Origin of the sequence: Donghicola eburneus, assembly GCF_900115865.1 — a bacterium.
GTDB lineage: Bacteria > Pseudomonadota > Alphaproteobacteria > Rhodobacterales > Rhodobacteraceae > Donghicola > Donghicola eburneus.
On the sequence record NZ_FOXY01000006.1, the window covers coordinates 173,015 to 282,708 of the forward strand.

The 109,694-nt window shown below is 59.1% G+C and carries 106 protein-coding genes and 1 riboswitch (1 of these 107 cut by a window edge); of the genes, 61 read left to right on the forward strand and 45 right to left on the reverse strand.

Features of this window, described 5'->3' with window-relative positions; all coding sequences use genetic code 11:
• Positions 1-363 carry the 3' portion of an acrylyl-CoA reductase (NADPH) gene (gene acuI / locus BM225_RS12400; protein WP_092464661.1) on the forward strand. Its footprint begins 633 nt before the window's first position, so the window shows 363 of its 996 coding nt (coding positions 634-996); the start codon falls outside the window, past its left edge; its stop codon occupies positions 361-363.
• A 15-nt stretch (positions 364-378) separates the two neighbouring features.
• Here the strand turns inward: acuI and BM225_RS12405 are convergent, their stop codons facing one another.
• The gene (locus BM225_RS12405) at positions 379-1,275 is read right to left on the reverse strand and encodes a LysR family transcriptional regulator (protein WP_092464663.1); all 897 of its coding nucleotides are present in this window, start codon (positions 1,273-1,275) and stop codon (positions 379-381) included.
• Between the two features lie 133 nt (positions 1,276-1,408).
• Between BM225_RS12405 and BM225_RS12410 the strand changes: the two genes are divergently transcribed.
• The 3 genes from BM225_RS12410 (at position 1,409) to BM225_RS12420 (ending at position 3,703) form a co-directional block, all read left to right on the forward strand.
• A complete protein-coding gene (locus tag BM225_RS12410; RefSeq protein WP_092464665.1) occupies positions 1,409-1,831 on the forward strand; it encodes a DoxX family protein in 423 nt (140 codons plus the stop codon).
• A gap of 64 nt (positions 1,832-1,895) precedes the next feature.
• Positions 1,896-2,717, forward strand: coding sequence for a 4,5-DOPA-extradiol-dioxygenase (gene ygiD / locus BM225_RS12415; RefSeq protein WP_092464666.1), 822 nt, complete (start codon positions 1,896-1,898; stop codon positions 2,715-2,717).
• Between the two features lie 14 nt (positions 2,718-2,731).
• A complete protein-coding gene (locus BM225_RS12420; RefSeq protein ID WP_092464668.1) occupies positions 2,732-3,703 on the forward strand; it encodes a glutathione S-transferase family protein in 972 nt (323 codons plus the stop codon).
• 54 nt (positions 3,704-3,757) lie between these two features.
• Here BM225_RS12420 and BM225_RS12425 read toward each other — a convergent pair whose 3' ends face one another.
• The gene (locus tag BM225_RS12425; RefSeq protein WP_092464670.1) at positions 3,758-4,306 is read right to left on the reverse strand and encodes an exonuclease domain-containing protein; all 549 of its coding nucleotides are present in this window, start codon (positions 4,304-4,306) and stop codon (positions 3,758-3,760) included.
• A gap of 144 nt (positions 4,307-4,450) precedes the next feature.
• Here BM225_RS12425 and BM225_RS12430 point away from each other — a divergent pair, with 144 nt between their 5' ends.
• The 7 genes from BM225_RS12430 to BM225_RS12460 all read left to right on the forward strand — a co-directional run bounded on the left by BM225_RS12430 (position 4,451) and on the right by BM225_RS12460 (position 8,072).
• Positions 4,451-4,894: a rhodanese-like domain-containing protein gene (locus BM225_RS12430; protein WP_245780480.1), complete on the forward strand. Its 444-nt coding sequence runs from the start codon at positions 4,451-4,453 to the stop codon at positions 4,892-4,894.
• A gap of 74 nt (positions 4,895-4,968) precedes the next feature.
• The gene (locus tag BM225_RS22150) at positions 4,969-5,250 is read left to right on the forward strand and encodes a DUF6525 family protein (protein WP_092464672.1); all 282 of its coding nucleotides are present in this window, start codon (positions 4,969-4,971) and stop codon (positions 5,248-5,250) included.
• 117 nt (positions 5,251-5,367) lie between these two features.
• Entirely contained in the window at positions 5,368-5,859 is a 492-nt protein-coding gene (locus BM225_RS12440; protein ID WP_092464674.1) for a DUF3299 domain-containing protein, read from the forward strand.
• 381 nt (positions 5,860-6,240) lie between these two features.
• The gene (locus tag BM225_RS21605; protein ID WP_072702916.1) at positions 6,241-6,450 is read left to right on the forward strand and encodes a hypothetical protein; all 210 of its coding nucleotides are present in this window, start codon (positions 6,241-6,243) and stop codon (positions 6,448-6,450) included.
• A 171-nt stretch (positions 6,451-6,621) separates the two neighbouring features.
• Complete coding sequence (locus BM225_RS12450; protein WP_245780481.1) at positions 6,622-7,269, forward strand: MotA/TolQ/ExbB proton channel family protein; 648 nt, start codon at positions 6,622-6,624, stop codon at positions 7,267-7,269.
• A 1-nt stretch (position 7,270) separates the two neighbouring features.
• Positions 7,271-7,654, forward strand: a complete 384-nt coding sequence (locus BM225_RS12455; RefSeq protein WP_092464680.1) for an ExbD/TolR family protein — start codon at positions 7,271-7,273, stop codon at positions 7,652-7,654.
• Between the two features lie 4 nt (positions 7,655-7,658).
• Positions 7,659-8,072, forward strand: a complete 414-nt coding sequence (locus tag BM225_RS12460) for an ExbD/TolR family protein (RefSeq protein WP_092464682.1) — start codon at positions 7,659-7,661, stop codon at positions 8,070-8,072.
• Positions 8,073-8,078: 6 nt separating this feature from the next.
• Here the strand turns inward: BM225_RS12460 and ybaK are convergent, their stop codons facing one another.
• Positions 8,079-8,546 carry a Cys-tRNA(Pro) deacylase gene (ybaK, locus tag BM225_RS12465; RefSeq protein WP_092464684.1) on the reverse strand — a complete coding sequence of 156 codons (468 nt, stop codon included), beginning with the start codon at positions 8,544-8,546 and terminating at the stop codon, positions 8,079-8,081.
• Between the two features lie 153 nt (positions 8,547-8,699).
• Between ybaK and BM225_RS12470 the strand changes: the two genes are divergently transcribed.
• The 3 genes from BM225_RS12470 to BM225_RS12480 all read left to right on the forward strand — a co-directional run bounded on the left by BM225_RS12470 (position 8,700) and on the right by BM225_RS12480 (position 11,381).
• Positions 8,700-10,100: a dihydrolipoyl dehydrogenase gene (locus BM225_RS12470; RefSeq protein ID WP_092464686.1), complete on the forward strand. Its 1,401-nt coding sequence runs from the start codon at positions 8,700-8,702 to the stop codon at positions 10,098-10,100.
• 31 nt (positions 10,101-10,131) lie between these two features.
• On the forward strand, positions 10,132-10,530 hold the full coding sequence (locus tag BM225_RS12475; protein WP_092464688.1) for a hypothetical protein: 399 nt from the start codon (positions 10,132-10,134) through the stop codon (positions 10,528-10,530).
• Between the two features lie 119 nt (positions 10,531-10,649).
• A complete protein-coding gene (locus BM225_RS12480) occupies positions 10,650-11,381 on the forward strand; it encodes a Crp/Fnr family transcriptional regulator (RefSeq protein ID WP_092464690.1) in 732 nt (243 codons plus the stop codon).
• Positions 11,382-11,385: 4 nt separating this feature from the next.
• Here the strand turns inward: BM225_RS12480 and BM225_RS12485 are convergent, their stop codons facing one another.
• Positions 11,386-12,012 (reverse strand): LysE family translocator, encoded by a 627-nt coding sequence (locus tag BM225_RS12485; protein WP_092464692.1) that lies wholly within the window; start codon positions 12,010-12,012, stop codon positions 11,386-11,388.
• 663 nt (positions 12,013-12,675) lie between these two features.
• On the opposite strand from BM225_RS12485, the gene BM225_RS12490 reads away from it, so the two are divergent.
• Complete coding sequence (locus tag BM225_RS12490; protein WP_092464694.1) at positions 12,676-13,365, forward strand: metal-dependent hydrolase; 690 nt, start codon at positions 12,676-12,678, stop codon at positions 13,363-13,365.
• Positions 13,366-13,381: 16 nt separating this feature from the next.
• Here BM225_RS12490 and BM225_RS12495 read toward each other — a convergent pair whose 3' ends face one another.
• A complete protein-coding gene (locus BM225_RS12495; RefSeq protein ID WP_092464696.1) occupies positions 13,382-14,377 on the reverse strand; it encodes a LacI family DNA-binding transcriptional regulator in 996 nt (331 codons plus the stop codon).
• A gap of 187 nt (positions 14,378-14,564) precedes the next feature.
• On the opposite strand from BM225_RS12495, the gene BM225_RS12500 reads away from it, so the two are divergent.
• The 5 genes from BM225_RS12500 (at position 14,565) to BM225_RS12520 (ending at position 19,739) form a co-directional block, all read left to right on the forward strand.
• Positions 14,565-15,866, forward strand: a complete 1,302-nt coding sequence (locus tag BM225_RS12500; protein ID WP_092464698.1) for an extracellular solute-binding protein — start codon at positions 14,565-14,567, stop codon at positions 15,864-15,866.
• A gap of 70 nt (positions 15,867-15,936) precedes the next feature.
• Positions 15,937-16,818 (forward strand): ABC transporter permease subunit, encoded by an 882-nt coding sequence (locus BM225_RS12505; RefSeq protein WP_092464700.1) that lies wholly within the window; start codon positions 15,937-15,939, stop codon positions 16,816-16,818.
• Between the two features lie 10 nt (positions 16,819-16,828).
• Complete coding sequence (locus tag BM225_RS12510) at positions 16,829-17,692, forward strand: ABC transporter permease subunit (protein ID WP_092464702.1); 864 nt, start codon at positions 16,829-16,831, stop codon at positions 17,690-17,692.
• 11 nt (positions 17,693-17,703) lie between these two features.
• A complete protein-coding gene (gene ugpC, locus BM225_RS12515; protein WP_092464704.1) occupies positions 17,704-18,741 on the forward strand; it encodes a sn-glycerol-3-phosphate ABC transporter ATP-binding protein UgpC in 1,038 nt (345 codons plus the stop codon).
• Complete coding sequence (locus BM225_RS12520) at positions 18,738-19,739, forward strand: endonuclease/exonuclease/phosphatase family protein (protein ID WP_092464706.1); 1,002 nt, start codon at positions 18,738-18,740, stop codon at positions 19,737-19,739. The genes ugpC and BM225_RS12520 overlap by 4 nt, the downstream gene beginning before the upstream one ends.
• Here the strand turns inward: BM225_RS12520 and eutC are convergent, their stop codons facing one another.
• From eutC to BM225_RS12575, 11 genes are all read right to left on the reverse strand, one after another.
• Positions 19,740-20,486: an ethanolamine ammonia-lyase subunit EutC gene (gene eutC, locus BM225_RS12525; RefSeq protein ID WP_092464708.1), complete on the reverse strand. Its 747-nt coding sequence runs from the start codon at positions 20,484-20,486 to the stop codon at positions 19,740-19,742.
• Positions 20,483-21,868: an ethanolamine ammonia-lyase subunit EutB gene (locus BM225_RS12530; protein ID WP_092464710.1), complete on the reverse strand. Its 1,386-nt coding sequence runs from the start codon at positions 21,866-21,868 to the stop codon at positions 20,483-20,485. Before BM225_RS12530 ends, eutC begins: the two co-directional genes overlap by 4 nt.
• 130 nt (positions 21,869-21,998) lie before the next feature.
• A complete protein-coding gene (locus BM225_RS12535) occupies positions 21,999-22,442 on the reverse strand; it encodes a DMT family transporter (protein ID WP_092464712.1) in 444 nt (147 codons plus the stop codon).
• Positions 22,439-22,966, reverse strand: coding sequence for a GNAT family N-acetyltransferase (locus tag BM225_RS12540; RefSeq protein WP_092464714.1), 528 nt, complete (start codon positions 22,964-22,966; stop codon positions 22,439-22,441). Before BM225_RS12540 ends, BM225_RS12535 begins: the two co-directional genes overlap by 4 nt.
• Positions 22,967-23,000: 34 nt before the next feature.
• The gene (locus BM225_RS12545) at positions 23,001-23,588 is read right to left on the reverse strand and encodes a helix-turn-helix domain-containing protein (protein WP_218157055.1); all 588 of its coding nucleotides are present in this window, start codon (positions 23,586-23,588) and stop codon (positions 23,001-23,003) included.
• A 45-nt stretch (positions 23,589-23,633) separates the two neighbouring features.
• Positions 23,634-24,581, reverse strand: a complete 948-nt coding sequence (locus BM225_RS12550) for a D-2-hydroxyacid dehydrogenase family protein (protein WP_092464716.1) — start codon at positions 24,579-24,581, stop codon at positions 23,634-23,636.
• 141 nt (positions 24,582-24,722) lie between these two features.
• Positions 24,723-27,512, reverse strand: coding sequence for a bifunctional aconitate hydratase 2/2-methylisocitrate dehydratase (locus BM225_RS12555; RefSeq protein ID WP_092464718.1), 2,790 nt, complete (start codon positions 27,510-27,512; stop codon positions 24,723-24,725).
• Positions 27,513-27,837: 325 nt separating this feature from the next.
• Complete coding sequence (locus BM225_RS12560) at positions 27,838-28,506, reverse strand: GntR family transcriptional regulator (RefSeq protein WP_143095386.1); 669 nt, start codon at positions 28,504-28,506, stop codon at positions 27,838-27,840.
• A gap of 14 nt (positions 28,507-28,520) precedes the next feature.
• Complete coding sequence (locus BM225_RS12565) at positions 28,521-28,964, reverse strand: MaoC family dehydratase (RefSeq protein WP_092464721.1); 444 nt, start codon at positions 28,962-28,964, stop codon at positions 28,521-28,523.
• Entirely contained in the window at positions 28,961-30,103 is a 1,143-nt protein-coding gene (locus BM225_RS12570; RefSeq protein ID WP_092464787.1) for an acyl-CoA dehydrogenase family protein, read from the reverse strand. Before BM225_RS12570 ends, BM225_RS12565 begins: the two co-directional genes overlap by 4 nt.
• Positions 30,104-30,168: 65 nt before the next feature.
• The gene (locus BM225_RS12575; RefSeq protein ID WP_092464722.1) at positions 30,169-30,534 is read right to left on the reverse strand and encodes a tautomerase family protein; all 366 of its coding nucleotides are present in this window, start codon (positions 30,532-30,534) and stop codon (positions 30,169-30,171) included.
• Between the two features lie 84 nt (positions 30,535-30,618).
• Between BM225_RS12575 and dapA the strand changes: the two genes are divergently transcribed.
• The 14 genes from dapA (at position 30,619) to BM225_RS12645 (ending at position 42,929) form a co-directional block, all read left to right on the forward strand.
• On the forward strand, positions 30,619-31,545 hold the full coding sequence (gene dapA / locus BM225_RS12580) for a 4-hydroxy-tetrahydrodipicolinate synthase (protein ID WP_245780482.1): 927 nt from the start codon (positions 30,619-30,621) through the stop codon (positions 31,543-31,545).
• A gap of 69 nt (positions 31,546-31,614) precedes the next feature.
• A complete protein-coding gene (locus BM225_RS12585) occupies positions 31,615-32,592 on the forward strand; it encodes a TRAP transporter substrate-binding protein (protein WP_092464789.1) in 978 nt (325 codons plus the stop codon).
• Between the two features lie 79 nt (positions 32,593-32,671).
• A complete protein-coding gene (locus BM225_RS12590) occupies positions 32,672-33,190 on the forward strand; it encodes a TRAP transporter small permease (RefSeq protein WP_092464723.1) in 519 nt (172 codons plus the stop codon).
• Positions 33,190-34,476 carry a TRAP transporter large permease gene (locus tag BM225_RS12595; RefSeq protein WP_092464724.1) on the forward strand — a complete coding sequence of 429 codons (1,287 nt, stop codon included), beginning with the start codon at positions 33,190-33,192 and terminating at the stop codon, positions 34,474-34,476. The genes BM225_RS12590 and BM225_RS12595 overlap by 1 nt, the downstream gene beginning before the upstream one ends.
• A gap of 18 nt (positions 34,477-34,494) precedes the next feature.
• Complete coding sequence (locus BM225_RS12600) at positions 34,495-34,905, forward strand: DUF3830 family protein (RefSeq protein WP_092464725.1); 411 nt, start codon at positions 34,495-34,497, stop codon at positions 34,903-34,905.
• Positions 34,906-34,923: 18 nt separating this feature from the next.
• Positions 34,924-36,423, forward strand: a complete 1,500-nt coding sequence (locus BM225_RS12605) for a class I adenylate-forming enzyme family protein (RefSeq protein ID WP_092464726.1) — start codon at positions 34,924-34,926, stop codon at positions 36,421-36,423.
• 175 nt (positions 36,424-36,598) lie between these two features.
• Positions 36,599-37,801: a CaiB/BaiF CoA transferase family protein gene (locus BM225_RS12610; protein ID WP_092464727.1), complete on the forward strand. Its 1,203-nt coding sequence runs from the start codon at positions 36,599-36,601 to the stop codon at positions 37,799-37,801.
• A gap of 27 nt (positions 37,802-37,828) precedes the next feature.
• Positions 37,829-38,992, forward strand: coding sequence for an acyl-CoA dehydrogenase family protein (locus tag BM225_RS12615; RefSeq protein WP_092464728.1), 1,164 nt, complete (start codon positions 37,829-37,831; stop codon positions 38,990-38,992).
• Positions 38,993-39,007: 15 nt separating this feature from the next.
• The gene (locus BM225_RS12620; protein ID WP_092464729.1) at positions 39,008-39,403 is read left to right on the forward strand and encodes a hotdog family protein; all 396 of its coding nucleotides are present in this window, start codon (positions 39,008-39,010) and stop codon (positions 39,401-39,403) included.
• Between the two features lie 3 nt (positions 39,404-39,406).
• The gene (locus BM225_RS12625) at positions 39,407-39,841 is read left to right on the forward strand and encodes a MaoC family dehydratase (RefSeq protein ID WP_092464730.1); all 435 of its coding nucleotides are present in this window, start codon (positions 39,407-39,409) and stop codon (positions 39,839-39,841) included.
• Positions 39,838-40,767, forward strand: a complete 930-nt coding sequence (locus tag BM225_RS12630) for a dihydrodipicolinate synthase family protein (RefSeq protein ID WP_092464731.1) — start codon at positions 39,838-39,840, stop codon at positions 40,765-40,767. Before BM225_RS12625 ends, BM225_RS12630 begins: the two co-directional genes overlap by 4 nt.
• Positions 40,767-41,690 (forward strand): dihydrodipicolinate synthase family protein, encoded by a 924-nt coding sequence (locus tag BM225_RS12635; RefSeq protein ID WP_072703017.1) that lies wholly within the window; start codon positions 40,767-40,769, stop codon positions 41,688-41,690. Before BM225_RS12630 ends, BM225_RS12635 begins: the two co-directional genes overlap by 1 nt.
• Positions 41,687-41,974, forward strand: coding sequence for an EthD domain-containing protein (locus tag BM225_RS12640; protein WP_092464732.1), 288 nt, complete (start codon positions 41,687-41,689; stop codon positions 41,972-41,974). The genes BM225_RS12635 and BM225_RS12640 overlap by 4 nt, the downstream gene beginning before the upstream one ends.
• A 46-nt stretch (positions 41,975-42,020) precedes the next feature.
• A complete protein-coding gene (locus BM225_RS12645; RefSeq protein WP_276326955.1) occupies positions 42,021-42,929 on the forward strand; it encodes a LysR family transcriptional regulator in 909 nt (302 codons plus the stop codon).
• On the opposite strand, the gene BM225_RS12650 is transcribed toward BM225_RS12645, so the two are convergent.
• Complete coding sequence (locus BM225_RS12650; protein ID WP_245780484.1) at positions 42,919-43,623, reverse strand: HpcH/HpaI aldolase family protein; 705 nt, start codon at positions 43,621-43,623, stop codon at positions 42,919-42,921. The two genes, BM225_RS12645 and BM225_RS12650, sit on opposite strands and share 11 nt — an antisense overlap.
• A 298-nt stretch (positions 43,624-43,921) precedes the next feature.
• Here BM225_RS12650 and BM225_RS12655 point away from each other — a divergent pair, with 298 nt between their 5' ends.
• The 4 genes from BM225_RS12655 (at position 43,922) to hydA (ending at position 48,264) form a co-directional block, all read left to right on the forward strand.
• On the forward strand, positions 43,922-44,491 hold the full coding sequence (locus BM225_RS12655; protein ID WP_092464735.1) for a TRAP transporter small permease: 570 nt from the start codon (positions 43,922-43,924) through the stop codon (positions 44,489-44,491).
• The gene (locus BM225_RS12660) at positions 44,488-45,765 is read left to right on the forward strand and encodes a TRAP transporter large permease (RefSeq protein WP_092464736.1); all 1,278 of its coding nucleotides are present in this window, start codon (positions 44,488-44,490) and stop codon (positions 45,763-45,765) included. Before BM225_RS12655 ends, BM225_RS12660 begins: the two co-directional genes overlap by 4 nt.
• Before the next feature lie 53 nt (positions 45,766-45,818).
• Complete coding sequence (locus tag BM225_RS12665; RefSeq protein WP_092464737.1) at positions 45,819-46,781, forward strand: TRAP transporter substrate-binding protein; 963 nt, start codon at positions 45,819-45,821, stop codon at positions 46,779-46,781.
• Between the two features lie 73 nt (positions 46,782-46,854).
• Positions 46,855-48,264, forward strand: coding sequence for a dihydropyrimidinase (gene hydA / locus BM225_RS12670; protein ID WP_092464738.1), 1,410 nt, complete (start codon positions 46,855-46,857; stop codon positions 48,262-48,264).
• A gap of 41 nt (positions 48,265-48,305) precedes the next feature.
• Here hydA and BM225_RS12675 read toward each other — a convergent pair whose 3' ends face one another.
• Positions 48,306-50,825 (reverse strand): cation:proton antiporter, encoded by a 2,520-nt coding sequence (locus tag BM225_RS12675; RefSeq protein WP_092464739.1) that lies wholly within the window; start codon positions 50,823-50,825, stop codon positions 48,306-48,308.
• Positions 50,826-51,035: 210 nt separating this feature from the next.
• On the opposite strand from BM225_RS12675, the gene BM225_RS12680 reads away from it, so the two are divergent.
• Positions 51,036-51,386 (forward strand): MbcA/ParS/Xre antitoxin family protein, encoded by a 351-nt coding sequence (locus BM225_RS12680; RefSeq protein WP_092464740.1) that lies wholly within the window; start codon positions 51,036-51,038, stop codon positions 51,384-51,386.
• Positions 51,386-51,889 (forward strand): RES family NAD+ phosphorylase, encoded by a 504-nt coding sequence (locus BM225_RS12685; protein ID WP_092464741.1) that lies wholly within the window; start codon positions 51,386-51,388, stop codon positions 51,887-51,889. Before BM225_RS12680 ends, BM225_RS12685 begins: the two co-directional genes overlap by 1 nt.
• Before the next feature lie 5 nt (positions 51,890-51,894).
• On the opposite strand, the gene BM225_RS12690 is transcribed toward BM225_RS12685, so the two are convergent.
• The 4 genes from BM225_RS12690 to BM225_RS12705 form a co-directional block, all read right to left on the reverse strand.
• On the reverse strand, positions 51,895-52,317 hold the full coding sequence (locus tag BM225_RS12690; protein ID WP_245780485.1) for a DUF3299 domain-containing protein: 423 nt from the start codon (positions 52,315-52,317) through the stop codon (positions 51,895-51,897).
• Between the two features lie 126 nt (positions 52,318-52,443).
• Positions 52,444-53,691 carry an ABC transporter permease gene (locus BM225_RS12695; protein ID WP_092464743.1) on the reverse strand — a complete coding sequence of 416 codons (1,248 nt, stop codon included), beginning with the start codon at positions 53,689-53,691 and terminating at the stop codon, positions 52,444-52,446.
• Positions 53,688-54,386 (reverse strand): ABC transporter ATP-binding protein, encoded by a 699-nt coding sequence (locus tag BM225_RS12700; protein ID WP_092464744.1) that lies wholly within the window; start codon positions 54,384-54,386, stop codon positions 53,688-53,690. Before BM225_RS12700 ends, BM225_RS12695 begins: the two co-directional genes overlap by 4 nt.
• On the reverse strand, positions 54,383-54,961 hold the full coding sequence (locus BM225_RS12705; protein WP_092464745.1) for a DUF2796 domain-containing protein: 579 nt from the start codon (positions 54,959-54,961) through the stop codon (positions 54,383-54,385). Before BM225_RS12705 ends, BM225_RS12700 begins: the two co-directional genes overlap by 4 nt.
• A 293-nt stretch (positions 54,962-55,254) precedes the next feature.
• Between BM225_RS12705 and BM225_RS12710 the strand changes: the two genes are divergently transcribed.
• Genes BM225_RS12710 through BM225_RS12725 form a run of 4 tightly spaced genes read left to right on the forward strand, consistent with a single transcriptional unit; the run spans position 55,255 to position 58,783 of the window.
• Complete coding sequence (locus BM225_RS12710; protein ID WP_143095389.1) at positions 55,255-56,148, forward strand: metal ABC transporter substrate-binding protein; 894 nt, start codon at positions 55,255-55,257, stop codon at positions 56,146-56,148.
• A 57-nt stretch (positions 56,149-56,205) separates the two neighbouring features.
• On the forward strand, positions 56,206-57,093 hold the full coding sequence (locus BM225_RS12715; RefSeq protein WP_276326956.1) for a manganese/iron ABC transporter ATP-binding protein: 888 nt from the start codon (positions 56,206-56,208) through the stop codon (positions 57,091-57,093).
• The gene (locus tag BM225_RS12720) at positions 57,090-57,950 is read left to right on the forward strand and encodes a metal ABC transporter permease (protein WP_092464746.1); all 861 of its coding nucleotides are present in this window, start codon (positions 57,090-57,092) and stop codon (positions 57,948-57,950) included. Before BM225_RS12715 ends, BM225_RS12720 begins: the two co-directional genes overlap by 4 nt.
• Positions 57,950-58,783 carry a metal ABC transporter permease gene (locus tag BM225_RS12725; RefSeq protein WP_092464747.1) on the forward strand — a complete coding sequence of 278 codons (834 nt, stop codon included), beginning with the start codon at positions 57,950-57,952 and terminating at the stop codon, positions 58,781-58,783. The genes BM225_RS12720 and BM225_RS12725 overlap by 1 nt, the downstream gene beginning before the upstream one ends.
• 2 nt (positions 58,784-58,785) lie before the next feature.
• Here BM225_RS12725 and BM225_RS12730 read toward each other — a convergent pair whose 3' ends face one another.
• The 13 genes from BM225_RS12730 to BM225_RS12790 form a co-directional block, all read right to left on the reverse strand.
• A complete protein-coding gene (locus BM225_RS12730) occupies positions 58,786-59,442 on the reverse strand; it encodes an energy-coupling factor ABC transporter ATP-binding protein (protein WP_092464748.1) in 657 nt (218 codons plus the stop codon).
• Complete coding sequence (gene cbiQ / locus BM225_RS12735) at positions 59,429-60,220, reverse strand: cobalt ECF transporter T component CbiQ (RefSeq protein WP_092464749.1); 792 nt, start codon at positions 60,218-60,220, stop codon at positions 59,429-59,431. Before cbiQ ends, BM225_RS12730 begins: the two co-directional genes overlap by 14 nt.
• 3 nt (positions 60,221-60,223) lie before the next feature.
• Positions 60,224-60,814 carry a cobalt ABC transporter permease gene (locus tag BM225_RS12740; RefSeq protein ID WP_338060992.1) on the reverse strand — a complete coding sequence of 197 codons (591 nt, stop codon included), beginning with the start codon at positions 60,812-60,814 and terminating at the stop codon, positions 60,224-60,226.
• A complete protein-coding gene (gene cbiM, locus BM225_RS12745) occupies positions 60,811-61,428 on the reverse strand; it encodes a cobalt transporter CbiM (RefSeq protein WP_092464750.1) in 618 nt (205 codons plus the stop codon). The genes BM225_RS12740 and cbiM overlap by 4 nt, the downstream gene beginning before the upstream one ends.
• Before the next feature lie 3 nt (positions 61,429-61,431).
• Positions 61,432-62,217 carry a DUF4198 domain-containing protein gene (locus BM225_RS12750; protein ID WP_092464751.1) on the reverse strand — a complete coding sequence of 262 codons (786 nt, stop codon included), beginning with the start codon at positions 62,215-62,217 and terminating at the stop codon, positions 61,432-61,434.
• Between the two features lie 124 nt (positions 62,218-62,341).
• Positions 62,342-62,558: riboswitch (cobalamin riboswitch) on the reverse strand.
• Positions 62,559-62,735: 177 nt separating this feature from the next.
• Positions 62,736-63,188, reverse strand: coding sequence for a hypothetical protein (locus BM225_RS12755; protein WP_092464752.1), 453 nt, complete (start codon positions 63,186-63,188; stop codon positions 62,736-62,738).
• A 12-nt stretch (positions 63,189-63,200) separates the two neighbouring features.
• Complete coding sequence (locus tag BM225_RS12760; protein ID WP_092464753.1) at positions 63,201-64,166, reverse strand: YVTN family beta-propeller repeat protein; 966 nt, start codon at positions 64,164-64,166, stop codon at positions 63,201-63,203.
• 2 nt (positions 64,167-64,168) lie between these two features.
• Positions 64,169-65,341, reverse strand: coding sequence for an ABC transporter substrate-binding protein (locus tag BM225_RS12765; RefSeq protein WP_092464754.1), 1,173 nt, complete (start codon positions 65,339-65,341; stop codon positions 64,169-64,171).
• A gap of 127 nt (positions 65,342-65,468) precedes the next feature.
• A complete protein-coding gene (metH, locus tag BM225_RS12770) occupies positions 65,469-68,192 on the reverse strand; it encodes a methionine synthase (RefSeq protein WP_092464755.1) in 2,724 nt (907 codons plus the stop codon).
• The gene (locus BM225_RS12775) at positions 68,185-69,243 is read right to left on the reverse strand and encodes a homocysteine S-methyltransferase family protein (protein WP_092464756.1); all 1,059 of its coding nucleotides are present in this window, start codon (positions 69,241-69,243) and stop codon (positions 68,185-68,187) included. Before BM225_RS12775 ends, metH begins: the two co-directional genes overlap by 8 nt.
• 156 nt (positions 69,244-69,399) lie before the next feature.
• Positions 69,400-74,697 carry a beta strand repeat-containing protein gene (locus BM225_RS12780; RefSeq protein ID WP_092464757.1) on the reverse strand — a complete coding sequence of 1,766 codons (5,298 nt, stop codon included), beginning with the start codon at positions 74,695-74,697 and terminating at the stop codon, positions 69,400-69,402.
• Between the two features lie 349 nt (positions 74,698-75,046).
• Positions 75,047-76,075, reverse strand: a complete 1,029-nt coding sequence (locus BM225_RS22320) for a calcium-binding protein (RefSeq protein ID WP_092464793.1) — start codon at positions 76,073-76,075, stop codon at positions 75,047-75,049.
• A gap of 795 nt (positions 76,076-76,870) precedes the next feature.
• Positions 76,871-77,767: a LysR substrate-binding domain-containing protein gene (locus tag BM225_RS12790; RefSeq protein WP_092464758.1), complete on the reverse strand. Its 897-nt coding sequence runs from the start codon at positions 77,765-77,767 to the stop codon at positions 76,871-76,873.
• A gap of 261 nt (positions 77,768-78,028) precedes the next feature.
• Between BM225_RS12790 and BM225_RS12795 the strand changes: the two genes are divergently transcribed.
• The 3 genes from BM225_RS12795 to kduD all read left to right on the forward strand — a co-directional run bounded on the left by BM225_RS12795 (position 78,029) and on the right by kduD (position 81,506).
• A complete protein-coding gene (locus BM225_RS12795) occupies positions 78,029-79,402 on the forward strand; it encodes an NAD(P)H-dependent oxidoreductase (protein ID WP_092464759.1) in 1,374 nt (457 codons plus the stop codon).
• Positions 79,403-79,566: 164 nt separating this feature from the next.
• Positions 79,567-80,580, forward strand: coding sequence for a TRAP transporter substrate-binding protein (locus BM225_RS12800; protein ID WP_092464760.1), 1,014 nt, complete (start codon positions 79,567-79,569; stop codon positions 80,578-80,580).
• 197 nt (positions 80,581-80,777) lie between these two features.
• Positions 80,778-81,506 (forward strand): 2-dehydro-3-deoxy-D-gluconate 5-dehydrogenase KduD, encoded by a 729-nt coding sequence (gene kduD, locus BM225_RS12805; protein ID WP_092464761.1) that lies wholly within the window; start codon positions 80,778-80,780, stop codon positions 81,504-81,506.
• Between the two features lie 21 nt (positions 81,507-81,527).
• Here the strand turns inward: kduD and BM225_RS12810 are convergent, their stop codons facing one another.
• From BM225_RS12810 to BM225_RS12825, 4 genes are read right to left on the reverse strand one after another with little or no spacing between them, the layout of a single operon-like run.
• Positions 81,528-82,361 carry a PPC domain-containing DNA-binding protein gene (locus BM225_RS12810; protein ID WP_092464762.1) on the reverse strand — a complete coding sequence of 278 codons (834 nt, stop codon included), beginning with the start codon at positions 82,359-82,361 and terminating at the stop codon, positions 81,528-81,530.
• Positions 82,358-83,974 carry an acyl-CoA synthetase gene (locus BM225_RS12815; protein ID WP_072703115.1) on the reverse strand — a complete coding sequence of 539 codons (1,617 nt, stop codon included), beginning with the start codon at positions 83,972-83,974 and terminating at the stop codon, positions 82,358-82,360. Before BM225_RS12815 ends, BM225_RS12810 begins: the two co-directional genes overlap by 4 nt.
• Positions 83,971-85,140 carry an acetyl-CoA acetyltransferase gene (locus BM225_RS12820; RefSeq protein WP_072703118.1) on the reverse strand — a complete coding sequence of 390 codons (1,170 nt, stop codon included), beginning with the start codon at positions 85,138-85,140 and terminating at the stop codon, positions 83,971-83,973. Before BM225_RS12820 ends, BM225_RS12815 begins: the two co-directional genes overlap by 4 nt.
• Before the next feature lie 25 nt (positions 85,141-85,165).
• Complete coding sequence (locus BM225_RS12825; protein WP_092464763.1) at positions 85,166-85,960, reverse strand: IclR family transcriptional regulator; 795 nt, start codon at positions 85,958-85,960, stop codon at positions 85,166-85,168.
• Positions 85,961-86,170: 210 nt separating this feature from the next.
• Between BM225_RS12825 and BM225_RS12830 the strand changes: the two genes are divergently transcribed.
• The 5 genes from BM225_RS12830 to BM225_RS12850 are packed head-to-tail and all read left to right on the forward strand — an operon-like array spanning position 86,171 to position 90,697.
• Positions 86,171-87,193 carry a TRAP transporter substrate-binding protein gene (locus BM225_RS12830; RefSeq protein WP_245780486.1) on the forward strand — a complete coding sequence of 341 codons (1,023 nt, stop codon included), beginning with the start codon at positions 86,171-86,173 and terminating at the stop codon, positions 87,191-87,193.
• A 56-nt stretch (positions 87,194-87,249) separates the two neighbouring features.
• The gene (locus BM225_RS12835) at positions 87,250-87,777 is read left to right on the forward strand and encodes a TRAP transporter small permease subunit (protein ID WP_072703125.1); all 528 of its coding nucleotides are present in this window, start codon (positions 87,250-87,252) and stop codon (positions 87,775-87,777) included.
• Entirely contained in the window at positions 87,774-89,141 is a 1,368-nt protein-coding gene (locus BM225_RS12840) for a TRAP transporter large permease (RefSeq protein WP_072703127.1), read from the forward strand. Before BM225_RS12835 ends, BM225_RS12840 begins: the two co-directional genes overlap by 4 nt.
• Positions 89,138-89,935 (forward strand): SDR family NAD(P)-dependent oxidoreductase, encoded by a 798-nt coding sequence (locus BM225_RS12845; RefSeq protein ID WP_092464764.1) that lies wholly within the window; start codon positions 89,138-89,140, stop codon positions 89,933-89,935. The genes BM225_RS12840 and BM225_RS12845 overlap by 4 nt, the downstream gene beginning before the upstream one ends.
• Before the next feature lie 9 nt (positions 89,936-89,944).
• Positions 89,945-90,697 (forward strand): SDR family NAD(P)-dependent oxidoreductase, encoded by a 753-nt coding sequence (locus BM225_RS12850; protein WP_092464765.1) that lies wholly within the window; start codon positions 89,945-89,947, stop codon positions 90,695-90,697.
• 67 nt (positions 90,698-90,764) lie between these two features.
• Here BM225_RS12850 and BM225_RS12855 read toward each other — a convergent pair whose 3' ends face one another.
• Positions 90,765-92,324, reverse strand: coding sequence for a methyl-accepting chemotaxis protein (locus tag BM225_RS12855; protein WP_092464766.1), 1,560 nt, complete (start codon positions 92,322-92,324; stop codon positions 90,765-90,767).
• A gap of 237 nt (positions 92,325-92,561) precedes the next feature.
• Between BM225_RS12855 and BM225_RS12860 the strand changes: the two genes are divergently transcribed.
• The gene (locus BM225_RS12860) at positions 92,562-93,158 is read left to right on the forward strand and encodes a rhodanese-like domain-containing protein (RefSeq protein ID WP_072703138.1); all 597 of its coding nucleotides are present in this window, start codon (positions 92,562-92,564) and stop codon (positions 93,156-93,158) included.
• A gap of 7 nt (positions 93,159-93,165) precedes the next feature.
• Here the strand turns inward: BM225_RS12860 and BM225_RS12865 are convergent, their stop codons facing one another.
• Complete coding sequence (locus tag BM225_RS12865) at positions 93,166-94,065, reverse strand: LysR family transcriptional regulator (protein ID WP_245780487.1); 900 nt, start codon at positions 94,063-94,065, stop codon at positions 93,166-93,168.
• Between the two features lie 115 nt (positions 94,066-94,180).
• Between BM225_RS12865 and BM225_RS12870 the strand changes: the two genes are divergently transcribed.
• The 6 genes from BM225_RS12870 to BM225_RS12895 all read left to right on the forward strand — a co-directional run bounded on the left by BM225_RS12870 (position 94,181) and on the right by BM225_RS12895 (position 101,518).
• A complete protein-coding gene (locus BM225_RS12870) occupies positions 94,181-95,629 on the forward strand; it encodes an aldehyde dehydrogenase family protein (protein ID WP_092464767.1) in 1,449 nt (482 codons plus the stop codon).
• Positions 95,629-96,630: a membrane dipeptidase gene (locus BM225_RS12875; RefSeq protein ID WP_092464768.1), complete on the forward strand. Its 1,002-nt coding sequence runs from the start codon at positions 95,629-95,631 to the stop codon at positions 96,628-96,630. Before BM225_RS12870 ends, BM225_RS12875 begins: the two co-directional genes overlap by 1 nt.
• A gap of 292 nt (positions 96,631-96,922) precedes the next feature.
• Positions 96,923-98,614 (forward strand): hypothetical protein, encoded by a 1,692-nt coding sequence (locus tag BM225_RS12880; RefSeq protein WP_092464769.1) that lies wholly within the window; start codon positions 96,923-96,925, stop codon positions 98,612-98,614.
• Positions 98,611-99,261, forward strand: coding sequence for a DUF3726 domain-containing protein (locus tag BM225_RS12885; protein WP_092464770.1), 651 nt, complete (start codon positions 98,611-98,613; stop codon positions 99,259-99,261). The genes BM225_RS12880 and BM225_RS12885 overlap by 4 nt, the downstream gene beginning before the upstream one ends.
• Positions 99,262-99,300: 39 nt before the next feature.
• Positions 99,301-100,308, forward strand: a complete 1,008-nt coding sequence (locus tag BM225_RS12890; protein WP_092464771.1) for an Ldh family oxidoreductase — start codon at positions 99,301-99,303, stop codon at positions 100,306-100,308.
• A 151-nt stretch (positions 100,309-100,459) separates the two neighbouring features.
• Positions 100,460-101,518, forward strand: a complete 1,059-nt coding sequence (locus BM225_RS12895; protein WP_092464772.1) for an MBL fold metallo-hydrolase — start codon at positions 100,460-100,462, stop codon at positions 101,516-101,518.
• Between the two features lie 187 nt (positions 101,519-101,705).
• On the opposite strand, the gene BM225_RS12900 is transcribed toward BM225_RS12895, so the two are convergent.
• The 3 genes from BM225_RS12900 to BM225_RS12910 form a co-directional block, all read right to left on the reverse strand.
• Positions 101,706-102,056, reverse strand: a complete 351-nt coding sequence (locus BM225_RS12900) for a hypothetical protein (RefSeq protein WP_072703162.1) — start codon at positions 102,054-102,056, stop codon at positions 101,706-101,708.
• Between the two features lie 18 nt (positions 102,057-102,074).
• Positions 102,075-102,416 carry a hypothetical protein gene (locus tag BM225_RS12905; RefSeq protein ID WP_072703166.1) on the reverse strand — a complete coding sequence of 114 codons (342 nt, stop codon included), beginning with the start codon at positions 102,414-102,416 and terminating at the stop codon, positions 102,075-102,077.
• A gap of 75 nt (positions 102,417-102,491) precedes the next feature.
• Positions 102,492-104,630, reverse strand: coding sequence for a phosphatase PAP2 family protein (locus BM225_RS12910; protein ID WP_143095387.1), 2,139 nt, complete (start codon positions 104,628-104,630; stop codon positions 102,492-102,494).
• A 221-nt stretch (positions 104,631-104,851) separates the two neighbouring features.
• On the opposite strand from BM225_RS12910, the gene BM225_RS12915 reads away from it, so the two are divergent.
• Positions 104,852-106,864, forward strand: coding sequence for a S8/S53 family peptidase (locus BM225_RS12915; RefSeq protein WP_092464774.1), 2,013 nt, complete (start codon positions 104,852-104,854; stop codon positions 106,862-106,864).
• Here the strand turns inward: BM225_RS12915 and BM225_RS12920 are convergent.
• On the reverse strand, positions 106,861-107,631 hold the full coding sequence (locus BM225_RS12920) for a phosphatase PAP2 family protein (RefSeq protein ID WP_092464775.1): 771 nt from the start codon (positions 107,629-107,631) through the stop codon (positions 106,861-106,863). The two genes, BM225_RS12915 and BM225_RS12920, sit on opposite strands and share 4 nt — an antisense overlap.
• Positions 107,632-107,975: 344 nt before the next feature.
• Here BM225_RS12920 and BM225_RS12925 point away from each other — a divergent pair, with 344 nt between their 5' ends.
• On the forward strand, positions 107,976-109,595 hold the full coding sequence (locus BM225_RS12925) for an AfsR/SARP family transcriptional regulator (protein WP_143095388.1): 1,620 nt from the start codon (positions 107,976-107,978) through the stop codon (positions 109,593-109,595).
• Positions 109,596-109,694 lie beyond the last annotated feature (99 nt).

The window sequence follows — 109,694 nt, forward strand, 5'->3', positions numbered from 1 at the left end:
GAACGTTGGGCGGGCGCCGTCGATGTGGCGGGCAGTGTGGTTCTGGCCAACGTCATCGCGTCGATGAAGTACGGTGGATGTGTCGCGGCCTGCGGTTTGGCGGCGGGCATGGACCTGCCCACAAGCGTTGCGCCGTTCATTCTGCGCGGGGTCACTTTGGCGGGCGTGGACAGCGTTATGGCGTCCAAGGCCAAGCGCATTGCGGCCTATGATCGTCTGGTCAGCGACCTTGATCTGTCCAAGCTGGACGCGATTGCCACGGAATTGGCCTGGGAAGACGTGATCGAGACCGCTCCAAAGTTCCTGTCCGGCGAGGTGCGTGGTCGCATCGTTGTTCCGGTCAATCCGTCGCTCGACGCCTGAGTGATCAGACGCGGGCTATAATACGCCCGCGTTCTTGATGTCTTCGACGGCGAAATCAATCAGGGCACGCACCTTGCGGGGCAGGGTGCGCCCTTCGAGGTAGACGGCACTGATCGGTCCGCTCTCTACATCGTAGTCCTCTAGCAAGGGGACGAGCCCGCCGCTCTCGATTGCAGACCCGATGGCAAAGCGCGGCGGATAGGCAATGCCAACGCCCTGAAGCGCGAGTTCGACGCCCGCCCGCGCAGAATTGACCTGAAACCGGCCTTGTACAGAGGCTTCGAACGTTTCTGTGCCTTTGGTGAATGTCCATCGCCTGGGCGTCAGGCGGTTGGTGTCGATGATGCAGGGCAGCTGGTTCAGGTCCGACGGATGCTGCGGGGTGCCGTAACGCTCCAGAAATGCCGGACTGGCCACGAGCGTGGACCTGAAGGTGCCCAACTTGCGCGTCTTCATGGATTGCATGGCGCTGCGTCCCAAGCGGAAGGCCAGATCAATCCCTTCGCTCGCCAGATCAGAGAATTGGTCGGACAAACGCAGATCAAACATCAGATCAGGGTTTTCTCGCCCGAGGCGCTCTAGCATCCCGACCACATAGAGTTCGCCAAAGGTCACGGGCGCGGACAAGCGGATGACGCCAGAGAACCCTTTGGATCCCTCGGATACCTCTGCCAGCAGCGTGTCCAGATCGTCCAGCAGGGCAGGGGCGCGGGCCAGTAAATCTGCGCCCGCGGGGGTCAGGCCGACTTTGCGCGTGGTGCGCTGGAACAGCCGGATGCCAAGCCGCGCTTCAAGTTCAGCTACGTATTTCGAGGTCAGTCGGTTGGACACGCCCAATTGCTCGGCTGCGCCAGTGAAAGATCCTGTCTGCGCGGTGGCCACAAAGGCGCGCAATTCGTCGACGATATCCATGATAAATTCAGAACAAAATGTGGAAAGTCATTCCATAAAGTCTCCATTTTGTTGAATAGGGTCAATCGCTAAGTTCGGTGTCAGACAACAGAACACGCCACAGCACGGTGGCCCCGAAATTTGGAGACAGACCATGACACCCCAAGCACAAAACGACCTTTCCGCTCTGATCCTGCGCCTTGCCAGCGGCGCGCTGTTTCTGGCCCACGGCTGGATGAAGGTCAGCGTTTTCACCATCCCCGGCACCGTCGGCTATTTCGAGAGCCTCGGCCTGCCCGGCTTTGTCGCCTACCTGACCATTCTGGCCGAACTGGGCGGTGGTCTGGCGCTGATCCTTGGCGTTGCAACACGCCTTGTGTCGCTGGCTCTGATCCCTGTCCTTCTGGGGGCCGCATGGGTCCATAGCAGCAACGGCTGGACCTTCTCGAACGAAGGCGGCGGTTGGGAATTCCCCGTATTCTGGGCCGTGGCTCAGGTGGTGATCCTGATCAAAGGCGCGGGTGCATATGCTCTGCGCATCCCCGCACTGAACCGAACCTTAGGCCAGTTCGCCTAATCGATTATCTAATGTGAAACGGGTCGCCCCAATAGGCGATCCGCCCCGCCACAGGAGACTGAACATGAGTACCGTCCAAACACTGAGCGCCCTGCGCGACCGACTGAGCCCTTCGGACCGGATGCCTCTGGTCTTTCTGGGGCACGGCAGCCCGATGAACGCGATCGAAGACACCGAGTATAGCCGCGCCTGGACTGCGCTGGGGCAGAACTTGCCGCGTCCCAAAGCGATCCTCGTCGTCTCGGCCCACTGGATGACCAAGGGCACGACGCTGGTCGACGTCTCGGCCATGCCGCGCACGATCCACGATTTCTATGGCTTCCCGCAGGAGCTGTTTAACCAGCAATATAACGCCCACGGCGATCCGGCCTTGGCACGCGAAGTGACCGCTCTGCTCAGCAGTCACCACGCCCAAGAGGATGACACCTGGGGTCTGGACCACGGCGCCTGGAGCGTGCTGAAGTTCTTGTATCCCGATGCCGACGTTCCGGTCTTTCAGGTCTCGATCGACATGACACAGGACCTGTCCTACCAGCTGGAAATTGGGCAAATCCTGTCCGATCTGCGGGACCGCGGTGTGCTGATCCTTGGGTCGGGCAATGTGGTGCACAACCTGCGTGCCCTCGATTGGGGCGGCAAACCACAGGACTTTGCCATCGCGTTCGATAAACTCTTTGCCGAAAAGCTGGAGGATCGGGATTTCAACGCGCTGGCCGACCGCAAGGGTCTGGGCACCCTGCTGCGGATGGCGCACCCGACCGTCGACCATTACTTGCCTGCGCTGACCATAGCGGGCGCGTCCGACTCCCGTGACCAACTCACATGGATGACGGACTCGATTGATCTGGGGTCCGTGTCGATGCGGTCCTTTGTATTTCACGCATAATTTCGGAGGCTGACATGCTTGTAGATGGAAAATGGAGCGCGGACTGGCAACCGGTCCAGAAGGCCGATGAAAAGGGACGCTTTGTCCGTCAGGTCTCGGGTTTTCGTAACTGGATCACCCCTGATGGCAGCGCAGGCCCGACTGGCGAAGGCGGGTTTCCGGCCGAAGCTGGCCGCTATCGCCTGTACGTTGCGTTCATCTGCCCTTGGGCATCGCGGACCCTGATGGCGCGCAAGCTCAAGGGACTAGAGGACATCATCCCCGTCACGGTCGTGAACCCGACAATGACTGATCAGGGCTGGTCGTTCGGTGGCTACGAGGGCGCAGACGAAGACCCCCTGTTCGGGTCGGAGTATATCCACCAGATCTACACCCGCGCCGATCCGCACTACACAGGTCGCGCCACAGTGCCTGTACTGTGGGACACCCAGCGCAATGTGATCGTGAACAACGAAAGCGCCGACATCGTCCGCATGTTCGATACCGCGTTCGAGCACATGGTCCCGTCTGATCTGCGCCTGTATCCCGAAGATCTGGCCGGAGAGATCGACGATCTGAACGCCCGCATCTACGACAAGCTGAACAACGGCGTCTACAAAGCAGGCTTTGCCAGCAGCCAAGAGGCCTATACCGAGGCGGACGAGGGCGTGTTCGAGATGCTAGACGAGTTAGAAGAGCGTCTGATTGGCGACTTCCTGTTCGGCGATCGCCTGACCGAGACCGACTTGCGGACGTTCGTGACCCTGATCCGGTTCGATGCGGCCTACCACGGATTGTTCAAAACCAACCGTCGCCAGATCGCAGCATACCCGCGCCTGTCGGCTTATCTCGAGCGGATTTTGCGCCTGCCCGGAGTGATCGACACCGTGAACATGGATCACATCACGCGCGGATATTACTCGATCAAGGCGCTGAATCCCAAGCGCATCCGGCCCACTGGGCCGGCCCATATTACCAAGCTGCTAGACGACGTTCGCGCGGCCTAAGCCATTTTCATCAAGCGTCGCGCCTCCGATCCTGTCGGGGGCGCTTTTTTATGATTAGTCCGCGCGGCGACGCTCTGCGTGCAAGACGACTTCGGCGGCGGCGCGGGCGTCTTCTTCGGCATCATGGTGCGCGAAATTGAGCCCGAGATAAGTCTTCAGATTACCGAGCCCATGCCCGCCATTGCCCCGCAGTTCCGGCCAGGCGCGGCGGGCCACAATCAGGCTATCCATCCACTTCCAATCGGGCGGTGTAATGCCCGCCAACCCGCAAGCGGAGTTTACTGCGCCTTTGTCGAAGTGGCTGTGTTGATACACTGTAAATCCGTTCAGCATGCCGCTCAGTAACGGCAGTACGTCAGGGAAAACTGGTGCTCCGACAACTGTGCGCGCCGTGATACCATGGATGCGCGTGCAAGACCAATCCTCCGTCAACGGATCAATATAGGTCGACCACGTCTCGATGCTGTTGTCAGGGCGGACACCCGCGATGCCGATCTGACATATGCTGCTGCGCTGGCGGTTGGCTGTCTCGACGTCCAGCGCAAAGAACCGGAACGCTCCTGCCAAAGGAGGTGCCTTGGGTATGGCAGCAGTTAGGTGCATCGGCTTGTGGGTCCTTTCGGCTTTGCTGATGGCCCAGACATTTCAGAAAACTGGAGTGTCGGAAAGGTCCGAGTGACTGAAGGCTTGAATAAATTCAAATAATGGAATACGAATGCCGAAATTTAAGATGAAATGGATCAGGCCATGACGAAGATGTTGTTCATCGCCGTACTTTTCCTTGGGGGGGCGACTTATGCCATGATGTCCATGCGCGCGAGAAGCATGCCCGAGAATGTGAGTCTTGCGCAGCTTTCGGGTGCCGAGTTGGAGAATGATCCAGATCTGCTTGTCGTCGACATTCGGACGCCGGACGAATGGAAGCAAACGGGCGTGGTTCGTGATGCTCTGCTCGTCACGTACACGGGACCAGAAGCCTTTATTGAAGCTGTGAATGCGCGCAAACTGCCGCAGCAAAAGATCACGCTGATTTGCCGTTCTGGAAGTCGTTCGTCTAAGGCGGCGCGCCAGATCGCAGAGATGGTGGAGGGTGACGTCATCGACGTTGCGGGCGGCATGACCCGCGTGCTGCGCGAAGGCTACCGCGCGGTGAAACCGACCAGAGAGATGGGCTGCGTTGTTTGCGACTAAGCGCGTCGACTATCTCTGGCTTGAAGATTGTGTAATATTATAACATAACTTTCCTGCATAATGTAGGAGAGCCTATGGCCGCCGTTACGAAGCCCAAAAGAGCAGGAAATCTGGGAGCGACCCAACAGAAGCTGCGCTCCCGATCAACAGATCCGATGCTGGCGTATGACCGCTTACCCCCAGAATTGCGAGCATGGATGGCGGGGGCTGCACTGCCTTGGTCGCCAAAGTCATGCCTCGGAATTTGGCGCCGCGCCTTGCGCGAGGGTGCCTCGCTAGAGCAAGCTTTGCAGAGACTGAACCGAGCAGAGCAATCCGCGTTGCGTCGAGAACGGCCGCCGGCCCGCGTCGCGTGACCATATCTGATTGTGGACTAAGGGCTTTCTGAAATGTGAAGCGCGAGATGTTCCAAGCCTTTGTCAAAGGCGATAAGAATAGTCCCGAGACTGCGCTGCCGAACAGGGGAAATTGACATGCTTCGAACTTTCATGCGGGCGCTCGTCCTTTCTCTTGCGTCCACGAGTGCGCTCAGCGCCGCGCCAAAACAGGTCACTTGGGATGATCTGATCGCGCCCGGTGCGCCGTATTCGGAAATCGTCGGCGATGGGGTAATCGATTTCGAGAATGATAGGTGGAAGCCGGAGTTCGACGAAAACGCAAACCAGATGAACCCTGCCTTGGATGGCACGGACATCCGTATTCCTGGCTACATTTTACCCGTCGAAATTGATGCCGAAGGCGTTCATGGTTTCATCCTTGTCCCTTATGCGGGGGCATGCGTGCACACACCGCCGCCGCCGCCCAATCAGGTGGTCTATGTGACAACAGAGACCCCGTGGCGCGCCGACAGCATGTGGGACGTTGTCTGGGTCGAAGGGGCGATGGCGATCAAGCAGCAGTCAACCGAACTTGCCGAAATTGGGTACGAGCTGACGGCGACTCAGATCGAATTTTTCGACGAATGATCGGCTGACATGTGCAGCGATCATCGGTTTCGCTGCGTTTTTACGCAGCGTCGTGAAAAAATTTTCTCATCAGGTAAAATTTTTATCTGCACTTCCACCACCACAGATACCTGCCGGTCTGGAGTGCTTTTATAGGCTGGTGCCATCGTGGCGCATTCATGTGCCTCCGTAAAACCTTTGGTTTCATTCAAAATTATCGAGATATTCCAAATTCCGCCTCGACGATGGCGAAAGTCGTTGGAATATATAAGAAAAGTTGACGAAATACCCAAAGATTGAGGGGGTGACGCTTTGTCGGGGTCTGTGGTCCAAAGATAGAATTGCCGTTCATTCAGCGCCAACTATTCTGATTATAGCAAACATCAGTGGGAGGTGGAGAAAGTGCCAATCAACAGACTTTTGAACTCCGACGAGCAGTGGAAACGGTTCTGTGACACGCTCGCGGACAACCTGAAATCGGTAAACGGTAAAGACCGCCGGATGAAGCTGCTCCTTGCGCTGGGCAAGGTCGGCGAAACGGAGCGGAATTTGTTCCAACCAGCGGCAAACCCGCAGACCAGAGGAAGTCGTGGGTCCTTCCACGCACATTAAGCGTCGAAACCCAGAAATTGGAAACGTGTACAGATCATCGCTTGCTTGCCGCAGGCGATCATCTTGCATTTTCGGATAGTTGATTTTTTCACTCGGGTTTAAACTTGACAGAATTAGTCGGTCTCTATTACGCCTGCCCAAAATATGATTAAGAAGGTGCGCGTGATGGACATGTCTGCAACTCTTTCGACCGAGCGACTGGCCGAACTGACTGAATTTATTCGCCTTGGTGGGCCTTCTATCTGGGCGTTGGCGTTGCTGTCTGTGCTGACCTTGGCGCTCATCTTATGGAAGGTTTGGCGACTGATTGTGAGCGGCGCATGGAGCGGTGGCAGCCGGACCGAGCGGGCGCTAAACCTGTGGCAAAGTGGTGCAGAGGCCGAAGCGATTGATCTGCTGACTGGCCGCAAGGGCGTCCGTGCGAAATTGGTGCGAACCGCCATGCTATCGATGAAACAGGGGCCTGATGCAGAAACCGATGCCCGCGAAGAAACTGAGCGTGTGGCGCGCTTGCTGTTGTCCGATCTGCGGTCTGGGTTGCGACCACTGGAATTGGTAGCGACGATTGCACCGCTGCTCGGACTGCTGGGGACGGTTCTCGGGATGATCTCGGCCTTTCAGGCGTTGCAAGAAGCGGGCAGCCGCGCGGACCCCGCCATGTTGGCCGGCGGTATTTGGGAGGCGCTGTTGACCACAGCTGCGGGCATGGCAGTTGCGATTCCTGCCTCCGTTGCTTTGACATGGTTCGAGTCTGTGGCTGATCGCCTGCGGTTGCAGCTCGAGGACGGTGCAACGCGTGTCTTCCTAGCCGCGCATTAAGATGTTCGACTTTGCCCAACCCCGCCGCAAGCGGACCCCCAGTCTGACGCCAATGATCGATGTGGTGTTCTTGCTGTTGGTGTTCTTCATGCTGGCCTCCCGCTTTGGCATCGACATGGAAATCCCGCTGAACTTGGCGGGGCAGGGGGCGGAGCGTGCGTATTCTGGTCCGCCGCGTCTGGTGGACATCACTCCTGAGGGCGTTCGCTTGAACGGTCAGACAACAGACCCAGAGCGTTTGGCCAGCCAGATTGAAGCGCTGACGGAAAGCCCCGAGGACACGATTGTGCTGCGGTCCAAGGATGGCGCGGACGTGCAGGCGGTGGTGGCGGTGATGCAATCCTTGTCCGAGGCAGGTTTTTCTCGGCTCGTGTTGGTGGAGTAGTCAGATGCAGTTCGAAATGCCTGCGCAACGGCCGCGCTCCGAGAGTGTCGTGCCCATGATCAACATTGTCTTTCTTTTGCTGATCTTCTTTCTCATGACGGCGCAGATCGCACCCCCCGCCCCCTTTGAGGTGACCCCGCCCGAGGCAGAGAACGAGACCCCGGCCGAGGGCACCTTTACGCTGCATATCAGTCCTGAGGGCACGCTCGGGTATGCTGATGCCGAAGGCGACAGCGCGCTAAAGGCTTTGGCGGCGGCGCGTGAAAGCCATTGCCAAGAGGTTGCCTGCGATGAGACGGGCCCCGTGCTGCTTTTACGGGTTGATGGCGCCGCGGACGGCGCTGCGCTGGCCAAGCTGATGGGGCAAATCGGTGAGACTGGGTTTCAGACTGTGAAACTCGTCACCCGCGCGAATTGATTAACCCTATCCGATCAGGTCCGCGTACTTTGCGTTCAGCTGATCGATCGCCGTCTGGGGCGTCAGCTCGACCATGACTCCACGTTGGCCTCCGTTCAGAATGATACGCTCGTGATCCAGTGCACTTGAGTCGAAGGCGGTCGGCACGCGCTTTTTCTGGCCAAAAGGGCTGATGCCGCCCACTCGGAAGCCTGTCAGGCGCTCGGCCTTCGGGACCTCCATCATCTGCGCAGACTTGCCGCCCAATGCGCTCGCTGCACGCTTCATCTTGACTGACGCGGCGACGGGGATCACCACGCATCCGGGTTTGCCATCCACTTCGACCATCAAGGTTTTGAACACCCGCGCTGGATCGGCGCCGATCGCATCTGCGGCGTGCTCGCCGATCTGATGACCGCCCTCATAATCATAAAGATGCACGTCATAGATGATTTTAGCTTTGTCCAAGGTCTTGGTCGCGGGGGTGGCAGTCATTACGGGCTCCTGCGGCTGACCCGTCGATAAAACGCGAAACCCAAGCGAAGGAAAAGGCGAAACTGAATCATGTATCACAGGGAACTTGTCCCATGCCGCACCCGTTGACCTACCGAGATACATGGGCCGCGCGAGCGACCGGAAAGGTTCCCAATGAGTGTTCTAGAATGTGATGTTGCCATCATCGGTGCTGGCACAGCTGGACTCGCGGCTGAACGGAATGCACGGCGCCACGGTGCGCACACGATGCTGATTGACCCCTATTTCGCGGGGACCGTTTGCGCGACGGTTGGGTGCATGCCTTCAAAGCTTTTGATTGCGGCGGCCCGCAGCGCCGAAGGTGCGCGCCAAGCGGATGAGTTTGGCGTCATGGTCGGTGAGGTGCAGATTGACGGGCCCGCTGTGATGCAGCGTCTGCGCTACCATCGCGACCGGTTCGCGCGTGCGACCCGCAAGAGCTTTGCCGATTTGCCCGATGGGACCTGCATCGAAGGGCGGGCAACATTCACTGGGCCGTCAACGCTGTCCTTGGACAATGGCGACCGGATTGAAGCCAAGGCAATCGTTATTGCAACCGGATCGGCGCCCTCGGTGCCGGAGCCTTATCAGGGTCTTGGGGACCGTGTTCTGACCAATCACACGATCTTTGAGTTAGAGGATTTGCCAGAAAGCCTTGCCGTCATCGGTGGCGGCGTCATTGGTGTGGAGTTGGCGCAAGCAATGGCGCGTCTGGGGGTGCGTGTGAGCCTGTTTGATGCAGAGACGCGGCTGGCTCAGGTGCGTCATGATGGGGTCCACGACGCTCTCAAAAGCGCTCTGATGGAGGATTTGGACCTCCACCTCGGCGTGACACCATCGCCAGAAGAGGCGGACGAAGGCATCCGGCTCAGTTGGAACAACCAGTCCGAAGTGTTTGACCGTGTGCTGGTTGCGACAGGCCGACCGCCGAGCATGGATGGATTGAATCTAGAAGTGACGGGTCTGACGCTAGACGACCAAGGCATGCCCAAAATTAACCCGGACACCATGCAGTGCGAGCACAGCGCGATCTTTGTTGCGGGTGACGCGAATGCCGCGCGGCCCGTCTTGCACGAAGCGTCTGACGAGGGCGGCATTGCGGGCTTAAACGCGGCGGCGCATCCTGCTGTGATCCAGTCCGCGCGGTCTGTCGTCTTGACGATGACATTTACCGAACCAGCGCTTGTATCCGTTGGGACAGGACCGGACGACGTGGATTTCAGCGCGATTGCCGACTACTCGAGCCAAGGTCGTGCGACGGTCGAGGGCGAGAACCAAGGTCTGGCGGTGCTCTATGCATCTGCTCCTGACGGGTGTCTTGTGGGCGCCGATTTGTGCTGTCCGGGCGCCGAGCATTTGGGCCATCTAATCGCTTGGGCGGTGACCAAGGAAATGACGGCTCACGACCTGCTGTCGATGCCCATTTATCATCCGACTCTGGAAGAGGGGCTAAAGCCCGCATTGCAGGAAATTTGTAACGCCGCAAAGGTTTCGATCCGCAACGATCGTGACACCGGTGTTCCGTCCGGCGGCTGACCCATCATGCGGCAGGGTGTCGCTCTGCGTCATGTTATCCGATTACCTCGTTGAAATGGCGGTGTTAATTCAACGTATGGTGTTTTGCTTTATACGATTCCGCGCTTTCGCGCTGACAGCGCTGCTGGCCTTCGGGCTGGTGAGCACTGCGTTTGGCCATCACTTCGCGTCCGCCGATGATCAGGCGCTCGCAAGCTTCTACCAATCTATCGGAGCAGAAGACTCTTTGTGTGGGGACGATCTGCTGTCGGGCAAGGCCAAATGTAATGCCTGCCGCTTGGTGTCAGCTTTTATTTTGGCTGAACCCATTCCTTCGCCAATTGCAACGACCCTGCGGTACGAGCGGCAAGTCTACCTGCCGCGACTAGAGCGCGCCGCGCTTATGGGGGGCTATGCGCTACCCCAAACAAGGGCACCGCCGCGCGCCTAGAGCACGTGCTACTCCTAGGCCGCGCCAGCGCTGCTGCGTTCGGGTCTTAGAGAGACCAGAATTTTCCATATTTTCGCGCCGTGTAGGGCGCACCTTCATTCTATTTTCAGGATATTCCTATGAATGCTCTGACACCGCTGTCCGAAGCGACAGCTCTCCCGTTGACGTGCGCTGGGCTTTTGCCATTCGATCATCCCCTGTTCGCGGGTCTTCCTCTTTCTGACATCGCAGAGATTGCAAGCGTGATGTCATGCTATCGCTTTAAGGACGATGCTCTGATCGCTGCAGATGATGTGCCTTTGGTCGGGATCATTCTAGCCGGCGCTGTAGCGCGGATTGCAAAGCAGTGGGATCAGGTCAGCACGGTCGGGCTACTACTGCCGAATGACTTGTTAATCCTTGAGGGTCCGCGCACAGCAGCGATCCACCCAGAGGCTGTGGGCCTGACAGAGATCTTGGGATGCTCTGCGCCAGAATTTGACGCCTTGTTGCGGCGGTTTCCCAAGCTGCAGCTGAATTATCTGGATCTTGTTGCGTCAGAATTGCAGGCCACCCGCGAGTGGTACACCTTGCTCGGGCGCAAGACCGCGCCAGAACGCGTAGCCACTCTGATCCTAAAGCTGTCGCGTCATTCCGATCATCCGGACAGCCCTGTGATTGATTTGCGTCTGACACGCGATCGGATCGGCACCCTGTTGGGGCTCAAGATGGAGACTGTGTCGCGCCAGATCAGAGCATTCGCGAAGTTGGGGATTATAGCATTGTTCAGCCCGACAAAGATCGAGGTGCTCGACCACGGGGCCTTGATGCATGCGACCGGAGACGTTTGGCGCGAGAAAACGATGCTGTGATATGCTAGCGCTGCGATGTCGCCAATTTGACCGCTAGGCTCAGAAAAACGACGCCCGCAGCGCGGTTCAATAGGGTTTGCCCCCACGGCGATCCCCGAAGCCAGCGGCTGAGACCGCCAGCCACGAGAGAAATGGTTGCAAAAGATGCAAACGCGCAAAGGATGAACAGGCCGCCCAACAGCATTATTTGTCCGGCGACGCTGCCGCGAGACTGAGCAGTAAATTGCGGTAGGAACGCAAGAAAAAAGATCGCAACCTTGGGATTGGTCAAATTCATAACCACACCGCGCAAAATCATCGCCTTGGCTGAACGTTTGGCGATCCCCATGTTCGCCAGCCGTTCGGGTTTCGCGCGCAGGGCTTGGTAGGCGAGATAGACCAGATACGCGGCGCCCGCGTACTTTAGCAGACTAAAGGCCATCTCGGACTGTTGAAAGATTACCGCGACGCCCATCGCGACGGCTACCGTGTGGCCCACTAACCCGAGGCAAAGCCCCACTGTCACGAGGATGCCATCCCGCGACCCGCAAAGCGCCGATTGCGTCAGAACAAACAGATTGTCCGGTCCGGGTACCCAAGCCAGAAGCGTGGCAATACCGATGAAAGTCAGGGCAACGTCGTAGGTCAGCATAGCGCGGACCGTCTCATGCCGGCCGTCTCAGCGCAAGCGTGCTCCCGTTTAAGGCGCGCAGTGTTTCGGCGTTTGTTGAGTTCGGCACACCTTTATCGTGTATCTGTAACATCACTTTTGCGAAATTTGATTCGTTCGGATGCAGTTGCGTTCTGGCTCGGCTGCGGAGAAGTTGACGCGCAATGCCCTTACGCCAACTTTTGCCGCGAAAAGTAAACGGATTCCGCTGAATTTCTCGCCGGAAAATGTATCGGGTGCTTCAGCTTTTTTGATGAAATAGTTGCGATTATTTTAAATAATAAAATAAATACAGTGTGTTAAGTGTAATTTTTGTAGGTATGGTATGGAATACCTTACTATCCTAAATGATACCAAGTTATTACCAAAAAGTTAATTCAGGTTTCGGCACGCAACGTTTTTTAGTGTCTCTTGTTTGTCAGTCCGTCGTCATACTGTCTCGTCCTATACAGTTTCGGACAATTTATTTCATGACGTTGACCGGTCGCCAACTTAGTTGGTGGCCGGTTTTTTATTGGGCGCGGACGGCTGTTTCTGATGGGATTACGAAGCCTGCAATCGCCTCTGGGTTGTTCTCCATCAGATCGGACTTGCTTGCTTGTGGCAGTGCGCTAGCCTCGGCATGAACCTGTTTCGGAGGATGATATGAAGATCACGTGGTTAGGGCATTCTGGTTTTCGATTGGATATCGCGGGGCAGTCCCTGCTGATTGATCCGTGGCTTGCTGGCAACCCGAGTTTCCCCGAAGAGCGTCGGGCTGACGCGCTCAATGGTGTGACGGGCATTTTGTTGTCTCATGGCCATGGGGATCATGCTTCGAATGTCATCGCTATTTCCAAAGAGCTCGGGGTGCCGGTCTACTGCATTCACGAACTGTCGAATTGGCTCGCGGGTCAAGAGGTCGAGGTCACCGGATTTGGCAAAGGGGGCACGGTGAAGATCGGCGATGTCTCAGTCTCTATGGTGACGGCGGTTCACTCTTCGTCCATCGATTTCACCGATACGCCACTATACGCGGGTGGCGAAGCTGGCTTCGTTATCAAGGGAGAGGGGCACAGCATCTACTTCTCCGGCGATACCGATGTGACGATGGAGATGGATATCATCGCTGACCGCTACAAACCGGACGTGGGGATCTTGTGTGCGGGCGGCCATTTTACCATGGATATGGAAGGCGCGGCCTACGCAGCAAAACGGTTCTTTGACTTCAAGACTGTGATCCCCTGCCATTACGGCACCTTCCCGATTTTGGAGCAATCTGCGCAGCCGCTGATCGACGCTTTGCCCGGCGTTGATGTGCGGGTGATGACCGTGATGGAGCCTGAGGACCTGTGATACCTGTTTGATTTGGTCAATGTGTGGCGCGGAGGATGACCTCCGCGTCGAGCCAGATCATTTCTGAAGCCTTGGCGGGATCGCTCTGTCGTCGGTCTAACAGGTCGAGAATCGATGAAACCAGGCCGTTGATCGGGTTGCGCAGGGTTGTGAGTTGGATCGATGGCCATTTTGCCATGCTAATGTCGTCAAAGCCGATGACAGAGATATCCTCGGGGACAGTTCGCCCGCGCTCGCGAAGCGCGCCCAACGCGCCGATAGCCATGGCGTCATTCGCGCAGATCAGCGCGTCGAGAGCTGCGCAATTTGGCAGAGACATTACCGCATCGTAGCCGCTTTGGACGGTAAACGCGCCAGTCGCATCGGCGTGCAGCGCGAGGCCCGACATGTCCAAAGTTTCGATCACGCCTGACTTGCGTTCAGCCGAAGCACCAAAACCTGCAGGCCCGCTGATGTATCCGAACCGTGTGCGACCGCGCTGGATCAGAAGCTCTGTGCCCTTCGCCATGGCTTCCTGATTACGGCAACAGACATTATCGACTCCTGCGGCGTCCAGAACGCGCCCGCTGGCGATCACGGGGATCCCCAGTTTGCCGCAGGCTTCGGAGATGTCGGTGGACAGGCTGCCGGACCGCAAGATCATTGCTTCCAGCGGATACCTAAGGACATTGTTGACGGCATCGCGCGCTGCGTCCCCGCTGCCACCGATCACGATCGGCCATTTTCCTGCTTCATTCAGGCCGCTGATCAGCTTGGCCGCGACCTCTTTGTCGTACTCATTGGCCATTTCCCCCACGAAAATCGCGATCAGATTAGAGCGGCGCCCTTGTAAGCCTGCGGCCATGGCATTTGGGCGATATCCAAGCTCTTGGGCCGCGGCCTCTATCAGCGCGCGCTTGGCGGGCGCAAGATAGGCGCCTTCCGTAAAGGCGCGCGATACCGCAGAGCGGGACACCCCAGCCCGTTTGGCGACATCGGCAGCGGTTACCCTGCGTTTCGCATCACTGTCCATTTTTGGCCTTTTGGAAAAACTTCGTCGTTCCGACATCTAGCCGTTACATGTGGCGATTATGTGAACACGTGTGCACATCGGGGGCAAGGTCGCAAAAGGCCAGCACACCGTGTGGGCAAAACCGTTGCGCCCATTGGGACGCAGCCCTTTTGACCGCCCTGCGGGGCATAAAAACCGGATGAGTTCAATGAAGCGTCTTTCCATCGTCTCCAGCCTCGCGCTGATGCTGGCCTCGAACGCGGCTTTCGCGGAAACCCAAATCACTTGGTGGCACGCCATGGGCGGTGCACTGGGAGAAACCGTTAACCAGATCGCGACCGACTTTAACAACAGCCAGGACGAGTACACCATTACCCCCGTCTTCAAGGGTTCATACGAAGAGACCCTGACCGCTGGTATCGCTGCGTTCCGCGCCGGCGAGCAGCCCAATATTATGCAGGTGTTCGACGCGGGCGCCGCGACTGTCATTGGTGCCAAGGGCGCGACCATTCCCGTTCAGGACCTGCTGACCCAGAATGGCGTCGCGTTCGACATCAACGACTACATCTCGGGCGTGCGCTATTTCTATGCCGATGCGGACGGCAAGATGATCGGCATGCCCTTCAACTCGTCCTCGCCCATCATGTACTTCAACGTAGACGCTCTGGCAGCGTCTGGCGTCGAAGCCCCCAAAACTTGGGAAGAGTTCGAAACCACCACCGCGCCCGCTCTGATCGAAGCAGGTTACATCCCGCTGGCACAGTCGCACTCGCCTTGGATTTTCGTCGAAAACTTCATGTCGCGTCACAATCTGCCGTTTGCGACGAACGACAACGGCTACACCGGCAGCGACACTCAGATCCTCGTCAACAGCGACGAGATGAAGATGCACTGGACCAACGTCAAAGAGTGGCTGGATGAGGGTAAATACGCTTGGTACGGCGCGTCGTGGGACGATAACCAAGCCCCCTTCGAAGAAGGCAAAGTGGCTATCTGGATGGGCTCTTCGGGCTCGTTCGGCGGTCTGATGCAGAAAGATCTGCCCTTCGAATTCTCGGCCACCTATCTGCCCTACTGGGAAGAAATCACCACCGAGCCGACCCAGACCTTTATCGGAGGCGCGTCGCTGTTCGCGATGGCTGGCAAGTCGGACGAAGAGAATGCCGCAACCGCTGCGTTCTTTGAATTCCTGACCTCGCCCGAGGTTCAGTATATGTGGCACCGTGAAACCGGCTATGTTCCGATCACCACCGCAGCCTACGAGTTGGCAAAAGAAGACGGCCACTACGACCGCTTCCCCGCTGCCGAAGTTGGCATCCAGCAGCTGTCGCTGGCGTCGGGCGAGAACACCAAAGGCTACCGCATGGGCTTTTACCCCCAGATCCGCGACGTGATGAACCGCGAGTTCGGCCGCATCCTGACCGACGAAACCTCGGTAGAGGCGGCGTTCGAAACCATCGAAACCGAAGCGAACGAGCTGCTCTCTCGCTTTGCGATGACCCAGAATTAATCAACCTGACAGCTCCAGAGGTGGCCGCGAGTATGCGGCCGCCTCTTTTGTTCATACGTACGGAGGGCTCATGAAACGCGCCGGATTTTCCGACCGTTGGCTGCCGGTTCTGTTCCTGCTGCCCCAGCTGACCATCATCGTTATTTTCTTCTACTGGCCTGCCGCCCATGCGGTCCGATCCTCGTTCTTCCTGCAGGACCCCTTCGGGTTTGGCGAAACCTTTGTGGGGATCAAGAACTACACCATGCTGCTGGACTCCGCGTCGTACCTACGGGCGGCATGGTTTACGGTGATCTTTGTGACTTTGGTGACGTTCCTGTCCCTGGCCATCGCGCTCTTGCTGGCGGTCAAAGCGGACAAAGTCATTCGCGGGGCCAAGACCTATCGCACGCTGCTCATGTGGGTCTACGCGGTTGCGCCCCCCGTCGCCGGTGTGATCGGTCTGGTGCTGTTTGACCAGTCGTGGGGCCCGATCAAGGATTTCGTCGCGCAGTTCGGCTGGGATTTTCGCCTCGGGGTGAACTATTTCGACACCGCCTTCACGCTGGTCGTCATGTCGGTATGGAAGCAGCTGCCGGTGAACTTCATCTTCTTCCTGTCGGGCTTGCAGTCCATTCCGCGTTCGGTGCGCGAGGCCGCGCTGATCGACAACCGCTCTGCCGCTGGCCGGTTCTGGGATGTGACCTTCCCGCTCCTTGCGCCGACTGGCTTCTTTTTGTTGATCATCAACATCACCTACGCGCTGTTCGACACCTTTGGCATCTTTGACACCACGTTCAAAGGCGAGCCCGGAAACAACCCAATGACCCTTGTGTACAAGGTCTATCTGGACGGTTTCCGCGGCAATGACCTTGGCGGCTCGTCCGCGCAATCGGTGATCCTGATGGTGCTGGTTCTGGCTCTGACCATCTTCCAGTTCCGCATGGTTGAACGCCGCATCCACTATACCTGAGGACCCCCAGATGTCTGTTTCAACACGTCGTTTCCGCTGGTCCGCGGTATTGGACCACTCCATCCTGATCATCGGATCGCTGATCATGATCCTGCCCGTGGTGATGCTGCTGCAAATGGCCTCGACCACGGACGTCCACACCATGAAGAACGGTCCGGGTCTGGGTTTCGGCGACCAGTTGCCCGTGAACTTCGATAAGGCCATGTTCAAGGCCGACGGCTTTTCGGGCGAAAATACCGGCCTCAGGATGCTGTATAACTCGATGATCCTTGGCTTCGGGTTTGCCATCGGCAAGATTGTCATCGGCATGATGGCCGCCTACGCCATCGTCTACTTCCGGCTCAAGTTCGCCACGCTGGCCTTCTGGGTGATCTTTACCACGCTGCTCCTGCCGCTCGAGGTCCGCATTCTGCCCTCCTACGAGATCGTGCAGAAGCTGGGGATGCTGAACACCTACCAAGGGCTGATCATTCCGCTCATCGCCTCGGCCACGGCGACTTTCTTCTTTCGGCAGTTCTTCCGTTCCGTCCCCGAAGAATTGGTCGAAGCCGCCCGCATTGATGGCGCGGGGCCAATCAAGTTCTTCGTTGATATTCTGGTGCCACTCTCCCGCACAATGGTCGCAGCGATGTTCATCATCATGTTCGTCTACGGCTGGAACCAATACCTGTGGCCCACCATGATCACCACGGACGAGGGCATGTACACACTGGTCCGCGGCATCAAGCAGATCACCCAAGCGCTCGAGGGGACAAACCTGCCGGAATATGGCCGGTCCAACCTCTTGGCTCTGATCGCGATCCTGCCCCCCGTTCTAATCGTCATTTTCTTCCAGAGCTGGTTCGTCAAGGGCCTCACGGAATCCGACAAGTAAGGAATTTTCCCATGGCACAGGTCAAACTGAACGCTGTCCGCAAAACCTATCCCAACGGGTTCGAAGCGGTGAAACCCGCCAGCTTTGACATCGCGGACGGCGAGTTCGTGGTGCTGGTCGGCCCCTCTGGCTGCGGCAAGTCCACGATGCTACGGATGATCGCGGGTCTCGAAGACATCAGCGCAGGCGAGCTTTCGATTGGGGACAGCGTGGTGAACCACGTGGACCCCGCCGACCGGGACATCGCGATGGTGTTCCAGAACTACGCGCTGTACCCGCACATGACGGTCCGCAAGAACATCGGCTACGGGCTGAAGAACCGTAAAATCCCCAGCGCCGAGATTGACGCCAAGGTGGCAGAGGCCGCCAACATGCTGAACCTGAACGACTATCTGGACCGCAAGGCCAGTCAGTTGTCGGGTGGCCAGCGCCAGCGCGTCGCGATGGGTCGCGCCATTGTCCGCGACCCTGCACTGTTCCTGTTCGACGAACCTCTGTCGAACCTAGATGCCAAACTGCGCAACCAGATGCGGATCGAAATCAAGGCCCTGCAACGTCGCCTCGGTGTCACCGCCGTCTATGTGACCCACGATCAGGTCGAGGCGATGACCATGGCCGACCGCATCATCGTGATGAACGGCGGCGTAATCGAGCAAATTGGTACCCCGTCAGAGGTGTACCACAGCCCAGCATCGACCTTTGTCGCCAGTTTCATGGGGGCACCTCCGATGAACCTGTTCGATGGCCACGCAAATGGCTCCGAGGTCCATGTGGGCAGTACCCCGCTGCATCGTCATGCCCATCAGGGCAAAGTCACCGTCGGCATTCGCCCCGAAGACATTGTACCCGATGTCACCGGTCCCTTGGCGATCCACGTCAACATCATCGAAGAGCTAGGCGCCCATCGTTTGCTGCATGGGCACACGGCAGAGCAGCCCGTCACCATTCACGTTGCCAAAGACTACCCCGCCGCTATCGGCCCGATGACTGCGTCGATCAAACCCGATGCTGTCTCGCTCTTTGACACAGCGACGGGGCGCCGCCTGTGACCCGCGTTGTTGATGTTTTGCCCCCGGCGACGGAGGCGCAGATTGATGCAATCCGGATCGCCCCGCGTACCGCTACGGCGCATCGCGCCTTACTCGCTGATCTGGACTGTATGCACGCGGTTCAGGTGGGCGGGCAGGGGCCTTCGACCCCTTTGCCTGCCGATCCGCGCATCATCGCGTGGAATGTAGAGCGTTGCCTCTTTCCCAAAGAAACAGCGGCCCAAGTGGCTGCGCACGGGGCCGATATCGCCCTGTTGTCCGAAGTTGACTGCGGCATGGCACGCACCCAGCAGCGCCACACCACCGCCGATATGGCTGACGCGTTGGGGATGCACTACGCTTTCGGGGTGGAATTCCTTGAGCTTGGGCTTGGCAGCCCCACGGAACTTGAGTTCTGTGAAGATGATCATAATGCGCGGGGTTGGCATGGTAACGCGATCCTGTCACGCACGCCTTTCAAGCGTGTAGAGATGCTTCGCCTCGATGATCATGGCCATTGGTTTTGCCCTGATTTCGGCGCGGACCCTGGACAGCCGCGCGTTGGTGGCCGGATGGCGCTCATGGCGGTGGTTGACACAGAGACAGGGTCGCTCTGCGTTGTCTCAACTCATCTGGAAAGTAATGCGGGCCCTGAACATCGAAAGGAACAGTTCGACCGATTGCTCGATGCGATTGACCGTTTTGCGCCTGATATGCCGGTAATCATTGGCGGCGACCTAAATACTGGAAACCACGTCCCGCCCGACTATAGCTGGCAGTCTGAGACTCTGTTTGCGGGGGCAGAGGCGCGCGGCTACTCGTGGTCCGGTACGCCAGAAGGCATGACCACGCGTCCCAGCCTGATCACGCGCCATCCCGAGCGCCGGATGAAACTCGATTGGTTCGCAACGCGTGGCCTGCAAACTACTGAGAGTGTCTTGATAGCGTCTGATGCAACTGGCCAAGCTCTATCCGATCACGACGCTGTATTGTGTCGCGTGACCCGCGAAGCCGTTTGATCAATCGGGACTTGGCAGGGCGACACCGCTGCGACCTGCCACGCGGCTTTGGTCGAACAAGGTCCTGATCAAATCGGCTGCAGCGCCTGTTTCCATCCCGCCCTTGCGAATGTTGGACACGCAGTAGCGCTCCGAATCCCGCGTGTCTACTCGGGGCTTCCAAGTCAGATAGGCGCCCAAAGAGTCTGCTGCAGACAGTCCTGGCCGTTCGCCGATCAGTGTGAGCACAGCCTTGGCCTTGAGGGCCAAGGCGATCTTGTCACCAGTTGCGACACGTCCATTCCTCAGCAAGACGGTGCCGAGCTTTAGGTCATTCGGTAGCCGCTCTGTGAGCGCCTTGATCAAGGGAGCGGCATTTTGGTTCACGGCAAGCGATGACAGCCCGTCGGCCACAACAATACACAGGTCACATTCCGTGCCTGCTTGCTCCAAAGCATCTTGCGAGGCTTCGGATAGGACACGGCCAAGGTCCGGACGTGTGAGATATTCCTCGCGCGACGTGACCGCCGACTCCGCGATAAGGGGCCATGGACCATTGGCGAATGCTTGGGTCAGGCCATCGATATCGAACTCAGACGAGATCGCATCGCGGGCTTTGGCGTGATCCAAGGCGAACCGCAAAACGGTCTTGGTGGGCTGTGCCGCCCCAGCTTGGCCGAGTCCGATGCGCGCGTCCGTGAATCGCTTCAGACGCTCCAGCGTGTCTGGGCTGAAGATACGGCGGGGCAGATCAGAGGGAGTGCTCATTGCGCCATCTCCAGTAAATGACCAGCGCTGCCCTGTAGCCAAGTTTGCGCTCCGGTCGTGCGACCTTGGGCGTCGATAATATCTTTCTCAGCCAGCCATTTCGCGAACTCTGGCGCCACGGTCAGGCCCAGAGTTTCGCGTAGTTGCGCCAGATCGTGATGAGACAGACTCTGATAATTCAGCATGATGTCGTCCGCGCCCGGCACGGTGATCACAAAGTTCACACCCGCATTCGCCAGCGCGTGTAGCAGTATATCCATGTCGTTTTGATCCGCTTCGGCATGGTTGGTGTAGCAGACGTCAACGCCCATCGGTACACCTAGCAATTTACCGCAAAAGTGGTCTTCGAGCCCTGCTCGAATGATCTGCTTGCCGTCGTACAGGTACTCTGGCCCGATAAACCCGACCACAGTATTCACCAGCAGACAGTCATAGGCCCTTGCGACTGCATAGGCGCGGGTTTCCATGGTTTGCTGATCCACACCGTGATGCCCGTTCGAAGACAGCGCCGCCCCTTGGCCTGTTTCAAAATACATGACGTCCTGCCCTACCGTTCCACGGTTCAGGGCGCGCGCGGCCTCTTGCGCTTCGGTCAGATGAGCGAGGGTGACCCCAAATCCGGCATTTGCGGCTTCGCTGCCAGCGATGGATTGGAACACCAGATCCACTGGCGCACCAAGGTTCATCGCCTCAATCGCGGTTGTCACGTGTCCCAGCACACAGGATTGAACCGGCATATCAAAGGCAAGCCGCAGTTCGTCCAGCATGCGCGCGGTTCGAATGTATTCGGTGATGCCGTCGGTGGCAGGGTTCACTCCGATGACTGCGTCACCAGAGCCATAGACCAGCCCGTCTACCGCACTGATCGCGATCCCCAAAGGATCGTCCGTCGGGTGGTTCGGCTGGTTCCGGCCCGCGATCGTGCCCGGCAGGCCGACTGTGGTGCGGAACGCTCGCACCACCTGAATTTTTCGCGCGACCGAGATCAGATCGGCATTCCGCATTAGCTTGGACACGGCTGCCGCCATTTCGGGTGTCAGCCCCCATGCAATAGAACTGATCTGAGCCCCGTCAGCGCCCAACAGCCATTCCCGAAACTCCCCTACGGTCAGGTGCGCGATTGGGGCATAGGCCGCTGGATCATGTTGTTTCACTATCAGATCGGAGACGTCGTCCTGAATCTCGGGGATCAATGCCTCGTCCAAAAATGCCTTGAGCGGCAGGTCTGCCAAGCAATACTGCGCCGCGATGCGCTCCTCGGCGCTTTGGGCGGCGATCCCTGCCAGAACATCGCCAGAGCGGTGCGGCGTAGCGCAGGCCATCAGACGGCGGAGGTCGTCGAACGTCCAGCGGGTTGCGCCGAATGTGTGAGAGTAGCTCATCGGAGGGTGTCCTGCTGTCTGTAATTTCGGCCAGAGTGTTAGGGCGCGGTCCGACTTGCAAGAAGGGCAGGGCCGCTGCGCGCCGCCATAGCGGGCAGGTCTGGCCCTACTGCCCAGAGGATAGGCGGCTTTAGGGGCTTCGGGTGATGATCAGATAGGCTCCGCTCAGCAACAGAAGCGCGCCAAAGGCCGCGCTGCCAATCTGGTGCAGGTCAAACCGCTCTGCTTTCAGAATGTCCCACCCCAAACCAAAGATGAGCTGACTGGCCACCAGGATCGAGATGGTCGCGGCCGCCCCGAGCTGCGCATACCCTGTAATGCTGGCGAAAACGAAGAATGACCCCAAAATTCCGGGCACAAGCGCCCATGGTTTTAGGACGTGCAAGACCTCTGCCAGCCCGCCAAGCCCAACCTTTCGCAAGAGCAATGTAGAGAGCAAAACCAGACCCACCGCTGAATTGAGCACAAGGGCAAACAGGATCGTCGAGGTCAGATCGGTAATCCGCGCCATCAGGATATTCTGCAGCACCAAACCCGCACCCGCAGCGATCAATAGTAGCATGTAGGTGTTCATTGGCGCTGCCCTATACCGTCTGGATCATCGCGCGTGTCGAGGGTGAGTTGCAGGAACGCCAGATCCAGCCAGCGTCCGAACTTGGTGCCGACCTGTGGCATGTGGGCGACTTGCTTGAACCCAAGCTTTTCGTGCAGGTGGATCGAGCCTGCGTTGCCCGCTTCTATTCCCGCGACCATCACGTGTTTTCCAATCAATCGAGCGCGGGTGATTAGAGCTTCCATCAGGGCCCGGCCAATGCCTTGGCCGTGCTGGTCCGCACGGACATAAATCGAATGCTCGACTGTGTGGCGAAACCCGTCAAATGCGCGCCAATCCCCGAAGGACGCGTAGCCCAAAACGTCAGTGCCATTCATAGCGACGAGGATAGGATAGCCTGCAGCGGCACGGTCATTGAACCATCTACGGCGGTTTTCCAGATCGACTTCGCGCTCGTTCCAAATGGCGGTCGTGTGGGCGACGGCATGATTGTAGATGTCCGTAATCCCTTGGAGGTCACTTTCCAAAGCGTCTCTGATCTGCATGGCCCGACTCCTGCTGAGATGAGAAGATTGTTCACTATTGTGGATTTTGCGTCAATGGCGGTGGGCGGCGCAAAACGATCACGGCGTAGGTGCAGGGCGCTTCACCCGCATTCTCAAAAATGCAGTCAGTGGGCGGTCCAAGGTGCAGGCAATCGCCGAATTCTAGGGCGTGACGTACATCGCCTTCGTGGAACACAAGGCTGCCCTCAATGACCCAGATGAGATGCTCTGAAAAAGCATAGGCCGCAGCGGGTATCGGCACGCGAGCGCCAGCAGGCAAGGTCACTTCGACGAGGTCCAGTGGCAGCTTGGTCTGCGGCGAGACATGCCGGCGTAAATATCCGGTCTCGGGGTCGGTCCAAACGGACTGGTCCTGCCGCCGTAAGAGCTGGCCACCATCAGCCTCGGCGCGAGCCATCAGGGTGGACATGGTCATCTGAAACGCGCCCGAGAGTTTGCTGAGAAGCTTGGCGGTTGGGCTGCTGTCACCCCGTTCGATTTTGTGGATCATCGCCCGAGAGACACCGGCCCGCTCCGCCAGATCGGTCAGCGACCAGTTGCGGCTTTCGCGCTCGGTCTTGATCCGCGCGCCAATTTTCTGATCCAGGTCATCTTGCTGCATCGTGATAGTATAGTGGACTGATCCCTTGTGCAGCAACCGCTGAAATCAAAGCGTTCGGATCGGGGTGCCTGCCATGAAGTGCGCGATCGCGTCGACAGTGTCTTCGTAGAAGAGGCGCCACGTGGCTTCGGTGACGTAGCCAAGATGCGGGGTTAGCAGCAGTCGTTGGCCGAACTCTGCACTCGCTTTGCGCCACGGGTCGTCCGCGCTCAGCGGTTCGTCTTCAAAGACGTCTATGCCCGCCATCGCAGGTTTGCCTTGGCGAAGTCCTTCGAAAAGGGACGCGCGATCGACGAGCCCTGCGCGCGAAGTGTTCAAGAATATTGCGCCGTCGGGCAAGGCTTCGAACGCGTCGGGGCCGATCAGGCCTTGGGTCGTCTTGGACAGAACCATATGCACAGTTAGTACGTCAGACGTCTGCGCCAGTTCGGGGAGTGTCGCAGCAAAGGTAACCCCTGCCGCTGCTGCGCGCTCAGGGGTCAGGTTCGGGGACCAAGCACTGACCTGCATCCCGAAAGCCGTGCCAATTGTCGCGACTTGCTGGCCAATTTTGCCAAGGCCCACAATCCCGAGCGAAAGCCCCGCCAGATCGCGACCGGGTGCGCCTTGCCAACCACCAGAGCTGAGGCGCGTGGTTTCAGGCAGGATGCGGCGGCTGAGCGACAGCATCAGCGCCATGGTCAGCTCAGATGTCGTGGTTTTCCGCGAGCGGGTACCGCAAACAGGGACACCCTTTGCCTTGGCAGCGGCCACGTCAATGGACAGGTTTCTGGGGCCCGTGGTGACAATAAGCTTTAGGTCAGGCAGCGCGTCGATCAGTGCCGCAGGGAAGGGGGTGCGTTCGCGCATCAAACAAATGATGTCAAAGCCCTGCAACTCTGCGGCAGGATCGGGCAGCGCCTCGTGAAAAAATACGATCTCGGCGTCCAGCCGGTCCCAGTCCGCATAGTCTTTCGCCACGCGGGCATAGTCATCCAGAACAGCAATTTTCATTAGGGCGCGCTCCTCTCAGGCTTTGGTTAGGCAACCTCACCCGCGCGTAATGCGCAAGCCAGAAGCGGTGCTCCTATGCAAAAGAAAAGGGCCGCTCTGACAACGAGCGGCCCACTGAATTTTAGCAATCAAGCTTCAGTCTTAGAAGTGGACCGAACGCGAGGTTCCGGGAACTTCCTGCGGCGGTGCAAACTTGGTCAGGTTGATGCCTTTGACCGCTGCCTTATACTCGTCCGAGTTGGGCGTGCGGCCAAGGATCGCCGACAGAACAACCACGGGGGTCGAAGCCAGCAGCGATTCACCCTTCTTCTCGGCGCTGTCTTCAACGACGCGGCCTTGGAACAGGCGGGTCGAGGTCGCCAGAACGGTATCGCCTTTGGCGGCCTTTTCTTGGTTGCCCATGCAGAGGTTACAGCCGGGACGCTCGAGGTACAGAATGTTTTCGTACTCGGTGCGGGCGTTGGCTTTGGGGAACAGATCGTCGAACTCAAAGCCCGAGTATTTCTGCAGGATGTCCCAGTCGCCTTCTTCTTTCAGCTCGTCGATGATGTTGTAGGTCGGTGCGGCCACAACCAGCGGTGCCTTGAACTCGACCTTGCCGTTGGCTTCTTCGAGGTTCTTGAGCATCTGCGCGACGATCTTGATGTCACCCTTGTGCACCATGCACGAGCCGACAAAGCCCAGATCCACCTTCTTGTCGCCGCCGTAGTAGGACACGGGGCGGATGGTGTCGTGGGTGTAACGGCGCGACGGATCGGCGTTGTTCACGTCGGGGTCGGCGATCATGGGCTCGTCGATCAGGTCCAGATCAACGACGACTTCGGCAAAGTACTTGGCGTTGTCATCGGGGGTCAGGGCAGGCTTCTCGCCCGACTTGATTTCCGCGATGCGCGCGTCGGCTTTGTCGATCAGACCCTGCAGAGTCTTGGCTTCGTTATCCATGCCCTTGTCGATCATGGTCTGGATGCGGCCTTTGGCCAGTTCCAGCGAACCGATCAGGGTTTCATCGTTGGAAATACAGATCGAGGCTTTCGCCTTCATCTCTGCGGTCCAGTCGGTGAAGGTGAACGCTTGGTCTGCCAGCAGGGTGCCGATGTGCACTTCGATGATGCGGCCTTGGAACACGTTGTCGCCGCACTGCTTGAGCATCTGCGCCTGAGTTGCGTGTACCACGTCGCGGAAGTCCATGTGGTCCGCCATCTGGCCCTTGAAGGTCACTTTGACCGACTCGGGGATGGGCATGGTGGCTTCGCCGGTGGCCAGTGCCAGAGCAACGGTGCCCGAGTCCGCGCCAAAGGCAACGCCCTTGGACATACGGGTGTGGCTGTCGCCGCCGATGATGATGTCCCAGTCGCTGACGGTGATGTCGTTCAGCACTTTGTGGATCACGTCGGTCATCGCCTGGTATTCGCCCTTGGGGTCGCGCGCGGTGATCAGACCGAAGTCATTCATGAACTTCATCAGGCGAGGGATGTTGGCCTGAGCCTTCTTGTCCCAAACCGAAGCGGTGTGACAGCCCGACTGGTAGGCCGCGTCAACGGTGGGCGAAATGGTGGTCGCCGCCATGGCTTCCAGTTCTTGGCTGGTCATCAGGCCGGTGGTGTCCTGCGAGCCAACGATGTTCACTTTGACGCGCACGTCCGAGCCAGCGTGCAGGACTTTGCCCTTTTCGACGCCAACAGCGTTTGCGTTGAAGATCTTTTCGACGGCGGTCAGGCCCTGATCGGCAACGGTCACTTCTTTCGAAGGTGCGTAGACGGCGGGGGCTTCGACACCCAGAGTTTCAGCGGCAAATGTTTGCAGCTTCTTGCCAAAGACCACAGCATAGGAGCTGCCAGCCTTCATGAACTCGACCTTCTGCGGGGTGAAGGCAGAGGAGACGTCGACCAGCTCTGCGCCGGTTTCGTCGTAGAGTTTCTTTTCTTTGGTGTTGATGGTCAGGACCTTGCCGGTCTCGACCGAGTATTTCTGTTCGAGAACAGGGTTGCCTTCGGCGTCCAGCACGGGCTTGCCGTTTTCGTCCAGCTTTTTGACCCAGTTCTTCAGGTCCAAGCCGATGCCGCCGGTCACGCCAACAGTGGTCAGGAAGATCGGCGAAATGCCGTTGGTGCCCGCCACAACAGGGGCAAAGTTCACGAAAGGCACATAGGGGCTGGCTTTCTTACCGGTCCACAGCGCGACGTTGTTGACGCCGGACATACGCGACGAACCAACGCCCATGGTGCCTTTTTCAGCGATCAGCATGACGCGTGCGTCAGGGTGCTGTTCTTGCAGGTCCTGAATTTCTTTTTGCGCTTCGGGGCTGATCATGCACTTGCCGTGCAGTTCGCGGTCCGAACGAGAGTGCGCCTGGTTGCCGGGCGACAGAAGGTCGGTCGAGATATCGCCTTCGGCAGCGATGTAGGTCACAACTTTAACTTCTTCGTCCACTTCGGGAAGCTTGGTGAAGAACTCGGCCTTCGCGTAGCTGTCCAGAATGTCTTTGGCGATCGCGTTGCCGTCTTTATAGGCAGCGGCCAGACGCTCCATGTCTGCTTCATAGAGGAAGACCTGAGTTTTCAGCACGTCAGCAGCTTTGCCTGCGATCTCTTCGTCGTCACCCAGCGCCAGATCCAGCAGAACTTCGATCGAAGGGCCGCCCTTCATGTGCGACAGCAGTTCGAACGCGAAATCGGGGGTGATTTCTGCGACGGTTGCTTCGCCAAGGATGATCTTTTTCAGGAACGCTGCCTTCACACCTGCGGCGCTCGTGGTGCCGGGCAGGGTGTTGTAGATGAAGAAGTTCAGCGAGTCTTCACGGTGCTCGTTCGCTGTGTCCTCGATCTGCGCGATCAGTTCAGCAACCAGCGCGCCGTCGTCGATCGGCTTGGGGTGCAGGCCCTCGCCTTTGCGGGTTTCGATTTCTTCAAGATAGGCAGTGTACAAGCTCATGGCGATCCCTGCGGTTCAGTGGTGGGGCAAGCTTGGGTGCCGAGCGGCAAAATATGAGTTGGCGAGCGGCGGCAAGCTTAATTGTATGCGGATGTATACCAAACGTATTTACGTGGCAAGAGGTTGGCGACGGGATTACGGCCCGAACGCCTCTGTGTCGAGCAAAAGCGACGTTTTTCAGCGGCCTGAGGCATTATGCCTGACCTTGGGTCACTCTTTGCGGGGGCTTCTGAGCGGGAAATAGGGGCAGAGTAGGCGAATCCACGTCCTTGGTGTGGTCCGGCAGACGTCAGACGGGGCACCTTGGCGGGGCCCCGATCTAAGGTCAGGTCTCGATGCGCGAGATCAGGTCGTCCATGACGGCGGCGTTCTGCATGCGCAGGATCGCTTCGGCTGCGGACATATCTTGGCGGCGCATGGCATCAATGAGTAGCGTCATCTCTTCGGCCATCACGCTGCGGCGGCCCGAGCCGTAGCCATAGTTGCGACGGAAGGCAAAGATCGTATCCCAGCCACGTAAGAAGACACGCAACGCCTCTTTGTTGCCGCCAAACTCCATTAGCTTGGCGTTAAAGCGGCGATTGCTCTCAATCGCCTCTGTGTCATTACCGGTTTCGAGCTGTGTCCGATAGTCCGCAGCCAGCGCTTCGAGAGTCCGGATGCGTTCCAGCGTCAGCTTCCGCATCCCGCTGCGCACGGCAAAAATCCGAAGCTCGGTGTTCAGCTCGAACAGATCGGTGACGTAGCTGCGATCGAGTTGGCGCACCGTCGCGCCGCGGTTGGGCTCGATGCTGACCAGCCCTTCGCCCTCCAGCTTTCGCAGGGCTTCGCGCAGGGGCATGGTCGAGAACCCCAGCCGCTTGGCCAGTTCGCTGGTTTTCAGGCGCTCGCCGGGGGTGACACGACCGGCAAGGATGTCTTCTCGGATCAGGTTGGTCACCTGATCCACTGAATTTACGGCACTATCGGCTGGCAAAGTTGCTTCATCTTCCATGCACAGAATGTTGATCAACCCGCCTTGCGGATCAAGGAGATATGTTCGGCGTCGATCAGGACTGTTCCGTCCTTGCGGCAAAGGCGCACGGCTTCGGTAATGATCCCCGCAGGTCGCGAACTGCTCTCGCGTTTGCTGGTGAAGTCCATTTCCACATAGACTTCGTCCCCCGCCAGAATGTGTGTCTTGAACCGCACATCGTTCCAGCCAAGGGATGCAATCGAGGTGTCCTCGTAGAGCTTCAGCTCGGTCTTGAGCCCTTCCATTAGGGACAGACCGTAAAGGCCGTGGGCGATGATTCCGGGGAATCCTGCCTTCTTGGCGTAGTCATCGTCGGTGTGCAGGGGGTGGTGATCCCGTGTCAGGCGACAAAAATCCGCAATATCCTGTGCTGAAATTTTGTGCGTTCCGGTCGTGTAAGTCGTGCCGACGACCACATCTTCGTAAAACAGGTTCATGAATAGGCCTTCTGCACCTGCCGCGCGATGATCATCCGCTGGATCTGGTTGGTGCCTTCGTAGATCTGGCTGAGTCGCACATCGCGGAAAAGGCGCTCGATGCGGAACTCGCGGGAATAACCGTTGCCGCCGTGGATTTGCAGCGCGTTCGAGATGTGAACCTGCGCCATATCGGTAGTGAACAGCTTGGCCTGCGCGGCCTCCATCGCGATGGAATGGCCTGCGTCATAAAGCTTGGCCGCGTTGTGGATCAGCAGGCGTGCGGCCGAGATATCCTTGGCCATGTCGGCGATCATGAACTGGATCGCTTGGTGTTCAAAGATCGGCTTGCCGAACTGCTTGCGGTCATTGGCGTATGTGATGGCGTCTTCCATCGCGGCTTGCGCCATGCCAAGCGCCATCGAAGACATCATCAGGCGGGCAAAGTTGAAGTTGCCCATGGCCATTTTGAACGCGCCACCTTCAGGGCCGATCAGGTTTGCGACTGGCACGCGGACTTCGTCAAAGGTGACCATGCATTCGGCCAGACCGTGCATCCCGAGTAGGTCTTCAGACTTACCTTTGATGACGCCGGCGCGGTCGGTTTCGACAAGAATACAAGAGATGCCTTTGTGGCCCGCCTCGGGGTCGGTTTTCGCGAAAACCATGATCACGTCGGCGATCTGGCCAAAGGTCACCCACGCTTTGGTGCCCTTGATCACATACTCGTCGCCGTCGCGGATCGCCGTTGTTTTCATGGCCGCAACGTCCGATCCGGTGTCCGGTTCAGTGACCGCGGTGGCAGGAATGACGGAGCCGTCTAGGATGCCGGGAATCCAGCCCTTGGTGGTCTCCGACCCGTGGTGATCCAAGAAAATCGCGGCCTCGACCGGAATGGCGAATGCGTTGCCGACCGCTCCAGAGCCGCGCGCGATCTCTTCCATCACGATGCAGGCGGCCATGGCATCAAGGCCCACGCCGCCCGCGTCTTCGCTGAGTGCAACGCCGAACAGCCCCTGTTCAGCCAGCGCGTTGTAGATTTCGCGGGGAAATTCATCCTCGCGGTCGATGGTGGCGGCCGCAGGGGCGACCACGTTTTCCGAAAGCTTGCGCGCGGTGTCCCGCACCATGCGCTGCTCTTCGCTGTAGAACTGATCCAATGTGATCTCCAAATTCCGAAAACTGATGCGATCTGATCAAGAGCTATCGCCGCGACTCGATCCGGTCAAGTCGAGGCAACGCCCGCGTGGAAGGCATCCGAGGGCTCTCGGTCGCAAAAGTAGACGATCACGTGTTTTGGATCAGCGTTATAAGCCTTTACCGCTGCCGCTGTGATTGCGCGGGCGGCCTCTGCTTTCGCCTTTTGGGGTCTCGGAAAGGCGTGAACCTTTATAAAAAAGCGGTAAATTTCAGCACATGTGCCAAATTTTCCGGCATGTCCGTAGGAATTTGCGGGTGCCGAAAAATAATAGCAGGTCACGATATCTGCGCTGATCCCGTAGGCATCGCAGAGCCCTTTGGTCATGGTTTCCGTCGCAACCTCCCGTATTTCTTGGGAACAGTCGTTGTCGATGATTTCGATAAAGGGCACGGGTCTTCTCCTGTTGGTTGTGCGTGCGCGGCATTCGATACGAATAGCGGGCATTGACTTATTATCTGATCAGAAGAAGGCTGAGTGCAACAGATTTACGAACAGGCCCAAACCGGGCCGCAGAAGGAAAAGACCACGATGACGTTCAAGGGCAGCTATACTGTTTGTGTGACCCCCTTCACCGCCGAGGGCGCGGTCGATTTGCAAGCGCTGAAGTCCTATGTCGACTGGCAGATCGAAGAGGGCGTGCACGGCCTGATCCCCCTTGGCAGCACGGGCGAATTCCTGTCGCTGACCCGCGATGAGCGCACCGCTGTCGCCGAAACCGTCATCCGTCAGGCCGATGGCCGCGTGCCTGTCCTGATCGGCACCGCCGCCGAATGGACCGACGAAGCTGTCGATCTGAGTAAAAAGGCAGAGACCCTTGGCGCGGATGGGGTGATGTTGGTGCCGCCATATTACTCGTCGCCCACCGACGCGGAACTGGTGGTCCACTTCACCCGCGTGGCCGAAGCGATTTCGATCCCTGTGATGCTGTATAACAACCCGTTCACCGCGAATGTGGACCTGTCGGCAGATCTGGTCGGGCGTCTGTCCGAAGTGGACAATATCTCTTACATCAAGGACACGTCAAAGAACGTACACCGCGTGACCGAACTGCTCGAGGCGTGCCAAGGCCGGATGACCGTTTTCGCCGGCTACTACCCGTGGGAAAGCTATCTGGCAGGCGCCGAGGGCTATAGCTCTGTCATGTCGAACATCGCACCGAAACTGTCGGCTGAGATGTTCGACAAGACCGTAGATGGATCGGGGCAGGGGCGTGACCTCTATGTCAAAAGCCTGCCTCTGATCAACGCGCTGGCTGGCGACCTGTATGTGTCGGCCACCAAGGCCGCGATGAAAATGATCGGTCGCTCGATGGGCGATCCCCGCCCGCCGCGCCTGCCCTTGCCCGAGGATAAGCGCGCGGAGCTTGAAGGAACTCTAAGAACACTCGGGTTCATCGCCTGAGCGAACGGCGCCACGCGCCACAACAATAAAGACCCCCTCCCAACAGTGAGTTTAACAAGGATACGCATGATGAAACTGACCAACATTGCACTTTGCGCCGCTATGGCGATCACCGCTGTCGCCGCACCTGCCTTTGCTCAGGACATCACCCTGAAAGCCAGCCACAACGCGAACGCCGAAGAGCCCTATGGCGTCGGTCTGCGCAAGATGGCCGAAGTTCTGGAAGCAAAAACAGACGGTGCGGCCACCATTCAAGTGTTCGACAATGCGACCCTCGGCGACGAGATGGAGAGCATTCAGGGCACCCAGATGGGCACCGTGGACATCGCGGTAACCGCAAACTCGACCCTGTCGAACTTTGTCCCCGATCTGTCGGTCTTCTCGCTGCCCTTCATCTTTGAAAACGCAGAGCAGATGGACCGCGCCCTGAGCGATCCCGCCGTCCGTGACGCCATTCAGGCAGAGCTGGAAAAGCAAGGCTTCCACCTGCTGGCCGTCTTCTCGGCAGGCACCCGCCACATCATGACCAAGAAGCCGATTGAATCGCTGGCTGACATGGAAGGCCTGAAGATCCGCACCATGCAGAACCCTGCGCACGTGGATACCTTCAACGCATTTGGCGCGAACGCGACCCCGATTGCCTACACCGAACTTTACGGCGCGCTGGAAACCGGCGTTGTGGATGGCGCAGAGGCGGCGAACACCAACTTCTTCTCGCAGAAGTTCTACGAAGTTGCGCCCGACTGGGCCGTTGTTGGTTGGCTGGAACTGGTCGCGCCCGTGATCATGGGCAAAGCTGCCTATGACGCTCTGCCCGAAGATGTTCAGGCGGCTCTGGACGAAGCGGGCCTCGAAGCCGGCAAGTTCGAGCGTGCCACTTATCTGGCCAGCGACAACGCACGCTTTGCGGATCTGGAAGAGGTTGGCGTGAAAATGACCCGCCCCGACACCACCGAGTTCCGCGAAGCCGCAGCTCCCGTCCAGCAGAAGTATCTGGAAACCGAGGGCCAGAAGAAAATCTTCGAACTTCTGAAATCGGTCGAGTAACCCTTCCTTACTAGACCCAACTCACCCGGCCGTGCCGCTTCCCGTGCGGCCGGGGCTTTACGACCGGAAAGTTTCGCCCATGTTCGCCCTTCTCGAACGCCTTTGTCTGATTTTGCGTGCTGTCGCCTCTGCTGCGGTGATCATCCTGTTCACCGTGATGATGGTCTCGGTTCTGGTGCAGATCGGCGGGCGATACGTCTTTAACTACTCCATCGCCGCAGCGTCCGAGATCGCGACCTTTAGCCAGATATGGCTGGTGCTTCTAGGCTCCGGCGTTGCTTTGGCTCGCGGCCAGCACGTCGCAATCGACATGCTCCCTGCCAAGCTGCCGCTGCCCTACGCCCGCGTTGCGCTGGTTTTGATCGCCGTGGTTGTCGCGAGTTTCCTGTGGGTTTTGGCCTATGGCACCCAGCCCCTGATCAAGATGGGCGCGTTCCAGCTCTCGCCAGCCCTGCGCGTCCCGATGAAGTATATCTACCTCTGCCTGCCCATCGGCGCCGGTTACATGACGCTCGAGCTGCTGCTCGCCGTGATCCAGCGCTGGGACAACCCCTTCCCCCCGCCCGAAGCTGACCCAGACCCCGAGGAGGCCATCTGATGCTGGTTATCGCTCTTGCCTTCCTGTTCCTGCTTGCTCTCGGCGTCCCTGTTGTCTTCGTCCTTGGCGCCTCGGCGGTGCTGGCGCTGATCTCCACGACCGACGTGCCTGTTGCTATCGTCAGCCAGCGTGTCTTTGCCGGACTGAACTCCTTTACCCTGATGGCGATCCCGTTCTTTGTCTTTGCTGGCGTGATCATGGACGCTGGCGGCATCTCTCGCCGGATCGTCCAGTTCGCCTCGGCTTTGATCGGCTGGGTCGTCGGCAGCCTTTACCAAGTCAGCTGCGTTGCGGCGGCTGGTCTGGCGGCGATCTCGGGCTCCGGCTCGGCGGATACCGCTGCGATCTCGGCGATCATGCAGCCGCAACTGCGACGCAAAGGGTATGACGTCGACTTCGGCGCGGCCCTGATCGCCTGCGCAGGCTCTATCGCGCAGGTCATCCCGCCAAGCCTGACCATGGTCATCCTTGCTGTTGTGTCCAACGTGTCTATTGGTGCGCTGTTCATCTCGGGCATCCTGCCCGGCGCGATGTGCATCCTGATGCTGATGGTCATTTCTTACTTCAAGGCCCGCAGTGGGGGCGACGTCTACCGCGATAGTGAACCCTTTACCCTGCCGCGCCTTGGCCGCGCCGCGTGGGCCGCGCTGCCCGCCGCTGGTATGCCCTTCCTGATCCTTGGCGGTATTCTTGGCGGGGTTTTCACCCCGACCGAAGCGGCGGCTGTCTCTGGCTTCTATGGTCTGCTGGTGGGTGCGTTCGTTTATCGTGACCTGAAACTCAGCGCACTGCCAAGCCTGATCCTGAAAACCGCGTCCCTGTCCGCCGCCGTCATGCTGATCATCGGCACCGCGAGCGTCTTCTCTTGGCTCATCGCCAACGCGAACGTCCCTCAAATCCTTGGCGAGTGGATCAAAAGCGTTTCGTCGAGCCAAGTCGTGTTTCTGATCATCGCGAACCTCTTGTTCCTGTTCGTGGGCATGTTCCTCGAAACCATCGCGGCGATCCTGATCATGGTGCCCGTACTGGCCCCGATCGCAGTGACCATGGGCGTCGACCCGCTGCACTTCTCGCTGCTCGTGATCCTGAACTGCGCGATTGGCACGGTGACCCCGCCCTATGGCGTGTCCCTGTTCGTGGCTTCGTCCGTCGCCGGACGGTCCGTGATGCAGGTGTCCCGCCGCCTCGCGTGGCCGCTGGCGGGCCTGTTCTCCATGCTGATCGCCGTGACCTTTATCCCTGAACTTACGCTGTTCCTGCCCCGCATGTTCGGCCTGATTGATTAACCAGAAAGACCACCACTCATGACCAAACTCAAAGTCACCATCGCCGGTATCGAATTCGACGCCAAGTTCGAAGAAGACGCGCCCAAAACCGTCGCCGCATTCAAAGCGCAGCTGCCCTATAAAAGCAAAGTCGTTCACGTGCGCTGGTCGGGCGAGGGCGTGTGGATCCCCCTTGGCGATACCGATTTCGGCGTCGATTACGAGAACCACACCACCTATCCCGCGCCCGGTCAGTTCGTGCTGTATCCCGGGGGCATTTCCGAGACCGAGATTCTGCTGGCCTATGGCGGCGTGAACTTTGCCTCCAAGATGGGGCAGCTGGCGGGCAACCACTTCATCACACTGACCTCGAACCTCGACAAGCTGAAAGAGATCGGCCCCAAGGTTCTGTGGGAAGGCGCGCAGGACATCCTGTTCGAAGAAGTTTAAGCGACAGAAAGGTACGCCATGACCGCATCCCCCATCAGCTTTGGCGCCCGTCTGCGCCAGTTGGCCGCAGAGCGTGGCGACCAGACCGCCTTGGTGTTTTTGTCGGGTGTGGGGGACGCGCAAACCTATTCATGGCGCGAGTTGAACGCGATGGCTGACCGCTTTGCCCGTGCGCTGATGGCGCGCGGCGTGGGGCAGGGGGATGTGGTGGGCTTTGCCTTGGGCAACGTGCCTGCCCATATCGCGCTGGCCGTTGCGATCTGGCGAGTCGGTGCGACGACGATGGTGCTGGACCCCGGCATCAAGCCCGAAACCGCCGCCGCCATGAAAGAGCGTAGCGGCGCCGCGCTGGTCGTGTCCCAGCGCACGGGCGTCGGTGATCTGACCCAGTGTGATTTCGAAGCTCTGGCTAAGAGCCTGCCTGAAACAGAGGTCGAGGACCGCATCTCGACACCGGGCAAGATTGTCTTGTCCGGCGGATCGACAGGTCTGCCCAAGATGATGTGCGACGAGCGTCCGCTCGTCCGTGTGCCGGGGGCCAGCTGGGGCCGCGTGGCCCCGCGTTTGGGCTTCCGCTGTGATCAGGTGCAACTGGTGTGCGGGGCGATGTCCCACAACGCGCCGTTCACTTGGGCGCAGAACGGGCTCTTCGAGGGCAACACGCTGGTCCTGATGGAGCGGTTCGATGCCGTCCGCGCCCTGCAAGTCATCGATGAATATCAGGTTGGTTTCGCGATGGTCGTCCCCACCATGATGGTGCGGATGTACGACCGCTTGGCGGCCAGCGGCGCAAGTCTCAAAACTCTGCACGCCATGTATCACACCGGCGCGCCCTGCGCCGCGTGGCTGAAAGAGGCGTGGATCGAAGTTCTTGGCCCCGACCGCGTGACCGAGATGTACGGGTCGGGTGAAAACACCGGCCAGACCACGATCACAGGGGCCGAATGGCTGGCTCATCGCGGGTCGGTAGGGCGCGGGTTCGAGACCGATATCCGCATCTATGGCCCCGATGGCGCATTGCTGCCCGCAGGTGAGGCCGGAGAGATTTTCATGCGTCCCGATGACCTCGGTGGGCGCAGCCACTATGCTGGCCCGAATGCCCCCCAGCCCGAGCGAGATGCCGATGGCTATCAAAGCATCGGTGATGTCGGTTGGCTGGATCAGGACGGCTACCTGTACCTTGGCGGTCGGCGCGATGACGTGATCAACACGGGCGGCGTCAAGGTGCACCCCGAAACCATCGAGGCTGTGCTGCTGCAGTTCCCCGACGTGGCGGATGCGGTGGTGTTTGGCGCCACAGATCGCGAATGGGGGCAGCGCATCGTGGCCTGCCTAGAGCCCAAAGCGGGTGCAGAAATCGATCATGCGGCGCTGCGGAAATTTTGCGCTGAAAAGCTGAGCCCGCAAGAGGTGCCCAAAGACATTTCTGTGCTGGATGCGCTGCCTCGCGACGGGTTTGGCAAGATCCGGCGCAAGGCCTGCGCCGCAGAATGGGCAGAGACACGGACCGACGCCTGAACAGCGCGGTAGATATCAGGGAAATCCAGTGAAGCCATTGATATGAATAGGAAACCTTCTTCGGCTTATACTATTTGAAAAACAAATATCAGGCGTATGAATGATTATCGCAGGCTATATTAACAGCCGCTTTTGATTGCTCTAGCCTGATCTCAGACAACACAAAGGGATCATCATGGGCGCACTCGACGGAATCCGGGTACTCAGCTTTAACCACTTCTTGTCCGGCCCCGCTGCGGCGCAGCATTTGGGCGATATCGGTGCGGATGTCATCACGGTCGAACCCTTGACCGGCGCGTTCCAGCGCAACTGGGCCGTGGCCAATCGGTTCGTGGACGATACCTCGGTCAACCATATCACGACGGGGCGTAACAAACGCTCGATCGCGGTGGATTTGAAGTCCCCCGAAGGCATCGCGACGGTCAAGAAACTGATCGAAACTGCTGATGTGGTGATGGAGAATTTCCGCCCCGGCACGCTGGACAAACTGGGTCTGTCCGAAGCCGAAATGCGCGCAGTCAACCCGCGCATTATCATCGCGACCACCACCGGATACGGCATCGATGGCCCCTACGCCAAACGCCCCGGTCAGGACGTTCTGCTGCAGGCGATGTGCGGTCTGGCCGCCCACACCGGCAGCATGGAGAGCGGGCCGGTCGCGGTTGGCTCTGTCCCGATTGACCATCACGCAGCGGCGCTGACTGTTGCGGGGATCATCGCGGCGCTGTTCGAGCGCGAGCGCACTGGTGTTGCCCGCCGCGTGGACGTGAACATGTTGCAGGCCGCAATGGACTTGCAGGGTGAATCCATCACCGCATGGATGAACGGCGCCGAAAAGGCGGGTCCGCGTGGTCAGGACGGCATGGCCAACTGGTTCAGCCCCGCGCCCTACGGGATTTATGCGGCAAAAGACGGACACGTCATGATCTCGATGTCCACGCCGTCGCAGCTGTCCGGTGCGTTGAACCTGCCGCAACTGGCGGAACTGAGCGCTGACGAAGGCTTTAGCAAGCGTGGTGAAATCTCGCGCCTCGTGGCGGCGGGCATGGCCACGCTGACCATTGAAGAGGCCGTAGAAAAGCTGACCGAAGCAGGCGTCTGGCATGAAGTTGTCCGCGACTATGATGGTCTGCTCGACAACCCGCAGGTCGATCACCTGCAGGCCTTTACCGACATGACGGGATCGCAGGGCTCGACCTTTAAAATGCTTTCCCACCCTGTCCGCTACGACGGAGAGGTTCCCCCCATCCGCACGATGCCCCCCGCCTTGGGCGAGCAAACCCGAGAGGTGTTGGCCGAGGCTGGCGTGGATGCTGCCGAGATCGATCGCCTGATCGAAGCTGGCGTCGTCGTGCAAACCAACAAGATGCGCAGCTAAGCCTGCGCCCCGAAACTGGAGTAAGTTATGGATTTTACGATTTCCGACGAGATGAAAATGGTCACCGAAGCGGTGGGCAAGTTCGTCCGCGAAAAGGTTCAGCCGTTGGAGTGCGAGACCGAAGAGAACGCGGAAATTCCCGCCGATAAACTGGCCGCTGTCCGCGCAGAGGCGCAGGAACTGGGCTTTTACGCCATGAATATGTCCGAGGGGGTCGGCGGCGCTGGCCTTAGCGTGATGGATATGTGTCTGGTCGAAGAGCAATTGGGCCAGACCTCTGACGCGCTGATCCGCCGGATTTTTGGGCAGGTTTACCCGATGCTGGAACAGTTCGAGGACGAGGCGCTTCGTCAGAAGTACCTCTATCCCACTGTCAAAGGTGACAAAATCTGCGCGATGGCGATCACCGAGCCGGGCGCGGGTTCTGACGCAGCGGCGATCAAGACCAACGCGCGTCTGGATGGTGACGAGTGGGTTCTGAACGGGACCAAACACTTTATCTCGGACGGTGACATTGCGGACTACGTGATCGTCATGGCCGTGACCGATGCCGAAAAGGGTGCTCGGGGCGGCATCACCCTGCTGATCGTCGACAAGGGAACGCCCGGTTTTCAGGTCACCCGCAACCAGCCCATGATGGGGCACCGCGGCTATGGCCACGCGGAGCTGTATTTTGACAACGTGCGTATCCCCAAAGACAACGTGCTGGGAGAGGTCGGCAAAGGCTTCAAGGTGATGATGGCCAACGTGGGCGGCATTCGTTTGGGCCACATTGGTGCCCGTGCTGTTGGTATGGCTTCCCGCGTGCTGGAAATGATGCGCGAACATGCAGCCACCCGCAAACAGTTCGGCCAGCCCATCGGTGACTTCCAGATGGTGCAGCAGATGATCGCCGACAGCGCGATGGAAATCTTTGCAACCCGCATGATGGTGCTGAACACCGCTTGGGAAGAAGATAACGGCATGGACCCGCGGGACAAGGTTTCAATGGTCAAGGTTCAGGCCTCGGAAATGCTGGGTCGCGTGGCGGATCGGGGCATTCAGGTGTTCGGCGGCTACGGCTTCACCAAAGAACTGCCGCTGGAACGCATCTACCGTGATGCCCGCGTCACTCGCATCTACGACGGGACCTCCGAAGTGCACCGCATGCTGATCGCCCGCTCGGTGATCAAGCGCGGCCTGACCCTGTAATCGAAAGGATTTCCCATGACTACGCCTCCCGCCACCGGCGACAGCATCACCTTTCGCAAGACCATGACCGTGGCCGAGCAGGGGTTCTTTACCGGCATCACTGGCAACATGACCAAATCCCACGTGGATCGCGCCTTTGCCAAATCCGTGGACCTGCCCGACATGTCGGTGTTCGAATTGGCGGCTGCCGGTCTGCTGACCACCGCTTTGGGGCGCCTCTGCGGCGCTGACTGGCGGATCGGTAGCTTCAACGTTGCGTTTGGCGCGTCGTTCCCCGTTGGTTCGTCATTGGCCGCCACCGCGACCGTGACAGAGGCCACCGATCAGGCGGTCGACTGCACCCTGACCATCGCGGTCGAGGGCACAGAGACGATCACCGGCACCGCCCGCATGGTCCCGCTGAAGGGCTAAGCCATGTATGACATCCGCAACATCGATGAGCTGACCGTGGGCGACCGCGTGACCGTCTCGAAAACCGTGACCGAGGCGGACGGCGCCATGTACATCGCCGCGACCGGCGATTTCGGCCCTGTCCACGTGGACGAAGGCTATGCAAGCACCACACGGTTCGGCGAACGCCTTGCCCCGGGCATTCTGGTCGCGGGCATCTGCACGTCCGTCTTGACCGCTGAACTGGTGGGCACTGTGGGCGTGTCGATCCGCGACAGCTTCTGGTTCACCGGCGCGGTCCGCTACGGAGACACGATCACCTTCGACATCTGGATTTCCTCGAAGGACGAGGAAAACCGCAGCGTCGATTGGCAGGCCAGCGCCCGAAACGAAGAGGGCGTCGAAGTCCTCAAGGCTGATGCCACCCTGAAATTCCCGAGAAAACGAGTGACCCAATGACCATTTCCGCCAAAGACCTGCGTGGCATCACCGTCGCGACCGTTCTGCCCTTTGACGAAGCCGGTGCGATTGACTGGGATGGCTACAGCGCCGTTCTGGACCACTGCGCCAAGCCCGAAACCACCGATTGCGTCTTTGTAAACGGCCATGCGGGCGAAGCGACCGCCCTGACCGATGCCGAGAAGATGGCTGTGATCAAGCGGACCCGCGCACAGATTTCACCCAAACAGCCCCTGCTGGCTGGCGTTGTGCCCACCGGCATTCCCGATGCTCTGCGTCAGGCGGAAATGGTGTGCGAAGCGGGCGCCGATGTGGCCGTGATCTTCCCGCCCGAAGCTTTGGGCGGCGGCAATGCCAACACCATGGCGGCGGTCAAGATGTACGAGCATCTTGCCAAAGAGCTGCAAATGCCCCTGTCGCACTTCCAGTTCCCGATTGCCTCTGGCTTTGGTCTGGCGACCAATGTGCTGGCCGAGATCGCCAAGATCCCCGAGGTTATCGCGGTGAAAGAGGGCTCTGCCACGCTGCTGGCCTATGACGAAAACCGCCGCGCGATCAAAGCGGCGGACGACAACACCGCGATCCTGCCCTCTAACTTCCATTGGTTCTTTAGCCAAGTGGCGTTGGGTGGCGACGGCATCCTGTCGGGACTGGCCAGCCTTGTTCCCGGTCTGCTCAAGGACCTGTGGGATGCGTCGGAAAACATGGATCTGGCGGCGATGCGCGCGGCGAATGATCGCCTGTATCCCGTGGTCCGCGCGATCTATGGCCCTGCGCCTGTGGTCGATATGCACACCCGCATGAAAGACGGCCTTCAGATGATGGGCGTGATCAAGAACGCGGCCCCCCGTCTGCCCTTGCTGCCCCAGACCGAGGCGGTCCGCGACGGTGTCCGTCAGGCGCTGATCGCCGCAGAGGTGATGTGATGAGCGCGGCGCTGAACGGCGGCCTTTATGCGGCGACTATCTGCCCGATGCATGACACGGGCGGGCTGGATTTCACCGGCTTAGAGCATCACTTCGCTCAGGTTCTGTCCGATCCCGGTCAGGCGGGCCTTCTTCTGAACGGTCACGCGGGCGAAGGCATCCACATGTCCCGCTCAGAGCAAGCCGATGTCGTTCGGATCGCCCGCGAGGTTGCCGGCAAACGCCGTATCCTTGCCGCCGTCAGCGCCGAAAATACCGAATTCGCCGCGGCCGATGCACAGGCCGCGCTGAAGGCTGGCGCCGATGCGATTATGGTGTTCGCTCCGTTTTCGTGGGGCTTGGGAGTTGACCCGCGGGCGGTCGTCGCCCACCACCGCGGTATTGCCGAAGCCACCGGCGCACCGATCTACCTGTTTCAGGGCTCTGTCGCCTCTGGCGGTCTGCACTACGACACGGACCTCCTGAAACAGCTGCTCGAAATAGATGCCGTCGCAGGCATCAAAGAAGGCAGTTGGGAGGTCAAAGCCTATGAGACCACCCTGCGGACCGCCCGCGAGGTGCGCCCCGATGTGGCGGTCATGGCGTCGGGCGACGAGCATCTGTTCGGCTGCTATATGCTGGGAAGTGATGGCTCTGCCGTTAGCCTCTCCGCGCTGGTGCCTGACCTGATCACGGCACTGGATACCTATGTCCGCGCTGACCGCATCGCGGATGCCCTGAAAATCCACACCGCGCTCTATGATCTGGCGCGTCTTGTCTATGCCCGTCCCGGCCATCTGGCCGCCGCACGGCTCAAGGCCTGCCTTGCTGCGATGGGCCGGATCGACAGCCCCGCCTGTCGCGCCCCCACCCCTCGAATTTCTGACGCAGAGCTTGACGCCCTTATGGTCGCTCTGCGCCCCTGTCTGGAGCTTTCCGAATGACCGCCCTGCAAACCCATATCGTGTTCGTTGATGTCGCCCCCGAGGACGAAGCCGCCTTTGACGACTGGTACGAAAACACGCATCTGCCCGACATTCTGGCCTGCCCCGGTTGGCTGGATGCTCGCCGTGAAAAATGCCTGGAGGGCGGGCCACGTCACGTGGCGATTTACACGATTACTGGCCCCGAAGCCTATGAAACCCCCGAATTCGAGGCTATCAAAGGCTTTGGTCCGTTCACGGACAAGGTAAAGAACTTCAAGCGTATCCGCATGACAAAGTCTTGAAAACACGAGGATCAGAGCCATTCCCGATATCCTGAACCTTCGCCAGTTGGAAATCCTGCGCGCCGTTGTGACCTATCGCACCACGGTCGGCGCGGCCGAGCGGCTGGGGATGTCCCAGCCCTCGATCTCTAACACGATCCGGCATATTGAAACGGTTCTGGGTTTCCCCCTTTTCGAGCGGGTCAGCAATCGGCTGTCCCCGACCGAAGAGGCTCTGATCCTACTCGAAGAAGCCGAGCCCCTGTTCCACCTGCGCGACGCAGTGAACCAAAGGGCTGGCGATCTGCGGGGCGGAAAAATTGGACGCATCCGTATCGCGGCAACGGCGGAGCTGAGTGAGTCCGTTCTACCCCGCGTGATTGCCGACTACGCTCGTGATTATCCTCGCATTCAATTGTCTCTTGAAACGCGCCCCTTGGACAGCGTGTTGCAGGTGGTGGAGAATGGCGTAGCGGATGTGGCTTTTGCTATGTCGCCCTATGAGCGGCAGGCGATGAACTACGAGCAAATCGCGGATCTGCGTCCCGTGTGTTTGCTACAAGACAGCGATCCGCTGGCCAAACTCGACGTGATCACGGCCAAGGATCTGATGGGCGCAGCACTGATCGGACCCCAAGTTTCGACGCGGATCGGCCTGATGTTGGCCGACAGTTTCCGCGCGCAGGGGCTGGAGTATCGCCCTTCGATTGAGACGCGCTTTATGAACGCCGCAGTACGTATTGTCCGCGATGGCTGGGGCGTGGCCTTGGTCGACGAGCTGTCAGCCCATACCGAATTACGCCCCGGTCTAGTGATCCGGCCCTACGGGTCAGAGCAGAGCTTCGATCTGTGCGCCGCCATGCAGAAAACCAAAGTCCCCTCGCGCCAGACCCGCCGCTTTATCGAGGTGTTCCGCGAACGGGTCGCCTTGCGGCTCGAAGAGGTGCGGGCTGAAAGCCAGCGGCCTATCGCCTGACTTTGGCTAGAGCCGCTGCGCCGCCTTCAACAATCAGGTTTGTGTCGTTGGTCACCACGATTGCCGCCGCGCCAAGGTCGAGCGCATAAGGCGCAACCAATTCGGGCGGTAGGCCCATCACACCGAAATCACAGTTGTTCTTTTGCGCCGCTTTGGCGATCCGTCCAAAGGCCTGCCTGACATCCTCGTGGTTTAGGTCGCCGCGCCGTCCAATCCCGTCTGCCAGATCGTTTGAGCCTATCATCAGCATGTCGATGCCTGGTGTCGCGGCGATCTGATCGACATTTTCCAGTGCGAGCGCACTTTCGATCATTGCGATGACCTGCGTGCCAGCTTCTGCACGCGCGCAAAGCTCTGCGGCGGGGACGATCCCGTAGTCCAATGCGGGCAAAGGGCCGGGTAGGGCGCGGCGCCCGTTGGGTGCAAAGCGGCAGAGCGCCGCGATGTTTTGTGCCTGTTCGGGCGTGTCCACATGTGGGACGATCACGCCGGTGGCCCCGCAGTCCAGAACCCGCGCGATATCCCCAGAATTTGGACCCGTCACACGCCCGTAGACAGGCAGTCCCGCTGCGATACCCGTGCCGGCGACCTGTCCCAGATCGCTCAATCCGAGTGGGCCGTGCTCCATATCGACAACAACGAAGTCAAAGCCTGCCCCGCGCGCGAGCAGGATCGATTCTGCGCGCGCGGCCAAGCAGAGAGCGAGCCCAAAATGTGATCTACCCTGAGGTGAATCTGGCAAATTTGATGATCCAATTTTCATTTTGAGCATCTTTTCTGATCTGAATATGCCTAAATACTGATCACTCTGGATCACAAAATTCAAGTAAATCACACTTTCGATGGCATTAAATACTCTGGCTCGCGATATTAATAGTCGATGGCCTTTACTGCGCGGTGCGCACTGCGCAGCATCGAGAAAAGGCAACAAAATACCAGTTGATCCAAGGTTTTGCGCCATTGGATTGTGCCGAGTGAACGAGAGGTCCGCTATGCCATCCCCTGAAACCCCGACGACGGATAGGTCCGGCCAAGCGCAATCTGGCGCGTTTCAAAATGTGATCAGATTGGGTGCTGGCGCCCTCATGGTCTTGCGCCGTGTCGTGGACAGCGTTGCGCTCTTGCTCTTGGCGTACATGGCGGGAGCCATCCTGATCCAGATCATCGGTCGCTACTTCTTTAACTATTCGATCGCATGGAGCGAAGAGACCGCCACATTTGCCCAAGTCTGGCTGACCTTGCTCGGTGCTGGGATTGCCATGCGGTACAACCAGCACGTCGGGGTTGACGTGCTGATCCGCAAGGCGCCGCTGCCTGTTCAGCGGGTTTGTAATGCGGCTGGTTTGGCCTTGGGGGTCTGGTTTTTGGCGGTTGTAGTCGTCGGGTCGTTCTCGATGGTGGCGATTGGCTTGATCGTCAAATCACCCGCTCTGCGTATTCCGATGGCCTGGCCTTACATGGCTCTGCCGGTCGGCTTTGGCTACTTTCTGATCGAATTTGCCGTGACCTTCGCGCCCAAGGTTCTGCGCCCTGAAACTGACAATTCTGAGGTGCTCGCATGATTTTCGCCGGCGGAGGTTTCCTTCTTCTTCTTGTGTCGGGTGTTCCGATTGTTCTGGCCCTTGGGATCGCGGCTCTGGTTGCGATCGAACTGACCACCACAGTGCCCCTTTCAATCGTGGCGCAACGGGTCTATGGCGGGATCAGTTCGTTTACCTTGATGGCCATCCCGTTCTTTGTCGCCTCGGGTCTGCTGATGGAGGCTGGCGGTATCGCGCGCCGGTTTGTGAACCTTGCGAGCGCATTGGTGGGCTGGATCACTGGCTCGCTCTATCTGGTGTCGATCGTGACGGGCACAGGTCTGGCGGCGATTTCCGGCTCTGGCTCGGCGGATACCGCGGCCATCAGCGCGGTTATGACTCCCGAGATGCGCAAGCGTCGGTACAACATTGATCTGGCTTCGGCCGTGATTGCAGCGTCAGGCTCGTTGGCGTCGATCATCCCGCCGTCGATCGTTATGATCGTGATCGCGATTACCGCGAACCAGTCAATTGGCGCTATGTTCCTTGGTGGTATCGTTCCCGGCTTGCTCGTTGTCGCGGGACTTATGGGGGGCTGCTGGTTGCACGCCCGTCAGGACGAAGCTGTTCAAACCGACCGCGAGGATTTCAGCTTCGACAAGCTGGTCAAAGCCTTCGTTGCGGCGCTGCCCGGGATGATCGTTCCGATCGTGATCATTGGTGGTATCATCGGCGGCGTGTTCACCGCGACCGAAGCGGCTTGTGTGGCGCTGTTTACCACACTGCTTGTGACCATGGGCATTTACCGCGAGATCACTTTCAAAGACCTGCCGCGCATCTGCCTCAAGGCGATCAGCCTGTCCGCTACTGTTCTGATCATCGTTGCCACAGCCTCGGTCTTTACGTGGTTCATCGCGACCCAAGGTCTACCGGCGATGCTGCGTGATTGGTTGACTGGCATCACTGACAGCCCCTTCGTTTTCTTGCTGATCGTGAACGTCCTGTTGCTGATTGTCGGCATGTTCATGGAAAGCATCTCTGCTGTCCTGATCTTGCTCCCGATCCTGCTGCCCATTGCGCGCAGTTACGGTATCGACCCCGTTCAGTTCGGCGTCATCACCGCGCTGAACCTGTCCATCGGCCTGATCACACCGCCCTATGGCATCTGTCTGTACGTCGCCGCGACCGTTGCTGGCCGCCGGATCGAACAGGTCTCTCGCAAGGTGTGGCTGCCCCTTCTTTGCATGCTGGCCGCGCTGATGCTGGTGACCTTTGTGCCTGCTGTTTCTCTCTGGTTGCCGTCGGTCCTGATGTGATCGGCGGACGCCAACTCCTCCTCCTCCAACCAAAACATCAACAGGGAACTACCATGAAAACCGTATTCACCACTTTTGCCGCTGTCGCCGCTCTGGCAGCTGCCGTGCCTGCCTTCGCTGCCGACTACACCTTCAAGGCCGCGCACACCAACGCTGCGAACGAAGTGCAGGACATGGGCCTGCAAAAGATGAAAGACCTGCTCGAAGAGAAAACTGACGGCGCTGCGACCATCGAAATCTACGCAGGTGGCCAGCTGGGTGACGAACAGCAAACCGTCGAAGGTGTAATGATGGGCACCGTCGATATCGCCATGACTTCGAACGCGATGCTGTCGAACTACGTCGAAGACTACAAAGTGTTCGATCTGCCCTTCCTGTTCCCCTCGATCCCTGCGCTGGGTGAGAAGGTTGACGCCAACTGGGGCATGATGGAAGAATCGGCGAACGAGTCTGGTTTCGAATTGCTGGCAGTCTTTTCGTCGGGCATCCGTCACCTGATGACCGCGAACCCCGTAAACTCGATCGAAGATCTCGAGGGCATGAAAATCCGCACCATGCAGAACCCCGTGCACGTCAGCGCCTTCCGCGAGTATGACGCGAACCCCACCCCGATGTCCTATTCAGAGCTTTACGGCGCGCTGCAGTCGGGCGTTGTTGACGGCGCCGAAGGTGCCTCGACCGGTTACGATGGCATGAAGTTCTACGAAGTTGCGCCCAACTTCGCGCTGGTCGGTTGGCTGAACATGACTGCCCCGATCACCATGCAAAAGTCCAAGTTCGACGCACTGCCCGAGGATATCCAGACCGCGCTTCTGGAAGCAGGCTCCGAGGCTGCGACTTGGCAGCGCCAGTACGTTGTTGATCAGGAACAGCCCCTCTTGGACAGCTTCCGCGAAAAGGGCGTGAACATCACCGAACCCGATACCGCTCCGTTCATCGAGGCGTCGAAGCCCCTCTATGCAACCGAGCTGACCACCGATGGCCAGAAGGCGCTGTTCGAAGCGCTGACCAACTAAGTTACCCCCCTGTCGGGGCCTGCACCCCCTTCCGTTCGTCCGCAGGCCCCGACGTTTTTTGAAAGATTACCCAATGCTCGATATCGCTATCCGCAACGCCGAAATTGTTACCGCCGGTGACCGCATCCACGCCGAGATCGGCATCCGCCAAGGGCGCATCGTCGCGATCGCCGAAAATGTCGGGCTGGCGCGGCAGGATATCGACGCCAAGGGCCTGCTGGTTTTGCCGGGCGGGATCGACGCGCATGTACACCTTGAACAGCCTCAGGGCGGCGGCGTGGTCATGGCCGACGGATTCGAGAGTGGCACGCGCTCTGCCGCGGCGGGCGGGAATACCACCGTCATGCCCTTTGCCCTGCAGCAAAAGGGACAGTCCCTCCGCGAGGCAGTTGATGCCTATCATGCTGCAGCCAAGGACAAGTGCTATGTGGATACCTCTTTCCACCTGATCATCACCGACCCGACCCCGCAGGTGCTGGGGCAAGAGCTGCCCGCTATGGTCAAGGCGGGATATACGTCTTTCAAGGTCTTTATGACCTATGACGACATGGTGTTGAACGACCGTGAACTACTCGATGTTTTCGATGTGGCCCGCCGTGAAAAGGCGATGGTCATGGTCCATGCCGAAGGTTACGACGCGATCAAATACATGGCCCGCCGTCTGGAAGAGGCCGGTAAAACTGCGCCCTACTACCACGCCGAAAGCCGTCCCCAGAGTGTTGAGCGCGAAGCCACCCACCGCGCCATTTCCCATGCAGAACTGACCGACGTGCCGATCACCATCGTTCACGTGTCGGGCCGCGACCCGATGGAACAGATCCAGTGGGCCAAGAAGCGCGGAATGAATGTCTATGCGGAAACCTGCCCGCAATATATCGCCCTGACCGCCGATGACCTGAAGGGTCTGAACATGGACTTCGAGGGCGCGAAATACGTTTGTTCGCCGCCGCCCCGCGATCTGGACAGCCAGAAAGCGATCTGGGAAGGCCTGCGCGACGGGACGTTCGACATCTTTTCCTCCGACCACTGCCCGTTCCGGTTCGAAGACGAAAAGGGCAAGGATGTCCCCGGCGCGCGCACCAATTTCAAATGGGTGCCGAATGGTATTCCGGGCGTCGAAACGCGCTTGCCGATCCTGTTCTCCGAAGGCGTCAGCAAGGGCCGCATTTCGATTGAGCGGTTTGTCGAACTGACTGCGACCAATCCCGCGAAACTCTTTGGCCTTTACCCGAGAAAGGGAACTATCGCCGTGGGCGCGGATGCAGACCTTACCTTCTGGGACCCGGAGCGCGAAGTCACGATTTCCCAATCCCTGATGCACCACGACTGTGATTACACGCCGTACGAAGGGCTTGCGGTCAAAGGTTGGCCTGTCCGCACTATTTTGCGAGGCGAGACAATTGCCCAAGAGGGTGACGTCTTAGGGGCGCCGACCGATGGCGAATACCTGGACCGTGGCACCAGCCGCGCTTTTGGAAACTAAAGAAAGCCCAAACGACGGCTCCAGGCCTCCGGCGCTCCGCGTCAGGAGGCCTTTTTCTTGTTTGGCGCCGGCAAGAGCGTTTCCGGATCAATCCCGCGTTTGACGGCGATGTCCCGTACGGCAGCTTGGATCGCTTTGCTGCGTTTCAGGAGTCTGCGGAATGGCATTTCGTCCAGCGCGAGCAGGGTCGAAGGGGCGATCGCCTTGACCTCGGCGCGGGTGGCTTTGTTGGCCAACAGCGCCATCTGGCCGAACATCTCGCCACGGCCAAGCCGGCGGGTCTGGCCGCCAACCTCGACTTCGACGGCGCCAGATTCAATGAAGTAGACGGTCTTTGCTGGCCGGTTCTTTCGCGTCAGGGTCTCGCCAGCGTCCACGTAGGTGGTGCGCAGCGCGCGACCGAGGCGTTTGAGCGTTGCTGCATCGAGATCGGCAAACAAAGGCAGCCGGCGCACCAGATCAGTGCGGCGCAGAGCGATGTCGAGCTTTGGACGCTTTTCTTCGGCAGCGCGGCGGGCCGCGAGGTCTTGCATCAGCGTGGTAAAGACTTCGGCACCAATCAGCCCGTCATCGCGCATCGCGGTGTATTCCCGTTCTTCGAGGCGCAAGGCAGTGCGGCGGATAAAGCGGCGCTCTAGCTCTTCGGCATAGCCGGGATATTGCAGGCGCAAGCCGTCGAGCGCGGTTTCGACCAGATCAATCCGGCGGTTCAACATTTCTTGCAGCAGATCGGCCACGCGCCGCCCGTGAATGCGGCGGATGCGTCCGTCGATGAACTTGCCCAAATCGCGCAGGATCAGCTGTTGGGACAATAGGAATTCGAACCGGTCCGCCGTCATTCGCGCTAGGAAACCGGACATGCCGAGCCTGTTGTTCATCATCACGCTCAGGCGGAAGGACGCGCCATAGGCGACACTGCGGCGGGCGGCGCGTTGATAGCCACTGCGACCTTGGGCGCGTGCGCCTTCGAGCAGGCGGTCGGCCAGAAACAGGACTTGTTCTGCCATCCGCGCAGAAATGGTGCGTTCGTGGACACGGGCCAGAATAGTGTCGCGCTCGTGGCCTGCCAGCGAAATCAGACCCAGCGTAATGCGGTCGCGGTCCAGAATATTGGCGCTGGCCTCGGCATTTTTGACTGCGTTGTCGAGACGCGAACCGAAATGCTTGGCCTCGGACCGGACGATGTCGCGGCTGAGTTCGTAGTTCTCGGTCGTGCGAGAGACCTCTTCGCGGACGGTCTGTAGCGCGACCGCGACCACCTGACGGGACAGCGCTTCGTCAATCGGGGAAAGACGGTCGAGACCGAGCCGACCGATGATCCAGCGCAGCGTTGTACCCTGCGCGATCAAGGTAAACAGCGCGAACCCCGTCGCAAGAATGCCGACAAGGCGCTTGGTCTCGTCGGGAACGCGGAAACTTTCGGTTACGGCCAGAGCCAGTGCCAGCGTGACTGCTCCGCGCAGACCGCCCCACAGGATGGCGACGCGGTAGGGCCGCTCGACCGCGGGCGACGCGCGCATTAAAGTCAGCAGGGGAAGCAGGCCGAACAGGATCACAGCGCGCGCCGCAATCGCCGCGAGCACGACAACTCCGATCAGTGCAACATCGGTCAGATGTATCCCGCCAAGAAGCCGCGGGATTAACAAGGCGGCAAGGATAAAGATGAGCGCGCCGGCCCAATGGGCGAGCACGTCCCAAAGCTCTCGCATGTTGGTCCATGTCTGAGGCTGCAGGCGCCCTGGTGCGGTCAGGTTCAGGGTCAGACCTGCCGCCACGACCGCAATCACACCCGAGGCTCCAACCGATTGCTCTGCGCCGATGTAGGCCAGATAGGGCAGAGCGACAGAGATCGACAATTGCGCCAACTCATGCTGGTTGAACAGGGCCATCACACGCACCGCGAGCCGTGCCAGTACCCATCCGGTAAAGGCCCCGCCCGCGATCAACACGGGGAAGCGGGCCACGGCTTCGCCAAGTTGGGGGTCGGGCACGCCGAGCATGACAAAGCCCATGAATAGACCGAACAAGGCAATGGCGGCGGCGTCATTCAGTAGGCTTTCGCCTTCGATGATGCGGGCCAGGCGTTGGGGTGCTGAAATCGAGCGAAAGATCGAGACAACCGCCGACGGGTCGGTGGTCGAGACGATCGAGCCGATCAGCAGACACGCCGCCAACGGCAGGCCGCTGACATAGGACAGGGCATAGCCGACGCTGAGCGTGGCGACAACGACAGCGACCACGGCCAGCAAGAGGATTGGCACCCAGTCGTCGAGCATGCGCCGTAGGTTCATTCCCAAGGTCGCTTGGAACAGCAGGGTCGGCAGGAAAACATAAAGAAAGACATTGGACCGGATCGGCAGGCCAAGGATCGCCTCTGCCACTGGATTCAGCGCGTCTGTCAGTTCCGTCTGTAGAAAAAAGATCGCGCCGACACCGATAAGCGTCCCGACGACCGCCAGAATAACGCTGAACGGCAGTCGGAGCCGCGCGGCCAGTGGTTCAGCCGCGCCGATTATCAGAAAAAGAGATGCTATGATCGTGGTAATGATAACAATATCCATGCGCTGCCAATTACCATGAGTTTCACAATCAGGAAGAGCCTATACGTTCACGTATGTGTTTGTTCTGAGACTATTGTCGGAAATGCCACGGGTTCAGAGCAACGTGCGGCTCGTGTGGGGCTCCGCATAGGTGCGCCTTGGGTGAAGACTTTGACATTCGGCCATAGTGACGCTATATAGTGTCATAATCTCCGATATTGGGTGGCTGTTATGACGATCCTGCAATATGCCGAGGGCGGGCTGTTTGAGCCCAAGAAAATCGCCTCTGTCCTGCGCACCTCGAGCGAGGAGGTCGCGCAAACTGTTGGGCTGGGCAAAGATGCGCTTCAGCGCCGTGCTCGCATCCAGTCAGACAGAACCCAGCGCCGGCTGCGTGAACTCGTTGAGGTTTTGAGTAAGGTGCAGCCGCGTTTTGGGTCGGACTTGATGGCATACGCATGGTATCGGTCAGAGCCTTTGGCGGGTTTCGATGGGCGCACGGCGATGCAGCTGGTCCAAGAGGGCAAAGCGCAGCAGGTTCTTGAGTATATCGATGCAGTCGACGCGGGTGTCTACGCCTGATGCCCTTGGAAAATGGGCGGTATGAGGGGCCGCTGTATCGGGCTCTTAACCCTGTCTATGCGCGCGATCCATTGTCCGGTCGGGGCGCGGGGCTCTATGGCGGGCGGTTCAACCCCAAGGGTTGCGAGACTCTTTACACCGCAATGGATCCGGCCACAGCCTTGCGAGAGGCCAATCAGGTTGGCGATCTGCAGCCGACGACCCTTGTCCAGTATCGCGCCGATCTGGGGCCAGTTTTCGACACACGGGAGACAGCCGCTCTGCACGGCTATGGGATGACGGAGGATGGGCTCGCGGACCGCGGGTGGCGCAGTGCGATGTTGGACGGGCGGGCCGTTCCGACGCAAGATTTTGCACGCGCTCTCATGGCCGATGGCTTTGTCGCTCTGTTGGTGCGCAGTTACGCGTTAGGTGCAACCGATGCGAACCTGAACCTAGTGCTGTGGAAGTGGGAGAATGGACTGTCTGTTGTTGATGACGAGAACCGATTGGGACGCATCTGAGCGCCTTAGCCTTCGTAGGGTTCGATCGCGTCGGCAGACAAAGCGTATCCCACATCCGCCAATTGGGTCGCGACAGAGGCGGTCCCAAACATGCCGGTGACTGTGACCGGCTCGAACAAGCCTTTGCTTTCGTATGGGGTTTCGGTTGAAACCAACACCAGCTGGTTCGCGGGCGGAGGCGGAACGTGCACACAGGCCCCGACATAGGGGACCAAAAGAAAAGCCGTCACACCTGTTCCAGAATAGTCGATCGGCACTACAAAGCCGGACATCCGCACGATTTGACCGTTCCAGTCGGTTTTCACGCCAGAAGACACCGGTTGGCTGGCGGCGGGGCCAGCCTCGTCATGGGGCATCACTCCGCGCAACGGGTTTCGAGCGGTGGCATCATCTGCGGGGACGAGATCGGTCCACTCCAAGTCAAACACTGCGTCTGCTCGAAGTGCCGTCGCGGTTAGCAACGTAGCGGCAAGACTTGTGCATAAGTTTCTGCGTGTCAGGAGCATCGTGCCATCCAAAGATTGCGTGTCGGTTACCCCTATATGGTGGACCGATTATATCCGCACAACCATGCCATCAGCCAAAGACAAACGATAGGCCCGCAATGCTGGCAGCAGGCTGGCTACTGCCGCCGCGACAACAACCCCGAACAACACCAACGCTTCTTGGGTGGTGGGGGGCTCAATCGGCAACCAGAGCCCGAATGCGGCATCGATATAGGGCCGCGCGAGCGCAAGCCCGCCATAGAGCAGCACAATCCCCAAGCAGGCCCCGATTGCCGCCATAAGCATCGCTTCCAGCACTAACATGCTTAGGATCGTCACAGGGCTTGCCCCCATCGCGCGCCAGATCGCCATCTCGCGCCTGCGTTCGTTGAGGGAGGCAAAGATCATCGCCGTCATTCCCAGCAGCGCGGTCACGACAACCATACCTGACACGGCGATAAGCGCCGACTCGGCAACGCCAACGATTTGCCACAACTCCTGTAGGGCAACGCCGGGCATTACTGCGAGCAGTGGCTCTTCGGCGTATTCGTTCACCCAGCGTTGCAGGCCAAAGATTTGCAGACGGGATTTCGTGCCAACCAGCGCGGCGGTGATCGCGGTTGGGGTCAGGTCCATCTCTCGGATCGCCTCGACCGGTGTGGTGTTGCGCGTCATCGCGCCACTCTGCCAGTCCACATGGATCGCCTCGATTGCGTTCAGACCGACAATGACGGTGCGGTCCACGGGGGTGCCGGTCTTGGCAATGATGCCCGCAACGCGAAAGGGCTGATCTTCGTGCTGGGTAAACGATGCGATGCCGTGCGAAACGACAATCGGGTCCCCGACCCGATAGCCGAGCGTTGCCGCCACATCCGCGCCGATGACAGCGTCATACAGGTCACTCAGGCCATGGCCTGACGCGAAATCCAGCGCACGGCCGCCGCGATACTGGTAGCGGTCAAAGAATTCTGGCGTCGTGCCCATGACCCGAAACTGGCGATGACTGTCACCCAAAGAGATGGGCACGATCCAGTCCACCTCGGGCCGTGCAGCGATGTCCTGATAGCTCTGCCAACTGACATTGTTCGTGGCGTTTCCGATCCTAAAGACAGAATACAGCAGCAGTTGTACTGATCCGGATCGCGCGCCAACGATTAAATCGGTCCCCGATATCGTATCAGCAAAACTGGCGCGCGCGCCTGTGCGAACCTTTTCCACCCCCATAAACAGCGTAACAGAGAGCGCAATCGCAAGGATCGTCATCCCGACGGTCAATGCGCGCGCCAGCAGAGAGCCAAAAGCCAATCGCAGGATCATGCCGCGCTCCTCTGGGTTGTCACGATATCGCTCAGGTCAATTACACGATCAAAATGGGTCGCGAGGCGGGCGTCGTGGCTCACCATCAAGACTGACGCGTGGGACTGCCTCGCCTGATTGAACATGAGTTTCAAAAAGCTCTCTTGGGTCGCTGCGTCCAGCGCCGATGTGGGCTCGTCCGCAACAATCAGGGGCGGGTGCCCAATCAGCGCCCGCGCTACGGCAACCCGTTGCTGTTGGCCCACACTAAGCTGCCCTGCTTTGAGATGCGGTGCGTCCTCTGGCAGTCCTAGATCACGGCAAAGGGTCGTAGTGGTCGCGGGGATATCCCCTGCACGCTTGCGCCTGCTTGGTGCGAACCGCAGAGGGAGCGCGATATTATCGGCGACGCTGGCATAAGGCAGCAGATTGAATTGTTGGAAGATTACGCCAATCTGCTCGGCTCTGAACCGATCGCGCTGCCCTGCACGCAAGGGGCCTAGATCATGGCCTGCCACGGCGACGGTGCCGGAACGCGCGGTGATGATCCCGCAAATCAGCGACAGCAGTGTCGATTTCCCAGATCCGCTCTCGCCCAACAAGAGCACACTCTCTCCTTGGGCGACCTCGAAAGATGGGCACGACAAAGTAAACCCACCTCGGCTTTGCCAGCCGAACTGTACGTTTGTCAGAGCCAAAGCGGGTGTCTGGGTCATTTCAGGCGGACGCTCGGGGTTGCGCGCGTGGCTTCGGCTGTGCCTGCGCCTTGGTCAGTGACATAGACGACCTCGATTTCTTGGGCGTTTTCGAACTGGTCGAAGTAGGGGAAGGTCACCTCGGTTACAGCCTCTGGCGCCACGCAGGTAAAGCCGTAGTGCGCGTGGAACTCGGTATGTCCGTCGCCATCATCGTGCTCATTCTCGTGGCTGTGTTCGTCTTCATGCGCGTGCTCTTCGCCCCCATGCTCTTCGTCGTGGTCATCCGCGAGATGCGCCTTGGCTTCGGTCATCGTGCACTCAGAGGTTTCGGGCATCTGAACCACGTTCGCAGGCTCTGCCAGCAGCTTTAACGCGCTGTCGATGGCAGCCTTGTCCGCATTTGTTTCGGCTTCGTATTCGAAACCAACCAGATCCATTCCCGGGGCTGTCAGAGAAATGGAGACAGATTGCCCTTCGATTGCGATCTCTAGCGTGCTGACGCCGTGTTCGTGGGCGTCCATGTCACGTGTGACTTGTGCGGCCATGGGTGTCGCAAGCGTGGATGCCAGAAGGGCTGCGGAAATTGATTTCATGGGTATGTCGTCCTTGTCGCGCAATAGGGTTATGACCGCGCGCTTCGCGTGATTCAACTAACAGAGGTGTTATGTGATAAGATAACATAACGCAACCGGTCGTGCGATGCGAAATCGGGCGAATGTCTATGCAATGCGCAGAAACTTGCGGATGCATTAACACTGAAGATGTTTTTGCGAGTGATTTGCAATTGCAATGCTAACGCGCTGCGTTATCTCTTTGCCAAGAGAATGAAGCGCGGCTGTGGGCCCCCGTCCAAGCGTGCTGATGGAAAGTAGGGTAAATGAGCATGATGAAACTGAAGAGCCTGATGTGTGCCGCTGCGATCGGGGCACTTGCAGGTGGCGCCGCACAGGCCGATCAGATGAAGGTGGTCACGACCTTTACCGTCCTTGCGGATATGGCGAGCCGCGTGGCGGGCGACACGGCCGAGGTCGTGTCCGTCACGAAACCGGGTGCAGAGATTCACGGCTATGCGCCCACCCCGCGCGATATTGTCCGAGCCTACGACGCGGACCTGATCTTGTGGAATGGCCTGAATCTGGAGCTTTGGTTCGAACAGTTTCTCAGCAACCTTGGCGATATCCCCTCGGCGACGTTGAGCGAAGGTATTGACCCGATCCCGATTGCGGCAGGCGCCTACGAAGGGCAGCCCAACCCCCATGCGTGGATGGGCCTAGAGAATGCTTTGATCTACATCGATAACATCACGCGGGCCTTTGCCGAGCATGACCCCGAACACGCGGAGACCTATGCTGCCAATGCTGATGCCTACAAAACTGAACTGCGCGAGACGCTAGAGCCCCTAAGGCAAGCGATTGCCTTGGTCCCCGAGCAGCAGCGCTGGCTGGTGACCTGTGAAGGGGCATTTAGTTACCTGGCTCGCGATTTCGGGATGAAGGAGCTGTACCTCTGGCCGATGAACGCGGACCAGATGGGCACGCCTCAACAGGTGCGCTCGGTGATCGACGGCGTGACGTCGAACAACATCCCTGTGGTGTTCTGCGAGAGCACCGTGAACACCTCGCCCGCGGAACAAGTGGCCAGAGAGACCGGTGCGGCCTACGGCGGCGTGCTTTACGTGGATAGTTTATCGCCAGAAGGCGGGCCGGTGCCCACTTATCTCGACCTGTTGAAGGTGACAGCGCAAACGGTTGTTGACGGGCTGACCGCGGAGACCAACTGATGATGCGGCATGAGCATTGCCCGCATGGGCGACACGAGTTTTGATGGAATGGTCCGAATGAAACACGACATTCAAATGTCCGGCGAGACGCATCTCGGAGACGGGATTGAAGCTCAGGATCTGACTGTCACCTACCGCAACGGACATACGGCCTTGCGGGACGCCAGTTTCCAGATTCCGCGCGGGACTGTCACCGCGCTGGTCGGCGTCAATGGCGCGGGCAAATCGACCTTGTTCAAGGCGATCATGGGCTTCGTCCCTGTGGCGCGCGGCGATATCCGGTTGCTCGGGCTTAGCGTCAAGGAGGCCCTCAAGCGCAATCTGGTGTCGTATGTTCCCCAGTCCGAGGAGGTCGACTGGACCTTTCCCGTGTTGGTTGAGGATGTAGTTATGATGGGCCGCTACGGCCACATGGGGTTCCTGCGCCGACCCTCCAAAGCGGATCACGAGGCCGTCGATGCGGCGCTGACTCGGGTGAACATGCAGGACTATCGCCATCGCCAGATCGGTGAGCTTTCGGGCGGTCAGAAGAAGCGTGTCTTCCTTGCCCGCGCTTTGGCGCAGGATGGTCAGGTGATTTTGCTGGACGAACCCTTTACCGGTGTGGACGTAAAGACCGAAGATCAGATCATCGCTCTTTTGCGTGAATTGCGCGAAGAGGGGCGGGTGATGTTGGTCTCGACCCACAATCTGGGATCTGTGCCCGAGTTCTGTGACCGCACAGTGCTGGTCAAGGGCACGGTGTTGGCATACGGCCCCACAGACACCACCTTCAATCGCAAGAACCTTGAGGCGGCGTTTGGCGGCGTCCTACGGCACTTCACTCTGGGCGGCACTGACCTGCACGATGACGAAGACGCGCGGCATGTTTCGATCTTTAGCGATGACGAACGCCCGCTTGTGCAATACGGCGACCGGACCCGAAAGGCGAAACGTAAGTCATGAGTGTCCTGCTAGAACCATTCAGCTACGGATATATGATGAATGCCATGTGGGTGTCGGCGCTGGTTGGCGGGGTCTGCGCTTTCCTGTCGTCCTACTTGATGCTCAAGGGTTGGTCGCTGATCGGTGACGCCCTGTCTCACTCGGTCGTGCCTGGCGTTGCTGGAGCCTACATGCTGGGACTGCCATTTGCTTTGGGCGCGTTCTTTTCCGGCGGTTTGGCGGCAGCGGCGATGCTGTTCTTGGCAGATCGTTCGGGGCTCAAGGCTGATGTGATCATCGGCATTATCTTTACCTCCTTCTTCGGGCTGGGCCTGTTCATGGCCTCTGTCAGTCCGATCTCGGTGTCGATCCAGACGATCACGATGGGCAATATACTGGCGATCACGCCCGAAGATACGCTTCAATTGGCGTTGATCGGGTTCATCTCGCTGGCGGTGTTGCTGGCCAAGTGGAAAGACTTGATGGTCACGTTTTTTGACGAAAGCCACGCGCGGTCAATCGGCCTGCGGCCCGGACTGCTCAAAGGGGTCTTTTTTACCTTGCTGTCGGCGTGCGTGGTGGCAGCGATGCAGACCGTCGGCGCGTTCCTCGTGATCGCGATGGTGGTGACGCCGGGCGCGACGGCGTACCTGCTCTGTGATCGCTTCCCGCGTCTGATTGTGACGTCTGTGCTGATTGGCGCGATCACCAGTTTCGCGGGTGCCTACATCAGCTATTTCCTGAACGGTGCGACGGGTGGAGTGATCGTGGTGCTCCAAACACTGATCTTCCTTGCGGTCTTTGTTTGGGCCCCAAAACATGGCGTCTTGGCCGCGCGACGTCAGGCCGCCGCTGCCCTGCAGCAGGAGCAATCTTGATGTTCGATACGCTGCTTATGCCCTTTATCTTTCCGTTCATGCAAAATGCATTCTGGATTGCTTTGATTGTGTCGGTGCCGACAGCGCTTCTGTCCTGCTTTCTGGTGCTCAAGGGCTGGGCTTTGATGGGCGACGCGGTCAGTCACGCGACCTTACCTGGGATCGTTCTGGCTTATATCTTGGGGCTTCCGCTGATCATCGGCGCCTTTGCGGCGGGTATGGTTACCGCGCTTGCGACGGGCTACCTGACCGAAAACAGCCGGATCAAGCAGGACACCGTGCTCGGCGTCGTTTTCTCTGGTATGTTTGCGCTGGGTATCGTGATGTATGTCGCGATCAACACCAACGTACATCTCGATCACATCCTCTTTGGCAATATGCTGGGGGTCGGGGCTCAGGACCTGTGGACGGCAGGCGCGATATCGGTGCCTGTAGCCGCTGTGCTCATCCTGAAATGGAAGGACTTTATGCTGCATGCCTTTGATCCGGCGCAGGCGCGGGTGTCGGGGTTGCCCGTTGGCTGGCTGCACCATGGCTTGCTGGCGATCCTATCGCTGACCGTGGTGTCCACGCTGTCCGCAACAGGGCTGATCTTGGCCATCGGACTTCTGGTCGCGCCGGGCGCGATCGCATTCTTGCTTGTGCGCAGCCTCAAGCACATGCTGATCGTCTCGGTGGTGGTATGCGCGGTGTCGATGGTCAGCGGGGTCTACCTGAGCTTCTTTATCGACAGCGCTCCTGCACCGACCATCATCTTGGTGCTCACGGCGCTGTTCATCGTGGCGTTCGTACGCAAGTCGATCCAGACACGCCGCGCTTCTGCGGCGTTCTAACCTTAGCCAGCCAGCCGTTCCAACTTGCCCGCTCTCAGTCCATAGCCTCGGGGCGCGATCTTGGCGCTGAATTCGGGGTTGTGGCTGATCAGCAGAATAGCCTGGGGCAGGTTCTGCAAGATCTCGATCAAGCGCGCCTCGTTCTCCACGTCCAGCGCATTTGTCGGTTCGTCCAGCAGCAGCATTTCGGGCTCCATCGCAAGGACGGTGGCCAGCGTTACCAAGCGCTTTTCCCCGCCTGACAGGCGATGGGTGATCCGGTCGCGCAGGTGTGTCAGATGCAGTTGTTGCAGGATATCATCGACGATGGCCAAAGCTTCGTCGCGCGATTTGCCCAAATTCAACGGGCCAAAGGCGATATCCTCGGCCACCGTTGGACAAAAGAGTTGATCGTCCGGATCTTGGAACACGTAGCCGATGCGGCGGCGCACTTCGGCGAATTCGGTTTCTGTCCGGCGCTCTTGGCCAAAGGCCAGAACCTGACCACTGCTAGGTCGCAGCAGGCCGACCGCAATCTTCAGAAGTGTGGATTTTCCCACGCCGTTTGGTCCAACGATGGACAGCCGTTCGCCTGCGTGAATGGTCAGGTTTGCGCCCTCGAGCACAGGCGCGTGGGCCGGATAGGCAAAGGAGATGTCGCGAAGTTCAAGCAAAGGCATGGCGGAATTGGACCACAAGCAGAAAGACGGATGCGGCCGTCATCAGCGCAGCAAACAGCCAATCCCGATCCGTCATCCGGAATTGTTCTAGCAGCACGAACCGCCCCATAAAGCCCCTGCATTTCATGGCACCAAGAACGCGCTCGGACCGCTCTAGCGCGCGGACCAGCATCATCCCGACCAGATAGCCAAAGCTGCGGTAGGTGTGCCAATTGGTGCCAGGGCGGAATCCGCGCATCTTCATCGCGGCGCGCAGGCGCATGTACTCTTCGCGCAGGGTCTCGATGTAGCGTGTGGTGAACATTAACAGTTGCACCAGTTGTTCAGGCATCCGCAGGGCGTGCAAGGCATGCCCCATAGTGACAGGCTCCATCGAGCCGACCAGACACATGAGTGCGAGGATGACAGCATTCGCGGTCAGCGCGATTTCGACCGCTTGGCGCAGCCCCTCCCACGAGGCATCAAAGCCGAGAAAGGTGAACATCGGTGTTCCCGCTACGGAAAACGGCAGTAGGATCAGGGTAAAGATAATGAAACCGTCCATAGCTGCCATGCGCTTGAACGTGCGTTTTGCAGGCAAACCAGACAAGGGCAGTAGTGTGACTGCGACCAACACGGCTAGACACAAGGCGATCAGGTCGGACAGGGATATAACAACCACAGCGAAGAGGGCGGCCAAGACGATCCGCATGCGCGGGTCGAGATCCGGAATGTGCCCCATTGTCATCATGGGGCCTATCCGAAGTGTTTTCTCGGGGTTGGTCAACCGATCGCTCATCCCTTAACCCTCCATGCGGCGGCGCGCCGCGATGTAGAAATACAGGCCGAACAGACCAAAGATGTAGCCTAGTCCGCCTAGAATTGTTTGAAGGTCATTCTTTTCGCGGTAGGCCGCTAGTTCGCGGCGCAGTGGGCGCATCTCGTCGCGCACGGCCTCGGCAATCGCCAAACGCTCTTCGCTGGACAAGGACGCAACGGTGACCCCGCCTGTTGCGGTTGGCGATGCGGGGGTGGTGCTTTTGGCTACGGTTTCTTCTGCAGCGGCCACGCCGAGGATATCTGCGATGTCATCTGCGGTCATTTCGGCCTCGGCCACATGACCTGCGCCCATATCAGCCTTGAAGATATGGGTGATCGCTTGTGTCGGAGCGTAAACAAAGAACCCGTCTGCGTCCGTGATGGCCTCGCCGATTTTGTTGCCTGCGCTGTCGAATGCCTCAATCACAGCGCCAGATGACATGTCGCCGTTGGAAAACCCGAGTTCCCCTTCGACAACATCGCCGGATTTGAAGATCGCAAAGATCACCTTGTGCGCGGCCGCGGGCAGGGGCATCGCAAGGAGAGCAAAGATCAGAGCGAGCCCGCGGATCATGGGGCGACTCCCTTGACCGCGGTAAAGAGATCGGGCCGCACTTGACGCACCAGATAGACCGCTGCGCCGGTTAGCAGGGCCTCGATCACCATGACGGGGATGTGGGCCAGCAGCACCAACTTGGCCGCAGGAATGAACTCGTCCCCCGTCAAAGCCAACGAAAACGCGACACAGATCGTAGTCGCAGCGATGGAAAAAGCACCGCCGACACCGGCCCAAATCGCGCCTGACATCGGGGTTCCGCGCTCCACCAGTCGCCCAAACAGCAGCCAAGCCAGCACCGCGGGCGCTGCAATGTTCAACAGATTGACGCCGATGACCGTCACCCCGCCAAAGCCAAAGAAAACCGTTTGAAGCAAGAGCCCGACGAACAGCGCCGGAAACGCCGCCCATCCTAGGATCAGTCCCGCCAGCCCGTTCAGCACCAAATGGACCGAGGAAGGGCCGATCGGCACATGGATGAGCGCGGCGACAAAGAAGCTGGCCGACAGGATGCCAGTCGCGGGGATACGCTCTAGGGTCAATTGCTTGAGCCCCATCGCGATACCGCCAATGGCCATGGCCGTTCCGGCGATAACAACAGGGTTCGACAGCGCTCCGTCAACGATATGCATGGTTCACTCCATATCGTAGGCGTTGATCCAGAGCACGGCATCTTGGCTGAGCTCTTTGCCATCATGTTCGGTTGCGGGGCCAGAGCCGAGTGCGGCAAAGCCCCACCAGCCTGCCTTGGGCACACCAAAGGTGAAGTATCCGTTTTCGTCCGAAATCGCGACCAAAGAGCCACCCGACATGGGCTGCACAGTCGGTGCCGACGCGGCAAAGCTGTCAATATCAGGCGCTGCGGCGACGTATTCGATCTCGATCTCGATCCCTGCCGCGGGCTGGCCTTCGGACAGGACCTGACCGGTGAATGATGAACCTGCGATCACGTTATAGGGTTTGACCAGAGGCAGGATCTCGGTAGGTAGGCCAACCGGTGCCATCCAGTCAGTAGGCAGTTGGTTGCGGTTGAACACCACCTTGGTCAACTGCTGAATATATTTGTCTTCGCTGGGTTCGTAATAGGGGACCGGCTCGGTCACCAGCACATAGTCGCCAGAGCGCTTGACGGGGACAGAGGCTCTGAAGGCCGCACCTGTGTTCTCGGCGCCTTGGAAATTGGTGGGCTTGAGACGGTTCATCAGGTCGGTTTTTTCGCCGTGATGGATCATATAGAACGCTTGCGGCGTCTCCATGTCCATGACGTGACCGTTGTCAAAAGGGTGCCAGAAGACCAGTGCCAGTGGCACGTCGCCGGGACGGGCGATCTGGGTGTCATCTGCGTAGGGCAGGACGAAGTGCGCCTGCGCGGTGTAGGGGAGCAATGCCGTCATCGCTGCCGCTATAAGTTTCAAAGTCATATCATACCTTTCAGGCGTGCGGGCAAAGCCCACGGATGAAAGGACAGAAGGGAAGCTGGACACGGTAGATGTTTAAACCTGCCGAGCCAGACGCTCACCCCGGCGTCCGGTTGGGTAAGGCCGGTTTCCCGACCCTGTGACGGCAGGTCTCCTGGCTCGCGGGTCGATGTGCTGTCATGCCTTCCCGAGGATGATCCCCAGTGGCCCCTTGGACGCACTCTCCGCTTACAGTTGCGGGGGCAGCCACGGTTTTGGTCCCTGATGGGTACGCCGCACCGTGTTCCCTTTTACTTCTGCTGCGCCGTGTCGCGCGTTGCAGAACCGTTCACACGTTTGTAATGGGCAATTGGACCCCTTGAGTCAATTGCCAAGATTGTCCCTTCGGACGTAGATATTGCGCGCAAGTCATGGGGTGCCGTCTTTGACGCAGCAAGTGTCGGTCGGCACCTTTGGACAGGCAATTTAGGCGGGTGCAACTGTGATGCACCCAGCTAAAAATTCCGCACTTTGGACACGATTTATTCGATGGTGATGGCGAGACGCTGGGTCTCGCCCGTGCTGCCGGGAATCTTGATGTAGTATGAGCCGGGCTTCAGCGCGATAAAGCCGATCTCCATCTCGCCGGCCTCGTCAAACTCGATGGAGTCAAGTCCGAGGGGGCGGATTTCCAGACCTTCGACCACGATCTCGTCGATCCAGATCGCGCGAAAGAATTCGGGGCCGACCAGCGCCAGTTCCTGACTGCCGTCGCCCTGAATTTCGAACTCGTAATAGCTGCCGGATTTCAGCACCCAAGGTTCCGAAGTCAGCGGCATGCCCGCGCTGAGTTGGATGGGTTCGAGGTCATGCTTGTTTTTGGCGGACAACAGACCGGCCATGCCGAACTTCATGTCATCATCGTCGTCGTCATCCGCCATCGCAGCCATGGGCAAGGTGGCCGCGATCGCTAGCATCGTGATGAATTTTCTCATGGGTCTGGTCCCTTAGTCGGTCGGGCGGAAGGCGGCACCCCACGGGAAGCGGCCCACCTTGATTGTTTTCAGCGCTTTGCGCTTGGCTACGTCTACGACCGTAACATCGCCAGAAATCCCGTTCGTGGTGAACAGGCGCGACTTGTCTGCGTTGAACGCCATGTGCCAAACGCGGCGGCCGACCAGAATGTAGTCTTCGACCTCGTAGGTCTCGGCATTTACGACGGCCAAATGGTTCGATGGCCCCAGCGCGACATAGGCGAACTTGTCCCCTTCGCCGAGTTCAAAGCCCACGGGCTGGATGCGATCGGGGTGGATGTTCGGCAGTTCGAAGCGGATCTTGGCTTTTTCCGTCTGTGTCGCGGTGTCAAAGACCGAAATGCTGCCGCCGATCTCTGCACTGACCCACATCTCGGCGCCGTCTTTCACGAATTCGGCGTGGCGCGGGCGCGAGTCCACCAGCGTATTGGCAAACAGTTCCTGCGTTTCTGTATCGATCCAATGCGCCATATTCGTGGTTTCAGAGGTCGTGATCGCGATCTTACCGTCTGGCGAGACAGCCATGCCTTCGGGTTCGATGCCAACGTCAATCTGGGCGATCACCTTGCGGCTCTCGACATCGACTACCGTGGTGATCGCGTCGTCTTCGTTGGCAATATAGAGGTGCTTGTTATCAGGATGCAGGACGAATTGCTCGGGGTCTTCGCCCGATGGCAGGTCATGCAGAATTTCGCCAGTAGCGGGGTCCATCACCTGTACCGCGTCGCTGTCGGATGCACAGATGTAGACGTATTTGTAGTCGTGACTAAAGGTAATCCCGCGCGGGCGCTCGCCGGTTTCGTAGGTGTGGCTGACCTCCATCGTTTCGATGTCAATCACGCTGACGGTATCGTCTTTTTCGTTCGTAACCCAGATTTCATCGGCCAAGGCAGGATGTGCGGCCATCGCGGCCATCACAGCGAGTGTCGAGATACGCATGATTATTCCTTGAAAGCGGTGCAGGAGCTTTCGGGCGCGTCCACGCCCAAGGTGTCGAGTTCGTTGGTTTGGTGCATGAAGCCGGGCAGGGGGGCTTGCATCACCATGGCGCGGCTGGTGACCAGCGGCACGGGTTGGCGCATCTGGCCGTTCCAATCGCGAAAGGTTTGCGGCGTTCCTTTGAATCCCGCCAGCGCGAAATCAGGCGATAGCATATAACTGCGCAGGGTCGCCGCATCGGCGGCGTTGGTGCGGGTCACGGCTTCTCCGATGCTGCGGATGGCAGCCCATGCGCCGTAATCTTCGGGCTCCATGCTGCGGCCCGCAAGCTCTCCGAAGCGGGAATGCAGCTGCGCGGCGCCCCACTGTTCGACCACAGGTGCCCAAACTTGGGGAGAGATTCCTTCGCTGCCCGCCACCGGACGGGGGAGCCACGTGTTATAGGCCACATAACGCCCGAAATCCTCGGCCTCGTCCGCAATCAGAAGGACGTCATAGTCGCGCAAGTCTTGGGTAAAGAGCGGCACTTCGGCCGCCGCGTTCCGGCGCATATCCGCATCAAAGGCCCAGGTTTTGGTTTCGCCGAACTTGAGACCGAATTTGGTGGCCGAATATCGCAAAGCCTCGGCATAGGCGGTGTCCTGAGGGTAGGTGCCTTCGATCATCGCCAGTTTTCCCCAGCGCTTGAACAGAAAGTACTGCATCAGCGCATCGGTCCGCATGGCCAGCGATGGCGCGGTATGCAGCACGTTGGCGCGGCAGGCCTCGTCGCGCAAAGCGCTATCTTCGGCTGTGGCGTTCAGGATCAAGGCGTTTTCAGCCTCGGGTAGGTCTGCAATCTTTAGCAAAAGATCCGACGACACATCAGTGACCAACAGGTCAGAGGTCTGCAAGGCAGTCTTGGCGGCAGCGACGACATCATCGCCCACGGGCACGTCGTGCAGGGTCAAGCTATACCCGTGTTTCAGGAATTTTCCGGTGGTCGCGTTGTCTTTGATCGCAAGTTCGGCGCCCTGAATGCTCAGGTCTTCGGGGCGAGGGTCGAGATTCGAGAGCGTCGCGATCTCTTCGATCTGCTCGCGCAGAAAGTGGACATTGATGTCCAAGCCTTGGGCGTGCCCCGACAACGGGATGAGCCCCGCAAGCCACACAGCCGCGACGGTTCTGAAACGCATGAATTTTCCTCCCTGATCGCAGGCTATGGAGACTCGATCAGGGACGAAATTAGACCATGGTCTGATGGCGGTCAGCCCCGTCCGGACGTGTGGGCCGCCGTGCGGGACTATGGGCCGAAATGCGCCGTTACTCTGCCGCGACTTGGGACGCTACGGGGCGGCTCCGATAATTCAGGATTGGGGCGAGCCAACGCTCGGCTTCGGCCACTTCCATGCCTTTGCGGGCGGCGTAATCTTCGACCTGATCGCGCTCTACCTTGGCCACGCCAAAATAATAAGCGTCCGGATGCCCGATATAGAGGCCGCTGACCGACGCGCCGGGCCACATGGCCATGCTTTCTGTTAGCGCGATGCCGGTGTTGGCCTCTGCATCCAGCATTTTGAAAAGTGTGACCTTTTCAGTGTGATCGGGCTGAGCAGGATAGCCAGGTGCGGGGCGGATGCCGCGATAGGGCTCTTTGATCAGCTCGTCTGGCGTGAAGGCTTCGTCCTTCGCGTAGCCCCAGTAATCGCGGCGTACACGCTGATGCAGCATCTCGGCCATGGCTTCAGCAAAGCGGTCGGCCAATGCCTTGACCATGATCGCGCTGTAATCGTCACCTGCGTCTTCGAATTTCTTGGCAATCGTATCCTCTTCGGGGCCCGCAGTGACCACGAAACCGCCCACATAGTCAGGCGTGCCTTCGGGCGCGACGAAATCGGCGAGCGCGAGATTGGGGCTGTCTTTCCGCTTTGAGGTCTGCTGACGCAGGGTGTGCAGCACATCAAGCGGCTGGGTCCGAGCGTCGTCGGCAAACAGCTGAATGTCATCACCCGTACGGTTCGCGGGCCAGAAGCCGACCACGGCGCGGGGCTTGAACCACGTCTCTCCGATAATCCGCTGAAGCATCGCCTGCGCGTCGGCAAAAAGGTTGCGCGCCGCCTCGCCGTATTTCTCATGCTCTAGTATGCGGGGGTAGACGCCCTTGAGCTCCCAAGTCTGGAAAAACGGCGTCCAGTCGATGTAGCGTGCGATCTCCGCCAGATCCCAGTCTTTGATCACCTTCTGGCCAGTGAACTTCGGAGCCTGAACAGTGTAATCAGTCCAATCGATTTGCATGGCGTTCGCGCGAGCCGCAGCCAGGGGCAATCGCTGCTTGGCCAATTCCGCCCGTTCATGACGTTCGGTGACCTCGGTGTATTCCGAGCGGATGCCCGCGACGTATTCATCCCGCTGCGTGTCACTCAGCAAGGCAGACACCACGCCAACCGCACGGCTCGCGTCGGTTACATAGATCGCTTGATTGCATTGGTACTGCGGGGCGATTTTTACTGCCGTATGCACCTTTGACGTAGTTGCGCCGCCGATCAGAAGGGGCACGTCGAAGCCTTCTTTTTCGAGCTCGGTCGCCAGATGCACCATTTCGTCCAAGGACGGCGTGATCAGACCCGAAAGCCCGATGATATCGACGTTATGCTTGCGGGCCTCTTCCAGAATTTTCTGGGGTGGGACCATGACGCCAAGGTCGATGATTTCGTAGTTATTACAGGCCAGAACCACGCCGACGATGTTCTTACCGATATCGTGAACGTCTCCCTTGACCGTGGCCATCAGGACTTTGCCCGCAGCCTCGCGGCCATCGCCGCCGTTTTGGCGCTTCTCTTCTTCCATGTAGGGCAGGAGCACGGCCACGGCCTGCTTCATAACCCGGGCGGATTTCACCACCTGCGGCAGAAACATTTTGCCTGCGCCAAACAGATCCCCGACCACGTTCATGCCCGCCATCAAAGGGCCTTCGATCACATGCAAGGGGCGCTCTGCCTGTTGTCGCGCCTCTTCTGTGTCGGCATCAATGAATTCTGTGATGCCATTGACCAAGGCATGTTCCAACCGCTTGTCGATGGGCCATTCGCGCCAGGACATGTCCTTTTCGCGGGTTTTGCCACCGCCCGCGCCGCGATAGCGTTCTGCGATCTCCAGCAAGTTTTCTGTCGCGTCTGGGGTGCGGTTCAGAACCACATCCTCGCAGGCGTCGCGCAGGTCGGCATCGATCTGGTCATAGACCGCCAGCTGACCGGCATTGACGATGCCCATATCCATGCCTGCCTGAATGGCGTGATAGAGGAAAACTGCGTGCATTGCCTCGCGCACAGGCTCGTTGCCGCGGAAGCTGAACGACAGGTTCGACACTCCGCCCGACACATGGGCGTGGGGCAGGTTCTGGCGGATCCAGCGGGTGGCCTCGATGAAATCGACGCCATAGTTGTTGTGTTCTTCGATGCCGGTGGCGACCGCAAAGACGTTGGGGTCAAAGATGATGTCTTCGGGCGGGAAGCCGACCTTTTCGGTCAGCACCCTATAGGCGCGTTCGCAAATCTCGATCTTGCGCTGAAGGGTGTCGGCCTGTCCTGCCTCGTCAAACGCCATGACCACGACCGCCGCGCCATAGGCAAGGCAGAGGCTGGCGTGGTGGATGAACGCCTCTTCGCCCTCTTTCAGCGAGATTGAGTTCACCACCGGTTTGCCCTGCACGCATTTCAGGCCGGCCTCGATCACCTCCCATTTGGAACTGTCGATCATAATTGGCACGCGGGCGATGTCGGGCTCGGCGGCGATCAGGTTCAGAAAGTCGATCATCGCCTGTTTGCTGTCGATCAGACCTTCATCCATGTTCACGTCGATGATCTGTGCGCCATTTTCCACCTGATCGCGGGCCACGTCCAAAGCGGTGGCATAGTCGCGGTTGGTGATTAGCTTGCGGAACTTGGCCGAGCCAGTGACGTTCGTCCGCTCGCCCACGTTCACAAAGGGGATGTCCGCGGTCAGGACAAAGGGTTCCAGACCGGAAAGACGCAGAAGAGGTTTAGACATCGGCGGTCTCCTTGATCTGGCGCGGGGCGTAGGGGGCGACATGTTCCGCGATGGCGCGGATGTGGTCAGGCGTGGTGCCGCAGCAGCCGCCTGCTACGTTGATCAGACCTTCGCGGGCGAAGACCTCGACCAGTTTGGCGGTTTGCTCGGGCGTTTCATCGTATTGGCCAAAGGCGTTGGGCAGGCCCGCGTTGGGGTAGGCACAGATGCGGGTGTCCGCAACACCTGCCAGTTCCGCCAAATGGGGCCGCATGGCGTCCGCTCCAAGGGCGCAGTTCAGACCCACGGTGAAGGGCCTCGCATGGCGGACCGAGTGCCAGAAGGCCGTGGGCGTCTGTCCCGACAGGGTCCGGCCTGAGGCATCGGTGATGGTGCCCGAGATCATGATGGGAAGTTGCCGCCCCACTTTGGCAAAGCTTTCAAGGGCCGCGAAAATGGCCGCTTTGGCGTTCAGCGTGTCAAAAATCGTCTCGATCAGGATCAGGTCAGAGCCGCCCGCGATCAGTCCGTCGATCTGCTGGCCGTAGGCCGCGCGCAGGTCGTCAAAAGTCACGGCGCGGTAGCCGGGGTCATTCACATCGGGGCTGATGGATGCGGTGCGGTTGGTCGGTCCAACAGCGCCTGCGACCCAGCGGGGTTTGCCGTCCTGCGCTGTTGCGCGGTCTGCGGCGCGGCGGGCGACCTGTGCGCCCGCGACGTTCAGATCATGGACCGCGTCTTCCAAGCCATAGTCAGCCTGCGCGATGGTGGTCGAAGAAAATGTGTTGGTTTCAAGGATATCTGCGCCGGCCAGAGCAAAATCTAGTTGCAGATCTTCGACGGCCTGAGGCTGGGTCAGGACAAGCAGGTCGTTGTTGCCCTTTTGCGGGTGGTCCGAATGGTGCCTGCATTTGGGTCCGTGAATGTGACCGTTCGCGGTAAAATCCTCTTCGGTCATATTCAGGGTCTGGATCATCGTTCCCATGGCTCCGTCAAGGATCAAGATCCGCTCATCGGCGGCTTGGATGAGGGCATCATAGGAGGGGCTGCGCGGCAGCGAGAGAGAGTTCATAAGGGCACCTGCTTTCTACGCAGGGGCCTAACATGCGGGCAGTCCAAAGCATAATTCATGCTTTTCGACTTTGTTATGAGGTGGCCTCATGATCCTAAACGCAAAATGGCCCGCGCATTGGCGGGCCATTCTCGGAAAAATAGGGTTAAAACCTCGTTAGAAGTCCAGGCTCACCGCATATTCGACTGTTGGATTGCCCATGTGGTCGGCGCGCATGTTCAGGCTGCTGGTTCCAGCACCTTTGGCAAACTGGCGCTCGAGCCCAAATCCGATGCGAGCGGTCACATGATCGCCTGACTTGTCAACGTTCAGCATCAGCTTCTGCAGGTGCGTTTTGTCCTCGTTTTCTTTGACAAAATCGAAGCCCGCGCCGGCTCCGCAGCGGGTGTCCATATCGTCAAAAGCATCGCAGAACGCCCGCAAGGTAAACGCCGTTTCCGCATCCAACCCATCCCACAGGCCTTGGCCGTCATGCGCTTGGGTCAGGTCATTACTGAACCGTGCCTCGACAAAGAGGCGTCCGCTCGAAACGCTGCCGATGTCCAAGCTGGCATCTTCGGTGAAGGGGCCGCTGGTGGCCGTCACGTCGGTACTTGTTTCGGGCGTATAGAAACCGTCCAGACCAATACGCGGGGCGATAATCGTGTCTCCGGCCTTCATTTCGCCCGACAGGGCAACACCGCCGGTCACGCCAAAGTAGGTGAAGTCTCCTGTGGCGTTGATGGTCTGATCGCGTGCGAAGTCCAGATCGTAGCTATGTTTGCCCGCAACCGCCCCAAGGTGATAGTCGAAGAACAGCCGCTGATAAGGGCGGCTCGCGCCGTAGAGACCCGCATTCAGGCCAAAGCCGTTGATTTCGCCCTCTGCCAGAGTATCGACGGTGGTGCGCGTGACATAGCCGCCGATGTAGCGGCCCGATAGCCGATCGCTGTCGTGCAGCTTTTCACGGCGGTGGTTGAAGGTCAGCATCAGCTGCGTTCCCAGCGCTTCGTCTTGGCTAAAGACCAGATCCGCTGCGTTAATCGTCCACGTCAGGCTTTCCGCATCGAAACGATCGCTTTCGTACGTGGCGTCCAAGGCAAAGGCGCCAGCCGATGCTTCGATGCTTCCGCTGAGTGGGTCCTTGGTCTCATAGGACCGCAGTGCCGAGCGATCTTCGATGGCCGTTTTCATCCGCTCTAGCGCACTTGCCCGCCAGCCAGAGACCATTTCGGTTTGGCGCTGCATCGTCACGCGGATGTCGTCCTCGATTACGGCGATTAGGTCGTCCTTGATCTGGTCGATCAGGCCCGCGCTCAGCTTCGTGACCGTTGCGGTGCCATTGCCTGTGCCCTCGCTAGTGTTCCCCGTTGGTGCGCTCTCGTATACATACGTGCCGCCCAAGTCCGTGCCCGTCGGGGTCGCGCCGGTGACAGCGTTCGATCCCGCAATCAGATCCGCCGTCAGAGTGGCAAGGTTTTCGACTTTGCCGCGCCGCAGATCCGACGAGGTGAGCGCATAACTCGCCGTATAGGTCCATGTCTCGCCAGCGTTCAGCACGGCATCATCGGTGACGCCTGCCACAGCGGTCAACGTCTCGTTCGAGGTCAGCGGATCGTCCAGAACCACAGTGTCGTAGTCCAGATCGCCTGTGTTCTCGACCGTGATGGTGTAGTTGATCACTTCGCCAACTGCGGGCCGCTCAGACAGGGCGCTGTCATCGGCCACCTTGGTGACACGCAGGCCGGTCGAGAAACTGGCTGGGTCCATCGCGATGTGGTTGTGGATCACACCCTTGGACAGGGTTGCCTGATCGGTCCAGTCGCCAAAGGTGAAGTCGAAGGCCAAATAGTAGGTTTCGTCTCCGGTTGCTGCGTCCGGTGCATCGACCGAGGCAACGATCTCTTCAACTCCGAAGCCGAGCGACGTGGTCAAGGACCCTGCCTGAGGCGGAATGATCTGGGAGATGAAGCTGTAGCTCGGGTGGCTGACCTCCAACGAGTAGGTGCCGGTTTGGGCGGGTGACTGCAACAGGAACGAATACATGCCATCTGCGCCTGTCACGACGTTGTTCGCGTCGCCCGCCACGGTGTTCAGCCAGCTGTCAGGCACGGCACTGCCATTGTGCAGCAGGGTGACGGTGGCCCCTTGGATCGGTGCGCGGCTGATCGCATCGTAGATAACCCCACTGGGGTCGACCACGATTGCGTCCACGTCATTGACAACACGGTCTGCGCCAGCGGCGACCTCAATGCCTTCGACCAAGTCGCCGTTTGCGGCCCCTTTGCTTGAATGCGAGTGGACGGCCGCGCCTTCGGGCGGGACAAAGCAAATCGCGTAGGTCCCTTGCTCAAGCTGGATAAAGGCATAGGCGCCGTCACTGCCGGTCACGGTTGTTGCAACCTCTTGCCCCGTATTCGAGTCGATCAGGATCACAGTCACACCGGCTTTGGCATTCTGCCCATCCGTCACGTGGCCTGAAATCGACCCGAGGAAGGTGATGATTTCTTTGTCCGTGTCAAAGGTCGGGCCGGACTGATCGCTGACCACGGCTGCTGCTGCAGTTCCACTTGCGGTAGCCAAGTTGGACACATAGCCACGGTCCAGATCGGGGATCGACACGTCGTAGGTCAGCTCGAATGTGACGCTATCGACAGCACCCGGTGCGAGCGACGCAATGGTTTGAGGGACAGTCCCACCAAACAGCGGATCATTGACCTGCACATTGGTCAGAGTGACGTCGCCGGTGTTCTTCACTTCTAGAAGATAGGTGATTGTGTCGCCCAAAGAGGTTCCAAGCACGCCATCGTCATCGTTCAATACGCCTGATTTGCGGAGCGCAATGGCAGGGGTGCCCAAGATCGGGGTGTCGATGGCTTGGTCCACGGTGTCAGAAATATCTTCGCTGCCATTCTTGCGGCGCTTTCCATTTTGGTCTGCGTCGTGCCACGCGGTCGCCGTCGCGCTGTTTGTCACGCCGCCCGCGTCTACATCTTCCTGTGTCACCACGTGGGCAAAGGACAAGACGCCCACTGCGCCGGGCAGCAGGGAGTTCATATCCGAGCCGCTGGTAAAGGTCAGCGCAGGCAATGCAGGCGAGAGGGGCGTGCCGTCCTGACGTGCAAAGTCCTCTTCTACAGCGACGCCCTGCAGCGTGACGTTGCCGGTGTTCTCGGCGGTGACGGTGTAGGTCAGCGTATCCCCAAGGCTCACTGCGCCGTCGTTGTCGCTATCGGTGTGGGCGACGGATTTGCTCACAGTGATCGCAGGGGCGCGGGTCAGGGGTGTGACGGTCGCGCTGTCACCGGTGCCGGTTGCGCTAGAGGTGTCCGTGACGTCGTCGGTGCCCGAGGGGCTGTCAGCGGTGACGGTGGCGGTGTTGCTGACGTCGCCTGCGTCGATATCGGCTTGTGTGATTGTGTAGGTCGCGGAAAACGTGCTGCTGTCGGACGCGCCAACGGCGAGGCTGGCCAAGGTGCCTTGGACAGTCACCATGGGATCGGTGATCTCGATATTCGAGAGGCTGACGGCGCCGGTATTCTCGACGGTGAAGCTGTAGGTGATGGTGTCGCCCGCATCGACCCCGTCGCCGCCATCGTTGAGGGTTGCGGTCTTGGTCAGCGCAATCGCACCAGTGGTGCCGATGGCGGTTGTCACACGGCTGTCGGTGGTGTCTGTCGCGTCCTCGGAACTGTCCGAGGCCCGCTGGCTGTCCCCATTCAGGTCGATCCACGCAGATCCCGAGGCCGCGTTGGAGAGCCCGCCCGCGTCCACATCATTCTGATCGATGATGTGGGCAAAGGTCGCCGACGCCGTCCCGCCGGGCAGGAACGCGCTGTCGCTGCTGCCCGCGCTATAGGCGATGGCCGACAGGGTGGCGTTCAGCGCCGTGCTGTCTGCACGCTGGAAGTCGTCGGTGAGCGTCAGGCCCTGCAGCGTGACGTTGCCGGTGTTCTCGGCGGTGACGGTGTAGGTGAGCGTATCCCCAAGGCTCACTGCGCCGTCGTTGTCGCTATCGGTGTGGGCGACGGATTTGGTCACGGTGATCGCAGGGGCGCGGGTCAAATTGCGGATCGTCGCGGAGCCGTTCCCGGTTCCCGCCGTCGCGTTTCCTGTCGAGGCACTTTCAACTGTGAAGGACGTGTTTGCTACGCCGTCGGTGCTGAGGGCGTCGATGCTGGCAATGTTGGAGATTGAACCACTGTCGATGTCGGCTTGGGTCAAGTCATAGGACACGGTGAATGTTAGGCTATCGCCAACTTCAAGCAATGCGCCATCCGTCGTGCTGCTGCCGCTGCCGGATTTAACGGGCGTGCCCAAGGACAAAGACGCATTTGTGCCAGTGCCATTGGTCAGGGTGTCGGACCAACTCAGGTCGTAGAGCGGGACGTTGCCGGTGTTGGTTGCGACAATAGTGTAGACCAACGTGTCGCCCACGTCGGCGCCGTCGCTCAGGGCAGCGTCGTTAACGCTTTTTAGAACCTGCAGGGTTGGCACTGGTGTGACGCCATTCGTGATGATCAGTTCATTGGTGGTGCTGTCTTCGAGCAACCATCCTGCCGCATTGTAGATCATGGCCGAGACATCGTAAGTGCTGCCTGCGGTCAGTTCGTTGCCAGCGGGAATTTCGATGCTCCAGGTGCCCGCGTTGCCGTCATCGCTAGGGCCCGTCACGCCGTTTGAGGTCATGTAAACTTGACCGTTGATCAGAATGACGAGGTATTCGCCGGATTGCAGGGTTACCGCGCCAGTGACTACAGGGGTCGTGTCCGCAGTGGTCTGGGAATTCACCGTTATCGGACCAAGCGGTCGCTGGCTGGACGCTGTCGACAGATAGGCGTTCAGCGCGTCTAGAATGCCCGAGCCATCGGCTGAGCCACCCACATCATCGCCAGTATCAATGCCGCGCGGGGCACTGGTCAGGGGTTTGATGTCCGACAAAGATGTCCCGAACTTGGATACACCGAGGTTCGATGCCCCTGTGATGTAGTAGGTCGTTTCGCCGCCTGTCGTCGTATACACAGAGCTGTTCGGATCCAGATCGGCGACGTCCTCCATCATGATGCCAGCGGGAAGGGTCGTGCCGGTGGGGGTCGTCAGCGCGATGGTCGCCACGTTCGAATTCGGCAAGAAGCCGAAGAGCTTCAGGTTGCCTTGTTCCTTAAGTTGCCAGCCAATCCGGCCCGCGATGTCGTAAATGATACTACCGCGGCGCAGGCGCAACGTACCCGCCACATCGTTGCCTTGGGCGCCAGATCCGATGAATTCTCCGGTTGCACTGACCTGCGTAAAGAAGGTCGCATCGAAGCCAAGGTCAGCAAAAGTGACGACTGTGTCTGCGTCCTGATTATTGGATCCGCGCAGCCCTACGAAACCTTCGTTAAAGGGGACGGTGACAACCTCTGCCCGCGCAGCGGTCACAAGGCCGAGTGCAATCAGCGTGCTAATGACGAAGAGTTTGATGCGATGACTCACGGGCGGTTCTCATTTTGGCAAATATGCGATTGCCATAATGTAACCTAAGGGGAGCCATTGGGTTCAGGCTCCCATGGGGGGACGCCCCCCTATGAATTATGCGGCCTGTGTCTATCGAAAGACTGCTGTGAGTTAAGCTGGTCATAATTGGCGAAACTTGAGAACGGAAGCTCTGTGCGATCCGGTTAATCCGTTGGGGCCTAGCCGCAGATGAGACACTGCATCAAAAGGTATTTGGCGTGTCCCATTTGAGATGCCAGAATGTGCCGCAACCGTGCGACGGGCCTCTTGGCGAAAGAGGAATTTAGAAAGTGCGACCGCCCTGTTGTAGAAAGAGCGGTCGCGCAATTCAGAAGAACGCGATGTCATCTATTAGAGCTTGGCTGTCCGTCAGCCCTTGGATCACGAGTTTGTCTTTGCCGAAGTCCAGCGTGACACTGTCGACGCCGATGACGGCGAACTCTGACAGCAGTTGGGCCTTGCGGAAGTCTCCTGCCCAAAGGTCAGTGTCGAGAACGATGGTGTCGATGTTGTCTTCGAAATCCAAGATCGTGTCGATGCTGTCCCCTTTGCTAAACTCAAAGCGGTCTTTTCCAGCGCCCCCTTCGAGCCAATCCCGACCCTTGCCACCCGACAGACGATCATTGCCTGATCCGCCATGCAGGGTGTCGCTGCCGCCCCCACCGTTCAGGATGTCGCGGCCGCCATCTCCGAACAGCTCGTCGTTGCCCCCGTTGCCATTCAAAAAGTCACGTCCGCCGCCCCCCTTCAGGACATCAGATCGACCGCCACCCGAAAGCGTGTCGTTTCCACCACCTCCGACAAGGCTGTCATTCCCGCCGCCGCCGTTCAGAACGTCATGACCACGGCCCCCCTGTAGTGTGTCGTTGCCGCCATTCCCTACCAGAGTGTCGTTGCCTGCCTCGCCGACCAGCCGGTCATGGCCTGCTTGCCCTTTTAGCAGATCGTTTCCAGTTCCACCGCGCAGGGTATCGTTCCCTTGGCCACCCATCAGGGTGTCGTCGCCGCTCAAACCCGAGAGGAGATCGTTACCGCGCAGCCCTTCGATCAAATCGTCCCCGATATCGCCCGAGATGGCGTTGTCCTTCCCATCCCCTTGCAAGATCAGATCACCGGGCGTGGTCAACGAGCCGAGTGTCTCGATCGGAGCGTCGATAAAGTTCACGTTGACCGACAGATCTGCGACCTCGACCTGACCAGCTGCGCTGTTTCCGGTGAAGTTGAACACGAGCAGGTCATCTAAAACGCTGTCAAAGGCCGGAGAGATCGTCGCCGAAACCGTGATCCCCGAAGTTGTTGAGTACTGAGAGCTCGAGATGCTGCCTGACCCAACAAGCGAGACATCCTCAAGGCGCATATTCTGACTAGAGAAGGTTACGGAGACGCGAATAGTGCTGCCAGCAACGACAGTTTGATCGCCGGTCGAGAGCGTGGCCGTACCGTTTGCTCCCTCTTGGCGCAGTTCGAGTGACCACGGCGTGACATCGGTGACTTTGATCAGATCGAGCCGATAGGGGTGTGCGCCGGGTGTTCCCGTTGCCCGGATGCCTGAGAACAGGAAATGCGGCGCGCTGGTGAGTGCCGTAAAGGAGGCAGTCCGCAAGGCGTTGTTCTCGTCGAAAATGTCACCGAAACTGTTAAAGATCAGCCCGAGGTATTCGCCCTCGGGCCCGCGGACGTTGAATTGGACGTTACTTTCGAAGTGAGTTGGGTCTGCAACAGTGAGTTGTACTTGGTACGTGTCTCCGGCATCCAAATCGGCAACAAATGTATCGTAATCAAAGTCCCAAGATGCATCGGCCTGAAGGTAGGCGAGCGTTGGGGCATCTTCGGATATCAGCCCCACAAGATAGGATGGATCATCGAAAAATGACATAATTTCAGTTGTTAATGGGGATAGTGAGTCGCCCGACAAGTCAAACGTCGGGGTTTCGGCTACAATCTTCATTTAGGGGAAAGGTCTTTCTATTGGTCACATAGGTCGGACATCGAACCAAGGTGTGATCCGATGGGCGCAGCCTAAGGACCTTAGACCTAATTGCAACTTCAGGTTACATTTAATGTCGACGGGCGCCCGAAATAGCGGGCTTACGAAATTGTTCTGTTGGGGTGCAGAAGAGAAGCGTTTCGTCTGCCGCGGGCATCAATCCATTCAAGAGGAGCTAATCGGGGCGAACTCCGTCAGAGTAGATCTGAGCCAGTCACAAAAGCGCCGAACCTTGCGACGGTTTAGGTGGGACTGCGGGCACACAAGCCACAGGGATTTTTGTGTCATCGGGCTAGCACCGCTGATAGCCCGCACCAAGTGGCCGCTGGCAATCTCGGCCGAGGCAGTCAGGCAGGACTCCAGCGCCAGCCCATGTCCATTTGCGGCCAGATCAATCGACATATGCGCGCGGTCGAACAGCACGCGGCGAGGTTGGCTCGGCATGGGGTGGCCTTGATGTTGGAACCAGTCGGACCATTGCACCACATTCTTGACCGAGTGGATCAGGCGGTGCCCCTCCAGATCGGCGGGCCTGAGCGACCCTGCGGCCGCGTAGTCTGGCGAACACAGGACCTCCATCGGCTCGACCGCTAGGCATTCCACGTGTAGCCCGCGCCATGGGCCTGCGCCATGGCGAATTTCCAGATCAATATTTTCGCGGGCAAAATCGGGCGGCTCATTCGTCGCGTCGAGGCGCAACTCGATATCCGGATGCAGTTCCAGAAACTGATCCAGTCGCGGCATCACCCATTTCGTCGCAAAGGTCGGCGCGATCCGGACGTTGAGCGCGGTATAGGAGTTCAGACCCCTCATCCGCTCGGTCGCTGCTGTGATCCGGTCGACCTCGTCGCGGATCATCTCGTAGTACCGTTCGCCCGCTTCTGTAAGTACGGACTTGCGTCCTTTGCGGCTAAACAGCCGCACGCCGATATGGGTCTCGATAATCTGGATCTGTTGGCTGACCGCAGACGGCGTAACCCCAAGGATTTCAGCAGCCTGCTGCATGCTGCCTGTGCGGGCGGCGGCGTGAAATGCGGTGATGGCGCGAAAGGGAATACTCATTAAGATTAGATAATCTAATGAGTCAGCCCTGAAAAGTCGTTTGTTCTTAGGTATTATGTCTGCCTAGAGTTGAGGAAAGCGGACTGGCCAAGGTTGGAGGAGGGCATTGATCAGACTGCGGCACCTGCGCGACGCTGCGCCGGTTACCAGAGGAATTTAAATAGGTTACCCGCCGTGGGGTGCGTTTGCGCACTCTCTGGGTGTGCCTGCCTCTGGGGCCGATTGGTGCCGCGAACCGCCTGTCCTCCCGAGGAGTGCAGAATGAACCTATACACCAAGTTGGCTGCCCGTCAGGCGGAAGGCAATCCGATCCGCGTCGGTCTGATTGGCTCTGGCAAGTTCGGGTCGATGTTCCTGAGCCAGGTGCGCAATATCCCCGGCATGCATCTGGTTGGGATTGCGGACCTGTCTGCCGAGCGCGCGAAAAAGGCCATGATCAACACCGGTTGGGACACGGACGCGGCTGTTGCCTCGACGCTGTCAGATGCGATGAACAGCGGCAAAACTTGCCTGACCGAAGACAGCGCTGAACTGATCAAGACCCCCGGTATGGAGGTGATTATCGACGCGACAGGCAATCCCGCCGCAGGCATCCGCCACGCGCTGCTGGCTGCAGAAAATGGCTGTCACATGATCATGGTGAACGTCGAAGCTGACGTGCTGGCCGGTGCCTATTTGGTGCAGGAATTTGACAAGGCCGGACTAGTCTATTCGATGGCCTATGGCGACCAGCCCGCGCTGGTTTGCGAGCAGATTGATTGGGCGCGCGCCTGCGGCTTCAAAGTCGTCGCGGCTGGCAAGGGCACCGAATACTTGCCTGAATTCGCGCAATCGACCCCCGACACTGTGTGGGGCCACTATGGTTTGACGCCGGAGGAGGCCGAGGCCGGCGGGATGAACCCCCAAATGTTCAACTCTTTCCTCGACGGGACCAAATCCGCGCTGGAGATGGCGGCGATTTCGAACGCGGCGGGGTTGCTTGCGCCGCGCGATGGTCTGCTGTTTCCCCCCGCAGGTGTCCATGATCTGCCCGAAGTGCTGAAGCCACGGGCCCATGGCGGGATGCTAGAGCAGGCGGGGATGGTCGAGGTGGTCTCGAGCCTTGAGCGTGACGGGCGTCAGGTGATCGGCGATCTGCGTTGGGGTGTTTATGTGACGCTAGAGGCCAGCGACGAAGAGGGCAAAGGGGCCGACTATGTGCGCCGCTGCTTCAAGGAATACGGCGTGACCACCGATAAGTCTGGTCGTTATGCCACGCTCTATCGCCCATCGCACCTGATCGGTCTGGAATTGGGGATCAGCGTGGCCAGCGCAGCCTTGCGCGGGGAACCCACGGGGCGGACCAACGGACTGGTGTCCGATGTGGTCGCCGTCGCGAAAAAGGGCCTGAAACCCGGCGATATGCTGGACGGCGAAGGTGGGTACACCGTCTGGGGACGGATCGCGCGGGCCGAAGACTCGCTGGCGGCCAAGGCGCTGCCCATCGGTTTGGCCCATGGAATGAAGCTGACCCGCGAGGTGCCCGAAGGCCAGATGGTCAGTTGGGACGATGTCGAGGCCTCAGACAGTCAGGCCGTCACCGTCCGCCGCACCATGGAGCAGGCGTTCAGCAAACAGCTTCTGGCCGCCGAATAGGGGTTCTCTCCCGCCCTGTCGATGCTTCGGGATCGGCAGGGTTGGAGGGATCAGCCTTGCGTCACACACCATTCGAATTCGCGAGCCCGTGGCTGAGGAGAGCTGCGGAGATCGCAAAAACTGGCCTCTCATGGAGAGGGGAGGCCGCAAAGGGAGGAAGACCTATGACCAAAACGCTAAAGTTGATCCTGTGTAGTACGGTGCTTGCCGCAGGAACTGCGTCGGCCGACACAGTCACCTTGCGCATTCAAACGCACCAAGCGCCGGAGTCCGCGTCCGGCCGCATGGTGCAGGGCTTTGTCAAGGATGTGGAAACCATGTCCGGCGGCTCGCTCGATATCGAGATGTTCTACAGTTCGGCTGTTGTGGCATCGGCCGAGGCGTTCTCTGCCGCGGCGAACGGCATTCTGGACTGCGACATGACCAACGGGAGTTATCAGACCGGTCTCAACCCCGCGTTCCAGTTCGTGGCGGACACGATGGGCGGCTATGACACGCCACTGCAGTACCACGCATGGCTGAAAAACGGCGGCGGGATCGAAGCGATCAACGAACTCTACGAGCCTCAGGGCATGTACTATGTGGGCGGGTACCTTGGCGGGCAGGAGTCGTTGAACTCGACACGTCCTCTGAACGGGATCGAAGACTTGCAGGGCTTCAAATTCCGCTCGCCCCCCGGGATGGAGTCCGAGATTTTCGCAGAGCTCGGCTCGACACCGATTGTGATGGACTTCACTGAGATCTTTACCGCGTTGGAGACAGGGATCATTGACGGGGCGGATGCCTCGACGCTGGCGAATAACGTGGGCCTTGGCATCTATGACATCGCCAAACACACCACCTATCCCGGCTTCCACTCGATGTCTGCAGACCATCTGGCATGCTCGACCTCTGTGTGGGAGGGGCTGACCGAACAGCAGCAAGAGATCATCAGAACCGCGATGGACTCCATGGCTCTGAAATTAATGACCTTGACACTGGTCGAAAACGGCGAGGCGCTGGCAACCCTGCCTGACCAAGGCGTGACGATCTACGATTGGTCTGCCGAAGATCGCGCGACCTTCCGTGAGGCGGCCATTGGACGGTGGGATGAGTGGGCAAAGAAAACCCCAGAGACCCAGAAGCTGGTCGACAGCCACAAGGCGTTTTTGAAACGCATCGGCTTGGGCGGCGAGTAATCGTTTCGACGCGGGCCGGATCGTCCGGCTCGTTTCCCACTGGCTAGGATCGCTGCGCCCCTCCTCGTGTCACTCGCGGAGGGGCGTTTTCGTGATCTCTACAGATGCGCGCTTTCGTCTGTCACTCTTTCTTTTCACGGGCGTGGATGACACGGTGGCGCCAGAGGTTGAGGGTTATTTCAGAACAGAGGTATGCGATGAACCGTTTTTCCCTAGCAGGTAAAACCGCGCTCGTGACGGGCGCAAATACGGGGATCGGCGCCGCGATCGCGGTGGCGCTATCAGGCGCGGGCGCGCATGTGATCGCAGCGGGGCGCCGCAGCTGCGCCGATACTGTCGCCTCAGTGGGCAGTGGCGAGGAAATGCTGCTGGATTTCACCGATCCGATGGCTGCCAAGGACGTCTTCGCAAGCCGTCCCATCGACATTCTCGTCAATAACGCCGGGATCATTCGCCGCGCCGATGCCGTCGATTTCACCGAGGCGGATTGGGACGACGTGATGGACGTGAACGCCAAGGCGCTGTTTTTCACCTGTCAGGCCTTTGGCCGCGCGGTCATCGCCCGTCAGGCGACGGGTAAGATTGTAAACATTGCCTCGCTTTTGTCTTTTCAGGGCGGCATTCGGGTCCCTTCCTATACCGCGTCAAAGCATAGCGTCGCAGGATTGACCAAGCTGCTGGCGAACGAATGGGCTGCCAAGGGCATTAACGTGAACGCGATTGCGCCGGGATATATCGAGACAAACAACACTGCAGCGCTTCGCGCCGATCCTGACCGTAACCAGGCCATTCTGGATAGGATTCCGGCAGGACGCTGGGGGCATGCCCAAGACATTGCGGATTCTGCGGTGTATTTGTCTGCACCAGCCTCGGACTATGTGCATGGGACGATCCTGAACGTGGATGGCGGGTGGTTGGCGCGGTAACCAAACCGCGCCTCCCCGTCATCACTCAGGGTCTGCCATCACCAGAAGCTCAAACGTCACGCAAACTGGTGACTGGCCGGGTGTGATCGTGCCGCCGAACTGGTTTCCCGCAGGGTCAACGCAGCGCATCGGCAGAGACAGGGTCCGGTTCCAGCGCGCTTGCGGGTCAATCAGTACCTCTGAGATCGGAGAGGCCATGGGCGGGCTATCCTCAAACACAGCCCCGATCAGGCTACCGATCCCGTAGACGGTCGCGCGTGCGAAACCGGCCTCTTGGGTCATTGCGCTGATCGTCCCGTGGATATCTGCGTGGGGGCTGACTTTGGCAATAAACGCATTTCCTTTCGCCTCGCCGCCGGTCGGATGGAAAATCGGAAATAGGGTTTCCGCGTTCATCGACACATCAAAGACCCCGCCCTTGAACGCGATGAGCGTGACATCGCAATCGTCAGAGAGTGTCACCGCGTCAGGCAACAGGTGTCCAATCTCGGTCCCGGTCTCCGACGTCCAGATCGCGTGACAATGCAGCCACCATGCGCCGTCTTTTCGGCCGACAATAGCGGTTCCCGCCTGGATGTGACCTGACCTGCGGCTGTGCGTGGCACTATACCATGCCGCGTGGACCCCATCGTTGGATGGCCCCGGCATGACGAAATCGAACGGACCCATTTTTAGCCCGTCTACCACCATCACGCCGCTGTCGCAGCCTGCCGCGTCCATCGCGTCGGATACGGCCTGCATGAGCACTGCGCCCTTGGGCAGGGTGACTCTGACCTGCCGCGCGGTTCCCCGCGCGACGGAATAGGGCTCGGGCGATGGGGGTCCGGGGTGGTGGATCGCGTCGCGGCTGGTCATGACAACTCACCGGGCCAGAGGCCTTGGACCTCCAGTTCCTCTCGGACGAGTTTCTTGGTGACCTTGCCGTAGCCGGTTTTCGGCATCTCGGGCAGGTAGATGTACTGGCTCGGCAGCTTGTATTTGGCCAGCTTGGCCGCGAGCAGGGCATTTAGTTCTGCCTCGTTCACGTCATGACCGTCGTCCAAGACGCAAACCGCCAGCCCGACCTCGCCCCATGTGCGGTGCGGACAGCCAAGGATCGCGACTTCGGACACTGCGGGGTGGGTCAGCAGCAGTTCTTCGATCTCGCGCGGGTACACGTTCGACCCGCCCGAGATGTACATGTCCGAGGCACGCCCCGTGATGTAGAGATACCGCTGTTCGTCCAAGTGCCCCAGATCGCCCGTGCGGAACCACCCATTGCGAAAGGCTTTTTCGTTCGCGCCGTCGTCCATGTAGTACCCCGCGCAGACGGCGGGACCGGCGACGCAGATTTCACCGGTTTCATGGGGGCCAAGGATTTGGCCGTCATCCCCTTGGATCGAGACATGCAGGCCCGTGCGTTCGATCCCGCAGGTGCCAACGCGGGCCTCGGGGCCGTCCTCGATGTGATGGTCATGGCGGGGCAGCACGGTGATCGCGCCCGTCACTTCGCCAAGGCCGAAGTATTGCACCAGCACATGCCCCAGCTTGCGCAGGGCGTGCTTCTGATCCTCTCGGTACATCGGCGCGCCCGCGTAGATCACGTAGCGCAATGAACTGTGGTCATAGGCGTCCACGGCAGAATGCTCGGTCAGCATTTTGACGATGGTCGGCACGGTGAACATGTTGGTCACCTTGTAGCGCTGGACCAGTTCCCACGCGGCGTCAGGGTCGAACTTGCCTGCAGGCACCAAAACGCTGGCCGCCCCAGCCGCGATCTGGACCAACTGGTGCATCCCCGCCCCGTGGGACAGGGGCGCAACCACAAGGCTCACGTCGTCAGGCGTTGTTGCGGGCATCAGGTCGTTCAGGTGGTTCAAGGTCACGAAGCCCAGTTGGCCATGGGTCAGAACCACTGCCTTGGGGCGCCCCGTGGAGCCAGAGGTGAAGAACAGCCAGCACGGGTCATCCCGATCCACATCAGCGTTCATCACGTCCTGCCCCATGTAGTCAGCGATCAGTGCTTCGTACTCGGTGCCAAAGCCGCTGCCGATACAGACCACATGCTCTAGCTTGGGGGCGGCCTCGGTGCAGGCGGTGGCGTGGCCAGCAAAGTCCTGTTCGCAGAACATCAGGGACACGTCGGCCTTCTGGCCCAGATAGGCGACCTCGTCCGCGCGTTGGCGAAAGTTCGACGGCACCCAAACCGCGCCCACCCGCCAGCAGGCCAGCATGATTTCGGTGATCTGGTTGTTGTTCGGGGATTGCACCAGAATGCGGTCGCCGTGTTGCACGCCAAACCGATCCTGCATTGCGGCGGACAGCGCGCTGACACGGGCATCGAGTTGGCCCCAGGTAATCGTCAGGTCATCCCAGATGATTGCGGGCCGGTCCCCCAGACGCGCGGCATTGCGGGTCAGGAAATGCGCAAGGTTGGTGGTGCGAGTGCTCCACGGCAGCTTAGGGTCGCGGTTCGATGTTGCGCTCATTTCACGCGCTCCATGATCGAGACGTAATTCGCCACTGCCGCGCCGCCCATGTTAAAGACGCCCGCCATGGTCGCGCCGTCAATCTGCATGGTGCCCGCGTCGCCTGCCAATTGCATCGCCGCCATCACGTGCTGGGACACGCCCGTCGCCCCCAGCGGATGCCCCCGCGATTTCAGCCCGCCCGAGGGGTTCACCGGCAGCTTGCCGTCACGGCGAGTGACGCCCTCGCGGATGACACGGCCACCTTGGCCACGCGGGGCCAGACCCATCGCCTCGTATTCCAACAGCTCGGCAATAGTGAAGCAGTCGTGGGTTTCCACAAGGCTCAGGTCATCCAAGGTCACGCCCGCCTCGGCCAGTGACTTCTGCCATGCGCCCCGTGCACCTGCGAATTCCGTGGGGTCGCGACGGGACAGAGCCAGAACGTCATTCACCTGATTGCGCGCGCGAAAGGAGATCGCCCGCTCCAGATCCGCGGCCACATCGGGATGGGCGATGACCAGCGCCGCCGCCCCGTCCGAAATCAGCGAGCAATCCGTGCGTCGCAGGGGCCCCGCGACCAGCGGGTTCTTGTCACTGACGGTGTTACAAAAGTCGACGCTGAACTCTTTGTGCATGTGGGCGTAGGGGTTCAGCATGCCGTGAGCATGGTTCTTGGACGAGATCATCGCCAGTTCCAGACTGTGGTCCCCGTTGGCCTGAAAATAGCTGCTGGCGATCTGGCCAAAGACACCGGCAAAGCCGTTCTCGGACTCGCACTCTTCGGCGCGGTAGGAGGCAGTCAACATGATGTCACCGGCCTGCGATGTGGGCGTGGTGGTCATCTTTTCCGCCCCGACAACCAGCGCGATCTTGCCCCGTCCGGCGGCCACGAAATCCATCGCCGCATAGAGCGCGGCCGACCCCGTGGCGCAGGCGTTTTCCAGATGCATCGCGGGCACGTGGGCCAGCTCGGGAACGGCCATCCCGACCAATGACCCCTCGAATGCCTGAGGCGAGAAGCCGTTGTTGTAGACGCCGACATAGATGCCATCGACGTCCGCCGCCTCGACCCCTGCGTGGGTCAAGGCATCGGGCACGACGCTGGCGATCAGGTCGATCAGATTGTCCTCTGGCGCTTTGCCGAATTTACTGTGGGCCCACCCCACGATTTGCGGATGATCCATGGTTCTTCCTCCCCTCGAACCGGTGTCAGGTGTAGCCAAGCCTGCGGCGCAGTTTGGCTTCGATCTTGTCGGCCTCGCGTTTTAGCAGCGCGGCCAAAGTCTGTTGTCTGTCCTCGCCCATACGAGAGTCGATGGCAGCAATGGTCAGCGCACCAAGAACGTCCCCCGTAGGCGCCTTGATCGCGACGCCGACGGCCCACGAATTGGCCAGATACAGACCCGGATTCAGCGCCCAACCGTTCTGGCGGGCATGGGCGATGCCCTGATCCAGCACCTCGGGCGTATAGCGTTCGTAATCCTTGGCCAGAATCGGCCCGATTTCCCCGCGCACTTGTGCTTGTTCGTCGTCGGGCAGCGCGGCAAGCATCGCCATCGCGCCCGCACCTACGGCCAGCGGATGGCGGTAGCCGACTTGCAAGGCTTGGGTGCGGATCGGATAGCTGCCCTCTTCGCGGTGAAGGCACACGGAATAGAGCCCCCGCCGCATGGACAAGAAGCTGCTATCGCCGCTTTCGGCCGCCAGATCCCGCAGGCTGTCCATCGCCAGTTCCAGCAGATCAAACCGGCGCTGCGCCATCAATCCGACCACATAACTCTCTGGCCCCAAGGCGTAGTTCCGGCTGGCAGGGTTCTGTTCGACCAAGCCCGACCGCATCAACGCCAGCAGCATCCGCCGCACCGTCGGACGGCTCAGGCCCGACTTGGCGGTCAGGGTGGTCATTGGAACCTCGTTTCCACCATCGCGTGCAATGAGGGACAGCAGCGACAGCGCGCGATCCACACTCTGCGCGCCGCCCGATTCGACCCGTTCCGTTTTCATTTTAGTATCCATATTGTGGACATATAATGTCGTCTCCCTATGCCATGCTGAGCGATACTTGGCTGTAAGGCAAGAATTTTCGATTTATCATTTACACACGGTGGAATTCGTCCTTATCTTAGATGAGCGCTAACATCCATATTGTGGATAGTGCAGCCTAGGCAGTGGATTGGGAGGTCCGCTGAAATGGGATCGAGAGGGAGGAAAAACATGAAGACTTTTGGTAAGGTCGCGGTTGTCGCGGCCCTGATGGCGAGCGCCGCCAGCGCAGAGACGCTGGTCATGCAGAGCGTCTATCCATCATCGTTGCCCCTGTTGGGGGACAGCGGCGTGAACCTGTCAAAACAGGTCGAAATGCTGACAGGCGGCGAGCTGAGCATCGAGTTCAACGAACCGGGTGCCATTGTTGGCGGCAATGAAATGTGGGACGCAATCTCGACCGGTGCGGTGGACGCGGGGTGGTACAGCCCTGGCTTTGCCCAAGGGATCATCCCTTCGGCAGCGATCTTTACCTCTGTGCCCTTTGGCCCTGATATCCGCGCCTACACCGCGTGGTGGTACGAAGGCGGCGGCAAGGAAATCTGGGCCGAGATCACCGAGCCCTATAACATCCACACCGAGCTGTGTGCCATTCTGGTGCCCGAAGCGTCCGGTTGGTTCGCCAAAGAGATCAATACGCCCGACGACCTGAAAGGGCTGAAGATGCGCGTGTTCGGGCTTGGTGCACAGGTCATGCAGAAGCTAGGGGCAGAGGCGCAATCGATGCCCGTCGCGGATACCCTGACAGGCTTGCGGCTTGGCACGATTGACGCCGCCGAGGTGTCGTTCCCGCTGATTGACGAAGCCGTGGGCATGAATGAATACGCCAGCCACTACTATTTCCCCGGTTGGCACCAGCAGACCTCGTTGATCACCTTTATCGCGAACCAGGATGTCTGGGACGGGCTTGAGGATCAGGAGCGTTTTGCGATTGAAACGGCCTGTGCCGCGAATGTGGCCTACACCTCGGCGCAAGGTGAGGCCAAGCAGATGGAGCCGTTGGCCAACCTCGAAGCCGCGGGCGTTACGGTGCATCGCTGGAATGACGAGATGATGGGTGCATTCCAGACTGCATGGGATGAGGTGGTCGAAGAACAGGTCGCTGCTGACCCCCATTTCGCCCGTGCGTGGCAGAGCCTGTCCGACTTCCGCGACGGTTTCGCGAAGTGGGCGGACCTCGCGTACATCAAGTAAACCGCACAAGGGGTGGCAGTCCGCTGCCGCCCCCGTTTTCCAGAAGGTTTTCAGGAATGGAACGATTGCTTGCTGTTTCGGACGGTCTGGCCGCGCCGTGCCGCGCCGTCGCGCGGGTGTGTGGCTGGCTGCTATTGGTGCTGATGGCCGTCATTCTGTATGACGTGATCGGACGGCGCTTTTTCTCGACCGGCTCTTTCAAACTGCAAGAGTTGGAGTGGCACATCCACGGCGCCATCGCGGTGCTGTGTTTCGGCTTTGCCTATGTCGAAAACGCCCATGTGCGGATTGACCTGTTTTCCCAGCGCATGACCCGCAAAACGCGCCTGTGGATCGAGATCCTTGCGATCGCCTTGTTCCTGATCCCGTTTATGGTTTTGCTCGTTTGGTACGGCTACGACTTCACCATGCGCAGCTTTACCCGAGGCGAAGGCAGCCCAGGCGGCGTTGGCCTGCCCAACCGATGGATCATCAAATCCGCCATCCCTATCGGCGCTCTGCTGACCATCAGTGGGGGACTGTCGGTGATGATGCGCGCCATTGTGGCCTTGCGCCGCCCTGATCTGGTGCAGGAGCTGGTATGATCGAGCTCTTGTCTTCGTCCCTTCCGGGGCTGATGTTCCTATCGCTGGTGATTGCGTTGTTTTCCGGTGCGCCCGTGGCGATCATGCTCATGGGGATTTCGCTGGTCTTTGGGCTGCTGGCGCTGCTGACGGGCGATATGCGACTGGCGCAGGCGACGCTGCTGCCCAACCGCATCTTCTCGGGCACGATTGAAAACGCGGTGCTGGTGGCTGCGCCAATGTTCATCTTTATGGGCATCATCATGGAGAAAACTCGCATCGCCGAGGATCTGCTGGTCACGCTCCAGCGGATCATGCGGGTCATTCCGGGCGGTCTGGCGCTGGCGGTCGTGCTGATGGGCACTATCCTGGCGGCTGCAACTGGGATTATTGGCGCGTCCGTTGTGATGCTGGCCATGCTGGCGATCCCGACCATGGTGGAGCGAGGCTATGACAAAGGGCTGGCGGCGGGCACGGTTGCCTCTGCCGGAACGCTCGGCATTCTGATCCCGCCCTCGGTGATGCTCGTGTTCATGGGTGATCTGCTCAGTATTTCTTTGGGCAGGCTCTTTGTCGCTGCTTTGATGCCGGGCCTGCTGCTGTCAGCGGTGTACGTGGTTTATATTGTTGTACGCAGTTGGCTTCAGCCGCATATGGCACCCAAAGCGCCCCCACCTGCGCCGCATGAGCGCCAAGGGCTGTGGCTCGAGACACTCAAATCCGTTTTCGCTCCCTTGATCATGATCATTGCGGTTCTTGGCTCGATCCTTGGCGGGGTCGCAACCCCGACCGAAGCCTCTGGCGTTGGGGTGTTCGCCGCGCTCCTACTTGGTCTGCTCCGAGGTCGGCTGAACATGTCCGTTCTGCGCGACAGCATGGACGGGTCGGTCAAGCAGCTGGGGATGCTCTTTTTCATTTTTGTCGGCGCGACAGCGTTCTCTTACATCTTCCGCAAAGTGGGCGGCGAGCATTTCATCGTCGACACCGCCCGTGCGCTGCCCTTTGGCGACTGGGGTCTGCTGTTCGCAATGATGGGCATGATCTTTGTCATGGGGTTCTTCTTTGACTGGATCGAGATCACACTGATTATGCTGCCGATCTTTGCACCCGTGGTTCAGTTGATGGACCTCGGGGGGCATGTCGAGCAAAGCCAGATGATCTACTGGTTTGCCATTCTCGTCTCTCTGAACCTACAGACCTCGTTCCTGACCCCGCCGTTTGGCTTTGCGCTGTTTTACCTGCGTGGGGCGGCGTCTCAGCACCTGACGATCAGCGACATCTATCGCGGGATCATTCCCTTTGTGTTGCTACAATTGGTGCTGCTGGGGCTGACCATCGCCTACCCCGACATCGCGATGTGGCTGCCGAACAAGGTGTTCCAATGACCGGACGGATGGCAGGCAAACGGGTCGCTGTGATCGGCGCAGGCTCTGTCGGGGCGGGGTGGGGCAACGGCAAAGCTGCTGCGGTGCTCTACGCCCGCGAGGGCGCTCAGGTCCTTTGCGTTGACCGAAGCGAAGCCGCTGCTGCTGAAACGGCCGCGTTGATTATAGGCGAAGGTGGTGTTGCATATACGTGTGCGGCCGATCTCACCGATCCAGTCGCGGCCAATGCTATGGCCCACACCGCCCAAGGAAACATGGGTGGTTTGGATGTCTTGCACTTCAATATCGGCACCAGTGTCAAAGGTGGGCTTGATGACACCAGCTTTGACGACTGGCAAACGGTCTTTGCGATCAATCTTGATGCGGCGTTTCACGCGACCAAAGCCTGCGTACCACTGATGGGGCAGGGGGGCGCGATCGTCTATATTTCGAGCCTTGCAGGGATGAACAACGGGCCCTATCGCTACATCGGATACGAGGCGTCAAAAGCTGCGCTCCAACGATTTTCCCGAAGCATCGCGATTGAATATGCGCCGCGCGGTATCAGGGCGAATACAGTTGTGCCAGGCATGATCGATACGCCCCATGTGGCCGCGATGATCGCGCCTGGTCAGGACATGGAGGCAGTACGCGCCGCACGGGCCGCGCAGGTGCCTTTGAAACGGCAGGGCACGGCGTGGGACATTGCCGAGGCGGCGCTTTTTCTGGCGTCGGATGCGGCTGGATTTATCACCGGCGTCGATCTACGGGTCGATGGCGGTATGGGAACTTTGATGGGAACATCAGCAGGATAGGATGAACGTATGACGCAAAAGATTGCTCTTGTTACGGGCGCGGCCCGTGGCATCGGATTGGCAACGACCAAACTCTTTATCGAAGAAGGCTGGCAGGTCGCGATGGTCGACCGTGACGGCGATGAACTCGCGATTGCGGCTGATGGTTTGGATCAGGCCAAGCCCTTTGTCTACGACGTGTCGATCCCCGAGCAGGTGACCGAGATGATCGCCGCTGTAAAAGGGGCCTTTGGCCGGATCGACGCGGTGGTCAACAATGCGGGCGTTGCGGACTTTGGTCCGATCGAAGAGACCGACTTTGCACGCTGGCGCCGCGTAATGGAAACGAACCTTGATGGCGTGTTTCTTGTGTCCCAAGCCGCGATACCGTCGCTCAAGGAAACCAAGGGCGCTCTGTTGAACATCGCGTCGATCTCTGGCTTGCGGGCGTCCACGCTGCGTGTCGCCTATGGCACGTCCAAGGCTGCTGTGATCCAACTGACCAAACAGCAGGCCGCGGAATTGGGGGAATACGGCATTCGCGCGAACTGCGTCTGCCCTGGCCCCGTCCGCACCAAACTGGCAATGGCCGTTCACTCGCAAGAGATTATCGACGCCTACCATGACGCGATCCCGCTAAATCGCTATGGATCCGAACGCGAAATCGCAGAGGTGATCGTTTTCTTGTGCTCTGAGCGTGCCAGCTATGTCACGGGGCAGGTCGTGGCGTCTGACGGTGGATTTGACAGCACAGGTGTTGGGCTTCCTGCGCTGCGGACCTGATCTGCAAATGAAAATTGGCGCAGCCGATGCAGCTGCGCCAATAATTAGCTGACCAACAGGTGTGACCTTAGGCTGGCGCAGGAATGGCCAGGATTTCTGGTGCCTCGACGTTATCTGGTGAATAGGGCTCATCTCCATAGGCGACACGGAAACGCAGGATGATATCGCGCAGACTGCCGACCTGAGCGGCCAATTCCTCGGCGGTCGATGAGATCTGCACCGAAGCGGTGTCGTTGGCCTGAATGCTTGTGTCGAGTTCGATCATGGTGTCGCGCACTTGGCTGGCGCCAATGGACAGCTCCGAATTGGCACGCGAGATTTCTGAAACCAGCAAGGATGTTTCTTCGATCTCGTACACCAGTTCGATCATCATTTTATCTGCGCCTTCGGCAGCCATGACAGTCCCCTGAGAGATATCGCCGATCTCTGTCGCGGCCTGTTGGCTGCGTTCTGCCAGCTTTCGAACTTCGGAGGCGACGACGGCAAAGCCGCGACCATGTTCACCGGCACGGGCGGCCTCGACCGCAGCGTTCAGGGCCAGAAGGTCGGTTTGACGGGCGATCTCTTGGATGATAGCGATCTTTTCGACCACATCGCGCATGGCGGCGATCGCACCGCGCATGGCAGCGCCGCTCTCGCGGGCGTTGCTGGCTGCGCTGGATGCGACCGTCTCAGTCTTCTGAGCGTTCTCGGCAGCCTGTCCGATATTTGCGGTCATCTGCTCGACCGCAGAGGCCACGCGCTGGGAGACGGCGCTCTGTTGGACGGCGTTGTTACTCAGGTTTTCAGCTGTGCTGGCCATCATGTTCGCGCCGGTCGCAACGTTGGCCGAGCCGGAGGTGACTTCGGATACGATATCCCGCAGGCTTGTGACCATCGTGTTCAGGTTAACAAGCAAGAAACTCAGTTCTGACTTCCCGCGAACGTCCTCTGTGCGGGTCAAATCGCCTTCGGCCACGCGGGCACTCAGGTTATGCGCTTTGGTCAGGCCACGGTTCAGGGATCTAAAAATCCGAGCACCGGAGAGCAGCGTCACCAGCGCGGCCAGAGCCATCACACCCAGGGCTGCGATTTGCGCCTGTTGTGCTTCGGCTGCCGAGCTTGCCACGGCGCTGTCCATATCGGCAGTCTCGGCGTCCAGCACGCGCGTGAGCAAGTCCTGCATATCAGTCAGGATTTTGCCGTTGTGCTGGTCCAGCAACTCGGCCGCTTTGAATGGGCTTCCAAAGCGCAGTACCATCGCGGCTTTCTTATTCACCTTTTCCAGATCGGTGCGCAATTCGTCGTACTGATCCAGATTGGCCAGCAGCTCCGGGCCAGCCGTTTCGCGGCGGGTGTCGATGAGCGTCTCTTGCTCCTTGCGCAGCGCTTTCAACTCCTTGCGAATTGCCGATTTGCGCGACTTGTCCTCTAGCAGCATGTAGTCACGAACGAGGCTCTGGATCGAGGCTTGGTTCTTGGCGAGCGTTTCGAACAGAAGGATCGTCGCAAAGTGGTTCTCAACAATCTCTGCGCTGCGACGCTCCATTTCGCGCATCTGGTAGGCGGCACCGAGACCGAGCGCGCCAATCACCAGAAGCTGAAGCGCAAATACAAAAAGAAGGCGGGATTTGATCGTCTTCAGCATGGGGGATCCTGCTTTTTCAAAGAGACTCTATCCCTAGCATCCTCTTGAACGTTTCTGAGGCCGTCTATTAGACGAGGCGAAAAGGACTTTTGGACATGTACTTTTATCCTCCTGTCCCGCAGCTCGGTCCATCGGTCGACGCCGTTGCGCGTTCTTCTGGAAGCGGACATTTCCGCAGACTTATTCATTAAACGTGATATGATCGGCCAAAGAAGGTTGGGATCAAGAGGAGGAGACATGATCCGCTATCTCACGACGGCCGCTATTTGTCTGGCTGCGTTGCCGCTGGCCGCAGAGCCGGTCCATATCACCCGCGATGTGATGTCGGTCACCGTTCCGCTCGAAGGTGGGGCGACGGTCGACATCTCTCGCATTCAGGACAACGATCACCGGCTCGAAGGCGACTGGGACCTGACATCTCGGCCCTGTCCGAATTTCTGCATCCAGCCCATGGTGCCTGCCGAGGGCGTTACGGCGATTGGTGAACTTGAGTTGCTTGAGATGCTGCAAGACCCGAACACGGTCGTTGCCGATGGTCGTGTGCGCCCTGAATACCTGAAGGGGACGATCCCGGGTGCGATCTCTGTGCCCTACACCGAAGCGGCAGATCGTTTGGACGTTTTGGGCTGCGAAGTGGATTTCGATGGCTTTGATTGCGATGTGGACGGTCTGAAGGATGTGGCCCTATTCTGCAACGGCCCGTGGTGTGGGCAGTCGCCAACCGCAGCGCGCCGGATGATCGAGGCGGGCTTCCCCGCAGAGCGGATCTACTATTATCGCGGCGGCATGCAGATGTGGCAGCTGTTCGGACTGACTGTGGTCGAGGGTCAGTAAGTCCCGTTTAGGGGCGAACGGCGTCGCCTCTGTTCCAATCGGCCACCGTCTCGAGAATACGTGTCTCAAACAGGCGGGCTGCTGGCGATAGCGTAGCGTCGTGCTTTTTGACCAAGTGCAATTCGCGCCGAGCGGCCTTATCCGCCAAAGGGCGAAAGACCAAACCACTCTGCGCTGCAGCCCATGTTGTCATCTCTGGCAAAATGGTCAGACCGATATTTGCCTGCACCATACCAAGGATCGAGGCTACGTTCTGCGCTGTTAGAAGAGAGTTTCTGTGTAGGGCACGCGCGGGCTCTGCCGCGATGTTGGCGGACAGGCTGTTTGCGATCAGGCGATGCCCCTCTAGCGCCTCCCACGTGACGGGCCCGCGCTCCGCGGCCAGCGGGTGGGCCCGTGCGCAGATCACGCCAAAAGCGTCTGTCATCAGCAGAGCACTGTCCAGTCCGGCGACATGCTCTCCGATCGTGCCGATCCCGATGTCAATCCGGCTGCGGTCCAATTCGTGCCGTATGGAACTGGAGTCCATATCGCGCATCTCGAGATCCACTTGTTCAAAATCTGGCATGTGGCGGGACAAAACACGCGGAATGATCGTACTGGCGACAGAAGGGACCGTTGCGATCCTGACGCGGCCATGAGCGGCGCGTGCGTACCCTTCGATTGCGCGGACGGTGTTGTCGAACTGCTGAAGTTCCCGCTCTGCTTGCTCCAGCACAAAGGTGCCTAAAGCGGTCAGCCTGTTTTTTCGGTCGGTTTCGAACAAGGGCTCGCCCAAATGGGTCTCGAACTGCTTGAGCATCATGGACACCGCCGAGGGTGTGCGCCCGAGTGCATCTGCCGCATCACTTAGGTTCCCAGTGCGGGCCACGGTGGCAAAGCCCCGCAGCATTTCCATCTTCAGCATCCGAGCCAACCCTACTTCAACAAAACTGAAATGTACTTCAGAAGTTTAAGTTTGGCTGAAGGTGCGTGGCGAGTCCATACGAGAGGGGCTTCCCAACTGCACAAGGCAATCCGTCATGACCGAGATCCACAGAAACCTGATTGCTGGCGCATGGCAGACTGGTGAAAGCGAAATCGAGAACCGGAACCCTTCTGACACAACGGATCTGATTGGCCTCTATGCGCAGGCGAGCGCGGATCAGCTTGACGCGACTTTGGCGCAGGCCCGTGTGGCTCAAGCAGAATGGGCGGCTTATGGCATAGAGCGGAAGCAAGCGGTTCTCATGGCCATCGGTACAGAGCTTATGGCCCGAGCTGAAGAATTGGGTGTTCTTCTGTCGCGCGAAGAAGGCAAGCCGCTAGTCGAGGGCAGGGGCGAGGTCTATCGCGCGGGTCAATTCTTTACCTACTACGCGGCGGAATGCCTGCGCCAGTTGGGCGAGAACGCGGATTCCGTCCGCGCAGGGGTGGAAATTGACGTACGCCGCGAGCCCGTCGGGACAGTCGCGATCATCAGCCCGTGGAATTTCCCGACCGCGACCGCGTCTTGGAAAATTGCGCCTGCGCTCTGCTATGGCAACGCGGTTATCTGGAAACCTGCGAACCTGACACCCGCATCCGCAGTCGCGCTGACCGACATCATCAATCGTCAGGATATTCCCACAGGTCTCTTTAGTCTTGTGATGGGGGCAGGGAGCACCATTGGCCAGCGTTTGGTTGAGAGCCCTCAGGTGGATGCAATATCCTTTACTGGTTCAGTTCCCGTGGGCAAAGGTATCGCTGCGGCGGCGATCCAGAACCTGACCAAAGTGCAGATGGAGATGGGCTCCAAGAATGCGCTGGCAGTGATGGACGATGCGGATCTGGACTTGGCGGTGACCTTGGCACTGGGCGGCGCTTTTGGTGGGACAGGGCAGAAGTGCACCGCGTCCTCGCGCTTGGTGGTGCACGAGGCGATCCACGACGCCTTTGTCGAGAAACTGGTGGCTGCTACCAAGGCGCTGAAGGTCGGTCATGCGCTAGAGGAAGGGACCCAAATAGGGCCCGTGGTCAGCGCGCAGCAGTTGGCCGAAAACCTAGAATACGTGACCTTGGGCCAGACCGAGGGGGCCGAACTTGCCTGCGGCGGCGAACGATTGCAGATGCCGACCGACGGCTTTTACATGTCGCCCGGAGTGTTTCTGAACACCACCAACGCGATGCGGATTAACCGCGAAGAAATGTTTGCACCGCTCACCTCGGTTATCAAGGTTGGCAGTTATGAAGAGGCGCTGGCGGTCGTGAATGATACTCATTTTGGGCTAACGTCAGGGATTGTTACGACCTCTTTGGCACGGGCAACGCATTTCCGTCGCAACGCGCGGACAGGGGTGGTTACCGTGAACTTGCCGACAGCGGGCACCGATTACCACGTGCCGTTTGGCGGGCGAGGTGACAGCTCGTATGGTCCGCGCGAGCAGGGCAAAGCCGCAGCCGAATTCTACACTACGGTGAAAACCGCTTATATCAGCGCAGGTCCAATCTGATGCGCATTGACGGTCTGCAATACGCGAATTGGTCGGAAAAGATTTTTCGTCAGCTGCGTGAAGGAGGTGTGGATGCGGTTCATGTCACCATCGCATATCACGAGAACTTTCGCGAAACGGTACTGAACTTCGAACAGTGGAACCGGTGGTTCGAACAATATCCAGACCTGATCATGAAGGGGCTGGGGGTTGACGACATCGACACGGCCCGAGCCACGGGAAGGACGGCTGTCTTCTTTGGTTTTCAGAACCCTAGCCCAATCGAGGACGATATCGGTCTGGTCGAGATCGTCCATTCCCTTGGCGCGCGGTTCATGCAGCTGACCTACAACAACCAGTCCCTGCTGGCGACCGGTTGTTACGAGGCCGAAGATGCCGGCCTAACCCGCATGGGCAAGCAGGTGGTGCGTGAAATGAACCGCGTGGGTCTGGTGGTGGATATGAGCCATTCGGCCGACCGCTCGACGATCGAGGCGGCGGAATGGTCCGAGCGCCCTATCGCGATCACCCACGCAAACCCGCATGACTGGGCACCCGCCCTGCGGAACAAGCGGGATGCGGTCATTCGGGCGGTCACAGAAAACGGCGGGATGTTCGGCTTTTCGGTCTACCCTTACCACCTAAAGGGCAAGTCAGGCTGCACGCTGGAGGACTTCTGCGAGATGATTGCCCGCGCCGCCGAACGTTACGGCCCAGAGCATCTGGGGATCGGCACGGATCTCTGTCAGGACCAGCCCGACAGCGTTGTCGAATGGATGCGTGTGGGCCGCTGGACCAAGCAGATTGACTACGGCGAAGGGTCTAAATCCGACCCCGGTTTCCCCCCTATGCCATCTTGGTTTCAAGACAACCGTGACTTCGGAAATATTGAGGTTGGTTTGCGCGCTACAGGTCTGAACGAGACGGAGGTCGCCGGCATTATGGGTGGTAATTGGTACCGCTTCTTTTCCGAGAGTTTCGCGCCTTCAAAAAAGCAAGAAGAGTTTGGAAATGGCAACTAATGGCACCCAGAGCGTGCAGTGAACGGGAGAGCACAATGTCAGGCGCTACTGAAAACCAACAGAAGCTGCAAATTCGGGTAGTTTTCCCGTTGCCGACTGCGGTCGGATTTGGCGTCCTCTCATTTGTCAGGGCTCTTTATTGTTACCGTAGCGTCCGCGTCTCTGTTGCTTCTGTCCTCGCTTTGGGGCGCGCTTCGGATCACACTCGCCAAGGGCCGTTAACCAAGATCGGTTCGTGCGTGGTGCCACGCCCGAACCTATCATTTGCCGTCTGAAGATAAGGTCCGTGCTTATGACCGAAGTGCCAAATCGCGACCCCGAACTGGTGATGCGCCTCGCGCGGCTTGGCTCCTTTCATCAGTCGCGCCTGTCGTTCAAACGTGTCCTGACTCGCCGGATGGCGGCAGAATCGTGGCGCTTTGACTGTACGGCGTTCGAGATCGACGGAAATGGCGAGGGGCACGCGGTCTACACCGCTAACACGCCGGAGCGCACCTATTCGCTGATCGCCTTTGCGCATGATCTGCCACCCGAAAAGCGATCCGACCGCGTGATTGCAGAGGCGTGGGATGCCACGTTTACCCTGTTCGATGGCGTGCCAGAGGATGCGGATATCCAGCGTCTTGCGCAGAACATTCCACTCCAAGAGGCGGGACGCGTTACGGGTCGGGAACTATCCGTCTCGCGGGCGAACCGTTCGGTGCGATTGTGGGAACACGTGGTCGCCTCGCTAGCTGCTGGCGATCAGCCCGAAACCGCTCAGATCGAGGCTGTGGGCTATTTGATGCGGACCACCGCGGTCTATGGTTCTGGCAAACTAGGCGCTGCAGACCGTGAGATGATTGCAGATCGTCCCGAGTTCCGCGTCCCGTTTCAGGTCGAGATGTTGTCGGTTTACCTGACACGATGGTTTGTGACGGATCTGGTACAACATATGGCCTGCTGCCGCGCCCAACAAAACGGGACGACTGCGGCAAAGCTTGCGCCGCAGATCGCGCGGTCTTTGGGGATCGGGAATTCGACCGGACTTGGGATGGCGCCGTTTTTGCTGAACCACCCAGTGCTGTTCAATAACTGGATCGCTGCGCGCGAAACGGCACTCAGCCGTGTGCGCGGGATTGATATCGCCAAGGGTGCGGACATCGCGCTGTTTCACGAGCTCTTTGAACGCAGCACTCTGTTGTTTGCCGCTTGGCAGTCTGAACATCCCCTCCAGCGAGAGAAGTTGGCTGCTTTGCAGGCAGACGTCGTTGCCCTGCGCCTGTGTCTTCAGACCATTGATTTGTCGGCCCCGCACCCTTGGGATCGCCTCTATCAATGGGCCGAGCAGAACCTTTCGCTCGAGGGGCAAGAGTGGGTCGTTTCGTTGCTGCTAGAGCCCTATGGCGCGCTGGTGGATGACTTGGCGGAGACAATGGCTGCTGACAATACGGCGACATTCCGGATCGCTGGGTCCATGACCATCGCGGACCTGCGTGCGCTGCTGGAGCGCGTGTATCACTGGGCGATCGAGACGGACTGGTCGCTGCCCGCCAATCGCGCCCGCGCGTGGTATGTGTCCGAAGAGAAGCTGGAGCCTCGTCTTGGCGAGCGTTTCGAAGAACCGGTCGAGGAATACGAGCAGCCGCTAGCGCCGGGGCGAGATGCTGCCGCGCTGCACAGGGCTTTGTCCCATTGGCCCGATGACGCGCAGGTGGCCGAATTCATCCTTCGCCACCCCGAACACCGCCACGCTTTGCGCCGCGCACAGATTGTCGGCCGCGCACCCTATGCCGAGATCCGAGATAACACGATTTCAGAGCGGGTGATGCCCATAGACATGCTGCGCTGCAAGCTAGCGTTCTTTGGTGCCACCAAGTTCGATCCTCGCTCCGACCGCTGGTTACGGATTAGCATGTACGGCAACGCGCCGCTGCCGCAGGAATTGACGTCTGACACCGCAGAATACTGGCCCTATCCTGACCTTCCAAAGGGAGATGCATGACCTATTCCCTGAACGAAATCGAAGCACTCAGCAAACGGGCGGCACGGGGATCTGGCCTTGCTTGGGGGCTTGCTGAAGAGGCGGCCAAAGGCACCCGTTGGCTGTCCGCCTTTGGTTTCCAGGGAACAGACCTTTTGGCGGATCTTTTGGAGATGAATGACCGCATTCCAGCGATTGATGTCTCGCCGGTGTCCTTGCGCGCCGCCGTCTGGCACGCTCCGGCGCGGCGGATGAGCCCCCTGATCGCGGGTGCCTCTCTTAGTGATTGCGCTGTACGGCTGATGGAACGCGGGTCCATCACCATGGAGAACGTCTGCGTTCCGCTCTTGGCCGTGCCTTTTATGGGCGGGGCCGCATTACGCCTTGGTCATCCTGTCGCTGTAGAATGGGGCGGGGTGCGCGTTGCTACCGACGGACGCCATCTGTGTCTGCACGGCGAAACTGATATTCTCTACACTCGCATGACCACCGAAATGGTCTTTTCCACACCTGCCAAGATGACCGGCACCAAAGAACCGGTCATGCGCGCCAGCGTCAGCCCCCAGAGTTGGGACCGTCTTGCCGTATTCGCACATCGGACCTTTGCACCCGCCACGGATGAAAGCCGCCTAAAGGGCGCAGGCGCTGGTCTGAATGACAATGACTGACCGCGTCAAGTGATCTCGAGACAACAGAAAGACACCGCCATGACCGCCACAGAAACCCTTTCGCTGACAGAGATCGAAGACCTCGCGTTCCGCGCGCTGGTCAAGGCCGGGACGACAGAAGGTAACGCGCGCCCTTTGGCGATTGCCACCGCGATGACAGAGGCAGACGGCGTATCTTCGCACGGGTTGGCGTACATCCCGATTTATGCGCAGCATGTGAAATGCGGTAAGGTGGATGGTTCCGCGCGCCCTGTGATCGCCAACCCCCGTCCCGCCGTCTTGATCGCCGATGCCGCCACTGGTTTTGCGCATTCGGCCATCGACATGGGCTTTGCGCGCCTCATCCCCTTGGCCCGCGAAATGGGCGTTGCGGTGCTGGCGATCCACAACTCCTATAATTGCGGCGTGCTTGGGGTCCACACCCGCCGTCTGGCCGAGGCGGGATTGGTCGGCCTCGGGTTCACCAACGCGCCCGCCTCGATTGCGCCGTCGGGTGGAGCAAAGCCGGTGCTTGGCACTAATCCCTTTTCGATTGCTGCACCGGATGCGCAAGGCAACGCCGCAATTCTGATCGACCAATCCGCCAGCACCATTGCCAAGAGCGAGGTGATGAAACATGCCCGCGAAGGTAAAACAGTCCCAGAAGGCTGGGTTCTGGATGCTGATGGCCATCCCACAACCGATCCGGATGCAGGCCTGAAGGGCTCCATGGTGCCATCAGGCGGATACAAGGGCGTCGGCATCGCGTTGACGGTCGAGATAATGGCCGCTGCCTTGACTGGCGCTGCATTGGGGACCCAGGCGAGCCCGTTCTCGGGCACGGCAGGGGGGCCACCTCGTACGGGTCAGTTCTTTGTCGCCATTGATCCGGGCGCGACCGCGGGCGCGGACTTCCAAGCGAAGCTGGCACATTTGCTAGCCTCTTTCCACGATCAGGACGGCGCGCGCCTGCCCGGTGACGGCCGCAAAGCCTGCCGCGAGCGCGCCCAAAGCGACGGCGTTACCGTGGATGCCGATCTTCTCGCTAAAGTGCGCGCTCTGGTGTGACTGTCTAAGGACGGCTGGCAACCCAGTGATTGATGAACCCCGCTCATCAGTGGTTTGCGCGCACATCTGGTCAGCCCTAGTGTAAGCTCTAGGTCTTGGCGCGAAACAGCGCGACCAGAGGCCATGAGCCATTTCCGATTGGAGCCAGTGTATGAACCGTCGAACCCTACTTCAGTCCGCAGCGGCGTTTCTTGGGGTTTCGACAGTTGGGTGCACCACAACCGTTGCCGTGCGCTCCGGCAAAAACCGTTATTACGAGGGCCCTGTGACCGACCATTTCGATGGTGTCCGGTTCTTCAACCCCGATGGCAGCCCACCCAAGGGCTTCCGCGATCTGCTGCGCTGGCGCATGGGCGAGGATCCAACGGAATGGCCGACCGAGGTGCCCGTGCTGACGGTTCGTCCAGAGCGCCGCGTTGATGATCTGACAGTTACGATGGTTGGACATGCCACGATGTTGATCCAGACACGCGGGCTGAATATATTGACCGACCCGTGGTGGTCAGAGCGCGCGTCGCCAGTGTCGTTTGCGGGACCCAAGCGCGTAGCCAAGCCGGGCATTTCCTTCGAGGATTTGCCGCCGATCGATTTGATCCTGCTGAGCCACTGTCACTACGACCATATGGATTTGGCGACCCTCACGCGCTTGAAGGCAGATCATGATCCACTGGTGATCACGCCCCTCGGTAACGACACGATCATCCAAAGCACTGGGCTAAGGACCGAAGTACTGGACTGGGGGCAGTCAACCAACTTTGGTCAACTTGGAATACACTGCACGCCCTGTCACCACTGGGGCGCACGTGGCGTATCGGATCGATCGATGGCACTGTGGGGGACCTTTGTGCTGACCGGTCCCGGTGGGGCCGTGGTGTTCATCGGGGACACAGGCTTTGACCAAGGCCGCCCCTATCGCGACCTGCCCGCGCAATTTGGTCCGATCCGTGCAGAGCTTTTGCCGATCGGTGCCTACGATCCACGTTGGTTCATGGCCGATCAGCACCAAAACCCCGACGAAGCGGTCCAAGGATTTCTCTTGTCCAAGGCGGCCTACGCGGTGGGGCACCACTGGGGTACCATCCAGCTGACAAACGAAGGACGAAACGACCCCAGATTTGCATTGGAAGAAGCTTTGGGAGCACATAACGTCGCTCAAAACCGCTTTCGCGCACTAGAAGCTGGCGAGTTTTGGGCGATCCCTTCCATCTGAGGGGCGGCACTGGCTGGGGTCAATTCCCAGCCGTGCGACTGGCTTTAGAGTGCGACCGTAGCGTTATCTGGCGTTGGTGACCGATGGTTGTCTAAAGCTCGGGGTACCAAGTTTGGCACTATAGTTTCCCGAGCCGCGAGGTCCCGTGCACCTATGCCGCCAAGTGCTAGATGCTAGCCAATATGTTTTATGCTGTCGCCGAAGTGACGCGGCCTTCGCCAAGGGGAATCTTGGTCAGTGTGCACCATGTGATGACCGCGCGGGCCGCGCGGAAGCAGTCGTGATCAGGGACACGCAGGTACTGAATCCCGCTGACAGGAGAAAACGGCTCTAGCTTGTGCCAGATCGAGTCTGCGACGAGACCGGGATAAGGGCTTTGGTCCGGATCACCAAGCGCCCACGCGGGTGCCGGCGCAGCTGCATCGAAGAAGAAGTCATTGCTGGTAATCAAACGATATCCACCACGCACTCTGCGCAGAGTAAAGCGGCCGGTCATTTCGTGACCGGACCGTCCGGAAAACTCACCTTGTAGGATCATTGATGGTCTCCGGCCTGCTCAGGAAGCTGCGATAAACTTGATGTATTTCTTGTGGAATTTTTTGATACGCTGCTTGGCGCGCGCGATCATTCCGCGCAGGGGAAGGATGCTCGGAAACGTAAAATCTTCTGCTTCTGCACCATCCGGCGCATAGCCGTAGCTGGCCACCACGTGACTACCGCGCGGTTCATCAATCTCAATCGCGTCAAACGCGCCGTGCAGCAGATGCAACAGGGCGATCCCTCCTCCAAGTAGGGTCATGCATAATAGGAGAAGAGGCACGCCGTGAACCATGAAAATCGCCAGCCCGAAATAGGCACTCGGGATGACGAGCTGTGGGACTGTTGATGCTTCGAACATAAGATACTCCAATTGTAAAAAGCGTGGATATTCTGGAAACGAGGGGCCCGGCGGAGCGCGTCGGGCCCCTGTTCGTCAGCCGACGAGACGTTGGATGATGGGAGGTTCAATCTCGTATTCAGCGACGTTTTCGGTCCACCAGTCAGCGGTGGAGATTGCGCCATCGTTGACGATGATCTCGGCCTCTGCGCCGTAGTTGGCGCCGCCCGTTTTCTTGATCTGGACGCTGCGACCATCAAAGTCGATCAGGTGCAATGAGATATCCTCGGGCGAGGTTTGCAGATGCTCTTGCAGGATGCCTATCGCGACCCGTTCGCCAAGCCGCAGGCTTTCGAAATAGTCGGTGTAGTAGTGCACACCAGCCATATTGCGCCCGATCGAGATATTGGCGGCGAGCTTGTCGAGCTCGTCCGTCACGGTCAAATGGTGATCGCCGGTGTCCTGCAAGCAGTAGTCGCCGGACTTGGATTTTACGCTCTGGTACGATGCATCAAATCCGAAATCCTGCATCGTAACCTTCTCACCGTCCTTGTTGACGGTGTTCAGCAGCGCTTTGAGCACTGTGACACAGGCCCCTGCCACGGTCGCGTGGCCTGCGCCGTAAGCGGGGTGCATGGGCGATCCTTCGGGGAAGGCCATGGGGAGCAGCAGGTTGGCGCCACCGTCAATTGGCGTTTCAGGGAGTTCCGCCTCGATGGTCAAGCCGCGAGCATCGGGACCGGGGGCAGAGCTGTTTCTCTCTGCAATTGCGCCCATCAGCTTTGGGCAACGCTGCCAAAGCTCATGAAGCATGCTCTGAACGCGCGTCCCGCCAGAACCAAGAGCATCCAGCTGCCCGTTGTTCGCCAGTGCCAGCCGCGCTGCCAGAACCTCGGGGCGGGCACGTCGGTGGATCTGGAACTTTTGACGTCGGATAATCTTAAGCCCTCGCGAAGATACGGAGGCCAGCAGATCCAACAGGTGGGGGCCGCCCCACGTCGCAAAGCCTTCGCGTGTGGCGTCGGGTTCCATGCTGTTGTTTGGCAGACCGTGGTCAAAGGCAGACACCCCTTCGGCCCGCTTTGACCCGAGCAAGAGAAGCGCGGCGTTAAAGTATGCCTGATAGAGTTGATCCATGTGAACGTAGGCCGCCAGATCACGCGGTGTGGTCAGGAAGCGCGGGGCTTCTGTCCGGTCCACGCCTGTGAAACGTGCGCCGTTCTGGACATCCAGCCATTCCATCCACGTCACCATGTAGTCAAGGTGTGCATTGTCGGGTTGTGTGCGTTGGTCAATGGTCTGGGTGCCAAAAGGAATTTGGCCAGCTGCGCGGTCGTCGCCACCCCCCTGAAGCATGAATTGGGATAGGTAGGCGCCTTTCTTTGCCCCCTCGGTCGAACCCCGGAACAGCGATTTGACCGAGAATTCGCCGTGTTCATCCCAGCGTGCGGCGCGGCGACGCGTCTCTTGATTGGTCAGCGTCTGGGCAAACGTGCCGTTGTCTGTCCGCTCAGAACTAATCGGCATTCCGTTTGGATCGAACCAGGGCAACGCACCAAGCTCTGAAACAATGTCGCCGATGGTGACCTCGCCCTCAGCACCCGAATGCACGACGCAATTGATGTTCTGTAGGTCTGCAAACGCAATGTCGCGCGTCAGTGCCATGGCATAAACCTCGGCTATTTCGGCGCACAGTTCAGAACTGCCAAGCGCGGGGGCAGGGGGCAATGAAACGCCGCCGATGCAAGGTCCGGTGATGTCGGAATTCAAGCCGCCCAATGGACTTTCCCATTTGCGCGTCGCGACCGGATCGGGGCTAGATGCATTCTTGAAGTGATAGTGTGTGATTGGCGCCGGCCCAGGATTGCCGAAGGTATCCGTTATGACGTCAGCAGACATGTTGTAGCCTGCCGGGTGATGCACCGGATCAGGTCCCAAGGGTGCAGGGAAGCCGCCGGATTTCGACAAGTCGTTAGATTGTCTTAGGGATCTGACGAACATCTCGTAGGCTTGCGGCGCAACGTTACCCTCTAGCGTGTGAGGCAACCCTTTGCTGAAATTCCCGATGGGATGCGGCTGTAGGTCGAACTCTTCTGGGTTTGCGCGAATACTCAGAGCAGGGCGCTTTGCGGTATTATAGGCCATGTCTGTTGCTTCATCGCGGTTGTACTTCGAGTTCTTGAATTCGGCGAAGCCATCCTGTGCAGGGCGGCGGTCACTCTCGGTAATCGGCATTTCCAAGTCCTCCATCTTGTTCGTGAAGAAGAAAAGCTCCTGTCACTGCACACAGGATGCGCCAACCGCGTGATCGCTCCGTGAGGTTAGCGGGACTTTGCATCAAAATGGCGTTTGGCTTGCGTGAGTTTTCCGTGAAAAATGCACAAGCAAGGTGTGCGGGCCTATGGAGCGTGAAAATCGCTTGGTACGATTGGTGTCAGGGAACACAGGAGGCGGCCTTGGCGTACACTGCTCATATTGATCCGTTTGTTGACTGGACAATGACCATAGAGTCCGCGCGCCGGACCAGTCCTGAGGAGGAACGAAAATGGATCCCTGTATTCTTCGAAGGAGACAGAGACACCATCAACGCGCTCTTTGTGCAGCACGACATTCCGGTGTTTCTGCCAGCCTCTTCTGGCGGTGACTGCACCATGCCCTGTGCCGAGGGAGGGCGTCAGCCCCTCTATCAAGACAGCACGCTGGAGTTCTGCTTTGCCGAAGAGGGGCAGGTGGCTGGGTTCTATTTTGTTCAGCCCCAGCATTTGCACCAAATGGCAGAGGTTCCAGCCCTGCGCGCGCTCATAAAAGGGGCAGGGGTGCCCGTCTGCCTTGACCCGACCAAGCGGACCAAGCCTTTGTCAGTTCGGAGTGCGAGCGCCGCATCAAAGCAAACGCCGATCGTGGCCGTGATCGATGATGGGATCGGCTATCTGAATGCTCGGTTTCGGAAACGCGTGGCAGGCAAAGAGAGGACCCGAACGCAGACGCGTTTTCTGGGGCTTTGGCAGCAATCGATCCAGCCGGTGCAAGATCAATGTCCCTATGTGAAGATCGGTCGCGTCTTGAGCGCTGAAGACATTGAAGCAGACCTATGCCGCCTCGGCCTCGAGACGGAATTTGATGTTTACAGAAGCCGAAATGCGGAAATCTTTTCTGATTTCACCCATCGCTCGACTGAGCAGGCTTTCAGTCATGGGACAGCCATTCTGGATTTGGCGGCGGGTCTGGACCCCAAAGATGGCGCAGAGGGCGCTGATCTGCTGGCGGTGCAACTGCCGCCCGAAACACTTGAGGACACGTCTGGCACGCATCTGCCTGTCTTTCTGCTAATGGCGGTCGATTGGCTGTTATCTTTGGCTTATACCGAAGCGCGCTCGATTATTATTAATGTCAGCCTCGGCTTTTCGGCAGGGACCAAGACAGGTGAATCGTTGCTAGAGCGGCAATTGCGCAGCCGGATCGCGTGTTTCAACGAAGAGATGAATAATGCACACGCGGGACGTCTGGTTTTCGCTTACGGAAACAGTTACCGAGAGCGTCTGGCGGCGCAGTTCGATTTGAACTATGCGCTGGCCAAAGGCACGATGGACTGGAATATCCCGCCCGATGATCCAACGCACTCTTTCTTGCAAATCCACCGTATTGATCAGGTATCCTCGGACCTCAGCGCAGAGATTGGCCTGAGCTTAGCCAGCCCGTCTGGCACCGTATTCACAGTAATCCCTCCAGTAGATCAGTTCGAGGACTTGGTAGTGCCGGATGACGCCGGCATCGGTCAGGTGATTGGCCGAATTTACCATGATCGGCTGGAGGGCACGTCGCGTCTGACAATAGCGCTAGCTCCGACCACTGGCTCTTCTGGTCTGCTGACGGAAAGTGGCACATGGAAGGTCACAGTTCAGAAATCATCGGCCCAGAGTGTGTCGCTGGTCCTTCAGGTGCAGCGTGATGATACGGCGGCGGGCTTTGAGCGCGGCGGGCGGCAGTCCTTTCTTGATCATCGGGATGCCTATGGCTTTGATCCACGAACGTACTCTTATGATGCGCCCGAGGGCGCTTCGGGGTTAACACGAAATGGAACCAATTCCGCGATCATGGCGAAGGGCGGTGCTGGGATCGTTACGGCGGGTGCGATTGAGCCTGACCCGATGGGCAGTCGCAATGCGGTTCGGCCAACGCTGGAAACGGCAGGGTCTGCTGACTGGTCGCAGCGCACTCTTGGTGCAGGCCCGACCCATTCTACGATTGGAAGTGACGGGTATGGCAGCTATGGTGTCGTTGCCTCAGGCACGTTTAGCGATACAACAGTTATTGTGGACGGTACCAGCGTCGCTGCCGCCAAAATCGCCCGCGATCTCAGCAATGTTGCGCCAACGCTTGAGGCAGTGCCTGACGCGGCGCGCACCAACCGGATCGGTGAGGTGCGTGTGGGGGCAGGGGGCGCGCGTCCGCGCCACCCCGAATCTTAGCGCCATTCCTCCAGCGCTTTTTCATAGAGTAGCGCGAGGGGGGTATCGTCGGCCGATTTGGCCTTTTTGCGTACATATTTAAAAAGCTTCTCGCCCAAGATTTCGCCGCCGGCGTTATCGGATTCGTAGTGAACTCCGGCGACGACGCGATTGAAGGCGATGCGCCGTGCCATAGCGCGTGCTGCAGGGCCGATTTTCGGGCCGCTGCCTTCTTCGCTAAAGTGCTCCAAAGCGCTTGCGATGGCCATGGATTCGACTGCATGCCCACTGGGATACGAGCCGTGACCTGGTGTTTGAATGATCGGCATCACCTCTGGCGCGATCTCGACAGGACGTGCGCGCCCAAACTCGTATTTGCAGCGCATCTCGACCGGAATGCATAACCGAAGCAGAGCGTCGATGAACTCGATCGTGCGGTCAAACCGGGCTCCGCTGGCATTAAAAAGAGCGCCGAAGAACGACATCATGTCCTTTTGCTGCGCGTAGATTTCATTAAGCCGATCGGCACGCAGGTCGGCCGCGCGACGCACCTTTTCAAAGTCTTGGCGCGTGAGGGGGTCGGGCGCGGGGATCTTGGACATCATGCGGTCAAATGAAAATCCGTCCATGACTTCGCTGTCCAGAACGCCTGCCCGCACTTCAGGCGCGAGTTTGCGGAAGGCGGACCAGCTTTTGCCCGTTTTGATGGCAAGAGAGTAGTCGGTGATGTCATCGGTGGACCAATAGCCGACGACGCCTCCACGTGCGGCTATCAGAGCATCGCTCAATAGCGGTGTGCTGGATGCGCCAACGTGGTCCAAATCTGCAAAAGATGTGGGGTCTCCGCGGTCACTTAGACCACTGCGACCTGTACGGCCCGTGCGTCCTGTTCTGCCTGTGCGTCCCGTTCGTCCTGTTCTCCCCGTCACGAACTTCTCTCCTCTAAAATGGCTTCAATACACTTAATGGCGCGATCAAATTTCATATTGAGGCTACATCGGCGCAAATGACCTGAGAATGTTTTAGTGGACCCAATTCACGATTTAACGCAGAATTAACGCTAAATTAACGCAAGACGTCGCCAAACACTTGATTCCTCTTCGCCAAGCGATTGATTTTGGTGTACTTTGTAATGACCGATGTTCTGAAGATCGACCTTAGCGGGTGTCTGACCCTCGTGGATCAGCAAGGAACGTCGCGCACGCCGCGTGGTCAAAAGACATGCGGAGTCGTCGCTTTGCTAGCAACTGCACCGAAATTAAAGCGGGCGCGTCGTTGGATACAGTCAAAACTCTGGAGCGATCGGGGTTACGATCAAGCAAATGCCAGCTTGCGTCAGTCTCTTGCTGAACTGCGCAAGACATTGGGCCCGATGGCGACCCTCCTACATGCGGATCGTAAGGAAGTTTGGCTGGACCCCGAGGCTGTGCGGATCGTTTTTCCCGGTGATCCAGACGCCTTGAATGCGGCGGGCGAAGAATTCCTGAGCGGGATCGATATACGTGATGAGGCATTTGAAGATTGGCTGCGCGAGATGCGCAGTTCTTTTGCGGATGTTCCGGTGCAGCCTTCGACGCATGTCCGGCCGCAGATGCCTCGGACGGAGCAGATCGTTCGCTTGCTGCTGCCCGATCCAGCGGCACCGTCAGAGGCGCCTTTCGTTACGAGAGTGGCGGCGCAAGAGATCGCAAAGTACGTTTGCGAACGAACCCTTGCAAAGATTGGAACAGAGCAGAACAGCACTCTGGCCGATAGTCGAGAGTCCACGCTAGACATCCGGTGTGACGTCAATTGCTTTGGCGCCTCCACACAGGTTCATTTCCAAGCGGTTCGGCTCTCTGATAGCTATCCGGTATGTTCCCGTTTCGGCGAATTTGAGTGTCCACCAAATGCGTTGTTGGCCGCAGAGCCCTTTCGGCGAGCAATCTCCGAGTTTTCAGAGCAGGTCATTTTCAAAATATCGGACCTTTATGCGCCTGAGACGAGTGAGCACAAAGTTTTCACCGAACTCAGAGCCGGGATAACAGATATTTTCAGCTACGATATTTCGCGGCTGAACATGGCCGAGACGAAATTGCTTCGTGCGTACGAGCGGACCGGAAATCCTTCTATTCTCATTTGGCTGGCATGGCAGAAGACCACGCAAGTCATTGAAGAGGCGACGGATGACAAAGAAGCTGCCACTGAAATGGCGCGTTTCTACTGCGCCAAAGCCCTTGAGGCAGAGCCGCACAGTGCTTTTGCTAACGCGATGTCTTCTTTGGTGCACATGATCCATTTTGACGATGTCGAAGCGAGCTTTCTGTTGGCAGAGCAGGCGTCTGGCCTGAGCAAGTTTGATCCCTACGTCCAGGCTGCGCTTGCCACGGCGAACATGTTCGCAGGTCGTCCGAAAGAAGCGGCGAAGAGCTCTTTGATTGGCACGCGCCTGTCGCGGTTCACGGGCAACGCCCATTGGTGGGATCTTAGCCATAGTTTGGCGTGCCTCAGTAACGGAGACCTGACTCAGACCGAAAAATACGCCCTCAGAGCGTCTCGGGCCGCGCCAGATTTCCGAGCGCCTAAGCGTGTACTTTTGGCGTTGTATGCGAGCCAAGACAAAGTCGCGGAGGCCATTGAGCAGATGCAGGCGTTGAAGAAGATTGAGCCGACTTTTGAAATTGGGAAATTCATAAGTGATCCGGAGTACCCAAACACCACAGTGCGAAAGGCAGGCCTTTTAAGGAATAAGGATAAGTTCGACCTCGGGTAGCTAGGCATGTTGGCTCAAGGGTCGTTGCGACAACTTCTCCTATCTTAGCTTCATCATTTCTTCTCTGAAGGCTTCGGTGGGCGTGCGCCAGCCTAGACA

Coding starts and splice junctions, on each gene's coding strand:
- BM225_RS12405 (WP_092464663.1), bottom strand. CDS start 1,275: ATGGATATCGTCGACGAATTGCGCGCCTTTGTGGCCACCGCGCAGACA.
- BM225_RS12410 (WP_092464665.1), top strand. CDS start 1,409: ATGACACCCCAAGCACAAAACGACCTTTCCGCTCTGATCCTGCGCCTT.
- ygiD (WP_092464666.1), top strand. CDS start 1,896: ATGAGTACCGTCCAAACACTGAGCGCCCTGCGCGACCGACTGAGCCCT.
- BM225_RS12420 (WP_092464668.1), top strand. CDS start 2,732: ATGCTTGTAGATGGAAAATGGAGCGCGGACTGGCAACCGGTCCAGAAG.
- BM225_RS12425 (WP_092464670.1), bottom strand. CDS start 4,306: ATGCACCTAACTGCTGCCATACCCAAGGCACCTCCTTTGGCAGGAGCG.
- BM225_RS12430 (WP_245780480.1), top strand. CDS start 4,451: ATGACGAAGATGTTGTTCATCGCCGTACTTTTCCTTGGGGGGGCGACT.
- BM225_RS22150 (WP_092464672.1), top strand. CDS start 4,969: ATGGCCGCCGTTACGAAGCCCAAAAGAGCAGGAAATCTGGGAGCGACC.
- BM225_RS12440 (WP_092464674.1), top strand. CDS start 5,368: ATGCTTCGAACTTTCATGCGGGCGCTCGTCCTTTCTCTTGCGTCCACG.
- BM225_RS12450 (WP_245780481.1), top strand. CDS start 6,622: ATGTCTGCAACTCTTTCGACCGAGCGACTGGCCGAACTGACTGAATTT.
- BM225_RS12455 (WP_092464680.1), top strand. CDS start 7,271: ATGTTCGACTTTGCCCAACCCCGCCGCAAGCGGACCCCCAGTCTGACG.
- BM225_RS12460 (WP_092464682.1), top strand. CDS start 7,659: ATGCAGTTCGAAATGCCTGCGCAACGGCCGCGCTCCGAGAGTGTCGTG.
- ybaK (WP_092464684.1), bottom strand. CDS start 8,546: ATGACTGCCACCCCCGCGACCAAGACCTTGGACAAAGCTAAAATCATC.
- BM225_RS12470 (WP_092464686.1), top strand. CDS start 8,700: ATGAGTGTTCTAGAATGTGATGTTGCCATCATCGGTGCTGGCACAGCT.
- BM225_RS12475 (WP_092464688.1), top strand. CDS start 10,132: ATGTTATCCGATTACCTCGTTGAAATGGCGGTGTTAATTCAACGTATG.
- BM225_RS12480 (WP_092464690.1), top strand. CDS start 10,650: ATGAATGCTCTGACACCGCTGTCCGAAGCGACAGCTCTCCCGTTGACG.
- BM225_RS12485 (WP_092464692.1), bottom strand. CDS start 12,012: ATGCTGACCTACGACGTTGCCCTGACTTTCATCGGTATTGCCACGCTT.
- BM225_RS12490 (WP_092464694.1), top strand. CDS start 12,676: ATGAAGATCACGTGGTTAGGGCATTCTGGTTTTCGATTGGATATCGCG.
- BM225_RS12495 (WP_092464696.1), bottom strand. CDS start 14,377: ATGGACAGTGATGCGAAACGCAGGGTAACCGCTGCCGATGTCGCCAAA.
- BM225_RS12500 (WP_092464698.1), top strand. CDS start 14,565: ATGAAGCGTCTTTCCATCGTCTCCAGCCTCGCGCTGATGCTGGCCTCG.
- BM225_RS12505 (WP_092464700.1), top strand. CDS start 15,937: ATGAAACGCGCCGGATTTTCCGACCGTTGGCTGCCGGTTCTGTTCCTG.
- BM225_RS12510 (WP_092464702.1), top strand. CDS start 16,829: ATGTCTGTTTCAACACGTCGTTTCCGCTGGTCCGCGGTATTGGACCAC.
- ugpC (WP_092464704.1), top strand. CDS start 17,704: ATGGCACAGGTCAAACTGAACGCTGTCCGCAAAACCTATCCCAACGGG.
- eutC (WP_092464708.1), bottom strand. CDS start 20,486: ATGAGCACTCCCTCTGATCTGCCCCGCCGTATCTTCAGCCCAGACACG.
- BM225_RS12530 (WP_092464710.1), bottom strand. CDS start 21,868: ATGAGCTACTCTCACACATTCGGCGCAACCCGCTGGACGTTCGACGAC.
- BM225_RS12535 (WP_092464712.1), bottom strand. CDS start 22,442: ATGAACACCTACATGCTACTATTGATCGCTGCGGGTGCGGGTTTGGTG.
- BM225_RS12540 (WP_092464714.1), bottom strand. CDS start 22,966: ATGCAGATCAGAGACGCTTTGGAAAGTGACCTCCAAGGGATTACGGAC.
- BM225_RS12545 (WP_218157055.1), bottom strand. CDS start 23,588: ATGCAGCAAGATGACCTGGATCAGAAAATTGGCGCGCGGATCAAGACC.
- BM225_RS12550 (WP_092464716.1), bottom strand. CDS start 24,581: ATGAAAATTGCTGTTCTGGATGACTATGCCCGCGTGGCGAAAGACTAT.
- BM225_RS12555 (WP_092464718.1), bottom strand. CDS start 27,512: ATGAGCTTGTACACTGCCTATCTTGAAGAAATCGAAACCCGCAAAGGC.
- BM225_RS12560 (WP_143095386.1), bottom strand. CDS start 28,506: ATGGAAGATGAAGCAACTTTGCCAGCCGATAGTGCCGTAAATTCAGTG.
- BM225_RS12565 (WP_092464721.1), bottom strand. CDS start 28,964: ATGAACCTGTTTTACGAAGATGTGGTCGTCGGCACGACTTACACGACC.
- BM225_RS12585 (WP_092464789.1), top strand. CDS start 31,615: ATGAAACTGACCAACATTGCACTTTGCGCCGCTATGGCGATCACCGCT.
- BM225_RS12590 (WP_092464723.1), top strand. CDS start 32,672: ATGTTCGCCCTTCTCGAACGCCTTTGTCTGATTTTGCGTGCTGTCGCC.
- BM225_RS12595 (WP_092464724.1), top strand. CDS start 33,190: ATGCTGGTTATCGCTCTTGCCTTCCTGTTCCTGCTTGCTCTCGGCGTC.
- BM225_RS12600 (WP_092464725.1), top strand. CDS start 34,495: ATGACCAAACTCAAAGTCACCATCGCCGGTATCGAATTCGACGCCAAG.
- BM225_RS12605 (WP_092464726.1), top strand. CDS start 34,924: ATGACCGCATCCCCCATCAGCTTTGGCGCCCGTCTGCGCCAGTTGGCC.
- BM225_RS12610 (WP_092464727.1), top strand. CDS start 36,599: ATGGGCGCACTCGACGGAATCCGGGTACTCAGCTTTAACCACTTCTTG.
- BM225_RS12615 (WP_092464728.1), top strand. CDS start 37,829: ATGGATTTTACGATTTCCGACGAGATGAAAATGGTCACCGAAGCGGTG.
- BM225_RS12620 (WP_092464729.1), top strand. CDS start 39,008: ATGACTACGCCTCCCGCCACCGGCGACAGCATCACCTTTCGCAAGACC.
- BM225_RS12625 (WP_092464730.1), top strand. CDS start 39,407: ATGTATGACATCCGCAACATCGATGAGCTGACCGTGGGCGACCGCGTG.
- BM225_RS12630 (WP_092464731.1), top strand. CDS start 39,838: ATGACCATTTCCGCCAAAGACCTGCGTGGCATCACCGTCGCGACCGTT.
- BM225_RS12635 (WP_072703017.1), top strand. CDS start 40,767: ATGAGCGCGGCGCTGAACGGCGGCCTTTATGCGGCGACTATCTGCCCG.
- BM225_RS12640 (WP_092464732.1), top strand. CDS start 41,687: ATGACCGCCCTGCAAACCCATATCGTGTTCGTTGATGTCGCCCCCGAG.
- BM225_RS12655 (WP_092464735.1), top strand. CDS start 43,922: ATGCCATCCCCTGAAACCCCGACGACGGATAGGTCCGGCCAAGCGCAA.
- BM225_RS12660 (WP_092464736.1), top strand. CDS start 44,488: ATGATTTTCGCCGGCGGAGGTTTCCTTCTTCTTCTTGTGTCGGGTGTT.
- BM225_RS12665 (WP_092464737.1), top strand. CDS start 45,819: ATGAAAACCGTATTCACCACTTTTGCCGCTGTCGCCGCTCTGGCAGCT.
- hydA (WP_092464738.1), top strand. CDS start 46,855: ATGCTCGATATCGCTATCCGCAACGCCGAAATTGTTACCGCCGGTGAC.
- BM225_RS12675 (WP_092464739.1), bottom strand. CDS start 50,825: ATGGATATTGTTATCATTACCACGATCATAGCATCTCTTTTTCTGATA.
- BM225_RS12680 (WP_092464740.1), top strand. CDS start 51,036: ATGACGATCCTGCAATATGCCGAGGGCGGGCTGTTTGAGCCCAAGAAA.
- BM225_RS12685 (WP_092464741.1), top strand. CDS start 51,386: ATGCCCTTGGAAAATGGGCGGTATGAGGGGCCGCTGTATCGGGCTCTT.
- BM225_RS12695 (WP_092464743.1), bottom strand. CDS start 53,691: ATGATCCTGCGATTGGCTTTTGGCTCTCTGCTGGCGCGCGCATTGACC.
- BM225_RS12700 (WP_092464744.1), bottom strand. CDS start 54,386: ATGACCCAGACACCCGCTTTGGCTCTGACAAACGTACAGTTCGGCTGG.
- BM225_RS12705 (WP_092464745.1), bottom strand. CDS start 54,961: ATGAAATCAATTTCCGCAGCCCTTCTGGCATCCACGCTTGCGACACCC.
- BM225_RS12710 (WP_143095389.1), top strand. CDS start 55,255: ATGAAACTGAAGAGCCTGATGTGTGCCGCTGCGATCGGGGCACTTGCA.
- BM225_RS12715 (WP_276326956.1), top strand. CDS start 56,206: ATGAAACACGACATTCAAATGTCCGGCGAGACGCATCTCGGAGACGGG.
- BM225_RS12720 (WP_092464746.1), top strand. CDS start 57,090: ATGAGTGTCCTGCTAGAACCATTCAGCTACGGATATATGATGAATGCC.
- BM225_RS12725 (WP_092464747.1), top strand. CDS start 57,950: ATGTTCGATACGCTGCTTATGCCCTTTATCTTTCCGTTCATGCAAAAT.
- BM225_RS12730 (WP_092464748.1), bottom strand. CDS start 59,442: ATGCCTTTGCTTGAACTTCGCGACATCTCCTTTGCCTATCCGGCCCAC.
- cbiQ (WP_092464749.1), bottom strand. CDS start 60,220: ATGAGCGATCGGTTGACCAACCCCGAGAAAACACTTCGGATAGGCCCC.
- BM225_RS12740 (WP_338060992.1), bottom strand. CDS start 60,814: ATGATCCGCGGGCTCGCTCTGATCTTTGCTCTCCTTGCGATGCCCCTG.
- cbiM (WP_092464750.1), bottom strand. CDS start 61,428: ATGCATATCGTTGACGGAGCGCTGTCGAACCCTGTTGTTATCGCCGGA.
- BM225_RS12750 (WP_092464751.1), bottom strand. CDS start 62,217: ATGACTTTGAAACTTATAGCGGCAGCGATGACGGCATTGCTCCCCTAC.
- BM225_RS12755 (WP_092464752.1), bottom strand. CDS start 63,188: ATGAGAAAATTCATCACGATGCTAGCGATCGCGGCCACCTTGCCCATG.
- BM225_RS12760 (WP_092464753.1), bottom strand. CDS start 64,166: ATGCGTATCTCGACACTCGCTGTGATGGCCGCGATGGCCGCACATCCT.
- BM225_RS12765 (WP_092464754.1), bottom strand. CDS start 65,341: ATGCGTTTCAGAACCGTCGCGGCTGTGTGGCTTGCGGGGCTCATCCCG.
- metH (WP_092464755.1), bottom strand. CDS start 68,192: ATGTCTAAACCTCTTCTGCGTCTTTCCGGTCTGGAACCCTTTGTCCTG.
- BM225_RS12775 (WP_092464756.1), bottom strand. CDS start 69,243: ATGAACTCTCTCTCGCTGCCGCGCAGCCCCTCCTATGATGCCCTCATC.
- BM225_RS22320 (WP_092464793.1), bottom strand. CDS start 76,075: ATGCGCCTTGAGGATGTCTCGCTTGTTGGGTCAGGCAGCATCTCGAGC.
- BM225_RS12790 (WP_092464758.1), bottom strand. CDS start 77,767: ATGAGTATTCCCTTTCGCGCCATCACCGCATTTCACGCCGCCGCCCGC.
- BM225_RS12795 (WP_092464759.1), top strand. CDS start 78,029: ATGAACCTATACACCAAGTTGGCTGCCCGTCAGGCGGAAGGCAATCCG.
- BM225_RS12800 (WP_092464760.1), top strand. CDS start 79,567: ATGACCAAAACGCTAAAGTTGATCCTGTGTAGTACGGTGCTTGCCGCA.
- kduD (WP_092464761.1), top strand. CDS start 80,778: ATGAACCGTTTTTCCCTAGCAGGTAAAACCGCGCTCGTGACGGGCGCA.
- BM225_RS12810 (WP_092464762.1), bottom strand. CDS start 82,361: ATGACCAGCCGCGACGCGATCCACCACCCCGGACCCCCATCGCCCGAG.
- BM225_RS12815 (WP_072703115.1), bottom strand. CDS start 83,974: ATGAGCGCAACATCGAACCGCGACCCTAAGCTGCCGTGGAGCACTCGC.
- BM225_RS12820 (WP_072703118.1), bottom strand. CDS start 85,140: ATGGATCATCCGCAAATCGTGGGGTGGGCCCACAGTAAATTCGGCAAA.
- BM225_RS12825 (WP_092464763.1), bottom strand. CDS start 85,960: ATGAAAACGGAACGGGTCGAATCGGGCGGCGCGCAGAGTGTGGATCGC.
- BM225_RS12830 (WP_245780486.1), top strand. CDS start 86,171: ATGAAGACTTTTGGTAAGGTCGCGGTTGTCGCGGCCCTGATGGCGAGC.
- BM225_RS12835 (WP_072703125.1), top strand. CDS start 87,250: ATGGAACGATTGCTTGCTGTTTCGGACGGTCTGGCCGCGCCGTGCCGC.
- BM225_RS12840 (WP_072703127.1), top strand. CDS start 87,774: ATGATCGAGCTCTTGTCTTCGTCCCTTCCGGGGCTGATGTTCCTATCG.
- BM225_RS12845 (WP_092464764.1), top strand. CDS start 89,138: ATGACCGGACGGATGGCAGGCAAACGGGTCGCTGTGATCGGCGCAGGC.
- BM225_RS12850 (WP_092464765.1), top strand. CDS start 89,945: ATGACGCAAAAGATTGCTCTTGTTACGGGCGCGGCCCGTGGCATCGGA.
- BM225_RS12855 (WP_092464766.1), bottom strand. CDS start 92,324: ATGCTGAAGACGATCAAATCCCGCCTTCTTTTTGTATTTGCGCTTCAG.
- BM225_RS12860 (WP_072703138.1), top strand. CDS start 92,562: ATGATCCGCTATCTCACGACGGCCGCTATTTGTCTGGCTGCGTTGCCG.
- BM225_RS12865 (WP_245780487.1), bottom strand. CDS start 94,065: ATGCTGAAGATGGAAATGCTGCGGGGCTTTGCCACCGTGGCCCGCACT.
- BM225_RS12870 (WP_092464767.1), top strand. CDS start 94,181: ATGACCGAGATCCACAGAAACCTGATTGCTGGCGCATGGCAGACTGGT.
- BM225_RS12875 (WP_092464768.1), top strand. CDS start 95,629: ATGCGCATTGACGGTCTGCAATACGCGAATTGGTCGGAAAAGATTTTT.
- BM225_RS12880 (WP_092464769.1), top strand. CDS start 96,923: ATGACCGAAGTGCCAAATCGCGACCCCGAACTGGTGATGCGCCTCGCG.
- BM225_RS12885 (WP_092464770.1), top strand. CDS start 98,611: ATGACCTATTCCCTGAACGAAATCGAAGCACTCAGCAAACGGGCGGCA.
- BM225_RS12890 (WP_092464771.1), top strand. CDS start 99,301: ATGACCGCCACAGAAACCCTTTCGCTGACAGAGATCGAAGACCTCGCG.
- BM225_RS12895 (WP_092464772.1), top strand. CDS start 100,460: ATGAACCGTCGAACCCTACTTCAGTCCGCAGCGGCGTTTCTTGGGGTT.
- BM225_RS12900 (WP_072703162.1), bottom strand. CDS start 102,056: ATGATCCTACAAGGTGAGTTTTCCGGACGGTCCGGTCACGAAATGACC.
- BM225_RS12905 (WP_072703166.1), bottom strand. CDS start 102,416: ATGTTCGAAGCATCAACAGTCCCACAGCTCGTCATCCCGAGTGCCTAT.
- BM225_RS12910 (WP_143095387.1), bottom strand. CDS start 104,630: ATGCCGATTACCGAGAGTGACCGCCGCCCTGCACAGGATGGCTTCGCC.
- BM225_RS12925 (WP_143095388.1), top strand. CDS start 107,976: ATGACCGATGTTCTGAAGATCGACCTTAGCGGGTGTCTGACCCTCGTG.